The 113,631-nt window shown below is 66.5% G+C and carries 105 protein-coding genes and 5 pseudogenes (2 of these 110 running past the window's edge); 57 read left to right on the top strand and 53 right to left on the bottom strand.

Annotation, left to right across the window (positions count from 1 at the left end; all coding sequences use genetic code 11):
- Positions 1-1,168: pseudogene (locus tag ABD687_RS06490) on the top strand (IS3 family transposase); it begins 217 nt to the left of the window's first position.
- A gap of 631 nt (positions 1,169-1,799) precedes the next feature.
- Here ABD687_RS06490 and ABD687_RS06485 read toward each other — a convergent pair.
- A complete protein-coding gene (locus ABD687_RS06485; protein ID WP_217389489.1) occupies positions 1,800-2,024 on the bottom strand; it encodes a hypothetical protein in 225 nt (74 codons plus the stop codon).
- Between the two features lie 437 nt (positions 2,025-2,461).
- Here ABD687_RS06485 and ABD687_RS06480 point away from each other — a divergent pair, with 437 nt between their 5' ends.
- The 10 genes from ABD687_RS06480 (at position 2,462) to ABD687_RS06435 (ending at position 10,876) form a co-directional block, all read left to right on the top strand.
- On the top strand, positions 2,462-3,376 hold the full coding sequence (locus ABD687_RS06480; RefSeq protein ID WP_310292602.1) for a flagellar motor switch protein FliM: 915 nt from the start codon (positions 2,462-2,464) through the stop codon (positions 3,374-3,376).
- Entirely contained in the window at positions 3,373-4,119 is a 747-nt protein-coding gene (fliN, locus tag ABD687_RS06475) for a flagellar motor switch protein FliN (RefSeq protein WP_310292603.1), read from the top strand. Before ABD687_RS06480 ends, fliN begins: the two co-directional genes overlap by 4 nt.
- A gap of 29 nt (positions 4,120-4,148) precedes the next feature.
- Positions 4,149-4,634: a flagellar biosynthetic protein FliO gene (gene fliO / locus ABD687_RS06470; protein ID WP_310292605.1), complete on the top strand. Its 486-nt coding sequence runs from the start codon at positions 4,149-4,151 to the stop codon at positions 4,632-4,634.
- Positions 4,631-5,452, top strand: coding sequence for a flagellar type III secretion system pore protein FliP (fliP, locus tag ABD687_RS06465; RefSeq protein ID WP_302265344.1), 822 nt, complete (start codon positions 4,631-4,633; stop codon positions 5,450-5,452). The genes fliO and fliP overlap by 4 nt, the downstream gene beginning before the upstream one ends.
- Positions 5,452-5,727, top strand: a complete 276-nt coding sequence (gene fliQ / locus ABD687_RS06460) for a flagellar biosynthesis protein FliQ (RefSeq protein ID WP_264271526.1) — start codon at positions 5,452-5,454, stop codon at positions 5,725-5,727. Before fliP ends, fliQ begins: the two co-directional genes overlap by 1 nt.
- A gap of 2 nt (positions 5,728-5,729) precedes the next feature.
- Complete coding sequence (locus tag ABD687_RS06455; protein ID WP_310292607.1) at positions 5,730-6,494, top strand: flagellar biosynthetic protein FliR; 765 nt, start codon at positions 5,730-5,732, stop codon at positions 6,492-6,494.
- On the top strand, positions 6,491-7,615 hold the full coding sequence (locus ABD687_RS06450; RefSeq protein WP_310292609.1) for an EscU/YscU/HrcU family type III secretion system export apparatus switch protein: 1,125 nt from the start codon (positions 6,491-6,493) through the stop codon (positions 7,613-7,615). Before ABD687_RS06455 ends, ABD687_RS06450 begins: the two co-directional genes overlap by 4 nt.
- A 91-nt stretch (positions 7,616-7,706) precedes the next feature.
- A complete protein-coding gene (locus ABD687_RS06445) occupies positions 7,707-9,761 on the top strand; it encodes a flagellar biosynthesis protein FlhA (RefSeq protein ID WP_310292610.1) in 2,055 nt (684 codons plus the stop codon).
- Positions 9,745-10,563 carry a hypothetical protein gene (locus ABD687_RS06440; protein WP_344760973.1) on the top strand — a complete coding sequence of 273 codons (819 nt, stop codon included), beginning with the start codon at positions 9,745-9,747 and terminating at the stop codon, positions 10,561-10,563. The genes ABD687_RS06445 and ABD687_RS06440 overlap by 17 nt, the downstream gene beginning before the upstream one ends.
- Positions 10,460-10,876: a hypothetical protein gene (locus ABD687_RS06435; RefSeq protein WP_344760972.1), complete on the top strand. Its 417-nt coding sequence runs from the start codon at positions 10,460-10,462 to the stop codon at positions 10,874-10,876. The genes ABD687_RS06440 and ABD687_RS06435 overlap by 104 nt, the downstream gene beginning before the upstream one ends.
- Before the next feature lie 128 nt (positions 10,877-11,004).
- Here the strand turns inward: ABD687_RS06435 and ABD687_RS06430 are convergent, their stop codons facing one another.
- Both ABD687_RS06430 and ABD687_RS06425 read right to left on the bottom strand, forming a co-directional pair.
- Positions 11,005-11,247, bottom strand: a complete 243-nt coding sequence (locus ABD687_RS06430) for a hypothetical protein (protein WP_310292614.1) — start codon at positions 11,245-11,247, stop codon at positions 11,005-11,007.
- The gene (locus ABD687_RS06425; protein WP_310292616.1) at positions 11,240-11,545 is read right to left on the bottom strand and encodes a hypothetical protein; all 306 of its coding nucleotides are present in this window, start codon (positions 11,543-11,545) and stop codon (positions 11,240-11,242) included. The genes ABD687_RS06430 and ABD687_RS06425 overlap by 8 nt, the downstream gene beginning before the upstream one ends.
- Positions 11,546-11,876: 331 nt before the next feature.
- Between ABD687_RS06425 and ABD687_RS06420 the strand changes: the two genes are divergently transcribed.
- Positions 11,877-12,647, top strand: coding sequence for a response regulator transcription factor (locus tag ABD687_RS06420; protein WP_310292618.1), 771 nt, complete (start codon positions 11,877-11,879; stop codon positions 12,645-12,647).
- A gap of 7 nt (positions 12,648-12,654) precedes the next feature.
- Here ABD687_RS06420 and ABD687_RS06415 read toward each other — a convergent pair whose 3' ends face one another.
- The 9 genes from ABD687_RS06415 to ABD687_RS06375 all read right to left on the bottom strand — a co-directional run bounded on the left by ABD687_RS06415 (position 12,655) and on the right by ABD687_RS06375 (position 20,326).
- Positions 12,655-13,041: an Hpt domain-containing protein gene (locus tag ABD687_RS06415; RefSeq protein WP_310292620.1), complete on the bottom strand. Its 387-nt coding sequence runs from the start codon at positions 13,039-13,041 to the stop codon at positions 12,655-12,657.
- A 289-nt stretch (positions 13,042-13,330) separates the two neighbouring features.
- Positions 13,331-14,212 carry a type II secretion system F family protein gene (locus tag ABD687_RS06410; RefSeq protein WP_377700409.1) on the bottom strand — a complete coding sequence of 294 codons (882 nt, stop codon included), beginning with the start codon at positions 14,210-14,212 and terminating at the stop codon, positions 13,331-13,333.
- 10 nt (positions 14,213-14,222) lie between these two features.
- Positions 14,223-15,149, bottom strand: coding sequence for a type II secretion system F family protein (locus ABD687_RS06405; protein WP_310292622.1), 927 nt, complete (start codon positions 15,147-15,149; stop codon positions 14,223-14,225).
- Between the two features lie 9 nt (positions 15,150-15,158).
- On the bottom strand, positions 15,159-16,685 hold the full coding sequence (locus ABD687_RS06400) for a TadA family conjugal transfer-associated ATPase (protein WP_310292624.1): 1,527 nt from the start codon (positions 16,683-16,685) through the stop codon (positions 15,159-15,161).
- On the bottom strand, positions 16,682-17,884 hold the full coding sequence (locus ABD687_RS06395) for a CpaE/TadZ family protein (protein ID WP_310292627.1): 1,203 nt from the start codon (positions 17,882-17,884) through the stop codon (positions 16,682-16,684). The genes ABD687_RS06400 and ABD687_RS06395 overlap by 4 nt, the downstream gene beginning before the upstream one ends.
- Positions 17,881-18,618 (bottom strand): Flp pilus assembly protein CpaB, encoded by a 738-nt coding sequence (gene cpaB, locus ABD687_RS06390; protein WP_310292629.1) that lies wholly within the window; start codon positions 18,616-18,618, stop codon positions 17,881-17,883. The genes ABD687_RS06395 and cpaB (ABD687_RS06390) overlap by 4 nt, the downstream gene beginning before the upstream one ends.
- A 9-nt stretch (positions 18,619-18,627) precedes the next feature.
- Positions 18,628-19,656 carry a TadE/TadG family type IV pilus assembly protein gene (locus ABD687_RS06385; protein ID WP_310292630.1) on the bottom strand — a complete coding sequence of 343 codons (1,029 nt, stop codon included), beginning with the start codon at positions 19,654-19,656 and terminating at the stop codon, positions 18,628-18,630.
- Entirely contained in the window at positions 19,644-20,018 is a 375-nt protein-coding gene (locus tag ABD687_RS06380; RefSeq protein WP_310292632.1) for a TadE/TadG family type IV pilus assembly protein, read from the bottom strand. The genes ABD687_RS06385 and ABD687_RS06380 overlap by 13 nt, the downstream gene beginning before the upstream one ends.
- A 92-nt stretch (positions 20,019-20,110) precedes the next feature.
- Positions 20,111-20,326, bottom strand: a complete 216-nt coding sequence (locus ABD687_RS06375) for a Flp family type IVb pilin (protein ID WP_310292634.1) — start codon at positions 20,324-20,326, stop codon at positions 20,111-20,113.
- 1,016 nt (positions 20,327-21,342) lie between these two features.
- On the opposite strand from ABD687_RS06375, the gene ABD687_RS06370 reads away from it, so the two are divergent.
- Complete coding sequence (locus ABD687_RS06370; RefSeq protein WP_310292636.1) at positions 21,343-21,504, top strand: hypothetical protein; 162 nt, start codon at positions 21,343-21,345, stop codon at positions 21,502-21,504.
- A 121-nt stretch (positions 21,505-21,625) separates the two neighbouring features.
- Here ABD687_RS06370 and ABD687_RS06365 read toward each other — a convergent pair whose 3' ends face one another.
- Together ABD687_RS06365 and ABD687_RS06360 are read right to left on the bottom strand one after the other, a co-directional pair.
- Positions 21,626-23,179, bottom strand: coding sequence for a hypothetical protein (locus ABD687_RS06365; RefSeq protein ID WP_310292638.1), 1,554 nt, complete (start codon positions 23,177-23,179; stop codon positions 21,626-21,628).
- 32 nt (positions 23,180-23,211) lie between these two features.
- Positions 23,212-24,596 (bottom strand): annotated as a pseudogene (locus ABD687_RS06360) (IS3 family transposase).
- Between the two features lie 417 nt (positions 24,597-25,013).
- Here ABD687_RS06360 and ABD687_RS06355 point away from each other — a divergent pair.
- A complete protein-coding gene (locus ABD687_RS06355) occupies positions 25,014-26,102 on the top strand; it encodes a M20/M25/M40 family metallo-hydrolase (protein ID WP_310292641.1) in 1,089 nt (362 codons plus the stop codon).
- Between the two features lie 314 nt (positions 26,103-26,416).
- Here the strand turns inward: ABD687_RS06355 and ABD687_RS06350 are convergent, their stop codons facing one another.
- Both ABD687_RS06350 and ABD687_RS06345 read right to left on the bottom strand, forming a co-directional pair.
- On the bottom strand, positions 26,417-27,988 hold the full coding sequence (locus ABD687_RS06350; RefSeq protein ID WP_344760971.1) for an AbgT family transporter: 1,572 nt from the start codon (positions 27,986-27,988) through the stop codon (positions 26,417-26,419).
- Positions 27,985-29,238: a metal-dependent hydrolase family protein gene (locus tag ABD687_RS06345; RefSeq protein WP_264271699.1), complete on the bottom strand. Its 1,254-nt coding sequence runs from the start codon at positions 29,236-29,238 to the stop codon at positions 27,985-27,987. Before ABD687_RS06345 ends, ABD687_RS06350 begins: the two co-directional genes overlap by 4 nt.
- 105 nt (positions 29,239-29,343) lie before the next feature.
- Here ABD687_RS06345 and ABD687_RS06340 point away from each other — a divergent pair, with 105 nt between their 5' ends.
- Together ABD687_RS06340 and ABD687_RS06335 are read left to right on the top strand one after the other, a co-directional pair.
- Positions 29,344-30,375, top strand: coding sequence for an AsnC family transcriptional regulator (locus tag ABD687_RS06340; protein WP_310292646.1), 1,032 nt, complete (start codon positions 29,344-29,346; stop codon positions 30,373-30,375).
- Between the two features lie 226 nt (positions 30,376-30,601).
- Positions 30,602-30,904 (top strand): annotated as a pseudogene (locus ABD687_RS06335) (IS982 family transposase); the annotation flags it as partial.
- Positions 30,905-30,994: 90 nt separating this feature from the next.
- On the opposite strand, the gene ABD687_RS06330 reads toward ABD687_RS06335, so the two are convergent.
- Positions 30,995-31,999, bottom strand: coding sequence for an Lrp/AsnC family transcriptional regulator (locus tag ABD687_RS06330; RefSeq protein ID WP_264271697.1), 1,005 nt, complete (start codon positions 31,997-31,999; stop codon positions 30,995-30,997).
- A 126-nt stretch (positions 32,000-32,125) separates the two neighbouring features.
- On the opposite strand from ABD687_RS06330, the gene ABD687_RS06325 reads away from it, so the two are divergent.
- Together ABD687_RS06325 and ABD687_RS06320 are read left to right on the top strand one after the other, a co-directional pair.
- Positions 32,126-33,367 carry a M20 metallopeptidase family protein gene (locus ABD687_RS06325; protein WP_264271696.1) on the top strand — a complete coding sequence of 414 codons (1,242 nt, stop codon included), beginning with the start codon at positions 32,126-32,128 and terminating at the stop codon, positions 33,365-33,367.
- A 57-nt stretch (positions 33,368-33,424) separates the two neighbouring features.
- Positions 33,425-34,741, top strand: coding sequence for an MFS transporter (locus ABD687_RS06320; RefSeq protein WP_264271695.1), 1,317 nt, complete (start codon positions 33,425-33,427; stop codon positions 34,739-34,741).
- A 452-nt stretch (positions 34,742-35,193) separates the two neighbouring features.
- Here ABD687_RS06320 and ABD687_RS06315 read toward each other — a convergent pair whose 3' ends face one another.
- The 4 genes from ABD687_RS06315 to ABD687_RS06300 all read right to left on the bottom strand — a co-directional run bounded on the left by ABD687_RS06315 (position 35,194) and on the right by ABD687_RS06300 (position 37,768).
- Positions 35,194-35,496, bottom strand: coding sequence for a DUF4193 domain-containing protein (locus ABD687_RS06315; protein ID WP_264271694.1), 303 nt, complete (start codon positions 35,494-35,496; stop codon positions 35,194-35,196).
- Between the two features lie 195 nt (positions 35,497-35,691).
- Entirely contained in the window at positions 35,692-35,895 is a 204-nt protein-coding gene (locus tag ABD687_RS06310; protein ID WP_310292653.1) for a hypothetical protein, read from the bottom strand.
- A gap of 85 nt (positions 35,896-35,980) precedes the next feature.
- Positions 35,981-37,093 (bottom strand): glycosyltransferase family 2 protein, encoded by a 1,113-nt coding sequence (locus ABD687_RS06305; RefSeq protein WP_310292656.1) that lies wholly within the window; start codon positions 37,091-37,093, stop codon positions 35,981-35,983.
- A gap of 135 nt (positions 37,094-37,228) precedes the next feature.
- Positions 37,229-37,768 carry a hypothetical protein gene (locus ABD687_RS06300; RefSeq protein WP_264271691.1) on the bottom strand — a complete coding sequence of 180 codons (540 nt, stop codon included), beginning with the start codon at positions 37,766-37,768 and terminating at the stop codon, positions 37,229-37,231.
- Positions 37,769-38,023: 255 nt separating this feature from the next.
- Here ABD687_RS06300 and csrA point away from each other — a divergent pair, with 255 nt between their 5' ends.
- The 3 genes from csrA to ABD687_RS06285 all read left to right on the top strand — a co-directional run bounded on the left by csrA (position 38,024) and on the right by ABD687_RS06285 (position 39,409).
- Positions 38,024-38,290, top strand: a complete 267-nt coding sequence (gene csrA / locus ABD687_RS06295; protein ID WP_217391056.1) for a carbon storage regulator CsrA — start codon at positions 38,024-38,026, stop codon at positions 38,288-38,290.
- 131 nt (positions 38,291-38,421) lie between these two features.
- Entirely contained in the window at positions 38,422-38,970 is a 549-nt protein-coding gene (locus ABD687_RS06290; RefSeq protein ID WP_310292661.1) for a hypothetical protein, read from the top strand.
- Positions 38,971-39,145: 175 nt separating this feature from the next.
- On the top strand, positions 39,146-39,409 hold the full coding sequence (locus tag ABD687_RS06285) for a hypothetical protein (RefSeq protein ID WP_310292663.1): 264 nt from the start codon (positions 39,146-39,148) through the stop codon (positions 39,407-39,409).
- Between the two features lie 531 nt (positions 39,410-39,940).
- Here ABD687_RS06285 and ABD687_RS06280 read toward each other — a convergent pair.
- From ABD687_RS06280 to ABD687_RS06270, 3 genes are all read right to left on the bottom strand, one after another.
- Complete coding sequence (locus ABD687_RS06280) at positions 39,941-41,155, bottom strand: IS481 family transposase (protein ID WP_302266470.1); 1,215 nt, start codon at positions 41,153-41,155, stop codon at positions 39,941-39,943.
- A gap of 266 nt (positions 41,156-41,421) precedes the next feature.
- Positions 41,422-41,631, bottom strand: coding sequence for a hypothetical protein (locus ABD687_RS06275; protein ID WP_310292666.1), 210 nt, complete (start codon positions 41,629-41,631; stop codon positions 41,422-41,424).
- A gap of 93 nt (positions 41,632-41,724) precedes the next feature.
- Entirely contained in the window at positions 41,725-42,216 is a 492-nt protein-coding gene (locus ABD687_RS06270; RefSeq protein WP_310292669.1) for an N-acetyltransferase, read from the bottom strand.
- A 258-nt stretch (positions 42,217-42,474) separates the two neighbouring features.
- Here ABD687_RS06270 and ABD687_RS06265 point away from each other — a divergent pair, with 258 nt between their 5' ends.
- From ABD687_RS06265 to ABD687_RS06260, 3 genes and pseudogenes are all read left to right on the top strand, one after another.
- On the top strand, positions 42,475-43,302 hold the full coding sequence (locus tag ABD687_RS06265) for a TetR/AcrR family transcriptional regulator C-terminal domain-containing protein (protein WP_310292672.1): 828 nt from the start codon (positions 42,475-42,477) through the stop codon (positions 43,300-43,302).
- Positions 43,303-43,335: 33 nt separating this feature from the next.
- Positions 43,336-43,506, top strand: a pseudogene (locus ABD687_RS20700) (DNA/RNA non-specific endonuclease); the annotation flags it as partial.
- Between the two features lie 142 nt (positions 43,507-43,648).
- The gene (locus tag ABD687_RS06260) at positions 43,649-43,864 is read left to right on the top strand and encodes a hypothetical protein (protein WP_310292675.1); all 216 of its coding nucleotides are present in this window, start codon (positions 43,649-43,651) and stop codon (positions 43,862-43,864) included.
- Between the two features lie 182 nt (positions 43,865-44,046).
- Here the strand turns inward: ABD687_RS06260 and ABD687_RS06255 are convergent, their stop codons facing one another.
- The 3 genes from ABD687_RS06255 to ABD687_RS06245 all read right to left on the bottom strand — a co-directional run bounded on the left by ABD687_RS06255 (position 44,047) and on the right by ABD687_RS06245 (position 46,594).
- Positions 44,047-44,730: a response regulator gene (locus ABD687_RS06255; RefSeq protein WP_264271683.1), complete on the bottom strand. Its 684-nt coding sequence runs from the start codon at positions 44,728-44,730 to the stop codon at positions 44,047-44,049.
- Positions 44,727-45,785 carry a sensor histidine kinase gene (locus ABD687_RS06250; protein WP_310292679.1) on the bottom strand — a complete coding sequence of 353 codons (1,059 nt, stop codon included), beginning with the start codon at positions 45,783-45,785 and terminating at the stop codon, positions 44,727-44,729. Before ABD687_RS06250 ends, ABD687_RS06255 begins: the two co-directional genes overlap by 4 nt.
- A 116-nt stretch (positions 45,786-45,901) precedes the next feature.
- A complete protein-coding gene (locus ABD687_RS06245) occupies positions 45,902-46,594 on the bottom strand; it encodes a DUF2306 domain-containing protein (RefSeq protein ID WP_310292682.1) in 693 nt (230 codons plus the stop codon).
- Between the two features lie 211 nt (positions 46,595-46,805).
- Between ABD687_RS06245 and ABD687_RS06240 the strand changes: the two genes are divergently transcribed.
- The 3 genes from ABD687_RS06240 (at position 46,806) to groL (ending at position 49,766) form a co-directional block, all read left to right on the top strand.
- Entirely contained in the window at positions 46,806-47,306 is a 501-nt protein-coding gene (locus ABD687_RS06240; RefSeq protein WP_310292684.1) for a hypothetical protein, read from the top strand.
- 488 nt (positions 47,307-47,794) lie between these two features.
- A complete protein-coding gene (groES, locus tag ABD687_RS06235) occupies positions 47,795-48,091 on the top strand; it encodes a co-chaperone GroES (protein ID WP_217391057.1) in 297 nt (98 codons plus the stop codon).
- Positions 48,092-48,152: 61 nt separating this feature from the next.
- On the top strand, positions 48,153-49,766 hold the full coding sequence (groL, locus tag ABD687_RS06230; RefSeq protein WP_310292687.1) for a chaperonin GroEL: 1,614 nt from the start codon (positions 48,153-48,155) through the stop codon (positions 49,764-49,766).
- Positions 49,767-49,900: 134 nt separating this feature from the next.
- Here the strand turns inward: groL and ABD687_RS06225 are convergent, their stop codons facing one another.
- Positions 49,901-50,125, bottom strand: coding sequence for a helix-turn-helix domain-containing protein (locus ABD687_RS06225; RefSeq protein ID WP_264271678.1), 225 nt, complete (start codon positions 50,123-50,125; stop codon positions 49,901-49,903).
- Between the two features lie 383 nt (positions 50,126-50,508).
- Positions 50,509-52,887, bottom strand: a complete 2,379-nt coding sequence (locus ABD687_RS06220) for an Ig-like domain-containing protein (protein ID WP_310292691.1) — start codon at positions 52,885-52,887, stop codon at positions 50,509-50,511.
- A gap of 655 nt (positions 52,888-53,542) precedes the next feature.
- Between ABD687_RS06220 and ABD687_RS06215 the strand changes: the two genes are divergently transcribed.
- The 3 genes and pseudogenes from ABD687_RS06215 to ABD687_RS06205 form a co-directional block, all read left to right on the top strand.
- A complete protein-coding gene (locus tag ABD687_RS06215) occupies positions 53,543-55,642 on the top strand; it encodes an acyltransferase family protein (protein WP_310292696.1) in 2,100 nt (699 codons plus the stop codon).
- Between the two features lie 185 nt (positions 55,643-55,827).
- On the top strand, positions 55,828-57,483 hold the full coding sequence (locus ABD687_RS06210; RefSeq protein WP_310292699.1) for a glycoside hydrolase family 10-like protein: 1,656 nt from the start codon (positions 55,828-55,830) through the stop codon (positions 57,481-57,483).
- 727 nt (positions 57,484-58,210) lie between these two features.
- Positions 58,211-58,375, top strand: a pseudogene (locus ABD687_RS06205) (LysE family translocator); the annotation flags it as partial.
- Between the two features lie 138 nt (positions 58,376-58,513).
- Here the strand turns inward: ABD687_RS06205 and ABD687_RS06200 are convergent.
- The 3 genes from ABD687_RS06200 to ABD687_RS06190 form a co-directional block, all read right to left on the bottom strand.
- Entirely contained in the window at positions 58,514-59,326 is an 813-nt protein-coding gene (locus ABD687_RS06200; RefSeq protein WP_302263215.1) for an ExeA family protein, read from the bottom strand.
- On the bottom strand, positions 59,323-60,840 hold the full coding sequence (locus ABD687_RS06195; RefSeq protein ID WP_310292703.1) for a DDE-type integrase/transposase/recombinase: 1,518 nt from the start codon (positions 60,838-60,840) through the stop codon (positions 59,323-59,325). Before ABD687_RS06195 ends, ABD687_RS06200 begins: the two co-directional genes overlap by 4 nt.
- Before the next feature lie 86 nt (positions 60,841-60,926).
- Entirely contained in the window at positions 60,927-61,571 is a 645-nt protein-coding gene (locus tag ABD687_RS06190; RefSeq protein WP_302263213.1) for a DUF6431 domain-containing protein, read from the bottom strand.
- A gap of 197 nt (positions 61,572-61,768) precedes the next feature.
- On the opposite strand from ABD687_RS06190, the gene ABD687_RS06185 reads away from it, so the two are divergent.
- Positions 61,769-62,236, top strand: a complete 468-nt coding sequence (locus ABD687_RS06185; protein WP_310292706.1) for a LysE family translocator — start codon at positions 61,769-61,771, stop codon at positions 62,234-62,236.
- A gap of 416 nt (positions 62,237-62,652) precedes the next feature.
- Here ABD687_RS06185 and ABD687_RS06180 read toward each other — a convergent pair whose 3' ends face one another.
- The 4 genes from ABD687_RS06180 to ABD687_RS06165 are packed head-to-tail and all read right to left on the bottom strand — an operon-like array spanning position 62,653 to position 68,948.
- Entirely contained in the window at positions 62,653-63,753 is a 1,101-nt protein-coding gene (locus tag ABD687_RS06180; protein WP_310292708.1) for an ABC transporter ATP-binding protein, read from the bottom strand.
- Positions 63,750-65,273 carry an ABC transporter permease gene (locus ABD687_RS06175; protein WP_310292711.1) on the bottom strand — a complete coding sequence of 508 codons (1,524 nt, stop codon included), beginning with the start codon at positions 65,271-65,273 and terminating at the stop codon, positions 63,750-63,752. The genes ABD687_RS06180 and ABD687_RS06175 overlap by 4 nt, the downstream gene beginning before the upstream one ends.
- Positions 65,257-66,291, bottom strand: a complete 1,035-nt coding sequence (locus ABD687_RS06170) for an extracellular solute-binding protein (RefSeq protein ID WP_310292714.1) — start codon at positions 66,289-66,291, stop codon at positions 65,257-65,259. The genes ABD687_RS06175 and ABD687_RS06170 overlap by 17 nt, the downstream gene beginning before the upstream one ends.
- Complete coding sequence (locus ABD687_RS06165; RefSeq protein ID WP_310292717.1) at positions 66,288-68,948, bottom strand: AMP-binding protein; 2,661 nt, start codon at positions 68,946-68,948, stop codon at positions 66,288-66,290. Before ABD687_RS06165 ends, ABD687_RS06170 begins: the two co-directional genes overlap by 4 nt.
- 40 nt (positions 68,949-68,988) lie before the next feature.
- Here ABD687_RS06165 and ABD687_RS06160 point away from each other — a divergent pair, with 40 nt between their 5' ends.
- A complete protein-coding gene (locus ABD687_RS06160) occupies positions 68,989-69,537 on the top strand; it encodes a 4'-phosphopantetheinyl transferase family protein (RefSeq protein WP_310292720.1) in 549 nt (182 codons plus the stop codon).
- A gap of 315 nt (positions 69,538-69,852) precedes the next feature.
- Positions 69,853-71,358, top strand: coding sequence for an IMP dehydrogenase (guaB, locus tag ABD687_RS06155; protein WP_264271669.1), 1,506 nt, complete (start codon positions 69,853-69,855; stop codon positions 71,356-71,358).
- An 80-nt stretch (positions 71,359-71,438) separates the two neighbouring features.
- On the opposite strand, the gene ABD687_RS06150 is transcribed toward guaB, so the two are convergent.
- The 3 genes from ABD687_RS06150 to ABD687_RS06140 form a co-directional block, all read right to left on the bottom strand.
- Positions 71,439-72,278, bottom strand: a complete 840-nt coding sequence (locus ABD687_RS06150) for an IS3 family transposase (RefSeq protein WP_255257244.1) — start codon at positions 72,276-72,278, stop codon at positions 71,439-71,441.
- Between the two features lie 11 nt (positions 72,279-72,289).
- Positions 72,290-72,781, bottom strand: coding sequence for a helix-turn-helix domain-containing protein (locus tag ABD687_RS06145; protein WP_255257245.1), 492 nt, complete (start codon positions 72,779-72,781; stop codon positions 72,290-72,292).
- 411 nt (positions 72,782-73,192) lie between these two features.
- Positions 73,193-73,693 carry a VanZ family protein gene (locus ABD687_RS06140; RefSeq protein ID WP_310292723.1) on the bottom strand — a complete coding sequence of 167 codons (501 nt, stop codon included), beginning with the start codon at positions 73,691-73,693 and terminating at the stop codon, positions 73,193-73,195.
- A gap of 157 nt (positions 73,694-73,850) precedes the next feature.
- On the opposite strand from ABD687_RS06140, the gene ABD687_RS06135 reads away from it, so the two are divergent.
- Positions 73,851-74,390: a GNAT family N-acetyltransferase gene (locus tag ABD687_RS06135; protein WP_310292726.1), complete on the top strand. Its 540-nt coding sequence runs from the start codon at positions 73,851-73,853 to the stop codon at positions 74,388-74,390.
- Positions 74,391-74,423: 33 nt separating this feature from the next.
- Here the strand turns inward: ABD687_RS06135 and ABD687_RS06130 are convergent, their stop codons facing one another.
- From ABD687_RS06130 to ABD687_RS06115, 4 genes are all read right to left on the bottom strand, one after another.
- Complete coding sequence (locus ABD687_RS06130; protein ID WP_310292729.1) at positions 74,424-75,122, bottom strand: DUF427 domain-containing protein; 699 nt, start codon at positions 75,120-75,122, stop codon at positions 74,424-74,426.
- 247 nt (positions 75,123-75,369) lie between these two features.
- Entirely contained in the window at positions 75,370-75,891 is a 522-nt protein-coding gene (gene lepB / locus ABD687_RS06125) for a signal peptidase I (protein ID WP_264270884.1), read from the bottom strand.
- A gap of 2 nt (positions 75,892-75,893) precedes the next feature.
- Entirely contained in the window at positions 75,894-77,525 is a 1,632-nt protein-coding gene (locus tag ABD687_RS06120; protein ID WP_310292731.1) for a multicopper oxidase family protein, read from the bottom strand.
- A 47-nt stretch (positions 77,526-77,572) separates the two neighbouring features.
- A complete protein-coding gene (locus tag ABD687_RS06115) occupies positions 77,573-78,106 on the bottom strand; it encodes a hypothetical protein (protein WP_310292733.1) in 534 nt (177 codons plus the stop codon).
- A gap of 374 nt (positions 78,107-78,480) precedes the next feature.
- On the opposite strand from ABD687_RS06115, the gene ABD687_RS06110 reads away from it, so the two are divergent.
- The 11 genes from ABD687_RS06110 to ABD687_RS06060 all read left to right on the top strand — a co-directional run bounded on the left by ABD687_RS06110 (position 78,481) and on the right by ABD687_RS06060 (position 94,471).
- Positions 78,481-79,935 carry a J domain-containing protein gene (locus tag ABD687_RS06110; RefSeq protein WP_310292736.1) on the top strand — a complete coding sequence of 485 codons (1,455 nt, stop codon included), beginning with the start codon at positions 78,481-78,483 and terminating at the stop codon, positions 79,933-79,935.
- A gap of 162 nt (positions 79,936-80,097) precedes the next feature.
- Positions 80,098-80,916, top strand: coding sequence for a class I SAM-dependent methyltransferase (locus ABD687_RS06105; RefSeq protein WP_310292739.1), 819 nt, complete (start codon positions 80,098-80,100; stop codon positions 80,914-80,916).
- A gap of 153 nt (positions 80,917-81,069) precedes the next feature.
- Entirely contained in the window at positions 81,070-82,314 is a 1,245-nt protein-coding gene (locus ABD687_RS06100; protein ID WP_302265486.1) for a BtrH N-terminal domain-containing protein, read from the top strand.
- Positions 82,315-82,420: 106 nt separating this feature from the next.
- On the top strand, positions 82,421-83,566 hold the full coding sequence (locus tag ABD687_RS06095; RefSeq protein ID WP_264270890.1) for a GuaB3 family IMP dehydrogenase-related protein: 1,146 nt from the start codon (positions 82,421-82,423) through the stop codon (positions 83,564-83,566).
- A gap of 275 nt (positions 83,567-83,841) precedes the next feature.
- Positions 83,842-84,342 (top strand): PTS sugar transporter subunit IIA, encoded by a 501-nt coding sequence (locus ABD687_RS06090; protein WP_264270891.1) that lies wholly within the window; start codon positions 83,842-83,844, stop codon positions 84,340-84,342.
- Between the two features lie 236 nt (positions 84,343-84,578).
- Complete coding sequence (locus tag ABD687_RS06085; protein WP_310292746.1) at positions 84,579-85,523, top strand: SURF1 family protein; 945 nt, start codon at positions 84,579-84,581, stop codon at positions 85,521-85,523.
- The gene (locus ABD687_RS06080; RefSeq protein WP_264270893.1) at positions 85,520-85,984 is read left to right on the top strand and encodes a DUF3817 domain-containing protein; all 465 of its coding nucleotides are present in this window, start codon (positions 85,520-85,522) and stop codon (positions 85,982-85,984) included. Before ABD687_RS06085 ends, ABD687_RS06080 begins: the two co-directional genes overlap by 4 nt.
- Before the next feature lie 271 nt (positions 85,985-86,255).
- Positions 86,256-88,058 carry an HNH endonuclease signature motif containing protein gene (locus ABD687_RS06075; RefSeq protein WP_310292748.1) on the top strand — a complete coding sequence of 601 codons (1,803 nt, stop codon included), beginning with the start codon at positions 86,256-86,258 and terminating at the stop codon, positions 88,056-88,058.
- A 248-nt stretch (positions 88,059-88,306) separates the two neighbouring features.
- The gene (guaA, locus tag ABD687_RS06070) at positions 88,307-89,893 is read left to right on the top strand and encodes a glutamine-hydrolyzing GMP synthase (RefSeq protein ID WP_264270895.1); all 1,587 of its coding nucleotides are present in this window, start codon (positions 88,307-88,309) and stop codon (positions 89,891-89,893) included.
- Between the two features lie 403 nt (positions 89,894-90,296).
- Entirely contained in the window at positions 90,297-94,076 is a 3,780-nt protein-coding gene (locus tag ABD687_RS06065) for a DNA helicase (RefSeq protein ID WP_310292750.1), read from the top strand.
- A 2-nt stretch (positions 94,077-94,078) separates the two neighbouring features.
- On the top strand, positions 94,079-94,471 hold the full coding sequence (locus ABD687_RS06060; RefSeq protein WP_310292753.1) for a hypothetical protein: 393 nt from the start codon (positions 94,079-94,081) through the stop codon (positions 94,469-94,471).
- Between the two features lie 63 nt (positions 94,472-94,534).
- On the opposite strand, the gene cpaB (ABD687_RS06055) is transcribed toward ABD687_RS06060, so the two are convergent.
- The 3 genes from cpaB (ABD687_RS06055) to ABD687_RS06045 form a co-directional block, all read right to left on the bottom strand.
- Positions 94,535-95,239: a Flp pilus assembly protein CpaB gene (gene cpaB / locus ABD687_RS06055; protein WP_264270898.1), complete on the bottom strand. Its 705-nt coding sequence runs from the start codon at positions 95,237-95,239 to the stop codon at positions 94,535-94,537.
- Positions 95,240-95,407: 168 nt separating this feature from the next.
- Positions 95,408-95,671 carry an FmdB family zinc ribbon protein gene (locus ABD687_RS06050; RefSeq protein ID WP_264270899.1) on the bottom strand — a complete coding sequence of 88 codons (264 nt, stop codon included), beginning with the start codon at positions 95,669-95,671 and terminating at the stop codon, positions 95,408-95,410.
- A 150-nt stretch (positions 95,672-95,821) separates the two neighbouring features.
- A complete protein-coding gene (locus ABD687_RS06045; RefSeq protein WP_310293512.1) occupies positions 95,822-96,415 on the bottom strand; it encodes a 5-formyltetrahydrofolate cyclo-ligase in 594 nt (197 codons plus the stop codon).
- Positions 96,416-96,709: 294 nt separating this feature from the next.
- Here ABD687_RS06045 and ABD687_RS06040 point away from each other — a divergent pair, with 294 nt between their 5' ends.
- The 3 genes from ABD687_RS06040 to ABD687_RS06030 all read left to right on the top strand — a co-directional run bounded on the left by ABD687_RS06040 (position 96,710) and on the right by ABD687_RS06030 (position 99,693).
- Positions 96,710-97,330 carry a GNAT family N-acetyltransferase gene (locus tag ABD687_RS06040; RefSeq protein ID WP_310292759.1) on the top strand — a complete coding sequence of 207 codons (621 nt, stop codon included), beginning with the start codon at positions 96,710-96,712 and terminating at the stop codon, positions 97,328-97,330.
- A gap of 286 nt (positions 97,331-97,616) precedes the next feature.
- Positions 97,617-98,432, top strand: a complete 816-nt coding sequence (locus ABD687_RS06035) for a hypothetical protein (protein ID WP_302265504.1) — start codon at positions 97,617-97,619, stop codon at positions 98,430-98,432.
- A 25-nt stretch (positions 98,433-98,457) separates the two neighbouring features.
- Positions 98,458-99,693 (top strand): phosphotransferase, encoded by a 1,236-nt coding sequence (locus ABD687_RS06030; protein ID WP_310292762.1) that lies wholly within the window; start codon positions 98,458-98,460, stop codon positions 99,691-99,693.
- Between the two features lie 138 nt (positions 99,694-99,831).
- On the opposite strand, the gene ABD687_RS06025 is transcribed toward ABD687_RS06030, so the two are convergent.
- A complete protein-coding gene (locus tag ABD687_RS06025; RefSeq protein ID WP_264270903.1) occupies positions 99,832-100,335 on the bottom strand; it encodes an Lrp/AsnC family transcriptional regulator in 504 nt (167 codons plus the stop codon).
- Between the two features lie 79 nt (positions 100,336-100,414).
- On the opposite strand from ABD687_RS06025, the gene ABD687_RS06020 reads away from it, so the two are divergent.
- The 4 genes from ABD687_RS06020 to ABD687_RS06005 all read left to right on the top strand — a co-directional run bounded on the left by ABD687_RS06020 (position 100,415) and on the right by ABD687_RS06005 (position 104,377).
- Positions 100,415-100,903, top strand: a complete 489-nt coding sequence (locus ABD687_RS06020; RefSeq protein ID WP_310292765.1) for an NUDIX hydrolase — start codon at positions 100,415-100,417, stop codon at positions 100,901-100,903.
- Positions 100,900-101,910 carry a glycine betaine ABC transporter substrate-binding protein gene (locus ABD687_RS06015; protein WP_310292769.1) on the top strand — a complete coding sequence of 337 codons (1,011 nt, stop codon included), beginning with the start codon at positions 100,900-100,902 and terminating at the stop codon, positions 101,908-101,910. Before ABD687_RS06020 ends, ABD687_RS06015 begins: the two co-directional genes overlap by 4 nt.
- A 90-nt stretch (positions 101,911-102,000) precedes the next feature.
- Complete coding sequence (locus tag ABD687_RS06010) at positions 102,001-103,230, top strand: pyridoxal phosphate-dependent aminotransferase (RefSeq protein WP_264270906.1); 1,230 nt, start codon at positions 102,001-102,003, stop codon at positions 103,228-103,230.
- A gap of 271 nt (positions 103,231-103,501) precedes the next feature.
- A complete protein-coding gene (locus ABD687_RS06005; RefSeq protein WP_302265512.1) occupies positions 103,502-104,377 on the top strand; it encodes a PPK2 family polyphosphate kinase in 876 nt (291 codons plus the stop codon).
- Between the two features lie 82 nt (positions 104,378-104,459).
- Here the strand turns inward: ABD687_RS06005 and ABD687_RS06000 are convergent, their stop codons facing one another.
- A complete protein-coding gene (locus ABD687_RS06000; RefSeq protein WP_310292772.1) occupies positions 104,460-104,693 on the bottom strand; it encodes an exodeoxyribonuclease VII small subunit in 234 nt (77 codons plus the stop codon).
- The gene (gene xseA, locus ABD687_RS05995; protein WP_310292775.1) at positions 104,690-105,961 is read right to left on the bottom strand and encodes an exodeoxyribonuclease VII large subunit; all 1,272 of its coding nucleotides are present in this window, start codon (positions 105,959-105,961) and stop codon (positions 104,690-104,692) included. Before xseA ends, ABD687_RS06000 begins: the two co-directional genes overlap by 4 nt.
- 130 nt (positions 105,962-106,091) lie before the next feature.
- Between xseA and ABD687_RS05990 the strand changes: the two genes are divergently transcribed.
- Both ABD687_RS05990 and ABD687_RS05985 read left to right on the top strand, forming a co-directional pair.
- Positions 106,092-107,018 (top strand): hypothetical protein, encoded by a 927-nt coding sequence (locus tag ABD687_RS05990; RefSeq protein ID WP_310292778.1) that lies wholly within the window; start codon positions 106,092-106,094, stop codon positions 107,016-107,018.
- Positions 107,019-107,072: 54 nt separating this feature from the next.
- On the top strand, positions 107,073-108,173 hold the full coding sequence (locus ABD687_RS05985) for a 4-hydroxy-3-methylbut-2-enyl diphosphate reductase (RefSeq protein WP_264270911.1): 1,101 nt from the start codon (positions 107,073-107,075) through the stop codon (positions 108,171-108,173).
- A gap of 219 nt (positions 108,174-108,392) precedes the next feature.
- On the opposite strand, the gene ABD687_RS05980 is transcribed toward ABD687_RS05985, so the two are convergent.
- Positions 108,393-109,667: a DNA recombination protein RmuC gene (locus tag ABD687_RS05980; protein WP_310292780.1), complete on the bottom strand. Its 1,275-nt coding sequence runs from the start codon at positions 109,665-109,667 to the stop codon at positions 108,393-108,395.
- A gap of 54 nt (positions 109,668-109,721) precedes the next feature.
- Here ABD687_RS05980 and ychF point away from each other — a divergent pair, with 54 nt between their 5' ends.
- The 3 genes from ychF (at position 109,722) to ABD687_RS05965 (ending at position 111,956) form a co-directional block, all read left to right on the top strand.
- A complete protein-coding gene (ychF, locus tag ABD687_RS05975; protein WP_310292783.1) occupies positions 109,722-110,825 on the top strand; it encodes a redox-regulated ATPase YchF in 1,104 nt (367 codons plus the stop codon).
- A 113-nt stretch (positions 110,826-110,938) separates the two neighbouring features.
- Positions 110,939-111,220: a hypothetical protein gene (locus ABD687_RS05970; protein ID WP_310292786.1), complete on the top strand. Its 282-nt coding sequence runs from the start codon at positions 110,939-110,941 to the stop codon at positions 111,218-111,220.
- A 565-nt stretch (positions 111,221-111,785) separates the two neighbouring features.
- Complete coding sequence (locus ABD687_RS05965; RefSeq protein ID WP_310292788.1) at positions 111,786-111,956, top strand: hypothetical protein; 171 nt, start codon at positions 111,786-111,788, stop codon at positions 111,954-111,956.
- A gap of 79 nt (positions 111,957-112,035) precedes the next feature.
- On the opposite strand, the gene ABD687_RS05960 is transcribed toward ABD687_RS05965, so the two are convergent.
- From ABD687_RS05960 to ABD687_RS05950, 3 genes are all read right to left on the bottom strand, one after another.
- Positions 112,036-112,167, bottom strand: coding sequence for a hypothetical protein (locus ABD687_RS05960; RefSeq protein WP_310292790.1), 132 nt, complete (start codon positions 112,165-112,167; stop codon positions 112,036-112,038).
- On the bottom strand, positions 112,164-112,457 hold the full coding sequence (locus ABD687_RS05955) for a hypothetical protein (protein ID WP_310292792.1): 294 nt from the start codon (positions 112,455-112,457) through the stop codon (positions 112,164-112,166). Before ABD687_RS05955 ends, ABD687_RS05960 begins: the two co-directional genes overlap by 4 nt.
- 220 nt (positions 112,458-112,677) lie before the next feature.
- Positions 112,678-113,631: the 3' portion of a phage major capsid protein gene (locus ABD687_RS05950; protein ID WP_310292794.1), read on the bottom strand. The gene runs 324 nt beyond the window's last position; only the last 954 of its 1,278 coding nucleotides appear in the window; its start codon lies off the right edge, out of view — the gene reads right to left on this strand; the stop codon is at positions 112,678-112,680.

Below are 113,631 nucleotides of genomic sequence, written 5' to 3'. Positions count from 1 at the left end.
TCGGGAAACTGTCCCCCGAGCAGGCCGAGATCGCGCGTTTGCGCCGCCAGCTGGAGGTGAGCGAGAGCCGGTTGAAACGATCGGAGGCAGCCCTTGGTGTGATGGGAAAACTGCACGCGTTCTTGGAGACGATCTCCGAGGACACCAACGACGATCCGAAGTCCAAGAAGCGTTGACGGGCGCCTACGTGCAGCTGGTGGAACTGGCAGTCCCGACGCGGCGGGCCGCTACCTTGCTCGGGCTTTCGCGCACCACGATCTACCGCAAGCCCGCAGCGCCGAGGGACCACGATCCGGTGGTTCCGCCGAACAAGCTCAGCGCCACGGAGCGGGCCGAGATCCTCGCGGCCTTGAACTCGCCTCAGTTCGTGGACCTGGCGCCCCTGCAGGTCTATGCGAAGTTGCTGGACGCCGGGATCTACCTGGGCTCGGTCTCCACGTTCTACCGGGTCCTGGAGGAAAACCGGCAGGTCAAAGAACGCCGGAAACTCGCCAAGCATCCGCCCCGGGCCATCCCGGAGCTGGTGGCCACCGCCCCCGGTCAGGTGTATTCGTGGGACATCACGAAGTTGGCCGGCCCGGTCAAGGGCAAGTACTTCGACTGCTACCTGATGATCGATATCCACTCGCGGTTCATTGTCGGCGCGCACGTGCACGCCACCGAAGCGGCGATCCTGGCGGCGGAAATGATGAAGGAGATCTTCGGCATCCACGGCATCCCGCAGGTGGTCCACGCCGACCGCGGCACCTCGATGACGTCGAAGACCGTCGCCGCGCTGCTCTCGGATCTGGAGGTCACCAGATCGCATTCCCGACCCCGGGTGAGCAACGATAATCCCTACTCAGAGTCAATTTTCAAGACAATGAAGTATGGTCCGACGTTCCCGGAGCGCTTCGCGTCCCTGGGCGATGCGAGGGCCTTCATCAGCGGCTTCGTCGACTGGTACAACCATCACCACCAGCACTCCGGCATCGGGTTCCACACCCCTGCCAACGTGCACTACGGCTTCGCCGCCGGCGTCGCGGAGAAACGCTCGCAGACCCTGGCAGCGGCCCGCGCCGAACATCCCCACCGATTCGCCACGACCACCGACCCCAAGATCCTGGCCCTGCCCGGGCCGGCATGGATCAACCAACCAAAGGAAACCACCGAAAAAACAGCGGCCTAACGGCCGCCTAACTCACCTTGGTACCGCTTGACTTGAAAAATTCCGCGGTCCAGCGGGGTCGCATATCCGCAAGGCCGGCGTCACACTGACTGTAACCGGGGAGGAATTTGGCCTGCCCGATAGAAGGGTTCCATTGCACTATCCGCCGCGATTGTTCAATCCTCGATCCCGGCCCAATTCATGGTGAAAACTCTGTTTGGTCTTGCAGTCACCGAACGATCAGGTAAGCAGCAATCCCAAGAACCGCTAGAACCAAAATCCCCAAACCAATGTTCTGCCACAGCAGCGGAATGCGTGGACCTTGGCTGTAGTAACGACGCTTACTCATGATCAGCCTCCAAGTCTTTGAAATATGACTCCCATACAGGACCCACAGTCCAAGCTATCTGCCGTTCCTGTTAACTCTCTCAGTTCGTCGCGACCCGCGGCGGGCCTTGCCATGTTTGCGAATCCGACTATCCGCCGTTCAGGTGAGGGTGCTGGTTGTTGAGCGGACGAAGTACCGCCAATCGGCGCCCGTCACGATTCTGCGGGCACGCTCACTACTCGTGACATGGGAAGCAGTCTGCACCCGATCTCTCAGCAGTGAGTCATATGGACGGGGCCGATTGGTGCGGCCTTCCGCCCACGGTTAGGCCGTTATGACCTTGCCTGCGTTCGTGTTGACAGCCTGCTCGATACGGCCCAGTGCCCGAATCATCTCGAGGTGGTGATCCTTGAGTTCATTGACGGCCTCCGCCAGATCGACCTCAGGAAGATTCTTGAGATCCGCCACGCGTGAGTTCCAGGACTCCACGAGGGCGAACGCCTGCGGGGTCGTTTCTTGGACGATAAATCCCTCGTAAATGTTGGTCACTTTGGACCTCTCCTCTTCGATGCGCTGGAATCCGCTACGTGAACACTGTCGAGCTTAGACTCTCTGCTCACTACGGCTCCACTTCATCCATGGCAAACAACCCTACTTCGACCGACAGGCAGCCATGCCCGAGTCCAAGGCGGAGACGCGGTGTTCGATGACATCCCCGCGGCCAGAAGGCCGGACACAGCGCAGTCAACAGAGATCCCGGGTCCACTGTTTCGACACCCGACTTCATGGAAATGGTTGGACCGAGGTTCTGCAAACGTGGGCGTGAAAGGGGCGCTGACAACCAGCCTGAGCGGATCAGCGGTCAGTTCACGCAAACTCCCTAGTCAGTCTGCTACTGACTTTTCCATGGAATCTCTGGACGAATATTTGCCCCAAGCGGCTTACCGATCGGCCATCGCCTGCCGATAGTGGTGCCAGTGACGCTCATGCCTGCGGGACGCCCCGATGCGGGTGCGCCCAACCCGACACCCCCCGACCCGGCCGCCGCCGTTGTCTATGACTTCCGCCGGCCCACCACCCTGGCCCGCGAACACGCGCGCGTGCTCGAACTGGCCTTCGAGACCTTTGCCCGCCAATGGGGCACCCAGCTGACGGCCAAGATCCGGGTCATGTCACAAGTGACCCTCGAATCGGTCCAGATGCAGTCCTACGACGACTACGTGGCCGGCCTGCCACCGGCCACCACCATGGTCCTTTGCGAGGCCGAGGGGCACGGCGCGCGCGCCGTCATCCAGTTCCCCGCCGCGGACGCGCTGAACTGGGTCTCGCACATGCTCGGCAGCCCCACCACCACCCATGCGCCCGAACGCAAGTACACGCGCATCGAGCAGACACTAGTGCGCGGGCTGATGGACGAGGCACTCGAGGACCTGCACTATTCGCTCGGCGCCCTGCTGCAGCAACAGCTCGCGGTGGTCGGAATCCACCACAACTCGCAGTTCGCGCAGGCAGCCACCAAGTCGGAGATTGTCATCGCGGCCTGGCTGCGGGTCCGCGTGGGGGAGCGCAGCACCCTGGCCTCGGTCGCGGTGCCCGCGGACATGCTGCTGCCGCAACTGGGCGAGACCAATCCGCGCACGCCGGTGGAGAACGCCGCCGAACTGCTCACCGAGGCCATCGCCGGGGTCCCGGTGGACGTGGCACTGGCACTGGGGCCGAGCTCAGTCACCCCCGGCATGATCCTGAACCTGGCCGTGGGAGATGTGCTGCCGCTGCCGCACCCCGTCCACCGCCCCTTTGAGCTGTCTGTTGACGGGCGCCGCCTGGGCACCGCCGCAGCCGGCACCCGCAGCGGCCGGATTGCCGCCGTCGTCGTTTCTACCGAGGAGAGCCTCTCTTGAGCCCCGAACCAACATCCATCCCGGTCCTGCACTCGACGGCGCTGTATTCGGCTGCCGCGGAAGCACTTGCCGGCATGCTGCCCACCACCTCGCCGGTTACCGCGGTGCTGCACTCCGGCACACGCGACGCCTCCATGCTCCAGGGATCCGGCGAGCTGGTTTCCGCCGGTTTTGTCGGGCAGCACTCCGCCGACGTGCTGCTCTCGGTGGCTGCCCCGATGCTGGGAGGAGCCCCGGGCGGACCCGGCTCGCTGGTGTCCGCAGCCGACATCCTGCGGCCTGCCCTCGAAGCCGCCACCGGCGTGCTGGGAGCCGGCGTGCTCTCCACCGATTCGGCGGTGCACGCCGATGCGATGCTCGGGGACGCGGAGACCGTGTGCTTTGAACTTCACAGCGCCGGAAAGGAAATCGGCTTCTTTGCCATCCGCATCCGCAACAACGAACCCAATCAGCTGCCTGCCGGATCCGCCCTCGAGGGACGCGAAGACGTGGCCAGCCGGCTGGGCCGCATCAACAACGTCGAAATGGCCTTGACCGTGGAAATCGGACGCACCCGCATGTCGGTGCGCGATGTGCTGGGCCTGGAACCCGGCGCCGTGGTGGAGCTCGACCGCTCCGCCGGGGCTCCGGCGGACATCCTGCTCAACGGCAGGCTCATCGCACTGGGCGAGGTCGTGGTCATGGACCAGGACTACGGCGTGCGCATCACCCAGATCCTTGATGTGAACGAGGGCCTGGCGTAGTTTTGGAAAGTTTTTTCTTGGTGTTGCGGGTGATCGTCTCGCTCGCGGCGGTCTTCGGATTGTTGTTTTACCTGCGCAAGCGCGTGCTGACGCGCTTTGGTTCCCCGCGTGCCTCGCAGCTTTCCGTGGTTGAGCGCCAAGGCCTGGGCCCGAAGTCCTCCGTGGTGCTGCTTGACGTCCAGGGACGGCGCTACCTGCTGGGCGTGGCCGAGTCCTCGATCAGCGTGCTGGATTCCTTCGAGGCACCCGAGCCAGTGGAAACAGATGCCCTGGAACAGGTCAACGTTCAGCCCACCATGGCCGAGCGCTCGCGCGCCTTCGCAGCGAGCCTGAGCACCGTGCGGCAGGGCAGCGTGCCCGCCAACGAACCCGGCGCGGACGGGCCGGCTGTGAATGACCAAGGTACGCCGGCGGTGCTTTCATCCACGCCTTCGGGAGCGCTTGCCGGATCGATCCTGTCGCCTGACACCTGGCGCCGGGCCGTGTCCGCCGTCCGGACTGGCCGCGGCGCATGAGAGCGCTTCGCCCTTCCTTGCCCTCCCGCGCCCGGATGGCACTGCTGGCCGGGTTGCTGCTGGCGCTGCTGGTTGCCCTTTCCTGGTTCAATGCCTCCGCCGCCCTTGCCGCGCCCGTTGAGCCTGGTGCCCCGGGGGACAACGGCGGGCTGTCCGTGGAAATCAACGGACCCAACGGCACCCCCAGCTCCGCCATCGTCACCCTCATTGCCATCACCATGCTTTCGGTGGCCCCGGCCCTGCTGCTGATGATGAGCTCGTTCACCAAGATCTTCGTGGTCCTGGCCTTCACCCGCAACGCCCTGGCGCTGCCCACCATCCCGCCCAACCAGGTGCTGGCCGGCCTGGCACTCTTCCTCTCCCTGTTCATCATGGCCCCGGTGCTCACCGCCATGAACGAGACCGGCGTGCAGCCCTACCTGGACGGGTCCATCGACCTCACCCAGGCCCTCGAGGTCGGGGTGGTGCCGCTGCGCGAATTCATGCTCGCCCACACCCGCGAGGCCGACATCGCGTTGATGACCCGCGCCGCGGAAATGCCCAACCCCGCCACCCCCGCCGACGTCCCGCTGACCACGCTGATCCCCGCCTTCATGATCTCCGAGCTGCGCGCGGCCTTCATCATCGGCTTCGTGATCTTCGTGCCCTTCCTGGTCATCGACCTGGTGGTCTCCTCCGCACTGATGTCCATGGGCATGATGATGCTCCCGCCGGTGATGATCTCCCTTCCCTTCAAGATCCTGCTCTTCGTCCTGGTGGACGGCTGGGGCCTGGTCATCACAGCGCTCATCGGTTCCTACCGGATCGGTGGTGGCTAATGGATCCCAACGCCGTCCTGGACATCGGGTTCTCCGGGCTGCTGGTGGCCGCGAAGCTTTCGGCCCCGGTGCTCATCACCTCGCTGGTGGTGGGCTTCGCCATCTCCCTGTTCCAGTCAATGACGCAAATCCAGGAAATCACCCTTTCCTTCGTCCCCAAGGCCGCTGCCGTCGCGATCGCGCTGCTGGTCTGCGGGCACTGGATGATCTCCGAAATGGTGCTCTTCACCCACGAGCTCTTCGAGAAGATCCCGGCCCTGCTGGGAGGCGGCTAGGCATGCTGGCCACCGTGCCGCTGGCCTGGCTGGAGGTCATGATGCTCGCCGCGGTGCGCGTCACCGCGTTCCTGGTCATCGCCCCGCCGTTCTCGCACAACGCCATCCCGCTGCGGATCAAGGGCATGCTCGGCATCGGGCTGGCCCTGGCCGTCACCCCGCGGCTGGGCGCCGGCTACGAATCCCTGGACACCGGCCCGTTCCTGGGTGCCGTCGTCGCCGAACTGGTGGCAGGGGCGGCCATGGGCTTCATGGTCATGCTCGTGTTTTCCGCCATCCAGTCCGCCGGCAGCCTCATCGACCTCTTCGGCGGCTTCGCCATGGCCCAGGGCTTCGACCCCCAGTCCATGATCAACGGCGCCCAATTCACCCGCTTCTTCCACTTCGCTGCCCTGGCCCTGCTGGTGGCCTCCGACGGCTACCAGCTGGTGCTCGCCGGCCTCTTCCGCTCCTTTGCCGTCATCCCGCTGGGCGGAGGCATCGGGCTGCCGTACGTGGCCGAATCCCTGGTCGGCGCGGTGGGGGAGATGTTCGTGGCGGCCGTGCAGATCGCCGGCCCGCTGCTGGTGGTGCTGGTGCTGGCCGACATCGGCCTGGGCCTGCTGACGCGCGCCGCGCCGGCGCTGAACGCCTTCGCCATGGGCTTCCCGTTGAAGATCATGCTGACGCTCGCGCTGGTCGGCACCGTGTTCGTGGTGCTGCCCGCACTGGTCTCCTCGCTGGTGCGCGGCGCCCTGTCCCTGCTTTCGGGGGTGTCGGGCCCATGAGCCAGGATTCGGGGGAGCGCAGCGAGAAGGCCACCGCCCAGCGCATGAAGGAGGTGCGCGAGAAGGGCAAGATGACCCGCTCGCAGGACCTTGCCGCGTGGCTGGGCATCGGGGCGGCCGCCCTGATGCTGCCCGGGGTGCTCGTGGCCGCCGAGACGGCGGGCCGGGCCCAGCTGGAGGCGGTGCGCGGCATCATTGCGGCCCCCGATCCCGAGGCCGCCGTCGACGCGCTGGGCACCGGGCTGGGTTCGCTCTCCGGCACGCTGCTGCCCCTCTTCGTGGTGGTGCTGGTGGTTGTGGTGGTCATCGCCGCGCTGCAGGGCGGGATCAACTTCAAGAAGTTCAAGCTGGATCCGGCCAACCTGAACCTGGTCACCGGCGTCCAGCGGGTCTTCGGGCTCCAGGCGCTCTGGCAGGGGCTCAAGGCCCTGCTGAAGGTCGCCGTCATCGGCCTGGTGCTCTGGTTCGTCGTCGCCTCCCTCATGCCGTTGCTCCTGCAATCGGGCTCCTTGTCGCTGTCCTCGCTGCTGGCCGCCGGATCGGACGGCGCCTCCTCGCTGATCCGCGCCTCGGTCATCGCCGGGCTGGTGCTGGCGGCCATCGACGTGCTGGTGGTCATGCGCCGGAACCGCAAGCACACCCGGATGACGCGCAAGGAAGTCACCGATGAGAACAAACGCACCGACGGGGACCCACTGATCAAGTCCCAGCGAAGATCCCGGCAGATGGCCATGAGCCGCAACCGCATGATCGCGGCCATCGCCGACGCCGACGTGGTGGTCGTGAACCCGACTCACGTGGCAGTTGCGTTGCGCTACGAACCGGGCAAGTCAGCGCCTCGGCTCGTGGCCAAGGGCGCGGGCAACATCGCCACGCGCATCCGCGAGGAGGCCGCCGAGAAGTCAGTGCCCATGGTCCGCGACATTCCGCTGGCGCGTTCCCTGCACGAGGTGTGCGAGATCGGGGACGAGATCCCCGCCGATTCCTACAATGACGTGGCCCGCGTGCTGGCCTTCGTCATGGCGCTCAAGGCCCGCGGCAACGCCGCCGGCGTCCACACCGTGCCGGGGGCGACGACAGCGAGTGCCAACCCCGGTCCCGGGCAAGGGGCAGGCACCTGATGACGCCCGGCCCCTTCCGCCTTTCCAAGAATTTATCCCCGGCCATCACCAACCGCAGGCCAACCGCCCAGTCCCAAGGAGCAAGACCTCAATGAAATTTGCTTCCCTCGCCAAGATCGCCGTGCCGTTGGGCGTGGTGGGCATCATCATGCTGCTGGTGGTCCCGGTTCCCGCCGCCTTGCTGGACGTGCTGATCGCCGTGTCCATCCTGCTGGCTCTGGTGATCCTGCTGACCACCATGTTCGTCAAGCGGCCGCTGGACTTCTCGGTCTTCCCCTCGTTGCTGCTGGTCGCCACGCTGCTGCGCCTGGGCCTGAACGTCGCCTCCACCCGGCTGGTGCTGGGCAACGGGTACGCCGGTGAGGTCATTGCGGCCTTCGGCTCCATCGCGGTGGGCGGCTCGCTGATCATCGGCTGCGTGATCTTCCTGATCCTTGTCGTCATCCAGTTCGTCGTGGTCACCAAGGGCGCCGAGCGTGTTGCCGAGGTCGGGGCGCGCTTCACCCTTGACGCCATGCCCGGCAAGCAAATGGCCATTGACGCGGATTTGAATGCCGGGCTGATCACCGACTCCCAGGCGCGCGAGCGCCGCGCCGAGGTGGCCGCGGAAGCCGACTTCTACGGGGCCATGGACGGTGCCTCCAAGTTCGTCAAGGGCGATGCCATCGCCGGGCTGATCATCATCATCATCAACCTCGTCGGCGGCATCGCCATCGGCATGCTGCAGCGCGGCATGGGCATCTCCGAGGCACTGAACACCTACGCGCTGCTGACCATCGGCGACGGCCTGGCCACGCAGATCCCCGCCCTGCTCATGGCCGTGTCCACCGGCATGATCGTCACCCGCTCCAACGCCTCCGCGGACATGGGATCCACCGCCTCCAAGCAGCTGGCCCAGTCGCGCACCGCGCTGTTGATTTCCGGCTCCGCGGCCATTGCCCTGGCCCTGGTGCCGGGGATGCCGAAGCTTCCCTTCATTCTCATCGGCGCCCTGCTGATCCTCACCGCCCAGCGCATCAAGTCCAACCTGGCCAAGTCCGAATCCCTGGCGGAGGTGGCGCGACAAAACGAGGCCGCCGTGGTGCCCACCGAGACCACCGAGGACCTCATCGAGAAGATGCGGGTCCATGCGCTGGAGATCCAGCTGGCCCCCGACCTGGTGGACGTCGTCAACGGGGGAGGGGACGACCTGCTGGCCCGCGTGCGCGCGCTGCGCCGCCGCGTGGCCATGGAGATGGGCATTGTGCTGCCGCCGGTGCGCACCCGCGACTCGGTGGACCTGCCCCCGGCCACCTACACCATCAGGATCGCCGGGGTGGAGGCCGGGCGCGGCACCGCCCCGCGCGGGAAGGTGCTGGCCCTGGGCGAGCACCTGGATTCGCTGCCCGGTGCCTCGGTGGTGGAGCCGGTCTTCGGGCTGGCCGGCAAGTGGGTGCCCGCCGAGCTGCGGCACAATGCCGAGATGGCCGGGGCCACCACCATCGATCGGGTCTCGGTGATCGTCACCCACCTCTCATCGATCGTCCAGGCGCAGGCAGCACGGCTGCTGACCCGCGAGGACGTGCGGGTGCTCACCGACGCGGTGCGCGAAACCAACCCCTCGGCCGTGGAGGAACTGGTGCCTTCCCCGCTGTCCCTGGCCGAGGTCCAGCGCGTGCTGCAGGGCCTGCTCATCGAGGCGGTGCCCATCAATGACCTGGGACGCATCTACGAGGCCCTGGCCCTGCGCGCCAAGGCCAGCACCGACCCCGAGGGCCTTATCGAGGCGGCCCGCACGGCACTGGGCCCGGCCATCGCCGCCGGCTACCTGGATAGCAACACGTTGCGTGTGGTCATGATCGATCCCGTCCTGGAACAGGGCATGCTCGAGGGGTTGCGCCCCTCGGAGGCAGGAAGCCAGATCATGCTGGATGCGGCCCGGTTGGAGGCGGTGCTGGCCTCGGTCAAGCAGATCGCCGGCGAGCTGGAAACCCGCGGCCTCTCCGCGGTGCTGGTCTGCGCCCCGGCGCTGCGCCCGGCGGTGCGCCGCCTGCTGGGCGCAGCCCCCGGTTCCATTCCGGTGCTCTCCTACCAGGAGGCCACCGCCGGCGGGGCAGAGATCGAGACCGTGGGGGTGGTGCGCGGTGCCGATGCGATTTCGGCTTGAGGGTGCCAGCCTGCCCGACATCCACGAGCAGGCCATGGCCGAATACGGGCCCCATGCCCGCATAGTCTCCGCCGAGCGCGTCACCATCGGCGGCATCGGCGGATTCCTGGCCAAGTCGCACCTCGAGGCCATCATCGAGGTGCCTGACGAACACGCACCCGAAGGGCACGTGCTGGAGCCCGGGGACGAACCGCAGCCACAGCGCGCCCTGGAGCCCGCTCCCAAACTCCGGTCCCCGAAGCCCGGGTTGTCGATTCCAAGGTCATCGAAAGCAGCTATTTCCTCTCCGCCTATTGCGGAACAGGTAGCCGGAAATCCCACGTCCCCGGCACCACGTTCTCTCACTGCCCCCGCCTTGACGCCCGATTCCCCGGCCGTGGCCGGCGGCATCGACGGGTTGCTGGCGCGGGCGGACGAGGCCGAGCTGCGCCTGGCGCCGCAGGTGCCCGTGTTCGCCGACCAAGGCAGACTGACGCCGCTGCCTGGCCGCCCCGACTTCGACCGCCTGCTGGACAGCCAGGCCTTCGCCCTGGAACCGGCCACCGGCACCCGCGCTGCAGGCGGACCAACGCATCCGTCCGGTGCGCCGGGGAATCCGGCCGGGCAGGCTGCGGGGCCGGGGCCTGACATCGTTCCCTCGCCGCTGGCCGGCCCCGGGGACCTGGTCGTGGTCATCGGACTCTGGGGGGGACGCCGGGATGGCAGCCGGGGAACTCGACGAGGGCACTGCGCTGCGGCGCAACGCGGGGGAGCTGGCCCAGAAGTTCGACACGCAGGCATTGGCCCGCAGGCCGATCCTTGACCGGCGCGGCATCCTGCGGGCGCGCGCCAACGCCGTGGCCGACGGCGTGCCCCTGCTGGTTTCCGTTGCCATCAATCCGCTGCTGGCCTTGCCAAAGCAATTGCAGCTACTGGAGGTGCTGGCCCCCGACCAGCTCTGGGTGGCGGTGGATGCCGGGCGCAAGGCCGAGGACAGCGCCGCCTGGGTCAAGGCCGTCGCCAAGGCCTGCGGGATCTACGCGGTGGTCTCCCTTCACGCCGAGGAGACCCTGTCCCCGGAATCCGTCTGGGAACTGGGGTTCCCGGTGCTTGAGGCCAGGGGCGCCGGCACGTAGGCACTGTCTGCGCTCCCGGTCCGCCGATCGAATCCTCCAGGATCCCTGGCCTTGGACGTGGCGGGTCCCCGGGAAACAAGAATCCGGGGACCCGCCATGTCCATACTTGATTTTATTGGCCTGTCATTTTATTGACCTGCCGTCTTAGTCATCCCCGGATTCGGTGTTGTGCGAGTTGGGGAGTCCGAGGCGAGGTCGTCGCGCTCCGTGGCCTCCTGTACTTGAGCCGGATCGGTCTCGTCGGTGAAGGGTTCGCTCTGGCGGAACTCTTCCCGGTGGCTGGGCTTGACGCCCTTGAGGCCGCCCTCGGCTTCCTGTTTCATCTGCTCGTCAAGCTCCGCACTGTGCTTATCGCTTCCACGTTCAGCCATGTGGATTCTCCTTTTCACTCGTGTCGTTCAGTCCGCGTTGGGCGTATTCGGCTTCCTCCGAGGAACCGGCCGGGACCGGGTCGGCCGCCGGGGGCACATCTGCCGGGTTGTAGTCCTCCAGTCCGGCTGCCACCCGCTCTTGCTGCTCGGCTGCCGCGAAGTCATCGTCGTCCAGGCCCTCCGGGACCTTGGCATGGCCGCGTCGGGACGATGGCGGCAAGGCAGAGCCTTCCGGATCAATGACGTCATCAAGGCCGGAAGTTCCGTCCTCGGCGTTTTCGGGGTTCACGTTTGTCATGCGTTCTCCTCCAGTTGGAGGCGTCGGGCCGGACATCACACGCCCCGGCCCACCGCCTTCGTCCGGCCAGTCTAGGACCGCGGCCCCAGGGGTGCCTAGGCTTTTGCCGGTCGGCGGGCCATCGGTGCCCCATGCCCGTCGGCACGGTCGATCAACCGTGCCGGCGGGAACGCGGGATTCGGCACGAATCCCTATTGCCCGGGGATCGCCGTGACCGCCAACCACGTATTTCACTTGTAGTTTCACAGAACGGCTGGTAATTATTTAGGGGGTAGCCCGTGGGGAGGTGTCATTCGTATTCAGCATTCACCAAGGGCGGAGGAAGCGGACCATGAATCAAGGGACCGTCGTGGTCATTGAGGATGATGCCGACTTACGCAACCTCGTGGTGGCGGTGCTGCAACAAGCCGGGTTCGAGGTGAGGGCGGCGACGACGGGGCTCGAAGGCGTTGCACTGGTCCGGGAACAAAACCCCGTCGTCGTGACCGTGGATATTGGCCTGCCGGACATCGACGGCCATGAAGTGCTCCGCCGCATCCGCCAGGCCAGCGACTGCTATGTCATCATGTTGACGGGCAGGGACGATGAGGCGGACACACTGACCGCCTTGCAGGCCGGCGCCGATGATTACATGACGAAGCCGTTTCGTCCCCGGGAATTACGTGCCCGCGTGGCGGCGATGCTGCGACGTCCGCGTGCCGGCACCCAGGAGCCCGAGACACAAAGCCCGGCGGCGCCTACCCCGGTGAGGAAGCGTTCAACACTTCACCACGGTGCGCTGGTCCTGGACAGCGAAGCGCGGACGGCACGCCTGTCCGACGCAGAGCTGTCACTGACCAGAAGCGAGTTCGACCTGCTGCAGGACCTCATGAGAAACATCGGCACGGTTCGGACGAAATCCGATTTGGTCCAGGTCGTTCGCGGTGAGACGCCACGCGGCGGCGGACGCGGATACGTCAGCGATGTCGATGAACGCGCCATCGAGGTGCATATCGGGAACCTGCGCCGAAAACTCGGCGGGAACGCCCGCCACCAGCAGTGGCTCTTGACGGTGCGCGGAGTGGGATACCGCCTGGCGGCACCCCATCCGGACGAGGAATGATTCGCCCCTAGCCCTGTTCCTTCGGCTTGGGGTAATGCTCCTGCAACTGAAGCAAGGTCTGCTGGCCGCAAACCTCGAGGCCAGGCAACAGGTCGACGGCCGCCGCTTCATCGCCGCGTTTGACCGCTTCCCCCATTTCCCGCGCGACCCCTGCGAGGCGCACGGCTCCCGCCATGGCAGCGGCAGTCCTGATGCTGATCAAAGCGTCCAGCGCAGTATCCGGGTCCAGGAGCTCCAGTGCCTGGGCCAACCGTTCATAACGCGATTTCCACAGATCCACGAAGTCGTGGACGAAGTCCACGACGATCGACGGGTCGTCGACTTGCTGCTCGAGCTCCCGGAGCACCGCAAAATCCACCAGGGGCTGGCCGTTGGGTGATGGCAAGGTGGACATTGGCGAGTCTTCTCTGGCGACCCCTGCCATGGTGTCGGTTAGGCCCATGAGCGGGGCGGTGGACGGAGTGTGCATTGCCTTAGGATATCCGCTGGGACTGGGCAAGATAAGGGCAAATCCGGAGAACCGGGACAATCTGCGTGAATCCTGCGTTTGGCAATGGGACAAGACGTCGTAAACGCCGTTAAAGACCACCTGATCAGTGGTTGGAGCCAATGGCAGTTGGCCCGCGGGAGCGTTAGCGCGGCCCACTCGGGGTGAAGATGTCATGAGGTTCCTTCCGTGGGGGTCATTGACCGCTGAACGTTGCGATGGCATTGATCACCGCCGGTCCAAGGATGGCGATGAAGAGAACGGGAAAGATGAAAAACAGGAGCGGGAACAGGATCTTGACCGGCAACTTCATGGCCTTCTCCTCGGCACGTTGCCTCCGCTTGACGCGCATGACCTTGGCTTGCACCCGCAGGACCTGGCTGATGGCGATGCCGTAGGCATCCGCCTGGACGACGGCCTGGACAAAACTGCGCAATTCGGGGACGTTGGTTCGCTGGGCGAGAGCGGTGTACGCATCCCGGCGGGAACGGCCGACCTGCATGTCCTGTAGGGTGCGGATCAATTCCTGTGCCAAGGGTCCCCGGCCGTTTTCACCGGCCCGAGACACGGCACCCTCGAATCCGAGGCCGGCCTCAACACTGATCAGCATCTGGTCGAGCGTATTGGGCAGTTCAAGCTGCAGTTCCTGTTGCCGTTTCTGCCCGTTGCTGATCAACAGCAGGTCGGGGATGAAGTATGCAGCGACGAACACCGCGAGGCCCATGATCTTCATGACCGGGTGCGGATCCAGGCCGAAAAGGAACCCCAGGACCGCGCCGGCCAACCCGAGTGCGGGTTTCACCGCCAGGAGGCCGTCCAGTGGCATGGAGGTCGGGCGCCCGGCCAGGGAAATCAGCTTGTCGAGTCGGCGGACATACGCCTCGGGGGTCAGGCGTCTGCCGATCCGCACCAGCAGGCCGGTCTCCGGCCGGGCAGCGGTTTCCTCCGGGTCGTGGCCGCGGCGCAGGTTTTGCCTGCTGGCGGCCTGGCCCTTGCGGTCGACCGAGAAGAACGCGAGACCGAGGTAGAGCATGGCGAAGCCGACCAGCAACGCGCCGGCGGTGACGATGAGTGGCATTTTCCGGTCCTCAGAACTTCAAGTCGATGATCTTGCGCATCCACAGCCCGCCGACGGTCATGAGGACGACGGAGGCGCCCATCATCACCCAGCCCAGGGGCTGGGTGAACAGCGGGGTCATGTAGCCGGGGCTGATGACCATGAGCATGGCAATGATGCCCACGGGCATGGCCATGAGGATGTAGGCCGAGAACTTGCCCTCGGCGGCAAGGGACGCGATCTGTCCCTTGATCTCACTGCGTTCGCGGATGGTTTCATTGACCTGGTCCAGCACCTCGGCCAGGTTTCCGCCGACCTCGCGGTTGATTTGCACGGCCTGGGCGATCCACCGGAAGTCCTCGCTCTGCATCCGGGTGGCGGTGTCGTTCAGCGAGGCCAGCAGGTCCCTGCCCAGGCTGGTTTCCGAGACGATGCGCCGCATCTCCTCGGACGTCGGGGCCGGGGACTCCAGGGCTGCAGCATCCATGGCGCGCAGGATGCTGTGCCCCGCACGCAGGCTGCCGGAGAGCAGTTGCAGGGTGTCCACCAATTGTTCGCCGAATCCGTGGCGGCGCTTGGCGGTGCGACGCTGCAGGTGCAGGTGCCCTAGCGCCGGGACCAGCAGGAAAAAGAGCACGCCCAGGGAAGGCCCGGCCAGCAGCATGCCCAGCACCATGGCGACGAGCGCGGCGGAGGCCATGAGCACCAGGAACTCGCTCTGGCGCAGGCGCAGTCCGGCGCTTTCCAGCGCCTCGCTGCTGAAGATCCGCAGCTTGCGCCGGGCGAGCAGGTTTTCGAGGAATCCGGTGGTTCCGCCGGCAAGCCGGGAAAGCCCGGTGGTGGGTGGGACGTCCACGGGGGCACGGCGGTCCACGGCAACCCGTGCCGGCCGAAACACGATACCCAGTGCCAGGCCCAGGGCCAGCAGCACGAAGGCCAATCCGATCATGAGTTCCATCTCGCCCTCCTAGGCGTTGGCGACGGCGTGTTGCCGGCCGGCAAAGACGGCGGGCGAAACCTGGATGCCCATGTCCTGGAACCTGTCCATGAACGTGGGCCGGATGCCGGTGGGGACCGGCGTGCCGCGGAAGCGCCCGTCATCGTCAATGCCGGCGGCGAAGTCGAAGACGAAGGCATCCTGCAGGGTGACGATATCTCCCTCCATGCCCTGGACCTCGGTCACGTGCGTGATGCGCCGCGTGCCGTCGCGCAGCCGGGAGATCTGGATGATCAGGTGCACGGCGGAGGCGATCTGTTCGCGGATGGCGCGCAACGGAAGGTCCATGCCTGCCATCAGGACCAGGGTCTCCAGGCGGGCGATGGCGTCGCGGGGCGAGTTCGAGTGCACCGTGGAGAGCGAGCCGTCGTGGCCGGTGTTCATGGCCTGGAGCATGTCCAGGGATTCGCCGCCGCGGACCTCGCCCACCACGATCCGGTCCGGGCGCATGCGCAGGGAATTGCGCAACAGTTCGCGGATGGTCACTTCGCCTTTACCTTCCGTGTTGGGCGGGCGGCTTTCCAGGCGCACGACGTGGTCCTGCTGGATCTGGAGTTCGACGGCATCCTCGATGGTGACGATGCGATCGGTGTCGGGCAGGAAGGAGGACAGCACGTTGAGCAAGGTGGTCTTGCCCGTGCCGGTGCCCCCGGAGACGATGATGTTCAGTTTCGCCTTGACACAGGCATTGAGCAGTTCCGCCATCGCCGGGGTCAGCGTCCCGAAGCGGATCAGGTCCTGCACCGTCAGCGGGATCTTGCTGAACTTTCGGATGGTCAGGGAGGAACCGCCCACCGCCAGCGGCGGAATGATCGCGTTGACACGCGACCCGTCCTCCAGGCGGGCATCGACCAGCGGGGAGGACTCGTCGATGCGGCGGCCCACCTTGGCCACGATGCGCTCGATCACCTTGCGCAGGTGCTCCTCGGAGCTGAAGCGCGAGTCGCTCAGGACCAGCTTGCCCTTGCGCTCCACGTAGATCCTGTCCATGCGGTTGACCATGATCTCGGTGACGTCCTCGTCCTCCAGGTACTGCTGCAGCGGACCGTAGCCCAGCACGTCGTTGGCCACGTCGTTGATCAGGCGCGAGCGTTCGGCGGGGGAGAGCGGGACCTTTTCGGCGTCGATGACCTGGACCAGTTCCTCGCGGGCGCTGGCGCGCAGGTCCTCCTCGGTCAGGGTGGAATCGTTGAAGCGGCTTCCCATGCGTTCGAACAGTGCCTTGGCGGCACGCTGCTTCAGCCCGGCATAGGCATCCACCGGGTGGGAGATCGCGGACTTCACGCTCGCCGAACCGACGGCCGGTGCCTGCACGGCCGGCTTGTAGATGTCAGCGGGCGCGGCCGAGTGCAGGACCGTCTTGGCTGCGGGCATGGGGACGGAAGCCGCCTGGGGCACGGCGGAGTCCAGGCGTTGGGTTGCCGGCTGGCGGGCGCCAACGGCACGGTTCAAGGGAGCAACGTTTTCCGCGGCGCTGAGTCGCTCGGAGAGTTTCATCGGACAACCACCCGTCGGTGGAGCTTGCGGGCGGGTTGGGCCCGCCATTGCGGATCGAAGCGCCGGGTCAGGTGGGCGAAGCCCTTGACCGCGCGGTCGGACTTGGATTCCTGGAGCACCGGGATGCCGCGGTTCGTGGAGAATGCCACGGTCCGCGAGCGGGGGATGCTCACGTCAACCGGGGCGCCGATCCAGGTCTCGATGTCGCCGATGGTCAGCCCCGTCTTGGGGTCGGCCATGTTCAGCACCACGTGGCGGGTTTCGGGGAGGATCTCCAGCTGCTTGAGCACATCGAGCCCGGTGCGCAGGCCGCGCACGCTGGGCACGTCCATGCCGCTGACCCACACGGCGTCGGTGCAGCGTTCCATGGCGGTGAGGGCGAGCTCGGTGAGACCGGGGGCGCTGTCCACGATGACGTACTGGAATTCCCCGGCCAGCTGGTCGAGCAGGCGCTCGATGTGCCCACTGGTGACGTGGTCGGCGTCGGCGGGGTTCTTCGATGCGCACAGCGCGTAGAGCCCGGCGGGGTGGACGGTCAAGAAGGCCTTGAGGACCAAGGTGTCCTGGCTGGCTGAGACGGACACGGCGTCCATCACGGTGTGCTCGGGATCCAGTGACAACGCGGAGGCGACGTCGCCGAATTGCAGGTCAAGGTCGACGATGACGACGCCCATGGGCGCGATCTTTCCCAGGCCCACGGCAAGGTTGGTGGCCACGGTGGTCTTGCCCACGCCTCCCTTGGGGGAGAACACGCCAATCACCTGCCCCTTTTTCTCCTGCGGCTCGGCGCTCGCCGGCTGGTGGTGGTGGCGGCTGCGTGCCGAGTGCGCCTGGCAGGCGCGGTCCAGCACGGATGCGACCTGGGCGATGTCGGCCGAGGGTGCCAGGACGTCGCGGATGCCGGCGCGCATGGCCAGGACCACGAGTTCGGGGTCGTAGTCGGCGACGAGGACGACGCTGATTTCCGGGCACTGGACATCGAAGACGGTGGCCAGGCGGAGGGCCTCCTCGACGGGGATGCCAGGACCCAGGACCAGGACCTCGGGGGCCTGTTCCAGGGATTCCAACAATTGCCGGGGGTCGGTGGGCACGCTGGTGGTCAGGAAGGAGCGCACTCCACCGTGCAGGCCGCCTTCGACGGCGGCGCGGACGAGCTGGTCAAACTGGGCATCCGGGGAGATCAGGACGAAACGGCTCACGGGTACACCTCCGATAGGCGAACTGGCTGGGGACGGGATTCCTGTTGGGCATCCTTGGGTTCGTTGGTCAGCCAGATCCGGCCGAATTCGGCGGAGTGGATGAGCTTCGAGGCATCGCGGTCGGTCACCGCGACGGTGACGAGCATGGTGCCGGCGGGCATGGCCTGGGCACCTTCGGCCGGTTCCACTGCGGCGTCTGCCCGTTGGAGCCGGGTGACGAGCATCTTGTGGAAGACCCGGCCCGTGGCCGGGGAACCTGCGTCGTCCTTCATCGCCCCCTTGTCGAAGGAAACGAAGACCCCGACGGTGCTTCCGGCGGTGACGTTGCCGCCGACCATCCGCTGCGGCTCCAGGGCGAAGGTGACTTCCTGCAGGCCCTGGGGCACCGCGACGGTGCCGGGTGTTTGCAGGGAGGCAGGATCGACGAGCCGGCTGGAGAGCAACACCTCGCCGGGTGCCAGATCCGCGGCCGTCACCTGGCCGGCGACATTGTCCAAGGCGGCTAGCGCCCCGGCGGGCACTGTGCCCGCGGGCCTGGCTTCGAGGGCCAGGGATTCGCCGAGGTCGGCGACGGACGTTCCCTCGGGAACGGCCTGGCGAACGACCAAGACGTTGGTGGGCGTCAGTTCCGCCATGGCGCGCGCGTCGGCGTTGGCGGCATAGGAGTAGACAAGGACGGCGCCGAGCAGCGCGAGGACGGCGGCGGCAACACCGCCCAAAAGTCGGGATTTCAAGAAAAGCTCCTAGTGGGTCATTCGGACGACGGTGGCACCATAGCGGTTCACCGGTCCCAGGATGTGTCCCTCGTCGAGGGACACGTAGCGGACGAACTTGCCGATGATGCCGCGGCAGTCCCCTGTACAGGCCTGGGAACCGGCGTAGGCGGTGGTGTTGCGGAATACGGAGGGCAGCGAGGACCCACCGGTGAACTTCCAGCCGGCGACCTCGAAGGCAGCGAAGGAGGAAATCTTGTAGACGGCCCCGGAGCCGGTTCCGACGGCGAGGTTGAAGACCGGAAGCAGAACCGTGGGACGGCCGCCGGCAGTGATCTCGGCGGCCCAGCGGTTCAGGACCGAGGTGCAGTTGGGCGGCTCGCTGTTGCCAGGGGCGCTGCCGCCTTCCTGGATCAGCAGGTCGATGTAGCCGCCGCACTGCCCGGGGATCTGGGCCAGCCAGCCAAAGCCGCCGGGGACAGGTGCCCCCGCGGGTCCGTAGTTGCAGCCCGGGTTGGCGTAGGACCCGCCGTGCAACCCCAGGCGTTGGAGTCCGCCGTCGACGTGGCCTTCGACCTGGCAGACGGAGAATGCCGCGGGGAAAACGGTGGGACCTGCCACCGGGCTGCCCCATTGGGCTCCGGCGGTGGCGCCGACTTCGGCCGAGTCAAAGCCCAGGATGCGGGCGAAGGACAGCGAGACATTGTTGGCCTCGCCGCCTGCCTGCTGGGCTCCTGTGGTCACGGTGACAGTGCCCGCGCTCTTGTTCAGCTGGACGGACTGGATGTTGCTGAGCCCGTCGTTGGCGTTGGATTTCGCGTAGCCTGCGGCCAGCGGAGAGGCGGTGGCGCAGTTGGTGCTGGCCAGGCTGAGCGCGCATTCCTGTGCAACGGCCAGCGCCGCGGCGTCCGCGCCGTTTTGCAGCTGGGCCTTTTCGGCATAGAGCATTCCGACATCCACCACGAGGGCGGTGAAGCCGAGCAGGGCGACCAGCAGCAGGGCGGTCATGACGCTAACGGTTCCCCGTTCGGAATCCGGGGATTTCCTTAGCCTCCGCACCGCATGACCCCCTTGCCGGTGAGCGTGATGGGGGAGACGATGCCGGTGATGGTTGACAGCGGGTAGGTGATGGTGACGCTGGCCTGGGTGCCGGGCGTGCAGGCTGCGGGGGAGATGGCCACGTTTCCATCCGTGATCGAGGAGAACAGGGAGGTGGCGGCCATCTTGGTGGCCGAGCGCGCCTTGACCGGATCATTGGAGATGGCCATGACCCGGACGCCCTCGCGGGCGGCCTGGGTCAGAGTGAGTTGGGCGTTGTAGGCATGCCCGAACTCGATGATGCCCATGACCAGCATGAGAAGGACGGGAAGGACAATGGCGAATTCAACGGCAGCGGAACCGCGTTCGTTCTGCTGTGTCATGGCCTGGGCCTTCCGGGTTTGGGTGGATGAAACATGCTGTGGTGGCGGGGCGAGAACGCCCCGCCACCACGGAGCTTTTGTTTGGGAAAGGACTACACGGTGGGGGTGCCGCCGGCGAGTCCGGTCCTGACGTCCTCGAACAGGCCCAGCAAGTCGTCACCGAGGAATCCAACGACCCCGACGATGACGACTGCGATGAGGCCGACCATGATGCCGTACTCAACGGCGGTGGCGCCGGTTTCGTCGCGCTGGAGGCGGTTCTTGATGCGGAAGCCGAGGGTCTGGAGGGTTGCGTAAACGTGCAGCATGGGGGAGCTCCTGAAATGAAGTGGTGTGTTGTTTGTGCGGGGTGTTTGGACTTGCTTCGTGCACCGCGCTGAAAAAAACATAGCAAGGCATTTCGGGGTTAAGACGGGACCTGTGGCTTTCCTCGGGGAAGCCTGTACCAACCCTTGGGAAGCTGCGTTTTTCCTGCGCTTAACCTGAACCAAACCGGCATTTGGGCCGATTCTCGTGGTTGACCGGCGGCCGGGTTTACGACTCTTCTGAAACTGCGTCGAAACCCCATGGTCCTTGGCGTTCAACCGCAGAAAATATCGGCGGCATGGGATAGATTTCGCGTATGCATACTTGGCCACGGGACGATCCGACACCCACGGGTGGTGGCGCATCCACCAGCGCCGGCGGAGGATTCCCAACGTGCCTTGGCGGCAGGCTCCACGTCGGCAACCGTGCCCGTCGTTGCCGAACCAAGTGGCTGCCGGCAGAGCGTTCCGGCGCGTACCTGCGGAGACCGGCAGGTGCCACCTGGCTGGTTGGTTTCAGAGGGCAGGATTGAAATGACACTGGGCCGCAGATGGAAACTAGTTTGCTATCTTCTTGGCGCTGCCGTCGCAGGGGGAATCATCGGTCGGCTGTTTCCGCCATTTGTCCTGGACGATCCCTTCTGGAGAGATTTTTGGTCCGGACCTCCTGTGGCCGGGATATTCGCGCTAGGGGGAGCAGGGATCGCCTATGGGGCCGCCTTGCTCGGGGCCAGAACATCGCGCACGGCAGCGAAACGGCAGGAGTGGTGGGACCGGGCCGAATGGGCCCTCACGCTCGCCAGGTCCGACAAGTATGTTGACCGCATCATCGGTTTGGAAGCCCTGACTGCGCTATCGTCCGAAGCCACCAGGACTGAATACCGACTCATTCTCGCCGTGACCGAAGCTGTTTCCGGAGAAGGTGTGGAGAGCAGGGACCCAGTTGGCGACGTGGACACTCCACCCCGCGTGCGGGACAATTGAGCAAACGGAGGTGCATCACGATGGCTAGAGAGCCCATGCAGGTCAGCGCGCTAGAGGACCGGATAAAACAAGGCAAGGCCGACCCCATCACCACAGCGGAAAAGATTCTCGTTGCCCAACTTCGTGAGGGCTACGAGAAGAAGTACGGTGCTTCCAAGCCAGCCAAGAATGGCCGTAAAGCATCTTCTCCCTCCTGAGGAAGACCTTCCTATATTCCTACGCAAGTGACTGCACGCCGTCGTCCTGGCGGCGGCGTTTCACTTCTCAATAGCTGGAGCAATCGGCATGTTTTTGGGGAGCGAAATGAGGGCGGTTCGGCTACTTCTTCGCGATCTTCACGGTGTAGCTGGTCTTTGAGATCGTCGTGTAGGCGTGGCGTTTTGCGGTGACCTTCACGGACACGTTTTTAGACGCGTCGGCCTTGGCGAGCTTGTAGCTGCTCTTGGTGGCGGCCTTGATCGCCTTGCCGTTGCGCAGCCATTGATAGTTGAGCTTTGATCCCGGAGCCCAGGAGGAGACCACGGCCTTCACCGTTTTGCCTGGACGCCGGGTGCCGGCGACAGTCACCTTCCCGGGCTTTGACGGGGCCACGGTGACCTTGGTGCCGATCTTCAGGGTCGCGGTTTTGGTGATGTACGCGGGAGCCGTGATCGTCGTCTTGAAGGAGACGGTCTTCCCGTAATCGGCCGCGGCCAACACGTAGACACGTCTGGTTGCCCCGGCGATGGGCTTTCCATCGCGCAACCACTGGTAAGTGACCTTCTGTCCGGGGAGCAGTTTTCCGCCGTGCAGGTTCGCGTAGATCCGTGTGCCAACTTTCGCCGTACGTGTGTCGAGCTTCCCAGTCGAGCCGATCTTCAGGTTGGGAGCGGGCATGATGCCGTGGCCAACCTTGTAAGACTTTTTCAGGATGGACACCCAGTGGTTTGCTGGCTCGTTGAATTGGAGGATTTCGTAGGTGACGGTCTTGCCGAGGTCTTTCGCCTCATAGTCCCACTCGATCGAATCGTTTTGGTAGGTCTCTCCATCGATGGTCAGCGCCACTGCGCCAGCGACGAAGATGGGCGCCCATCCGGGGCCGGTGGAAGCTAGGACGCGGTCGCCGACACGGATGGTGGCCGGCAGGTTCACTTTGCCTTGGCGTGGTTTGCCATGGGGGACAACTAGGCCTGGCCCGGTGGCCGCGCCGTTGTAACCGAAGTATGGGTTGGCGGGATCGCTAACGCCGTAGACCCATGCCTTGATCTCCTTGCCTCCCAGGTCCAAACCGACCAGTGCTGAGAAGCGGCCGTTGCCTTCGTAGCGGGGGTGCCCGACGTTTTGGAACAGGTCCCTGAAAAGCTCCGACTGATAAGAGGTCGGTGCTGCCCATTCGGGTGTGCCTGGGACCGGGGTGACCTTCCAATAGAGGCGTTCACCGATCACCGGCTTGTTCTCGAACTCGTAGGTGCCGGTACTCACCGACGCGCGGTGAACCCAAGACACGCCAAGCTGCTCGGCGACGGTTCCGTCAGCTGCCGTGATCTGGATGCGGACCATGATGTGACGGGAAATCAGCGGGGTCGTGTAGGTCTGCGTTGTCACCCCGGTGGCCACCGCGATGCCGTCCTTGCCCTCGAACCATTCATAGGTGGCTGTCGCACCCTCGGGGATGTTCGCGACGGCGGTGACGGTATCCCCGGCGAAGACCCACCCGTCGAGGTCTGGGTTCGACGTCCACGCCGGAGACGCAATGCTTTCGATCTTGCCTTCCACGTCGTACTCACTGGGAATGGCAAACGCGGTTTCCGTGGCCACACGGGCCGCTGGAGCTGCCGTGACTGCAGGGGTGCCTGCCAAGAGCAGGGACGCCGCGGTGACGGAATTTTTCAAGTCAAGCGGTACCAAGGTGAGTTAGGCGGCCGTTAGGCCGCTGTTTTTTCGGTGGTTTCCTTTGGTTGGTTGATCCATGCCGGCCCGGGCAGGGCCAGGATCTTGGGGTCGGTGGTCGTGGCGAATCGGTGGGGATGTTCGGCGCGGGCCGCTGCCAGGGTCTGCGAGCGTTTCTCCGCGACGCCGGCGGCGAAGCCGTAGTGCACGTTGGCAGGGGTGTGGAACCCGATGCCGGAGTGCTGGTGGTGATGGTTGTACCAGTCGACGAAGCCGCTGATGAAGGCCCTCGCATCGCCCAGGGACGCGAAGCGCTCCGGGAACGTCGGACCATACTTCATTGTCTTGAAAATTGACTCTGAGTAGGGATTATCGTTGCTCACCCGGGGTCGGGAATGCGATCTGGTGACCTCCAGATCCGAGAGCAGCGCGGCGACGGTCTTCGACGTCATCGAGGTGCCGCGGTCGGCGTGGACCACCTGCGGGATGCCGTGGATGCCGAAGATCTCCTTCATCATTTCCGCCGCCAGGATAGCCGCTTCGGTGGCGTGCACGTGCGCGCCGACAATGAACCGCGAGTGGATATCGATCATCAGGTAGCAGTCGAAGTACTTGCCCTTGACCGGGCCGGCCAACTTCGTGATGTCCCACGAATACACCTGACCGGGGGCGGTGGCCACCAGCTCCGGGATGGCCCGGGGCGGATGCTTGGCGAGTTTCCGGCGTTCTTTGACCTGCCGGTTTTCCTCCAGGACCCGGTAGAACGTGGAGACCGAGCCCAGGTAGATCCCGGCGTCCAGCAACTTCGCATAGACCTGCAGGGGCGCCAGGTCCACGAACTGAGGCGAGTTCAAGGCCGCGAGGATCTCGGCCCGCTCCGTGGCGCTGAGCTTGTTCGGCGGAACCACCGGATCGTGGTCCCTCGGCGCTGCGGGCTTGCGGTAGATCGTGGTGCGCGAAAGCCCGAGCAAGGTAGCGGCCCGCCGCGTCGGGACTGCCAGTTCCACCAGCTGCACGTAGGCGCCCGTCAACGCTTCTTGGACTTCGGATCGTCGTTGGTGTCCTCGGAGATCGTCTCCAAGAACGCGTGCAGTTTTCCCATCACACCAAGGGCTGCCTCCGATCGTTTCAACCGGCTCTCGCTCACCTCCAGCTGGCGGCGCAAACGCGCGATCTCGGCCTGCTCGGGGGACAGTTTCCCGATTTTCTCCCCGGCCGTCTTGCCCTGCAGCACGCCGGCGTCGCGCAGCTTGCGCCACTCGGTGATCTGCGAGGAATACACCCCCTGCTCCCGCAGGAACGCACCGCCTTCCTGCCGGGTGCAGGCGTCCTCGTACTGGGCCAACAACTCAAGCTTCTGCGCGGGGGTATACGACCTGCGAGGGGTCGGTCCACCGGCACGCGGTCCGGAACTACTCATGGATCCATCTTGGCGCACTTCGGCCAAAACTAGATTAGACATACAGATTGGTTTCCTGGTTCTCGCCCTACGCGATCGAGCCGACTTGCTCTGTCACCCTGGTACCGCTCCAGCCTGACACGTAGGGTGATGCCGACCGTGAGGTAGCGCAGGGCAGCTCGCATGGGAACACTCCGGATCTGTGGTGGGATCAATGTTCCCGGTCGTCAGGTATTACGTGATCCTACAGATGAAGACGCAAAATGGGTATGCTCTGGCCCGGGAATACAATCGTCCACGTGGGCACACCTCGCCCAAGGGTCAGCCTCTGGCCAGCCGCTCACAGCAAAGGCACAGGCAGGTGCTATGTGGGTGGTTAGTCCTCCCGCCCTAGAATGTGCCCATGAGCGTCGAAGACGCAGACTTGGGGTAGATCACATGCGACGTTCAGAATCCGTTCCGCAGCGTTTCCACAACCATCCTCATCACCGCACCCGGCTGTGGACCGTTGCGCTGTGCGCGGCACTGGCCGGCGGCCTTGCCGCATGTTCGGGCGAGTCACGGCCGCCGGTGACGGTGGAGGCCCCGCCAGACCCTTCTTTCGTGCAGGAAGTGGTGGAACCAAGTGCGCTGACCCGGCACCTGGAGGCGTTCCAGGATGCGGCGGACGCGAATGGGGGGAACCGGGCAGACGCCACCGGAGGTTACGAGGCCTCGGCGGCGTACGTCGAGGAGCAGTTGCGTGCGGCGGGGTACGAGCCGCGGCGTCAGGAGTTCAGCTACGGCCGGCGCAACCCCGTGGAGGCGTTCAGCATCCTGGCCGACACCGGCAGCAGCTCCGACGGCGTGCTGGTACTCGGCGCGCACCTGGACTCGGTCGAGGAAGGACCCGGGATCAACGACAACGGCAGCGGGGTCGCCGCGGTGCTCGAGGTCGCGCTGCGGCTCGCGGAGGAGGGCTCCGTGCCGCGGGAGCGGATCCGGTTCGCGTTCTGGGGCGGCGAGGAGGGCGGAATGCACGGCTCGGACTACTACGTCGAGCAACTCTCCCGCAAGGAAACCGCCGCGCACGTTGCCTACTTGAACGTCGACATGGTGGGCTCGCCGAATGCGGCGTTCTTCGTGTTCGACGGCGACGGCTCGGACGGCATGGAGGCCGGGCCGGAGGGGTCTGGCGCCATCGAACGGGTGTTCCGGGACATCCTTCAGGCCGAGGGGGTCCAGGCGCTACCGGTCGGGTTCATCGAGGATTCGGACTACGACGCGTTCGTGAAGGCCGGCATCCCGTCCGGGGGCCTGTTTACCGGCGACGCGGGGACCAAGAGCGAGGCCGAGGCACGCACCTTCGGCGGGCAGGCCGGGGAGCAGTACGACGAGTGCTACCACCAGGCCTGCGACACCATCGACAACGTCGACATGGCCGTGCTGGAGCAAATGACCGAAACGCTCATGGGCGCGACGGTTTCGCTCGGCGGCACCGAGAACGACCTGGCCAAGGGCGCGGCAACGGAGGAGGGCGCCGGCTGAGCCGCCGCGAAGCCTCATCCGAGGGAAGGTGTTCCACTTCCAAGGTAATGAGACATCGCAGAGTTAGGCGGCTGCTTCTTCGCCCTGCGAAAAAGTAGTCGACATGCTGACTCCCTCTATGGAGCGGATGATGAGTGCCACGCCCCTTCACCGTCGCGCCCTCGCTTGGTTCTGTCTGTCATACCGATACCGGACATGCCGATGGCCGGGAACGAATGGGCACCGCGCACCGGCCGTAAACGCAAGGTAGGGCAGGTTGCCAATCATCCCTGGCAACCTGCCCTACCTTGCGTTTACGGTGAAAACAAGGAACGTCAGTCGACCATGATGTCCATGCCCGGTCCGGTGCCAGTGCCGGTGACGAAGAATAGTGTTAATACCAATACCCACAGGACCCAGAAGACCGCGGTGAACGGCAGCATGCGGGCAATGATGGAACCGATGCCGGCCTCTGGTTCGTACTTGCGCAGGAAACCGAGGATGACAACCAAGTACGGGTTCAACGGGGTCAGTGCCTGTGTGGCCGAATCCCCCACGCGGAAGGCCGCTTGGACAAACCCGGCCTCGTAGCCAATGAGGGCAAACATCGGGATGAACACCGCGGCAATCAGCGTCCACAGGGACGACCCCGAGGAAATCAAGAGATTGAGGATCGAGACGGCCGCAATGAACGCAATGATCGCCCCGTAGCTGGTGAAGTTCACGTCCTTGAGCGTTTGTGCGCCGTTGACAGCCACCCAGGACGCCAGGCCGGACCAGGTGAACAGGGCCAGGAATTGGGCCAGGATAAAGGCGACCACAATGAAAGACACCGCGTCTTTTACTGCCTGTCCCATCATCTCCACGACCGACTGGATATTGGTTACCAGACGCAGGCGGGCGCCATAGACAATGGCCGGAGCCAGCAAGACGCAAAAAACGATGAAGATGACTGAGCTCAGCAACGGGGACTTGGGCAGGAACCCGCCGGCTTCATTGCGCAACGGGGCGCCGGCCGGAAGTGCCAGCGCCAGGAACAGGCCGACAACCACCAGCAGGGCAAGCCCTGCCCAGCGCAGGGCTGACTTTTCCGCGGCGGTGACATCCGGGCTGGCTTCGTCCGCAGCCGCGGCATTGACACCGACACCGGTACGGTTCAGTCGCGGCTCAAGCACCTTGTCGATGACCAGGCCGCCGGCCACCGTGAGCACGCCAGCCAACACGATGTTCAGGAACAAGTTTGAAACGGCCGTCACGGGCAGCACCAGGCCGGACACCGGGGCGGCAGCGGCATTGGAAATGCCGGCCAGCAAGGCATCGGTGGAAGTGATGAACGGGGTGCAGCTAAATGCGGCAATGCCAACTGCGTAGGAGCCGAGCAGGCCCGCAACCGGGTTGCGGCCCGCGGCACGGAACACCAGCGCGGCGATCGGCGGGATCACCAGGATCGAGGCGTCGGACATGATGTGCGCGCACAACGCCACCAAAGCTATGACGTAGGGCAGCGCCCACCCCGGGGCGCGGCCCAGGGTTGACTTCACCAACACCAGCAGCAGGCCAGTGCGTTCGGCAACGCCAACTGCCAGTAACAGGGTGACCACCACGCCAAGGGGCGGGAACCCGATGAAGTTCTCAACCGCGGTGGTCATCAGCCAGGTGATGCCTTCGCCGGTGAACAGCCCCTTGATGAGCGTCGGTGCCTCGGCGCCGGGCAGCGTGGTGCTCACGTTGAACCAGGACACCACCGTGGAAATGAGTCCGACGGCCAGGAAGAGGTACAGGAAGAGCGCGAAAGGCTCTGGCAGCTTGTTGCCTGCCCGCTCTATGCGGTCCAGGGTGGCGGCACCGAACTTCTTTTTCTCCGTGACGGGCGCGGGTGCCTGTTTCTTGCGCATCAATGTGCTCATGCGCCTACTCCTGCGGGGACTGAGGCCCGGATGTCCTTGACCATCCGTCCTTTGGCAAAGACGATATCAATATTTTTGGGGTCGGCCAGCGCATGGATGGAATTCAACGGATCGACGTTTGTCAGCACCAAGTCGGCGTCCTTGCCCAGCTCGATGGAGCCGACTCGGTCCTCCAGCTGCAGCAGCTTTGCCGCATTCAGGGTTCCGGCCACGAGTGCATCCATCGGGGACATTCCGAAGTCGACTAGGTGTCCGAGCTCGGCGAGGTTGGTGCCGTGTTCGCAGACCCCGGCGTCGGTCCCCAATGCGACCTTGACACCGGCCGAGATGGCCTTCGAAACGCAGCCGTGGAGTTTTTCCTGCAGGCGAAGCTTCTTCTCCACCGCGTAGGAAGCGGCCCTGGCCGGATCCGGGGGGATGGTTCCGGTGCTCAGTGTGGGAACCAGGAAGCTGTCCTTTGCAAGCATCAGCTCGATGGCCTGGTCGTCGATTTCGTAGCCGTGCTCGATGCTCCGGACCCCCGCAACGAGTGCGTTGGAGATGGAGCGCGCCGACTGGGCGTGGGCTGCCACGGGCACGCCATGGCTCCCTGCTTCCTCGACGATGGCGCGCATCTCGGCAATGTTGAGGCCGTCGTGCCAAGGGGTGTCACGCGGGGACCACACGCCGCCGCTGGCCATGACCTTGATGACCTTGCCGCCCAGACGCATGACCTCACGCGTGTTGCGCAGGGCCTCGTCGACCCCGTCGGTCAGGAAACCGATGTCGCCGTTGGGGGAGATTGCCTCGCCCTGGTTGAAGCCGCAGCAGGTGCGGAAGTCACCGTGGCCGCCGGTGGGTCCCAGCGCGCGGTAGGCAAAGATGATTTCGGGGCCTTCAATGAGCCCGCGTTCAATGGCAACTTCGGTTGCCATGTCAATGCCGCCCAGGTCGCGCACGGTGGTGACACCGGCATCGAGGGTGGCGCGCAGCAACGGGATGGCGGCATAGTAGCCATATCGCGGGGGCAGGTGCAACATGGCGGTTCCGCTGAGCTGGCCGGCAGGCATTGCCAGGTGGACGTGCGAGTCGATGAACCCAGGGAGCAGGAACTGACCGCGCCCGTCAATACGGCCCGCCTCGGTGTCCGTGAGCGGCGCCTCGGCGTCCGGTCCAACCCACTGGATCTTGCGCCCACGCAAGATGACGGTGTGCATCTGTGCCGGAGCGGCGCCCGTGCCATCAATCAGGGTGACGTGTTCAATCACCATTTGTCGCTGCTGCGGCAAGTTTCCTCCATGTGTGCTGTGTCATAAGTCGAACTAAACGCTAAGAGAAAGACCTGACTTTCTTCGAAGATGCAGGAAAATAGTTCAGTGACCAAGAATTTGCAGGAAATCGACGGCCTGACCGAAAATGACCTTGAGCTCGTCAATGCGCTCCAGCTGGCGCCGCGCGCCAGCTGGAGCGATCTTTCTGTAATCCTCGGCGTGCATGCCACTACGTTGGCGAGGCGCTGGGAACACATCACCAATGCGGGCCTGGCGCGCATCTCGATAGCGCCTGGACCGGGCATGGCGGCACAGATGGAAATGGCTTTTATCGAGCTGACGTGCCGCAACAGCCAAGTCATCCAAGTGGCCGATGAATTGTTCAAGGATCACCGGACCATGACGATCCAGTTTATTGCCGGATCCGCGCATCTTTTGGTGACGGTGGCTGCCCCCGGGCAGTCCCTGGCCGATTTCCTGCTCACCACCATTGGCTCCCTGGACGGGGTATTGCACTATTCGGTGCGAACCGTGACAGACCAGCTAATGGATGCCAGCAATTGGCATTTTCGTGCGTTGCCGCCGGCCGCGATGCGCAAGCTGTACCTGCTTGCGAGCAAACCGGAATCCCGCGAGGGTGGAGTTCGGGTCGCCATGGATGAGATCGACCAGGAAATCCTGCGTTCGCTGAGCATCAGCGGGCGCATGGGTTTCAAGGAAATCGCCCACCGTGCCGGGATCACCCCGCCCGCGGCGGCGCGTCGGGTCAACCGGCTCATCGGGGGAAACTACATCAACGTGCGCTGTGACATTGTGCGCCACTCACTTGGCCGCAATGTCAGCGCCGTGTTCTGGGGCTCGATGTCCCCCGACGACATCTTGCTCATCGATCGCAACATCGCGGCCGAGCTACCGGAAATCCGCATCATGGTGGCGGTGACCGGCGCCAACAACATCCACATGGTGGTGTGGCTGAACAACCCCTCGGAATCACTCGCCGTCGAACGCAAGATCCTGCGCGCGATTCCCGGGCTGACGATCGATGACCGGCGCATCGTCTTGCGGACCTTTAAATATAATGGTGCGCGCATCACCGAATCCGGACTTTTTGGCGAGGTGCTTCCCGTGGGGTTCTGAGGAACTTGCCCTGCCACGGCACACCGCGGGCCAAGAATAATCCGCAACCATCAGGTCGCACAAGAACCGAACGACGACCCCGCAAACGACTAGATGGATAGGTCCTGGTCGGTGCCGAGGACAGGACAGACCCCAGCCCATGTTTTGGGCTGGGGTCTGTTAATTGGTACGCCCAGCATGGGCATTTGCTTGGAAGCGTTTTCATGAAGTACGGACTTCGCTGGCAGAGTTCGAGCGCTTCGTCACCGAGGACCTCGGAGCGCACCTGATCCGACCGGACCGCAAGGACGAAAGACCCAGCCTCGGACGATTCGGTGGCATCCGCCAATGGATCGAGTCGGTCTTCGACACCCTCAAGGGACAACTCGGCCTCGAACACCACGGAGCGCGAACCCTCGAGGGGCTCTACGCCCGCGTGGCCTCAAAGCTCCTGGCCCTCTCGGCGGGCATCTGGCACAACTGGAAAACCGGCGACCCCTTAGGACGAGCATCTGGAAAGCGTCCCTGGTTGCAGCACTGTCATGACTGAGCTTGCTTCGGGCCGAAGTGGGCGGGACGAAGGGGATCGCTACGTGAACCGGTGAGTGGGAGGGCCGGTGACGGGCATGGTGCGGCCGAGTCAACGGGGCAGTGCCGGCACTACTACCTCGCCGGTCGCCGTCGTATCGGGATTCAGCATTACGCCGACGCGCTTGGGGAACTTCACCGTGAGCGAGCTTTCGATGATCCGTGCGCGAGGGACGGCGGCGAGGAATTGGTCCTCGATGCCCAGGACCTCCGCCGCCGAGCGCATCCACATGACGAAGGTGAAATTGCTGGTGCCGGTGGTCGAGGCGCAGAGCCGCAGGCTGCGGAAGCCGCGCAGGACCGCGACGGCGCTGTCCCGCTCCTCCGGCGGGAGGCTGGCGAACCACTGGCAGCTGACCGGGTAGCCGGAGTAGTTCTGGGCGACGTCGCAGCGGAACAGGAGCGTGCCGCCGCCCAGCACGCGGTTCAGTTGCCGGCGGGCGGTGACCGGGTGCAGCCCGGTGGCCTCCGCAATTTCCATCGCCGTCGCCCTTCCGTTGCGGCTGAGGACCTGGACGATCGGCCAGTACGAAGACGGCGGGGGCCCGGCGTAGCTGCTAGCGCTGGGAGAGACGAGGGTGCGCAGACGGGCGCGCTGCGGCGCACTGAGCGCCTCCAGGTTCCAGCGGTCCGCGGTGGCGTGCATGGCCGTGCACATGGCGCTCCGGTACTTGACGATGCCGGGGATACGGGCGATCTGGGGGAGGACACGGCCGGTCAGGTCCGCCCAGCTGGGCGTGGTGACGGTGAGGACGAGATCACGGTTGCTCGCCGATTCCTCCACGGAGAGCACCTCCGGAATGGCGCACAGGGCCGCCTCCACTTCGTCCCGGCGGCGCAGCTCGCAGTCGATCTCGACGAAGCTCAGGGTCATGTGGGCAGGATCGCCGAGCAGATGCGCGGTCACCCACGCCAAGCCCGCGGTCCGGAGCCGTTCCCAATGCGCCGCCAGCGTGGTTGGGTGCCTGCCCAGGACGTAGCCGGCATCCTGCCAGCTGATCCGCGGGGCCAACTGCAACACATTGATCAGGGCGCGGTCGTCTTCAGATAGGTCCATTAGCGTCTTTTCTGATCGATTTTTCGCCCTACTGGCGGAAAAGAGATTTATTTCTGCATTCTAGTCGATTATGAGTCACCTCACGCGACAATTATCAGAGCCGCTAAACACGAGGAGTTACCACCCATGTCAGTTATTGCCGACGCCCACGAGCTCAAGGACGACATCGTCCGTTTGCGCCACCGGCTGCACCAGGAACCTGAGATCGGGCTGGAGCTGCCCCGCACGCAGGAAAAGGTCCTCGAGGCGCTGGAGGGGCTGCCGTACGAGATCACACTTGGTCGTGAGACCACTTCGATCACCGCCGTGCTCCGCGGCACCGCCCCGGATTCCGGAGACCGCCCCGAAGCGGGCGGCGCGGGACGGCCGGTGGTGCTGCTGCGCGGCGACATGGACGGGCTACCGGTTCAGGAAGCCACCGGTGTGGACTACACCTCCCGCATCGAGGGCGCGATGCACGCCTGCGGCCACGACCTCCACACCGCGATGCTTGCCGGAGCCGCCACGCTTCTGGCCGAGCGCCGGCACCAACTCGCCGGCGACGTTGTCCTGATGTTTCAGCCGGGCGAGGAGGGGTTCGACGGTGCCGGAGTGATGCTGCGCGAGGGCGTGTTGGATGCCGCCGGACGCCGCCCGGACGCCGCTTACGGGCTGCATGTGATGTCCGCGATGGAACCGAACGGAATGCTCTTCACCAAGCCGGGCATCCTGATGTCGGCTTCGGATGGGCTCGTAGTCACGGTGCATGGGGCCGGCGGGCACGGCTCCGCGCCGCAAGCAGCCAAGGATCCGGTGACGGCCGTCTCCGAGATGGTCACCGCGTTGCAGGTGATGATCACCCGCCAGTTCAACATGTTCGATCCGGTGGTGCTCAGCGTGGGCCTGCTGCAGGCAGGGACCAAACGCAATGTGATCCCGGATTCGGCCCGTTTCGAGGCCACCATACGAACCTTCTCCGATTCGAGCCGCGAGAAGATGATGACGGCGGCGCCCCGGCTGCTCGAAGGCATCGCCGCCGCCCACGGGTTGGAAGTCGTGGTGGACTACCGGCCCGAATATCCAATGACCGTCACCGACGGCGCGGAGACGGAGATCACCGAACGGGTCATCAGCGAACTCTTCGACGGGTCGCGCTACGCCCGGCTCGCCCAGCCGATGAGTGGATCCGAGGACTTCTCACGGATCCTCGCTGAGGTGCCCGGCAGCTTCGTCTGCCTCTCCGCCGCGGACCCGGAGACCGATCACCGGACCGCCGCGTTCAACCACTCGCCGTTGGCCACCTTCGACGACAACGTACTCGCAGACGGAACCGCCCTCTATACCGAACTGGCGCTGAACCGTATCGCCCAACTTGCCGGCGCCCGCTGACCCAAGCGTCTTCTTCCTTCCCTCTTTCTTCAGTTCTTTCATCTCAGGAGCCCTTCCATGGACATACCCACGCAGACCGCCTTCGACGGCGGCACCCCGGCCCAGCCCTCGCCACCGGCTCGCCCGGTCAGCAGGCGCCGGACCGTCATCGGCACCGGCATCGGCAATGCCGTCGAATGGTACGACTGGATGATCTACGCGACCTTCGCCCCGTTCTTCGCCAGCCAACTCTTCAACAACCAAGACCCCGCTTCCGCCGTATTGTCCACGTTGGCGATCTTCGCCGTCGGCTTCCTCGCCCGGCCGCTAGGCGGCTTCGTCTTCGGCTGGCTGGGCGACCGGGTGGGACGGAAGTACTCCATGACGCTTGCGGTCGGCATGTCCTCACTGGGCTCCCTGCTGGTCGGCATTACCCCGACCTACGCCGCAGTCGGCGCATTCGCCTCGGTGATGCTGCTGGTCGCCCGGCTGATCCAGGGCCTGGCCCACGGCGGCGAGCTGCCCTCGTCCCAGACGTACCTCTCGGAAATGGCGCCACGCGAGCACCGCGGTTTCTGGTCCACCCTGATCTACGTCTCGGGAACCCTGGGCAACCTGGTCGGAACGATGTTGGGTGTGGTCCTGGTCATGGTGCTCAGCAAAGAGGACATGCTCGCCTGGGGCTGGCGCGTCCCCTTCCTGATCGGCGCGGCGCTGGGGCTGTACGCCCTGGTCATGCGGTCGCGAATGAAGGAGACGGACGTCTTTGAGCACGAGTCGGCGGCCGAAAAGCGCGAGCCGATGTGGCCGCAGATTGTCCGCCACCGCAAGCAGGCGATGCAGGTAATCGGCATGACCATCGGCGGAACCGTTGTCTATTACACCTGGGGTGTGCTGGCTCCCACCTACGCCTCGACCAGCCTGGGCATGGACCGCGGGGCAGCCCTGTGGGCCGGAGCCGCGGCCAACATCGTCTTCCTAGCAGCGCTCCTGCTGTGGGGGAAGGTCTCGGACAAGATCGGGCGCAAACCCGTGCTGTGGATCAGCATGGGCGGAGCGGCCCTGATGCACTTCCCCATGACCTGGCTGCTGCGGGATTCCCCGTGGCAACTGTTCGTGTCCATGTCCGTGATGCTGGTGTTTATCGCAGCCTCAGCGGCGATCCTTCCCGCGGTCTACTCCGAGATGTTCCCCACCAACATCCGCACCGTCGGCGTAGGCGTGCCGTACTCCATCGCCGTGGCGATCTTCGGCGGCACCGCCCCGTACCTGAACTCATGGCTCACCGGCAGCTTCGGTCCCATCGCCTTCGGCCTCTACGCCTTGGTGCTGCTGCTGATCAGTATCGCCGTGATCTTCACCATTCCCGAGACCAAGGGCAAAGACCTGCGCTGACCGATCTCCAACCCGACTGAAGAACTTGCCTCCCCTTGACCGCTCAAGGGGACGCCGGGGAACCGTGAATTTCATGTCCCCTGATTCGTCAGGTCAGTCGGTAGCACCTCATCCTTGAGCGGTCTCACTTACTTGATCAGGTGGCTTTATCACCTGTCGCGATTCTCGCAAGAAGACGATGCTGTGCGTTATGTAACTGCTGCTGGTCGTTGTAGGCAGCATGTGCCTGCTGGCTGACCGTGTAGTTTTAGGCATGAGAGCAGCCCTCCTGCCAGGTAGGACGTGGAAGACCCTGACCCTGATTTGGATTCCGGGTCAGGGTGTTCCACTTCCAAGGAACCGGGACTGCTACTTTGATGGCTTTAAGCACGGAAACCCGGATGTCCGTCTGCAATACAGACGGCCATCCGGGTTTTCAGGCAAATGTTTCCGAGGAGTGACGCTCGGGACTTTTAGAGTTCCGCGCAGTCGCGGCAGATCTTGACGCCATCGACTTCCTTGGCGGCCTGGCTGCGGTGCCTGACAACGAAGCATTCTCCGCAGACGAACTCATCCGCAGCCTGGGGGACAACTTCCACCACGAGCTCATCGAGCACGATCGCGCCCGGAAGCTCGGTTCCGTCGGAAAGGTCCGTTTCCTCCAATTCGGAATGGACACTTTTCGCCGTGGGCGCATCCATTTCCTGAACGGCCTTCAGGGTGCGCTCGGAAGCTTCGGCTACATCCGGGCGTGCTTCGTCGTAATCCTGTGCCATGGTTATTCCTCCCGATTGTTCAACACGTTTCCGAAATTGTAGATGCCGTGGGTAGCAGGGGCAAACCGAATTCCGTGCGAGGTGAATACTGACGCTTTTGTGAAGCAAAAGCATTCAACAATCCATGGTGTTGGCCGCGTGCTCGAAGGATGAAACCGGGATCCTTCCAGGAGAATTTTCCCGAACGGGTCCTGGTTAGTCTGTCGGTTCGCCGGCTTGCGCCTGGTCCAGATCGGCCTGGGCTTCCTCCGGGTCCGGTTCCTCGGGGAAGGTCTCCGAGTGCTCCTTGTCCTTCGCCGGCTCCGCTTGGTCTTCCCGACCTGTTTCGGGAATTTCAGGCTGCGTCACATCGTCCGGGTTTGAGTTCGAGTCGGGGTTGGTGTTCTCTGTTTCAGCCATCAGGGGTTCTCCTTCGTGTGAAGCCTGCAATGTTCGGCGCGTGCGGGGCCTTCCCTCGATTCGGCAAGTCCCTTGTTGCCGGCGTTCATGCTGCCGGATCGCCTACGCCGTAGGTCGACTCTAACGATGCGGATCGAGGGGCGGAAGGATTTTGGTCGTTGCCGCGAACGTTCGGAAGCATGTCCGGTTCCAGGGTGAAGGATCTGTTGCGGAGCCTCCGGCGCAACGTGGAGGGCGAATGCGCCGACACCTTGAGCTTCGTGCCTGCGTAGGGCATGCCTCCGGCAACCCTGTGTCCCATGGCGACCCAGATGCTCAATGCCCGTTCAAGAACCCAGACCGGAGCCCATAAGGCGGCACCGCCTCCAAACACCTGGGCCCCGCCGTCACGTCGCCGTCCGATCTCGGCGATCGCCCAGACCGCGAACGGCCAGGCGAAAGCCAGGCCGGGTCGGCCCCGCAGGGCACGGTAGATGCCGGCCAGTATGAGCGGGGCATAGCAAAGCTCCACGGCTAGGCGCAGGGGCTGGGCAAAGTCGTCATAGGCCTGGCGAACACGCTGTCCCGAAAAATGTTTGAAGGTGGGCGGCAGGCGGCGGACAAAGACATCGTTGGCACGGATTTCCCGGCCCCCGGCGGCATCGATGGTGCGCAGCAGTTCAAGGTTCTCGAAGAGGACGTGGGCGTCATATCCCCCTGCTGCCATCAGTACCGAACGGCGCAAGGCAAAGGTTCCCGGATAGTCGGCTCCAAAGGCCCGGTTGACCAGCGAACGGGCGGTGTCCAGCCGTGCGTGCCACGGCAGTGGCGCCAGGTAGTTCTGCGGTCGCACGATGTCCGCGCGCTCGAGCAGGTCCAAGACCTGCTCCAGCTGGATCCGTTCGTAGCGCACGTCGTCGTCGGCAATGACCAGGAGTTCGTCGCGCGCGGCATGCACTCCCGTGAGCACACCGGCGACCTTGCCGTTGGCCCCCGGCATGGGAACCGGTCGCAGGTGCACCACTGCCGAAGGAAAGCGTGCTGCGTGGTTTTCAAAAAGGTCGGGTTCGGATCCGTCCACCACAATCACCCGGACCCACTTGACGACGTGGCCAAGGTATTCGGCAAGGTCATCCAGGCCGGAGTCGGAGTGCCATTTCAGCGGCAGGATGTACGTTGCCTCGGGAAATGTCCCAGATGCACTTTCGGTTCCCATCATTCTGTTGTCACCTATGTGGTTGCTCGGGATGCGACGTGAACGTCCTTGGGGTGCCACACCCCAAGGACGTTCACGGTCACGCATTTTGTCTGGAGTTGATACTTTGGATCACCGTGCCGGAGCACGGAATCCCGCTCAGTCCTTCAGAAGTCCGAGCTTGACGTTTTTCGGCCGCTGCATCTCGCCGTGCTTGGCGCCCAGCACGATCACCGCGGCGGCGAAGCCGGGAATTGCCCACTGCAGCTGGCGAAGCTGCTTTTGTGCCTTTGCCAATTCGGGAGATGTTTCGGGACCGGGCTCGGTTGCACCGCGGGCCCCTTCATCCGACAACTCATCGACCTTCTTGCCCAGGACGGCAGCATAGAACGTGACGGCTGCGCCGGCCACCGTCACACCGGTCTTGATCCATGTTGCCGACATGACGCCGTCCTGGGCTGCATACCGACCCTTGTTCTCCCAGAGGATCGGGCCCAGCGAGGCCAGGTGGGCTGCAAATGCCGCGGTTTGGACCGGGGCCCATTTCTTCCAGCCCAAGCTGGAGAGCCGGGTCCTTTCCGTGGAGTCCTTCGCTTGGGAAGTGGCACCGTTCAGACCCACAGCACCCATGAGGGAACCGCCGAACCAAGCGGCTGCGGACAGGTCATGGATTGAGCGGGCAAGCAGGTTTCCGGACATGGGGCATTCTGCCTTTCGTAGTAGCGGTTTGGATGCATTCCACGTTGCTTCACCCACACCGGCATGTAAAGGGATTTGCAAGGCGTCGACCGGTCTGGGTTCGGAACGATGGCAGCGCCTCCCCATTTGGTCGATTCCTGACGGGGACCAAGCGCGTTGGGGTGCGGCTCAAAAGCGAGGACCCGCGGCAAGGACTGGCCCGCAGGGTGGCACGACAGTCAAAACCGGTGATGGGCACCGGGTTATGATGGCAAGGTGCTGGTACTTACGCGGAAGGTCGGAGAACAGGTCCTGATTGGCGAGGACATCGTGGTGACTGTCCTGGATGTCAAAGGCGATTCGATCAAGATCGGCTTCGACGCGCCCCGCGGCATCAAGATCCAGCGGGCCGAGATGATCGCCGCCGTGACCGAGGCCAACCAGCAGGCCGCCGCAGCCGCCACCGAGGACGCCGAGGCCCGGCTGAAAGCCCTTTTCCCCGCTTCGCCCAAGCCCGCCGCACCGGATGCGCCGAGGGCGTAGGCATCGGCACGGATCCTGTGCCCGGGCAATCGGCGCTTGCCCGTGCTTGATTCTGCGGCACCTGCATTTCAGATGGGGTCACCGATGAGGTGCAAATGCCACGGTTCCAACCGAGGTAGGTACTAGGAGAGATGAAAGAACCAACCGAAGCCGCCGTGCAGAGCGAAGCGTTCATACTGCTTCCGCACACCGTGACCGATTTGGATGACTTCGTTGAGAATCCCGACAGGTATCTGGTCAGCATGTTCAACGAGCCAGAGCGAGCGGCCGATTTATGGCGGGAGCGTCTCAAGAAGAACCCGTACGGCAGTGACGGCTTTCTCTCACTGACCTATTACGGGCACGACCTGATCTCCGCGGATCTTTGGGACGAGGTCTCCGGCATTTGGCATGCCCTGCTTGAATTGGTCGAAGAATTCATTCAGAAGGGATCAGCCGAAAGGCTTTTTCCGGACCAGCCTGTTCCTCTCCGATTGCAGGCGAAGGGGCGGACGGCGCTCTTCAGCGTCAACAGCCAAACTGCCATGGTTGATCCGAAGGACTTTATTCCTGGTCTCCTGCATGAAGCCGTTCGGTATTATTCGTGGATCGAACAACATCTGGGAACGGACGAGAACGAATCCATCCGGTACATCCATTCAATCCGCAGCGCGTTCCAAGCGGAATTCTACTCGGATTAAAAGGGACTGCTCCGTAGGGGCGTTTTGGGTCTCAACCGGTGCTGCCGCCACGCACACCAGCTACGTCCCCGTTGCGGCCGATCGCGGCCAGCAGATTCGCCTGCGCGCCACCGGCACCAGGGCCGGGTACACCCCGGCCGTACGGTACTCGGCGGCCAAGCGGCCCGGCTAAGGGGTGCTGGCCAACACCCCGCCCCGCATCACCGGCACGGCACTGGTGGGCCGCAAAATGACCGCCGACCCCGGCAACTGGACCCCGGGCACCACGGTGCGCTACCAGTGGCTGCGCGAGGACAGCATCCGGATTACCGGCGCCACCTCCCGGACATACGTGCTGCGTCCGGCCGACCGGCGCAAGATCGTATCCGTCCGCGTCACCGGCTCCAAACCCGGCTACCGCAGCGTGGTCAATTATTCCAACGTGCGCCCGGTCAAGTAGACGGCCGCCCCGGACAGGGCACGCGCAACGCAAAGGCCCGGCCACCAAGATGGTGGCCGGGCCTTGCAGTCGTCGGGCCCGGGCGGCCGTAGACACCGAGTTGCGCGTCTTGGAGTGCCGCCCATGGAGCGACTGCCGGGGTATTCTTCATCGGCAGCAACCGATGGTGCTGCACTCGAGACCGCACTACCGCACCCACAATTCGGGACGAGAAATCATGAGGGGACCACACAAGCCGACCATTCACTCCAGTGGATTGACTTCCGCGGCCCAGTTGTTGCGGTGGCGTCTCGGCTTATGGGCGCCCGATGGTGCATGTCGTTGCTTCACATTGAGGTTGGATGCATGCCAGGGCTCAGGCTCTAAGCGCCGCGGCATCCTGGTGGGATGGGTTCGAACGGTACAAGGGCCCACTTGTGATGTCGCGGGACATGGTTCATATATGTCCCGCGACATCGTTCGTTAAGATGGGTCTCCGGTTTTTGCCGGGGACTTTTTCTTTTTCCCTTGGATGTCCCGCGACATCGTTCCTTAGGTTTGGTCTTCGGTTTCTTCCGGGGGCTTTTTCTTTTTGCCTTGGTAGTCCTTGGTGGCGTCCAGGGCATACTCGCCGAGAATTATTCCGCTGCCGGTTTCGAACACGGTGGCGTCGTTGTCGGCCACGAGAATCGTGACGCTCTTCCCGATGCCTTCCCGGCCCAGGCCCAGGTGCAGCAGCCTGCCGTGGTGGCGCAGGGAGACCTTGCCGGTGGCATCGATCCTGTCGGTTCGCACGCGGTAGTGCTGCCCCGCGTGGTGGCCCTGCGGGATGGCCTTTGGCCTGGCCGTGTAGGCCTGGTCCGGGGTTCGCCTCTCCAGCGCTCGGTGGGGCCGCTCGGTGTTGTAGATCCGGGCGAAGAGCTCCAGGTCCGTGTTGAGCTGCTCCAGCGTCCCCGCGGGGTCCCGGGTGGCCAGCCAGCGCTTGAGCGTCTGGTGGAACCGCTCGATCTTCCCCTGGGTTTGCGGGTGGTTGGGCATGCCGTTCTTCTGCACGATCCCCAGGTCCCGCAGCGTCCGCTCAAAGCCGTTTAGCCCGCCCCGGCCCCCGGCGAACCGGGCGGTGTAGACCAGGCCGTTGTCGGTCAGCGTGGAACCCGGGAATCCATGGGTGTCGGCGGTCTGCAGGAACGCTTCGAGCACCACGGGCCCGGTCACCGGCCGGTGGGCCGTGCAATAGAGCAGGAAGCGGGAGTGGTCGTCCAGGAAGTTCAGGATCTCCACGTCGCTGCCGTCGGCCAGCGTCCAGTGGGTGAAGTCGGATTGCCAGGTCTCGTTGGGTTGCTCGGCCTCGAAGCGGTGCCAAGAAGCGCGCGGGCGCTTGCGTGGCTGGTCCGCCACCAGGGACTCGGCGCGCAGGATGCGGTGGATGGTGGAGGCCGCCGGCACCGCGAGGCCTTCCCGGCGCAGGTGCCAGGCGATGGTCTGGGCCCCGGAGTCAAGACCCCTGGCCGTCAGCTCGCGGCGCAGGGCCAGGATGCGTTCCTGCACGGCGCCAGTGGTGGTTTGGGGGCTGGAGAGCGGGCGCCTGGATCGTGGTTCCAGCCCCTCGTCCCCCTGAGCGCGGTGCCGGCGCATCAATTCGTAGACCCAGCGCCGGCTGACCCCGAAGTGCTCGGCTGCCTGCGCGGGGGTGAGGCGACCCTGGACGATGGACTGGATGATGAGGTTGTTTTTTCCCATGGTCCATCGTCTCCGCGTATGAACGATGTCGCGAGAGATGGGCGGGGATTATTGGTAGACCCATGTCGCGCCACAGCGGCCCACCACCAGAATGGGCTTCATGTCCCGCGACACCGCTGCACTGTCACTGTGCACGATGTCCCGCGACATGTGGGAACGATGTCCTCGCTTCAGACAGTACAAGGGCCCACTCGTGAACGAGCGGGCCCTTGTCTTCGGTGTGCGGATGGAGCAGGTCGACCCCTACAGGAGAACCCAGGAGGTCTCCTGCAGGGGCCTTTTCTTCTTACGGCTCAGGCCGTCAGCACGGGCGGGCTGGTATTGGCGGGCATTGCGGGCATCGGGAGTGCGGCTTCGCTGGCCCGGGCCACGTCGGCCGGGACAGCTCCGTGATCCAGGGCGGTGCGGACGATGGCTTTCAGGGCTTGGCTGCGTTCGCTCAGCACCACTCGGGCGGCGGCCACGTCTTCGGCCGCAGCCCGGATCAGATTCAGTTCGTGCACGTATTTTCCTGTCGTTGGTTGGACGGTTTGCCTTCTGGGGGTGGCGGGGCGGCAGGTTTGCTCCGGGAGGCATGCTGGCCTGTCTGCCCCCGCTCAGGTGGCTGGAATATTGGCCGGTGCCCCATTGACCCGAGGGTCGGAGGGCGATGGAGGTGTCCAGGAAGAATGGCCTCGTGAGATGGACTGCGGCACCGGCAGCGTGTCGCATTCCTTGGCGGTGCTGCGGCGCTTGGGGGATCCAGTGAAGCGCACGTAGCCCATGGGCCGCCGTTGCGGATCACTTCGACCCAGGAAGCGCTGCCTCCACAGCTCGGGGACCAGCGGGGCGTATTCGGTTTTCTCGTCCATCAGGGTTCGCAGGGCGAGGCAGAACGGCATGATGGCCAGGCGGCTGCGCCGTACGTCGTTAAGGACATGCAAGAGGAGTTCCTCGATGAGTTCTTCGGACCGGTAACGGCGCTTGAGCTGGGTGTAGTGCACCCACATTTCGTTCTCACGCATGCCGTATTGCACGAATCCCGCCAAGTCGCCGGACTCGTAGAGTTCGTAGCGGCATTGTTCCCGGTTGTTCTCGATCACGCGCATGGTGTGGGCCTCCCGTGGGGGGCCGAGGGTGCATGGGCCGGGAGGCATGGAGGTTCGAGCGCAGTGGCTCGTCGTCGGGACAGTTGCGTGGAAGGTGGTTTCCGGTATGGGCGATTCATGGCGTGCTCCTCAATGGGAAATACCCTGGCTCGCTGCTGAACCGTTGTATCTGGTGAAAAATCTGTGTTGCCTGCAATCTCTACGCTGTAGATATCTACTGTAGACCTTTGTTGTAGACGCTACATGTAGACTGTTGGTATGGCAACCCTGCAGAACCCCTGGCAGGGCCGCACACTACCCATGGAGTCCGATCACCGCATGCCCGAGAATCCGACCCGAGACGACGCAGTCCCGGAGCAAGAGCAGGGTCCGAACCAGGTGCCTTCCGGGGCGCCGGCCCCCAAGCGGCGAGAGCGGCTGACGCGTGAGATAGTGCTGGCTGCGGCCCTGCGCCTGGTGGACGACGAGGGCCTGGAAGCCCTGACCATGCGCCGGCTGGGAAAGATCCTTGATCGCGATGCGATGGCCCTCTACCGGTACGCACCCAACCGCGCCGCGTTGCTGGACGGCATCTCGGAAATGGTGCTCCAGGAACTGGTTATCGAACCCGTCGACGCCGACTGGCAGTCCCAGTTGCGCAAGGTCGCCCACGGGTTCCGGCACTTGGCCCTGGCCCACCCCCATGTGGTCCCGCTGTTGGTCACCCGGCCCCTGTCCACCCCGCTGGGCCTGCGCCCACTGGGAACGCTGCGCCCGCTGGAGCAGATCCTGGCGCTGCTCATCCATGCCGGGTTCACGCCTGAAAGTGCCCTGCACATCTACCGGGCCTATTACGGATATATCTACGGCCACATCCTGAACGAACTCCAGGAACACATCGTCGACCCAGAGGAAAATGAGGCCATCCTGCGGCTGGGCCTGCACCGGCTTCCGCCCAAGGAGTTTCCCCAGCTGCGCAACCTTGCCTCCGTCCTGGCCGACTACGACGGCGCCGAGGAACTTGATCAAGGCATCACCATCCTCTTAGCCGGACTCGAGGAGCGACTCCGCCCCGTCACCGCTCCCGAACCAGGACGGCCCGCCTAGGGGCCTTCCGCCACTGGGGGAGCTCCGAAGCCCCTGGCGGTTCCCCACGCGCGGGACCGCAGGTGTTCGCCTTGGCAACCTGCCCTAGCATCGGCGAATCGGCGCAGGGCCAACCGTGACTCCTTTTACTACGGCAACATCGCCCCGCACACGGATGACTTCAACCAGAGCAGGCAGGAAGGGATCTGGAGTCGGCTGGAAAACGCGCTCTACGAGGACGTCAATGTCCAGGACCTGCGGCCAGCGTCTTTGCCGGCCCCGTCTTACGTCGCGATGACCGTGTGGACCGGGGCGTGGCCCTGCCTCGGAATACTGGAAGCTGCTGGCGTTCCGGGAACAAGGAGGAGTGAAGGCCCGGGACTTCCTACTGACCCAGGACCTCGACCCTCTGCGGGCCGTGCCGGCCCTGGACGAGTTCCGGATCTACCAGGTATCCGTGGGCGAACTTCAAGCGCGGACGCTGCTTCAATTCCCCGAGGTGGGGCAAGAGTCCGGAATATTTCCGGTTGATCGGGCGGCCGGCCGGAAGCCGATTGCGACCGCAGGGGACATCACCTGGTAGCCCGTGCGCAAGGTATCAAACTGCGCCCGCCCAATATCCCCGTGCTCCATTCGCGACACCCTGTTCTGGATGACTCGGGTTCGGCCGGCCTGCCAGCTGTACCCGAGTCACGTCGGAAGCTTCACGCAATTCGCGTAGTCGGAAGACAAAGACTTCCTCGAGGATGCGTTTCCCATGGACCGCTAACGCCCTGTCGGCGTGGCTCCTGGCCGACGCGGGCTCCGCTTGGTCTGGTACGCCCAAATCGCGATCTCGACTCGGTTTCGGGCACCGAGCTTCGCCATCAGGCTGGCGACGTGGGTTTTCACGGTGCTCAGGGTGATGTACAGCTCGCTCGCGATCTCGTTGTTGCCCAGCCCGCGGGCAACGGCCGCCAGCACCTGCTCCTCCCGTTCGGTGAGCGGCTCGACCGGTTGGGCGGGGGCAGCCGCCGGCGCCGCATCCGCGAACGCCTCGAGCAATCGCACCGTCACATTGGGGGCGATCAGCGCATCGCCGCTGGCGGCGGCACGCACCGCCTGCCCAAGCAAATCCGCACCGGCATCCTTCAGCAGGAAGCCCTTGGCCCCGGCCCGCAGGGCCGCATAGACGTACTCGTCGAGGTCGAACGTCGTGATGATGACAACCGCCAGGGGATTCTCCACGCCCGGTCCGGCGATGGCACGGGTGGCCTCGATGCCGTCCTGACGGGGCATCCGAATGTCGAACAGGCAGACATCCGGTTGAAGACGGCGAGCGAGCGCCACCGCCTCGATGCCATCGGATGCCTGCCCCACGACGTCAATGTCGGGCTGCGCATCGAGGATCATGCCAAGGCCGGTGCGCACCAACTCCTGGTCGTCGGCGATGAGCACGCGAATCGTCATGTGGTCCATCCAACACGAGGGAGCACTGCGGTCACAACCCAACCGCCGCCGGGCGCTCGGCCGGAGTGGCAGGTGCCGCCGAGCAGTGAGGTGCGTTCCATCATTCCGGTGATGCCGTAGCCCGGCGTCGCGGCCGGCGCCGCTTCACCGTCGTTGGTCACCGTCAGTCGCACTCCACCCTCATCCACCTCGAGGGCCACGTCGATGATGGAGACGCCCCGGGCATGGCGGCGCGCGTTCGTCACCGACTCCTGCGCCAGCCGGAAGATGGCGCCGGCCACGGTCGGCGGGATGCTCTGGGTATCACCGGTTATGCGAACATCGACGCGCGGACCGGCCGCCCCGGGGCCAGCCACTTGCGCAGTGTTGGCGAGCTGCCCAACGTCGGCGATGGTCCGGCCGGGAGCCAGTTCAGGCTCCAGTTCAGGCGCGTCGCCCTGACGCAGCACGCGCACCATCGAGCGCATCTCGGCAAGGGTCTTGGACGCTTCCGCCTCGATCACGCGGAGCGCATCCGTTGCCGCTTCCGGCTTCAGGGAGGCAGTCGCCAGCCCGGCCTGGGCGCGGATGGCGATCGCGGAGACGTGGTGGGCGACCGTGTCGTGCAAATCCCGGGCGAGCATTTCCCGTTCCAGCAACTTGGCGCGGTCGATCTCCCGCATCCTTGCCCGTGCCCGGTAGCGGAAGGCAACTCCGAGGGTGACCACGATGACGGTCAACCCGACCTCTCCGACGATGTCGGCGAAAGGCGCACCGCCCAGGCCGGAAACCACGAGGTTGGCGAGAAGGATGCCGGACCCGAGCATGAGGTCTCGGCCTTTGCCCCATCGGAACAGTGCGTACGCCGGCACGATGACGTACACGCTCGTGTAGAGGATCGAGTTGCCCATCAGCAGGGTCGCTACTGCCACGGCGCCGTGCGCGATCGCGAGCATGGGCAGTGGCAGGGTCCGCCGCCACAACAGCGTGGGGGCCGAGCCGATCACGATGATCGCCGCTAGCAGGGGTTGGGAGAGGTCGGTGCGGAGAGTAGCCTCCAGCAGTGCGACAAGCACGACCACCGATACCAGCGCCCAGTCCCGCCATACCCGGCGTGGGGGAGGGGGAACTGCGCCTGGCGCATTCCACGCGGAGCGCAAGAGACCGGTCACTCCTTCATGATACTGGCGCATCAGCGGGGGCCTGGGAATGCGCGGGCCATCTGGGCGCGCCGGCGAATCACGAACTCGGCGACTGCGGCGTTGAGAACCCACGCTGCGCCCATGAGTAGCGCATCGGTCAGGCTGTTGACCGGCCCAACGCCGAGGATCCAGAACGCGAACACGACGGCCTGGGTTCCCGCCGCAATGCCAAGCGCATAGGCGCGGGTCATCCAGGCGCCGTGAGCGCTGAAGTCCCGGCGCTTGAGCGCGATGATTCCAAGGAATATGCAAGCCGCCATGGCCGCGCCAAAGGACAACCGGAAGACCATAAGCAGCGCGCTGCCGCCATCCGGCGATGCGTAGAAAGCTGTCATCCACAAACCGGACAGGGCAGCGAGCAGGCCGGCGGGAATTAGGATGCCGCCGGCGATGCGATGCCAGCCGCGCCGGCGGCGAAGCGACGGCACGAACTGGAACGCACCGAGCAGACAATATACCGTGGCGCTGGCGATGTGGGTGATCACCGGAATCGGCGAGGCGAAGAATCGGGCGTTGTCTGGGGTGATGACGCCGCCGCTGGTCAGCTCGGTGACCCGGAACATGCCGGCGATCACCGGTATGAGGCTGAGGAGAATCAGCCCGGCGGGTGCCAGCCACGGGGCTCTGCGGCGTTTGGGCGGCCAACCGTTTTGAGCGCGGCTGTTGGTGGTTTCAGTTGTCATGACTCGATCCTCGCCCGTAAATCGGGGGAAGACATCGGCAGGTTGGCCGAGGACCAAGCCGTACTTTCGGTCGGTGCGATTCGGGCCATTCCGACGATGCGCGCTCTCACGGCGGCAGGGAAAGTTGAGTCAAGACAGCAACAACATCACCCCAGGGTTTTGCCACCGCACCCGCACCGTCGAAACCGCAGCATTCGAAAGGTACAAGACAATGCCATCCTCCGCCTCGTCAACGCTTCCGGTTTCCCAGCCCCAAGTTTTGCAGCCCCAAGCGGCAGCACCGCTCCCGGATCTGACCACCGGGCCCGGGCAACTGCCCACCTTCCGCCTGAACATGATGCGCGGCGGCTATCTCTTCATGGCAGTGGGTCTGATGATCGTTAAGTGGCCGCTGCTGCTCCAGGCATCGTCGATGCCCGTGTTCGAAGGGGTGGTTCTCTGCATTCTGACTGCCATGTCCCTGCTGGCGTTCCTTGGTCTCCGCTATCCCCTCGGGATGCTGCCGATTCTGCTGTTCGAAACGATGTGGAAGGTTCTGTGGCTCGCAATCGTGGCGCTGCCCCACCTGATCGCCAACGACATGGATGCGGCAACGGCGACGATGCTCTTCAACGTTCTCTTCGTTGTGCCGATCCTTGCCGTGACCCCCTGGGGCTACGTCTGGAAGCGCTACGTAATGACACGCGGCGAACGATGGGTTCGAGGGGCGTAGGAAATGGAACAGCGGTGGGAAGTGAACGGCACTTTCCGACAATGAGGCAGGGGTATTCCAGGATGAAGGCGTCCTGCTCGTGGGGATGGCGCCGTTGTTCATGTTGGGGAGGCCAGAGTGAATTCCCCTCGACGGTGCCGGTTCCTTGGGAAAACCGGCGGGAGGTCCGAGGGGAGCCCCGCTCTTCTCCGACTACCCAGTACTTACCCACGATTCCGATGTCCCGATCAAGGTTCGGCAAAGTGCCGACTCCCAGCGCCACTTCGGAGACATCGGCGCAACTCGTTAGATGCGCCGAGGGCGTAAATGACCCCGTAATTAGCACTCGCCTTGACCGAGTGCTAATGGTTGCCTAGAGTCATTGGTGGCGCCTGTCGATCCCGGCAAGTGCTGAAAGCCTGAGGTAATTCACCAGCTGGCACCGCGACGACGGTTGGTACCACCCGAACGGCCCGTAAACCATTGGTAACTCACGCAAAGGAGAGACGATGTCCGTCTCCATTAAGCCTCTCGAGGACCGCATTGTCGTCCAGCCGCTCGAAGCAGAAACCACCACTGCTTCCGGTCTGGTCATCCCTGATTCCGCCAAGGAAAAGCCGCAGGAAGGCAAAGTCGTGGCAATCGGCCCCGGCCGCGTCGATGACAACGGCAACCGCGTCCCCGTTGACGTAGCCGAAGGCGACGTCGTGATCTACTCCAAGTACGGCGGAACCGAAGTCAAGGTCGGCGGCGACGAGTACTTGGTGCTCTCGGCCCGCGACGTCCTGGCCATCGTCGTAAAGTAGTTTTTCCTCGTAAAGCCCCGGCCCCTGGCCGGGGCTTTACGTAGCTTATAAGGAGCAAGACATGGCAAAGCAGCTAGCTTTTAACGAAGAGGCGCGACGCGCCCTCGAAGCGGGCATTGATAAGCTCGCAAACACCGTCAAGGTGACCCTCGGCCCGCGCGGCCGCAACGTGGTGCTGGCAAAGGCCTGGGGCGCACCGACCATCACCAACGATGGCGTGACCATCGCCCGTGAGGTCGAGCTGGAAGACGCCTACGAGAACCTTGGCGCGCAGCTGGCCAAGGAAGTAGCCACCAAGACCAACGACGTTGCAGGCGACGGCACCACCACCGCCACCGTGCTCGCACAGGCTTTCGTCAAGGAGGGCCTGCGCAACGTTGCCGCGGGCGCCGCCCCGGGCGAAATCAAGCGCGGCATCGAAGTTGCCGTTGAGGCAGTTGCGCAGCGCCTGAAGGACAACGCCGTTCCGGTCGAGGGCAAGCAGGTCGCCAACGTCGCGGCCATCTCCGCACAGAACGAGGAAATCGGCGAGCTCTTGGCCAAGGCCTTCGAGACCGTTGGCACCGATGGCGTCATCACCATCGAGGAATCCTCCACGACCGCCACCGAGCTGGTTGTCACCGAGGGCATGCAGTTCGACAAGGGCTACCTGTCCCCGCAGTTCGTCACCGACCCGGAGCGCCAGGAGGCCGTCCTGGAGGACGCGCTGATCCTGGTCAACTCCGGCAAGATCTCCACGGTTGCAGAGTTCCTGCCGCTGCTGGAAAAGGTGCTGGCCGCCGGCAAGCCGCTGTTCATCATCGCCGAGGACATCGAGGGCGAAGCCCTCTCCACCCTCGTCGTGAACAAGATCCGCGGCACCCTGAACGCCGTGGCCGTCAAGGCCCCCGGCTTCGGCGACCGCCGCAAGGCCATGCTGCAGGACATTGCCATCCTCACCGGCGCACAGGTTGTCTCCCCGGACCTGGGGCTGCAGCTGGACCAGGTCGGCCTCGAGGTGCTGGGTACGGCTCGCCGCATCACCATCACCAAGGACTCGACCACCATCGTTGACGGTGCAGGCACGGTCGAGGACGTCAATGACCGTGTCTCGCAGCTGAAGGCCGAACTGACCCGCACCGATTCCGAGTGGGACCGCGAGAAGCTCAACGAGCGCCTCGCCAAGCTCTCGGGCGGCATCGGCGTGATCAAGGTCGGCGCAGCCACCGAGGTCGAGCTGAAGGAACGCAAGGCACGCATCGAAGATGCCGTCTCCTCCACCCGCGCCGCCCTCGAAGAGGGAATCGTTGCCGGCGGCGGCACCGCATTGGTTGACGCCCTTGCCGTGCTGGACACCGACCCCGCCGTGCTCGCCCTCACCGGCGACGCCGTTGCAGGTGTCGGCATTGCCCGCCGCGCCCTGGTCCAGCCGCTGCGCTGGATTGCCCAGAACGCCGGCTTCGACGGCTACGTCGTCACCGCCAAGGTTTCCGAATCACCGGCCAACGAGGGCTTCAACGCCCTGACCGGCGTGTACGAGAACCTGATCAACGCCGGCGTCATCGACCCGGTCAAGGTCACTCGTTCGGCGCTGCGCAACGCTGCATCGATCGCCGCCCTGGTGCTCACCACCGAAACCCTGGTCGCCGAAAAGCCGGCCGCGGATCCGGACTCGCACGCAGGACACAACCACTAACACGCAGCAAGCGTGGCAGTGCACTAGGCGCCGCCGGCAGCCAGGTTCCCGTTTCCCCTTTGGGGGGCACGGAAGCCCGGAGGCCGGCGGCGTCTGGCGTTGTGCGCTGGACCGGTCGACACCGACGGGCCCGGCTAGTTCGAGGCGGAAAGGCGCACCGGTGCCGCCGCGTGCGGCTCGGCGATGAGGTAGTCCTTCACGGCCTGGGCGGGAACCCGGTAGGACCGGCCGAAACGCACCGCCGGCAGTTCCCCTCCGTGCACCAGACGGTACACAGTCATTTTTGAGACGCGCATGGCCAAAGCGACCTCGGCGACAGTCAGGTAGTGGGCTTCCTCGAAACTTTCTAAGTCAACCATGTCATCCCCCATCAAAGTGTTGCTCATCCCCGGACGAAACTGCTGATACGTCGCATACCTTCAACCAATGGTGCAACGTTGACCTCATCGTAGACTCAAGTTCCCTGGGGCACCAGAGAGACGGAAGGTCCGGAGGTTGCCATTCGGCAACGTTTTGGTCTTCCCGGAGGTATCGACGTGGCAACAGGGCGGGACCTCGATCCAGAAGGGCGGGCGGATACTGGGCCTGTCACGGTGTTTCCAATCCCAAGCCCCTCGCGGCTCCCGGGCAAGGCCTTCCGTGCCGGCACCGCCGGGACGCGTATGGCCGCACCGGTCCTTGCCCGGGCCCATGAAATGGCCGCCTGCCCACCAACTGTCGGTGGGCAGGCGGCCATTTTGGGTCAGGACGCGCCGGTCGTGAATGACCAGTTAGTCGAGACCAGCGGATTGGTGGCCGCGTCGCGTATCAATGTCGCTCCGCCGAACGCCCGGACGGTGTAGCGGGTGTTGGCCGCCAAGCTGGCAGCAGGGTTCAGGATCCACTGGTTGGTGGTTCCGTTGCGCGTCACCGTTGCCGACACCACCGCACCGGTGGTGGCGTTGCGAAGGTTCAGCGTTGTGGTTCCGACTCCCAACACCGCTTCACTGAAGGTGACGGTGATGTTGTTCGCCCTGCGGATGGCAGTGGCGTTGACTGCCGGGACCCTGGCAGACACCACGGGTGCGGGGCCGGTGGTGAAGGTCCAGCTGTGGGTGGCCAGCGGGGCGCCCTGCGCGTCGCGGATCGCTGTGGTGCCGCCGGTGAGGACCGCGGTGTATCTGGTGTCGGCGGCCAAGTTCGCGGTCGGGTTCAACGTGGCTACCCGCGTGGTCGCGTTGTAGGAGACTGCGGATGGGATGGCTGCCCCGGTCGCCGCGTTTTTGAGGGTGAAGGTTGTCGCTCCCACCCCGGTTACGGGTTCGCTGAACGTTGTGGAGACGTTGCCGGCGACGGCGACGGACTTTGCCCCCGAGGCCGGTGTGCGGACGGTGACCGTCGGGGCCGCGTTCGTGGTGAAGGTCCACGTGGTGGTGGGTAGTGCGATGCCCGCCAAGTCGCGGACTGCGCTCGCGCCCCCGGTGATCCGAGCGGTGTAGACGGTGTTGAGGGCGAGGTTCGCCGTCGGATTCAGCGTGGCCCTGCGCGTCGCCTGGTCGTAGGTGACGGCCGCAGGGATGGTGGTCCCGGCGGGGTTCTTCAGGGTGAACGTTGTGGCGGAAACTCCCTGGACGAACTCGCTGAAGACCGCGGAAACGTTAGAGGCCGTGTTGACGTTCGTAGCGTTGGTTCCCGGACCGCGGCTGGAAATGGCGGGAGCGACGGTGTCCGCAGGGCCGATCCGCACCGTGCGGGTGGCGGCAATACCGGTGTTGCCTGCGGCATCGCTGGCTCGCACCTCAAACACGTAGGTTCCGTTGACCTGTGCGTCGTAGGTCTTCGCCGCCGGGCAACCTGCTTCCCAGTCGGGATTGCTCGGGAGCAACCGGCATTCGAGGGTCGACCGTGCCTCATTGACCGCCGTGTTCAGGGTCGGAGTGTTATCCAGTGTGGGGGTCGAGGGGAATGGTGCGACCACGGAGGAGACCGGTGCCACGGTGTCCACCGTCGCGGTGAGTGTAGGCGAGGTCAGGTATGGCGGCGCTGCGGGGTCGGTGGCAACCAGAGGGTTGGCGATCCGGGCCTGGAATTTATGCACGCCGTTGGCCAACGCCGTAGGCACGCGCAAGGAGTAGTTGCCGCCGGTGGCGACACCGCTCACGGCCGGGACGGTGGCACCGTCAACGAGGAGTTCCACGGTGGATCCGGCGGTGGCGGTTCCCGTGAGGGTGGGAAGGTTGGTGCGGGTGATGTTGTCAGTGGTTGATCTGCCCGTGTCGCTGGCCGCTGCCAGGTCGGGGGTGCTCGGCGCCCCGTCGTCTCCCTGGTAGAGCAGGCCCTGGACGGTAAAGGTGCTCACCGTCAACGTGTCGATGCCAGGCCCGCCGGCGTTGGGGCCGGTGACGGTCACGAAGTTATTGCCCGAGGGTGCCCCGGTTACCGCGCGGGCGGTGTTGATGTCGCCCAGGGTTCCGGGTGCCGCACCGACCTGGCGCAGGAAGGTCGCGGTGCTGCCCGTGGTGTAGTCGCCCAGGAATGCAGCGCCCACCTGGCCCCAGTTGCACGGGGAGGCAAGGGACGGGGCGCAGGCGCCCGAATCCAGGGTGACCTTGATGCGCCCGCCGACCTTGGGGTCGGCTTCGGCGGTGAAGGTGTTCACCCCGTAGGGGTGCGTCACGGTGTATTGTTGGCCCGCGACGATGTTCTCGATGATGAAGCGTAGCCGGCCAAAGCCCATCTGGTCCCCGTCCTGGACGATCTCGTTGGCATGCGCTGCCTCCAGGGCTGCCTCGTAGAGGCGCAGGTTCCCGCCGCTGGCTTCCGCGGCGAACCAGAATGCCTCATCGGGGAAGTTGTCCGGGTAGGACGCCGGAAGATCGGGATTCGGTGGTTCCATCAGGCAGCCGGTGCCGGCCGTGTAGCACAGCTGCAGTTTCGCGGTGCCGTCGGAGAACCAGGTCGGGAAGCCATTTTGTGGATCGACCGGTCCGTTGCCTGCGGTGTTGGCGGATGCTGCGGTTCCTGCCAACGGAACCAGTGCCGCTGCGAGCAGTGCCGCGGACGCCGCACCTGCCAACACCGAGGACCGGGTTCTTTTGAGGTCGCGCTTTCCCGTCCTTATGGTGCGGGTCTTCTGAAACATGATGACTCCTACTGCAGGGTGTGCCCCCCACTGGGCCGGAGCGACACCCCCGCCGCCCCATGAGCCCCATTTGTAGTCGCTCCAGGTTGTAAAAAACCTAGGGCACGGATTCGTGCGCGCTCGGGCTGCGGCGAACGGCGTAGGGCCCGGAGGTTGCCACAGGGCGCAAGCTTTTCGCAGGGTATGTCAGCGAACGTTGTTCCACGGTTGACCTTTGGTTCGAAGCCAACGCAGGATCTGAGACGGCGCTGATCGGAGCCAGCATGGAAGGCCGCCCGAGACGGATTTCGGGGTGCAGCCGCGCCCTTACAATCCGGAACGGAACTCGCTATGGAGCGGGGCACGCGGGGATGTTGTTTCCCCAGATAATTCCTCGCGTGTGCTCCCCGAAGAATGCCATCGGGTTTCCTCGTCGGCGACTTCGTCTGCGGTCGGCAACCCTGGGCCGGACTGGGCCGCAGGCGCGCGAAAAGCGCCCGTTCGGCCAAAAGCACCAGAATGACTTTGATGCTTGCATACCGGTTGATGCAGCTAGTCACACATGCGGCCAGTCAGGGAACCTCGCGTAACGAATCGATAACGAGGTTTGGTAACGTTGGATGCCCATGCCCAACGTTCCGGGCATGGGACGCTGTCGATTTTCCAGGATGTATTGATGTCGCTTTCCTTACCTGCGCAACGCGTGGCAGGGCGGAGTCCACGTGCGGCGAACACCGCATCCATTTTCAGGCCCGAGCTCCAGGGCCTGCGGGCGCTGGCCGTGCTGCTGGTTATGGTCTACCACGTGTGGTTTGGCCGGGTGTCCGGCGGTGTGGATGTGTTCCTGCTGCTCTCCGCGTTCTTCCTCACCGGTGCCTTCATCCGCAAGGTCGAGGGCGGGCGTCCGCTGGCCCTGCTGGGGTATTGGCTCAATGTCTTCCGCCGGCTGTTGCCGGCAGCGGTCCTGGTCCTGCTGGCGACCATCGCGGCCAGCGTCGCCTTGCTGCCCAAGGCGCGCTGGAACTCCATCATGGAGCAGATCACCGCCAGCCTCTTCTACGCCCAAAACTGGCAGCTGGCCCGCGACTCGGTTGACTACTACGCTGCCGAACATGCCACCGCCAGCCCGCTGCAGCACTTCTGGTCGCTGTCCATCCAAGGGCAGATCTTCATCCTCTGGCCGCTGTTGCTGGCCGCGGGCCTGATCCTGTGGAAGTGGCTCGTCACCAGGATTCCCTCGTTGAGCTACCGGATGACCATGGGCGCGCTCTTTGGCACCGTCTTCCTGCTTTCCCTGGCCTACTCGGTGCACACCACTTCCACGGCGCAATCGTGGGCCTACTTCGACACGGGTGCACGGCTCTGGGAATTCGCGCTGGGTTCGCTGGTGGCCATCTTCCTGCCGATGCTCCAAAGGCTCCCCGCCGCCCTGACCGTGCCCCTTGGCTGGCTGGGCCTGGCGGCAATCCTCAGCTGCGGCATGCTGCTGCAGGTCCAGCAACAGTTCCCCGGTTACCTGGCGCTGTGGCCCACGCTCGCCGCCGCGCTGGTCATCATGTCCCCGAACCACCGCTTGGGCGTGCAGCGGGTGCTCGCGGCGCCGGTCCTCGGCTGGCTCGGGAACGTCTCCTATGCGCTCTACCTATGGCACTGGCCGGTCATGGTCTTCTTCCTGGTCGAATCCGGAAGTGCGGAGATCTCCCTCGGTGCCGGGCTGGGCATTATGCTGGTTTCCCTGTTGCTGGCCTGGGCCACCACGCGCATCGTCGAGTCGCCCCTGCGCTCCTGGCAGTGGCTCTCGGCCAAGCGCCGGCGCGTGGGGCTGGGCATCGCGGTGCTGCTCTCGCTGGTGCTCGCCCCGCTGGGCGGCTGGGAACACCGCGTCTCCGCCGAGGAGCTGAGGGCGGCCTCCCAGGCACCGGTCGAGAATCCCGGCGCGGCCATCCTGGACCCCGGCTTCGGGCACGAACCCAGTTCGGAGGCCGTCATGGTCCCGTTGACCACCAAGCTGGATGAGGAATGGTCGAACTTCGGTGCCGAGTGCACCGGAGCGTGGGCACCCGAATCGCCGGCCATCGAGTACTGCCAGCAGGGCGGAAACCCGAAGGCGGAAAAGACCATCGTGTTGCTGGGGGATTCGCACGCGCAGCACTGGAGCGGCGCGGTGGATGCGATGGCGCAGAAGCTGGGGTGGCGCTGGGTCCTGCTGACCAAGCCGTCGTGCCGCTTCGGCGGGCCCTCGGAAACCCGCGGAGAGGAATGCGGGGAGTTCAACGCGGCAGCCGGTGACTACGCACTGGAGCACGACCCCGACGCCGTGATCACCCTCGGCTCCTTTACCGCGCTGGGCCCCGACCGGCACGGCCACAGCGCCGGGGAGCTGGAACGGGTGGTGCCGGACTACGAGGCCGGCATCCGACCGCTGCTCGAGGCCGGCATCCCGGTCGTGGCGCTGCGCGACACCCCGCGCTTCACCACTCCCGTGCCCGATTGCGTGGACCGGTTCGGGGCACAGGCGCAGCAGTGCAGCGCACCGGTTTCCGAACTCATGGCCGAGACCTCCCCGCTGGAGGAGCTGTCGGCCACGGGCAGCCTGGGGGAGGGGTTCTCCACCATGGACATGACCGACCAGCTGTGCCCCGACGGGATCTGCCGCCCGGTCATCGGCAACGTGCTGGTCTACATGGACCAGTCGCACCTGACCAGCACCTTTGCCAGGACCACCGCCGTGGAATTCGAGAAGCGCTTCCTCGCTGCGCTGACCGATTCGCCCTGACGCGGCGGTTCCCGTGCACCGGCCGGAGGGTGTCGCCGGGGCCCCCTCCAAGGCGTAACCAAAGTGCCGCGCAAGCGTGATATTTCGGCGCTTTCCGGGCGTGCCGGCGCGGCGTAGCGTTGCCTCCAAGCGGCCCCGCGATCCAGCCCGGCCGTGACCGCTCGCGCACCATCGGAGTCACCGCCATGAAAACGGAAATGGCACCCCTGTCCCTGTCATTGGCCAATCCCGTGAGCCGCAGGGCGGTGCTTTCGGCGGCCGTGGCGGGCCTGGCCGGCGCCGCGCTTGGCCCCGGGCTGCTTGCCGCCCCCGCCGCCGCGGCGGTCATCCGCAACCACGTCTACACCGTCTCCTCCCGCAATACCGCCACCTCCGCGACCTACCCGCGCACCGAGTTCCGTGCCCTGTGGACCGCGAGCGTGGTGAACATCGACTGGCCCTCAAAATCCGGGCTGACCGTGGCCGCCCAGCAATCGGAATTGCGCTCGATCCTGAACCTGGCCGTGTCGCGGAACCTCAACGCGGTGTTCCTGCAGGTCCGCCCTGCCGCCGACCGGATGTGGAAGTCCACGCTGGGGGAGCCGTGGTCCAGGTACCTCACCGGCACCCAGGGCAAGGACCCGGGCTACGACCCGCTGGGCTACGCGATCTCGGAGGCGCACAAACGCGGGATTGCCCTGCACGCCTGGATTAACCCCTTCCGCGTGGGGATGGACACCTCGCTGAACTCCCTGGTGGCCAGCCACCCGGCGCGGCTGAACCCTTCCTGGTCCTTCGCCTACGGGCCCCGGCGCTACTACAACCCCGGCATCCCGGCGGTGCGCAACTACATCCGCAGCGTGGTCATCGACCTGGTCAAGCGCTACGACGTGGACGGGGTGCACTTCGACGACTACTTCTACCCGTACCCGGTCTCGGGCCAATCGATTCCCGACTCCTCGACCTACGCCACCTACAAGGGCTCGTTCACCTCGATTTCCTCCTGGCGGCGCAACAACATCAACGTGTTCGTCCGCGACACCCACAACGCCATCCGGGCAGCCAAGCCCCGGGTCGTGTTCGGCATCAGCCCCTTTGGCATCTGGGCCAACAGGACCTCCAGCACCCTGGGCTCGGCCACCAGCGGGCTGGAAAGCTTCTATGCCCTCTACGCCGACACCCGGCGTTGGGTCAAGGACGGCTGGGTCGACTACATCGCCCCGCAGCTCTACTGGTACCAGGGCTACACCGTGGCCAACTACAACGTGCTGGTCGACTGGTGGGCCAAGCAGGTCGCCGGGACCAACGTCAAGCTGTACACCGGGGAAGCCGCGTACAAGGTCGGCGACCCGGCGACGGCCGCCTGGCGGGATCCCAACGAGCTGCGCGACCACCTCACCAAGTGCCGCCAGGTGCCTGCGGTGCGCGGACACGCCTACTACAACACCACCGCCTTCAGGGCTAACAAGCTCAACGCCATCGGGATCCTCAAGGCCCGCCACTACGCGCGGCCCTCACTGCCGGTCCCGTACCCGCAGCTGAACGCCATCCGCCCCTACACCCCGACCATTTCCAAGGCCGTGCGCGAGGGCACCGGTGTGCGGTTGAGCTGGACCTCCAGTTCCAGCGGCGAGCCCATCAAGCTCATCGCCATCTGGCGCTGGGAATCCACCGGCACCGTCGTTCCCTACATCCAGTCCACCGGCACCTACCTGCGCGCGGTGCGCCGCCGCACCGCCGCCGCCCAGTCCTGGCTGGACACCGGCGTGGTGCTCGGACACAGCTACTGGTACATGATCCAGTCGATCAGCCAGACCGGGATCGATTCCTCGCGCGCCACCGCGATTTTTGTCAGGGCGTGATGGATCGCCTTCCTGCCGCCCGGCGATGCCGGCAACCTGCCCGCACGGGGCCGGGGTCACTGGACGCCGGACAGGGATCGAGCCGAACCTAGCGGCACATAGTTAACGGGCGGTCTCCGGGATCGCCCTTCCCAGTGCCCAACCCGCGGCTATTTGCAATTTGCCCGCTCGCGCGTCAAGAACCTGTCGGCTCGCTTCAAGGCGAGCGCCCTGACAGGGTCGGCGACGTAGATGACGCGGCCCCCCGGATTCGAGCGTCACCTTGATGTTGCGTCACTGCTGGGAGTCTCCAGGAGCTTGTAGCGATCGGATTCAACTTGCCGGGCCGTTCAGATCTTGCTCATCGTCACCTCCTCCCTCTACCTGAATTATTCCTCCGGTATTGTTTGGGTAGACAGATCTCACTCCCCACCGAGGTACCCATCCATCATGGAAAGCTCCACAGAACTCGACTGTTGGCATTGGTGGACATGGGATGGCGAAACGAAAACTTTCGGTCCACGCAGAAACCCCCTTTGACCCAGGTCAGTCCTCGGCACGGTACGACTTCGATCTGCTTTCCAAATAGCTGGTCGCTGATCCAAATATGCCCCTTGCGGGACGATGCGACTGTTCCAGCGGCGAAGAAGAACGATTGCGGGTTCCCTGCGGACGAGCGAGCGTGGCCCTATATCGATTGGGTTTCCGATATATTCGACGCATCAACGCACCATGAATTGGAGTCGACATGCTACCTGCGGCCAATGCCTGGGCTTTTGCCCTCGCCGCATTTGCCCTTATCCTCATTCCCGGCCCGAGCGTGCTTTTTGTCATCGGTCGCTCGCTCTCCCTGGGTCGCAAGGGCGGCTTTCTCAGCGTGCTCGGGAACGCACTCGGGGCGCTTCCGGCCGTATGTTGACCGTCGCGTTGTTTGACGATCTTCGCGTCACCGGGTTTGACGACGAGCCGCCCATGGAAATGCCCTGCCGAGGGGTTTCGGCAGGGCATTCGTTGTCTTGCTGACGGCGTGGTCGTCGTCGGTGCCGGGCTCCTATTCGCTGTTTTCGGTGATCGCGGATTGCGCCGCGGCCTGGTCGACGATGGTCTTGTTGCCGGCGTAGGTGGCGATCAACGCGGAGACGGCGAGGTTGTTCACCGCCCGCGGGTAACCCCGGGAGGCCTGGTGGATGGCGGTAACGGCATCCTCGGAGAACAGCGTGTCCGATCTGCCCGCAAAACCGAGATGCGCTTTGATATAGCTGGCTGTGTCGGCCAGGTTCATGCCGGTGAGGGTGAAACGGGTGCCGATGCGCTGGTCCAGCGCGGCCAGGACGGCCATCTTCAGGCGCCTGCGCAGCGTGGGTTGCCCAATGAGCAGCAATGCGAAGTGGGACCCGGTATCAAGGGCCGTGTTGGTGAGCATGCGCAGGGATTCCAGCTCGGTGTTGCTCAAAAGGTGCGCCTCGTCGATGACCACGACCGGCAGGCGGGAACGCTCGTCCAGCTCCCCGGCCAGCAGTGCCGCGGTTTGGGTGGCCAATACCCCGGAATAGAAGGAAGGCTGGCCGCCCAGGGCCGAAACGATGGTGGCATGGATGCCGCGCATGGTGATGGTCGGGTCCGGAAGATAGATGACCTGGTGGCGGGAGGCCTCGAGCCCGGCCAGTGCCGCGCGCACCGCGACGGTTTTCCCGGCACCGACCTCCCCGGTGATCACACCCATTTGGCGTTGGCCGATGCACCAGTGGATCCGGGCGATCGCCTCGCGGTGCCCGGGGTGCGGATGCAGCGCCTGGGGCGGGATGTCCGCGCTGAAGGGCATGCGGGAAAAACCGTAATGGCTTTGCAGAGACGTGATGCTCACAGCGTGTTCTCCTGGCGGTGGTGCGCTTTGGCGGTGTCGGTGTTTCTGGACGGGGTGGCGAGTTTCTCGAAGCTGATCGGAGCCCCGCTCATGGTGTGTTTGTGTTGGTCCTCGAGCAGGCGCAGGTAATCGATGCCGGTGGAAACGTTTTGGGCCCCGGCGTCCCGGTCGGCGGCCGCATTCTTGGCCTTCGGGTGCACGTGCCGACGAATCTGAAGCAGGGTCGCGGTTCCGGCCGGGACTCCCAGGTGGGAGTGCACGGCGATGGGGGCGGCCAGGTCGAAGGGATCATAGATGAGTTCGACCCGGGTTCCTGCCAGCACCGGGTCCACCTGGTAGGTGTTGCCCAGCAGGGAGATCGTGGCAGTCTTGGTGACCTTACGTTTCTCGGACCAGAGGAATGCCTCACTGACCTGGTCCGGGGATTTGCGTACCGGGGTGCGTTTGACCCAGCTGGCATCCCAGCGCTCAAGCGGTGTTTGCCCGGTGGTGGAGTGGATGGTGCGGTGATAGAGAACCTGCACCCAGGAGGTGAAGAGCGCGTTCAGTTCTTGCAGGGTGGAGATCTCCGATCCCTGCCCGGTGCCCGGAAGCGAGGGCTGGTTGGTGACGGTGATTTCACCCAGGAATTGCTGGGTCACGGTATTGAAGAACCGCTCAATTTTGCCCCTTCCCTGCGGGCGGTAGGGGGCCGAATGAACCAACCTGATCCCCAGCTTCGCCGTGACCCGCTGAAGTGCCTTGTCAGCAAAGGCACTGCCGTTGTCGACATAGACCTGACGTGGTATTCCGTGGGTTTGCAGGGCCGGACGCAGCACCGCGGCCAGGCGGACGGTGTCCTCGGCGAAGGCCCACCGGGAGGCGACCACCATCCGGGAATGGTCATCGAGGAACGCGAACAAATAGGTTTTGCGTCCCTCGATCCGCGGCCCATGCAGGGCATCTCCCACCCAGATTTCGTTGGATTCCTCGGTTTCGAAGCGGCCGGTGGCGGCCCCGGGAACGCCGGTGGAAATGTCCAGGGACCGGAAGTGGCGCAGCAGCGTCGTTTCCGAGGGTGCATCGCCCAGCGTGGTGGCGATGATCCTTTTGATTTGGGCGGCAGTGCGGTGAGGCTTCTCCCGCTTCAAGGTCTCGGCCAGCAGCAGCACCCGGGGCTCGGTGATCGGGCCTTGGGCGCGTTGGGTTGGCTTCAACCCGTCAAAGCCGTCCTTCTTCCAGGCCTTGATCCAGCGATCGATACTTTCCCGGGAGAACCGCTTGGTGCCCCCGAAAGGCCAGGGATGGTATTGGGTGGCCAGTGCGCGCACCATGACACCTCGGGCCTTGGCACCGAGCTGGTCATCGGCTGCTTCCCGGATGAGCTGGTAGCGGAACAGGGCGATCTGCTCGGCGCGTTCGCTGCGTTTCACCGGTCCTTTCACCGGAGCCGAGGACGGTGCCGGTGTTGCCGGTGGAGGGTCGGCTGCAACAAAGGTTTCCGGACGCTGTTCCGGGATCAGGGCAAGTGGCATCAAGGCGGTGTCCTTTCAGGGAAACGGTATTTATCGGCACCACCTGCACCGGGGCGCAGGTCATGCTTGTTGCCCACTTTCGCCCATCAACACCCCGCCCTATCAGGGCCAATTGGTGTTGCAAGCCTTTTCACCCACCAGGTGCCGCTGAACACCCACGGCCCGGCGCTGGCCAACGCGGCAGCATGCCAAGGAACCGCACTGGCTTCCGGGACCGCAAAACGCTCGCCCACCACCCGGGCATAGGCCAACAGAACCCCCAAGGCCTGGGCAAGAATTCCACGGGCGGACTGCGGCCAGAGCGACGCGGCATCCGACGCGTCCCGGAGCAGCAGAGACCGAAACCAAGAACACAGGGACGCGGCGGAAGAGCCGAAAGACCGCAGCCAACCACGCACCGTGCTCACCGGCCGGCCCACCCGATCCGCGATGGAGCGGTGGCCGAGCCCCTCGAGGGCCTTGGCTTCGATGGCTGCGGCGATCACCAAAGCCTCATCAGCCTTCCGTGCCGCCAGAACAACCGGCAACAGCACATGAGTCATCCGGCATCCGGTGCACCGGGCCCGCAACGGGCAAAACACCGACACGGACGGCCCCGCGGTTCCCATGCGGATCCGTCGTTCCCGTGCATGGCCCCACGGACGCAATGCCCCGGCGCATTCGGGGCATGAAAGGAGCCCGCCACGCAGATCAGATTCGACAGCGGCGGGCGCATAACTTACCGTGATCATTAGCGCGACTCTTTCGCGTTAGAACGACCCGGCGCAGCCTTCGAAATCTGGCGCTGGGTCGTTTGCCTTAAGTTTGGTTATCGTCAGCTTGCCGCCGCCAATAACCGAAGATCAAGACCTACAAGTCGAAACCTTGCATCGGCACCGAACTCGACGGCTCATCCCCAAACAACGCGACGCTCAACACCGTAGCACTGGTGTCACTCGGCGTCGGTGCCCTCGTCGCCGAATCCGTAGTCGTCTTCATCATCATCAAGTTCCTCGGAGCCGGCTACTTGATCTACCTGGGAGTGCAGGCGATCCGCCACCGCAATGAACACACCGATACCGACACCTCACCACGGGCGCGACCGTCATCCTTCCGCCTCATCCGTGAGGGATTCTTTGTTGGAGTAACCAACCCCAAGACCATCGTGTTCTTCGTCGCTGTGCTCCCGCAGTTCGTCAGCTACGAAAACGGGGCCATCCCGCTGCAAATGGCGACCCTCGGGATGATCTTTTTTGCCATTGGCGTGGCCAGTGACAGCGTGTGGGCGCTTACGGCCGGCACGGCACGGGCGTGGTTCGCCCGTAGCCCGAAACGCCTCTCACACATGGGTGCCGGTGGCGGCGTGGTGATGATCGGCCTTGGCGGTGCGATGGCGCTCACCGGCAGTAAGACCTAGTCACGCATCGAAGCAAACGGCCAAATCCGTGCACAATCCACCTCGGGCCCATTCACTCCACTCCAGCCGACACTTCGCTTCAACAACCTTCTGATGCGGAAGACGGCACCGTGACCCATTTCGAATGGGAAGACCTCAAGATCGAGAATCCCGTTTAGCGTCCCCAATCGGGATGGCCACTGCCAAGCAGGCGATCAAGGGAAAAGACATCAACAGCCCAGACATCTGGGCGTCATCTCCAGTTCAGCACTGATTGGAGACCATCGTGGCACGGGCCGGCCTATGCCCCTGGCTCGCGCCAGTATCGGCGGGAGCCGCAGCACGCCTATAGATTGCGCCAGACGCTCCGGCAGTGGCCGATCGGCTACCGTTCCGGGGCGCAAACGTTGGCGGCGGCCGGGTCGTTCGTTTCCTGGCTACGGAGCATGGACCTCGGACTCTGCGGCGCGCCGCAGCAGGGACAGGTCGCGGAGGCGGGCGCGAGGAAATGCCCGGACGGGGCCGATGACTCTGAGGCCTACGCGCTGGTTGACGGGGGGCGCGTTTTGGCCAAGCACCCGTGCGATCACCGCTTGGGACGATGCGCCGCCGATGTCGTGCAGTTCCACGACGGCGTCGTGTCCGAAGTATGAAACGGCGCGGACCGTGGCCTCCACGTGGCCGCTCCCGACGGGGGTGAGGGTGATTTGCTCGGGTCGGACCATCACCTGGACCTTTCCGTCCGGGGTCCCCTCCTGGACGGGCAGGGTGCCGAGCAGGCAGGAGACAGCCCCGGCGAAGGCCGTGCCGTCGAGCAGGACGGCCTCGCCCAGGAAGCGGGCCACCTCCGCGTCGACGGGCTGCCGGTATACCTCCGCCGGCGGGCCGACCTGCCGGAAGCGGCCGCTGTCAAGGATCGCGATCTCGTCAGCGAAGGAGAGAGCCTCGCCTTGGTCGTGGGTCACCAGGACCGCGGTCGCGCCCGCCGCCCGCAGGGCCCGGGCGGTGGCCTCGCGGGTGGCTGCGCGAAGCCCGCTGTCCAAGGCGGAGAACGGCTCGTCGAGCAGGATCAGTCCCGGGCGCGGAGCCAGCGCGCGTGCCAGGGCCACGCGCTGCTGCTGGCCTCCGGAGAGCCGGTCCGGCTGGCGGTCCGCCATCGCGGAGGGCAGGCCGACAAGATCAAGCAACTCGAGCACGCGGTCCCGATGGCGACGACGCGGCCACGGCAAGCCGAAGGCGATGTTGCCGGCCACCGACAGGTGCGGAAACAGCCCGCCTTCCTGGCGCACATAGCCGATCCCGCGTTGTTCGGGCGGCACCCACACCCCGGGCCCGGCAACCACCCGGCCCCCGACCGACACCTCGCCACCGCTGGATGGAAGGAAGCCGGCGATGATGCGCAGCAGCGTTGTCTTGCCGCTGCCGGACCCACCCAGCACGGCCATCGTCGTGCCCTCCGCCACGGTGAGGTCGACGGACTTGAGCACCGCGTCGAGGCCGTAGTCGGCCGAGACGGCACGGACCTTGAGTTCGGTCATTTCTCCTCCAGGATCTGCCGCCGCAGCAGCAGGGTCAGGGGCACGGACAGGGCAATCATCACGGCGGCATACGGGGCCGCGGCGGCGTAGTCGAGTTGGCTGGCCTCGCGCCAGAAGGCCAGGGCCAAGGTCTCGGTCCCGGTGGGGGCGAGCAGCAGCGTGGCCGTCAGTTCGGTGCTGACGGCCAGCGCCACCAGGACAAGGCCCGTCATCACGGAGGGCGCCATCAACGGCAGGACGACCCGGACCAGGGTGCCCGTGCCGCCCGTTCCAAGGGAGCGCGCGGCCTCGGAGAGCTCGGGCGGAGCCGCAGCCAGCCCGGAGCGCAGTGAGACCATGGCCCGGGGGACGAAGAGGATGGCGTACGCCAGAACCGTCAGGGTGACGGTCTGGTACAGCGGGCCCGCCCATGTCACGGCCAAGGTCACCAGCCCCAGTCCGACGACGATGCCGGGCAGCGAGCTGGCGACGAAGGTGACGCGCTCCAGGGCCACGGTCAGGCCGGAGTGGTGCCGGTTCAGCAGCCAGGCACCCGGCAGCGCGGCAGCGGTCGCTGCCACGGCGCCCAGGGTTGCCAGGCCCACCGTGCCAAGGGTGGCGCCCAGCAGGCCTGTATCGAGCAGGCCGGCCCATCCCTCGGAGGCGGCGAGCCATCGACCCACGCTGGCGACCGGGACCACCAAGGCCCCGGCGACGAGCGCCGCGAGCAACACCATGGCCGGTGCGGTCCAGGCACCCAGGGCGTGGGGCACGGGACGACTCTGTGTCCCCGATCCCAGGCGCGCAACGCGGCGCCTGCCCCGGGCGAGAAGCTCCAGCAACAGCGCCAGCAGGCACAGCCCGACCAGCACGGAGGCCAGCAGGCTCCCGGAGGTATCGCTGAAGCCCACCGCGTATTGCTGCATGATCGCCGTGGTGAATGTCGGGAACCTCATCATCTCCAGGACGCCATACTCCGCCAGCAGGTGCAGCGCCACCAGCAGGGCGCCGCCGCTGAGCGAGGGACGCAGCCGGGGCAGCACGGTGCGCATGACGGCGGCGGCCGGGGAGAGCCCGAGCGAGCGGGCGGCATCCTCGTCGGCCGGATCCAGGGCGCGCAACTGCGCCGCGACGGGCAGGAAGACGAATGGATAGTAGGCCAGGGTGGTCACCAGGGCCGACCCGGCGAAACCGGTCAGGCCCGGCGCGACGGTCACCCAGGCGTAGGCACTGACGAACGAGGGGACGGCCAACGGCGCCAGCAGCAGGGTCCGCCACCAGGCGGCGCCGGGCAGGGCCGTGCGCTCCACGAGCCAGGCCGCGGCTGCCCCGAGCACGACGGCTGCCGGCACCGTGACGGCCACCAGCAATCCGGTGTTTGCCAGCAGGTTCCCGATGCGGGGCCGGAACAGGTATTCCGCCGCGCGGGCCGGTCCCTCCGCGAGTGCGGCGGGAAGGGCGATGAGCACCGGCAGCAGGGTGAGGGCCGCGACGAGGGTCGCGGCGGCCACCACGCCGCGCGTGCTAGAGGATCCCGACATCCGTCATCAAGGCGATCACTTGGTCGGAATTGAGGGAGGAGACCTCAACGGCTGGGGCTTCCAATTCCTCCAGCGACGGGAGGGCCGGGTCCGAATTCGTCCCGGTGCCCACCGCGTACTCCATGGACCCGCTGTCGACGAGGGCCCGCTGTCCCTTGGGGCCGGTGGCGTACTCGAGGAACCTCTGGGCCTCCTCGGGCATGTCGCTTGAGGCAAGTACCCCGCCGGCCGACAAGCTGACGAACGCGCCCGGGTCCTCTCCGCCGAAGTAGTGCAACGCCGTGTTCGCGCTGCCCTGCCGGTCCCCGGCCTGGTCGCGGTACCAGTAGTAGTGGTACATGATCCCGACCGGGACCTCCCCGGCATTGACCGCCTTCATCGTGGCGATGTTGTTCTGGTACACCTCGGCGTTATCCGCCAGTGCCTGAAGCCAGGCGCGGGTCTCGGACTCGCCGCGTTCGGCGAGCATGCCCGCGGCGATGGCCTGGAAGTCGGCGCCGCCGGGGGCGGCGCCCCACTTGCCCGACCACTTCGGGTCGGCGAGCTCCATCATCGAGGACGGCAGGTCCTGTTCGCTGATGAGGTCCTTGTTGTAGACCAGCACGGTGGACCGGGCAGCGATCGGCGCCCAGAGCCGGGAGGACGGAGCGAGGCCGTCGCGGACCTGGTCCAGGGCGGTTGCGTCAACCGGCGCGAGAAGCCCCTCGCGTTCGACGAGGGTCATGGCCGGGGAATTCTCGGTGAGGAACACGTCAGCCGGAGAGGAGCTGCCCTCTTTCACGATCATGTGGCCCATGGAGGAGTCCTGGCCGTCGCGGACCTGGGTCGGGATGCCGGTCTCCTCGGTGAACTCCGCGGCAACGGCCTTGGTGACCTCGATGTGCTGGGCGGAGTAGATCTGCAGCGTGTCGGGCTGCGGGGCGTAGGCCTCCTCGCCGGCCTGGCCGCCGGAGCAGGCGGCCAGGGCCAGCGGCAGTGCGAGTGCAATGGCGAGCAAGGGACGGCGTGTGTGGGTCATGGCGTTCTTTCATTCCATCGGTTGGGTGCGGGGACCAGGTCCTGCAGGCGCCGCATGGGGCGGTCGGCCAGGCGCCAGAGCAGGCATCCGACCCCCAGTGCGGCCACCGTCTCGACAACGTCGTTCTCGAAGGCGGAGAGCACCAGGAACTGGACCAGGTAAATGTACAGGGAGGCGGCGGCCAGCAGGCCGAGCAGGGGCAGCAGGAACGCGGGTACCCGCATCCGTGGTACCAGGATCAGGGCGGCGAGGCCGGCGACGACGACGGCATTGCGCAGGGGCTGGTCGGCGAAAAACGTTGCGCCGCCGATTACGCCCAGGGCCAGGGTCAGCCAGCGGCGCCGGCGGGTGTCGGCATGGGCCGCGGCCGCGCCCACGCCCACCAGCCACAGGGTCGTGGGCATGATCGATTGCGCCATCGAGTCCTCCGTCAGCGCCAGGACAACGAACCGGGGCACCAGGGCCGCGGCGGTGAACCAGGCGGCCACGCGCCAGGGGTCGGCCTTCCACGCACGGGCAAGGGCCGGAACGGAGATCACCGCGGTGAGCACCAGGAGGCTGGCGACGAGGGCGTCGATGAACCAGTACTCGTTGCGCGTGGATCCTTCGGTGGTGTCGCCGAGAAGCCAGTGACTGAGCAGGATGTTGGACCATCCGTAGCGTCCGGTGGTGAGCATGGCGAACAGCGCGATGAGCATCGTCGGGACGGCCACGCCGATCAGGATCCGTGCGGTGGCCCGCCACCTGTCGGCCACCCCGGGCGCGGAGAGTCCGAAGCGGACGGTGTTGTAGCCGGCAATGGCCAGCAGCAGGTGTGCCCCGCCCATGACGTCGAACAGGTCCGCGTGGGAGCCGCAGATGGCCACGACGGCCAGCGCGCGCATCACGACGGAGGTCTCCACGGTGCGCCAGATCCGGGGCGGGCGGGCGCGCGTTCCGGCAAGGCCGGCGGCTCCCGGATCGGCGGGCGCGTTGCGCCGGTGGGCGGCCAGGTCCGCCAACTCGGACAGGGTTCGATGGTGCCAGCCGCGGGGCAGCGGCCCGACGATGCCCTCGAGACGGAGGGAGGCTTGGACGTGACTGAGCGAATCCCCGCCGTGCTGGACGAAGCTGCGGCCAAGGTCGACGGAGTCGGTGCCCAACACCTCCGAGACAACCTTCGCGACCTCGGCGGCCGCGCTCTTGGCCCCGGCAGGGGCCGTTGTCTCGGTGGCATGGCCGGCGGCGCCGGCGAGCACCAGTGCCGCGCAGCCGGGCCGGTCCAGCTTCCCGTTGGCCAGGCGCTGCAGCTCGGTGACCGCGACGGCGACTGCTGCGGCGCCCAGGCCCGAGGCCTGCCCGGCGATCCGTCGGGCTTCGGCCGCGGTGGCATCGGGGGCTCCTGAGGTCCTGGGCTCGACGGCGACCAGCAGCCGGGTTCCGTCCCCGCCCACGCACGCCGTGTGACCTGCCGCATCCAGGGCATGCTCGACGGCGCCCACGTCAATGCGCACGCCCATGACCTTGACGAATCCGGAGCGCCGCCCGACTATCCTCAGCAGCCCGTCGGGCCCGACGCGCCCGAGGTCCCCGGTGCGCAGCTCGGTCAGCATCGGGCCAAGCGCCAGGTCGTCGGGGTGTTCGGCGTATCCCATCATGACGCCGGGGCCGCGCACGACGACTTCGCCGGCTCCGTCGACGGCCTCGGGCACGGTCGTGTCCAAATGCAGGGAGGTTCCGGAGACGGGCTTGCCCACGGCGTCGGGGTTCACTGCGGCCAGGGCCGGATCCAGGACGCAGATGCGGGCGGTGGCTTCCGTCTGCCCGTACATCACCGACAGTCCCCACCCTTGCGCGCGGCCGAGGTCGGCGGTGCGCCGGACACGGTCAGGGTGCATGCGGCCACCGGCCTGGGCTATCAGTCGCAGCGAAGGGTGGCTCGCTTCGAGTACGCCGGTGGATTCCATGAGCTCGACCATGTGGGGGACCGCGGCCAGGTTGGTGACGCCGAGGCCGTCGATGGCGTCCCAGAGGGAGCCGTCGAGGACCGAACCCTCGTGCAGGACGACGGATGCTCCGGCGACCAGGTGCGAGTGGAGGACCGAGAGCCCAAAGCAGTAGTGCAGGGGGAGACTGGTGATGGCCCGGTCGGTCTCGGTGAGGCGCAGTGCCTTGGCGATGGCGGAGGCATTGGCGGCCAGGTTTCGATGGGAGAGCCTGACGAGCTTGGGGGATCCGGTGCTGCCGGAGGTGCTCAGCAGCAGCGCCAGATCGGGGTGCAGCACATGCAGCGGGGCGCCCGAGGCGAACTCGAACGGGTGCTCCGGGTCGCCGGTGGCGGTCACATCCGGCCGGTAACGCTCGAGCATGGCAGCGGTCCGGGGCTCGTCCGAGGTCACGAGCGCGACGTGGCCGGCCTCAAGCGTCGCGAGATAGGCGGCGACACTGTGCACCTCGGCGCGCAACGGCAGGTGCACCAGGCGCTTCCCGGTCGCGGCGTCCGGGAGATGGAGGACGAGCCGGTCCACGGCGGCGCGCAGCTCACCGTACGATATGGCTTTTCCGGCAGCGGTCAGCAGCGCGGTCCGTGCCGCCCGGGGGGAGCCGAAGGCGCGGTCCAGCAGTGAATCCTGGCCGGGGGTCGGGGCCGTGAGGTCTTGCACGGGAGTTTGCGTCACGAAAGCTAAGGTTAGCCTAAGGCAAGTAGACAAGAGAAGCATGAGGCAATTTATGGCGGAGGTATGGTGGTCCTCGCTCACTGCGGCCGGGCACGGGGGATTGGACATGCTCGACCCCACCGAACGCGCCCGGCTGGAGTCGTTGGAAAGGCCTGCTGACCGCGGCCGATTTCTGGTGGGGGCAGTGCTGCTCCGCGTAGCCGTCGCCTCCCATGCCGGCATTGCCCCGACCGACGTCTCCATCGACCGAACCTGCAATGAATGTGGCGCACCTCACGGCGCGCCCCGCGTCATGAACCCGGGGATGGCCGCGCCGTGGGTGTCCGTGTCGCATTCCGGGGTGCTCGTCGTCGTGGCGCTCAGCACCATGGGACCGGTCGGAGTGGACGTGCAGCGGATCGCAGATCTGAAGGACCCGGCAGCCGCGGCAGGGTGGGTTCGGCGGGAGGCGCTGTTCAAGGCGCGTTCCGGTGGGCCCGCCGCCGGCGGTTCGGTGTGCGAGTTGCAGGCCCCGTTGGCGGGATACGCCGCCGCAGCGGCGCTTCCCGCCAACGACGAGCGTGACGTCGTCGTCCTGAACTGGCCTTGACGGCATCGAAACCCCCAGGCGGTGGAGGACTTTCGGCACCGTCGCTGGCCCCAACGCATCAGAAGGAGCGGCACGACCATGCAGATGTGGATGGTCGCAAGCCTGGCCTTCCCGGGGGCGGCGCTCGGCGCTCTTTTCATGAAGGGAATGGACGAGGGACAGGCGTCGCACCAAGCGTCAGTGGTTAGGGGGCAGGGTGTCGCGCGCAGCGGCCCGGGGGAGTTGCGTTCACCACACCTACCATGGGGGAATGTCGCTTGGGAGTGAAGCGTTCTAGGATGTAATCAATCCCCGCACCGGCGTGAAAGGTCCCCCGTGACTGAGTTCAATCCATTTGCCTTTGAAGGCCTCACCTACGATGACGTCTTGCTGCTTCCCGGCCCGACGGATGTGATCCCCTCGGAGGCTGACACCACCACGCGCCTGACCAAGCGGATCAACATCAACATCCCGCTGCTTTCCGCTGCCATGGACACCGTGACCGAGGCACCGATGGCCATCGCACTGGCCCGCCAGGGCGGCATCGGCATCATCCACCGCAACCTGTCGATCGATGACCAGGCCAACCAGGTGGACCAGGTCAAGCGCAGCGAATCGGGCATGATCACCAACCCCGTGACGGTGAACCCGGGCGCGACGCTGGCCGAATGGGACGACCTGTGCGCGCACTACCGCGTCTCGGGCCTGCCCGTGGTGGACGAGAACCGCAAGCTGCTGGGCATCATCACCAACCGCGACACCCGCTTTGTGCCGCGCGAAAACTACATGACCACCAAGGTCTATGAGGCCATGACGGCCATGCCGCTGATCACCGCCCGGGTCGGGGTGTCCCGCGAAGAGGTCATCGCGCTGCTGGGCAAGCACCGCATCGAGAAGCTTCCGCTGGTCGACAACGACGGCGTGCTGCAGGGATTGATCACCGTCAAGGACTTCGACAAGGCCGAGCAGTACCCGCTGGCCACCAAGGACGACGAGGGCCGCCTGCGCGTCGGCGCCGCCGTCGGCTTCTTCGGCGAGGGCTACGACCGTGCCATGAAGCTGGTTGAGGCCGGCGTCGACGTGCTGGTCGTGGACACCGCCAACGGACACACCCAGGGTGTGCTGGACATGATCGCCCGCCTGAAGAAGGACCCGGCGGCTGCACACGTGGACGTCATCGGCGGCCAGGCCGCTACCCGCGAGGGCGCCCAGGCACTGATCGACGCCGGCGCCGACGCCATCAAGGTCGGCGTTGGCCCAGGGTCCATCTGCACCACCCGCATCGTTGCAGGTGTCGGCGTCCCGCAGGTCACCGCCATCTACGAGGCCGCCAAGGCCGCCATCCCGGCCGGCGTCCCGGTCATCGCCGACGGCGGCCTGCAGCACTCCGGCGACATCGGCAAGGCACTGGTTGCCGGCGCCGACTCGGTGATGCTCGGATCCCTGCTGGCCGGCACCGCCGAGTCCCCGGGCGACCTGGTGTTCATGAACGGCAAGCAGTTCAAGGCCTACCGCGGCATGGGCTCACTCGGTGCCATGGAGACCCGCGGCAAGAACACCTCCTACTCCAAGGACCGCTACTTCCAGTCGGACGCGCCCTCCAACGAGAAGCTGATCCCCGAAGGCATCGAGGGACAGGTCCCGTACCGCGGCCCGCTCTCGGCCGTGGCCCACCAGCTTGTCGGCGGCCTGCGCCAGACCATGTTCTACGTCGGCGGACGCACCATCCCGGACCTGAAGGAACGCGGCAAGTTCGTGCGCATCACCGCTGCCGGACTGAAGGAATCGCACCCGCACGACATCATGATGACCGTCGAGGCCCCGAACTACCGTTCGCGCTAAGGCACACTCTGATTTGAAGGCCCCGGCCGCTGTCTCGCTCATGAACTGGTCCCCGAAAGTTGGACTCGGTAAGTAAAAGTCTACGCAGCCAGTGCCTGGGCCCGGTATTTCATCGGGCTCAGGCACTCGAGCGTTAACGAGATGCGGTCATAGTTGTACCAGTGGATGTAGTCGTCGAGCTCGGCGGTGAACGCCTCGACGCTGGTGTGTTCGTGGTGGTGGAACATCTCTTCCTTCAGGTGCCCGAAGAAGTTTTCCATCACGGCGTTGTCCAGGCAGTTGCCCTTGCGCGACATGGATTGGGTCATGCCGGCGTCGGCCAGCAGCCTCTGCCAGCTGGCGTGCTGGTACTGGAATCCCTGGTCCGAGTGCACCATCGGCGCCTCGCCCGCGGCCAGGGTCCCGATGGCCTCGCTAAGCGATTGGTTGGCGAAGGCCACGGTCGGGGACTGCGACACCGAGTAGGAAACGATCGAGCGGTCGAACAGGTCCAGCACCGGCGAAAGATAGACCTTCCTGTCGGCAATCTTGAATTCGGTCACGTCGGTCACCCACTTCAGGTTCGGTGCCTCGGTGTCGAACTGGCGCTTCAGCAGGTTTTCGGCGACCTTGCCGACAGTGCCCTTGTAGGAGGCATACCTTCGCTTGCTGCGGACCTTGCAGACCAGGCCCTCGGCGCGCATCAGCTTCAGCACGGTCTTCTTCGCCACCTGCCACCCGCCGCCGAGCAATTCGGCGTGGATGCGGCGGTGCCCGTACCGGCCCATGGCCTTGGTGAAGATCTCGTGGATCCGTGCGCGGAGCTCCGCGTGCCGGTCCGGTGCCTTGAGCGCGGCCTGGCGGTGGAAGAACGTGGAGCGGGGAAGCCCGGCAGCGGCCAGGAGCAGGGGCAAGGGGTGGGAGGCCTTGAGGGCGATCACCGCGCTGATTTTCAGCGCGGTGGTTGGTTCCTCAAGGCCCGAACTTTTTTTAGGTATGCATTCTCCGCCTGCAGCCGCTGGTTCTCGCGGCGCAGCTTCTCGAGTTCGGTGGGTCCACCCGCTTCGGCGCCGGAAGCGGTCTTGGGACGGCCCTTGGCCTTGGGACGCAGCCCGTCCTCGCCCTGTTCCCGGTAGGTCCTGACCCAGGTCCTGAGAAGGTTCGGGGAGCTGAGCCGGTGTCGTTGGGCAAGCTCCATCAGCGTCGCCTCGCCGTCGAGGAACTGGCGGACGACCGCGAGCTTGAACTCGAAGGAATACACCTGATTGGTCGGTTTGCTTTCCAACGCTGCCCTACCCCAAATCCTGAACCGTTTCTCGAGCCCACGAACGGCGTGTTCACCGGCGTTCAGTCTTGAGGATACCGCCTTATGCCCGATTCCCTGCTCGAAAAGATCGACGGCAGCCAGCCGCTGCTCGGCGGTCAATGAACTATTTTGACGCATGAAAAACTCCCCGAAAGTAAGGATCTGAATTATTCAGTCCAACTTTCGGGGAGCAGTTCACTCATCGCAAGACAGTGCCGGGGCCTTCTTCGTGCTCGCGCACGGTTGCGCCAACGGCGGGGGGAAAACCCCCATCCCGCGTTTCGCGCAGGCGTTCCCAAACAGTGGGCTACGTGACACTGCAAAGCATTGGCGCATCGCTATATGGCATGGGTACACTTGACTACCGGTCCTGCCTCCCCCAAGTGCGGGACCGTTTCGGAAGGATCTGGTTACCCCCAAGTTCCAGTTCCTTCCAAGGGAGATACGCCGCAGACCCCAAGCTGCAGGCACTCCGGGCAGGGTTTCGCTGACAAGTCGGTGAAACCCTGCCCTTCCTTTTTGGGCCAGGGCCTTGGTGTGCGGCCGGAATCACCGGCCGACCGGCGGGTTCCCGGCCATCTCGTCATCGGGATGGGTGCCCAGTCCATGCTCGGTGGCCGGCGGGGAATCGCGTCGCGGTTCCGCATGCCGTGCGTGCAGGAAGACAAGGATGAAGGTGCCCACTGCGGCACCCACGGTGTTGGCCACAATGTCCAGGAGCGAGGCGAAGCGGTTGGGCAGCAGCAGTGCCTGGCCGAGCTCGATGAGGCAGGACGCGGCGAAGCCCGCGGCCACCGGGTGCCACCATTTCCTGGTCCATGCCGCAGCGATATAACCGAATGGAATGAAAAGCAGGATGTTCGCGCCGAATTCGAACTTGTTGTATCCGAAGAACGAGGGCATACCATGGGCGTGCAGCCACCCGATGATACTGCTCAGGCTTCCGCTGACAGGACGATCCACCGGCGTCGGCCAAAAGGCGATCATTGCCAAAGCCAGCAGATATGCGGCGGCGAGGAACACAGTGAAATGGAAATGTGGCTTGGTCATGTGGCTCAGTCGGATGGGGTGGTTGCGGGCGTGAGGACGTCCGTACGGATTGCGGGAAGGCATCCCGGCAATTCTACGGCAGGGCCGTGCGCCGGGGATTTTGCGGGGGATTGGCCGGACGCATGGACCGGGAAAGTCACCCACTAAGATGACGGGCATGGAATCAGTCGCGAAACCGAATACGCCTCTCGTCGAGGTGCGCGATGCGGTCCAGGACGACGCCCCGGCCATCGCCCGGGCCCTGGTTGCGGCCTGGCGCGCAGCCTACGCAGGCATCATCGATGCCGCATTCCTGGAGAGCATGGACGTGGACCTCATCGCCCGGAGCTGGGGGCGGACCCTGGCCCGGGGAACGGTTTCCCGCCCGATCGTCGCTGTGGTTGGCGGGGACGTGGTGGGGTTTTGCCAGTTCGGGGAGCCGCGGGACGAAGCTGCAGCGAACGCCGCAGAACTCTACGCGCTGAACCTGCTTCCGGAGTGCTGGGGCCGGGGTTTGGGAACCGTGCTCCTGCGTGAGGCGGCCGGCCGGCTGCGGGAGCGGGGATACTCCGAGGCCTATCTGTGGGTCGCCGAGGGAAACCAGCGGGCCATGGACCTGTACCTGCGCCACGGGTGGCGGGAGACGGGGATCACCAAGGAAGACCCGCGCTTCACCCCGCCCCTGATCGAGCGCCGCTTCCGCATCGGCTTCGATTGAGTCCTTCTCCGTCACGGATTCCGGGGGACGAGCCTAGTCGAAGAGTGTCTTTGGTCGTCCGAGGCGTTTTCCGTCGACCAGGAAATCGGTGCGCTCGTTGTAGAAACAGACCAGCCCGGCCAGTGCGGCGGACTCGGGCAACGGCTTAGCGTAGCTCCATGCCACGTTCTTTCCCCCGCTTGCAGGTGCCCAGTAGTTGGCGGTTCCCTTGTACGGGCACATGCTCATGGTCTTGGTGGCCACCAGCGCGTCCCACCTCACCTCCTCGGGCTTCACGTAGTAGCGAGGCGGAAGGGATCCCTCAAAGAGCATGACCGGGTGGGCGGATTCGGCCAGCACCATGCCATCGAGTTCCACCCGCACATGCCTGCTGGAGGGAACGATGTCGACCCGGTGGAACGGGTCGCGCGGATGGGCATGGATCTCCTGGTCTTCCTCGCGCCAGTCGAAGGCCCAAAAGTCCAGGAGCACGGCGCCGTCCAAGTCGGGATCCGCAAGGCGAAAGGCTGCGGCATCCGCTGCATGCCCGGACACCCGGACATCCAGTGCGGTGCCCTCCGCGGTGTGCAGGGCAAAGGCGTCATCGGGGGTTAGTACCTTCGCATCCTCCGGAACGCGGGAGACCTCGGCAGCGGATTCGGTGAGCTCGGCCAGGACGTCGGATTCGGGTACGGCGTAGATCGGCACAATGCGCCGGGGTTCCCAGACGAGCAGTGCGTGCGTGGTGTCCACGACGGGTTGGCCACCGAGCGTCGCACGGACCCTCTTGGCTGACGGTTCGTACCGCAAGGCGGAGAACGACTGTTTGAACAGGTGTGAAATTCGAGTGGCCACGGCGCCAGTATGCGCCCGGTCCGGGGCGCGGTCAATGAACGGATGCGTTGGCAGGCCAAGGCCATGGCAGAGGGATGTTCGGGTGACATCGCCTCCGCCAGGTCCGCCACGGACAGGGAACAGGCGGACCTGGGGGAATTGCGGCTCAGTGCCTGGCTCCGAGGACCAGCCCGTCGATGTCCTCGAGCGAAACGGGTCCATAGTCCCGTGAGTCGATCGATCGCTCCCGGTTGTCGCCCATGACGAAAACGGTCCCGTCGGGAACGTCGGTGCGTGGGTAGTAGGTCCCGTCGATGGTGGCCAGGTCCACGAACGGCTCGTCCACCGGGGACGAATCGACATACAGCACCGCGTCCTGGACCTCGATCTGTTGCCCCCCGACGGCAACGACCCGCTTGATCAGGGGAGTTCCGTCCACCGGGGAGGCGAAGACCACCAGATCACCCGGATGCACGCCCGAGAGCTCCGGCCCCGGCTTGAAGACAAACACCAGGCTGCCGGCCTTCACCGTGGGTTCCATGCTGTCCGACCGGACCGCCACCGGCTCCAGGATCCAGAGCCGGCAGGCCAGGGCCACCAACACAAACACTGCGGCGGCGATGGCGGTGAACCTGACCCGGCGGCGCCGGCGGGCGGCGGGCGCGCCGGGGCGGTCCGTGATGGCCACGCTCAGTCATCTCCGGTTTCGGTGTCGAACTGGCACGGTGCGGCAAGGATCGGGTCATTGACATCCTCATCCATTTCGCCCAGGCCCACCCGGAATTGGAACATCATGGAATGGTCCTCGTGCGGGAGGTTGTGGCAATGCACCATGTATCGGCCCATGTGCGGTCCGAATTTCATGATGACCTTGACCTTCTCGTTTTCTCCGATGTACACCACGTCCTTCGGGCCCCGTTCCCAGGCCGCGGGCGGCTTGCCGTTGCGGCTAAGGATCTGGAAATCGATGAGGTGGATGTGGACCGGATGGAACCAGCCGCCGGACTTGTTCTCGATTTCCCAGATCTCCACGGAGCCCAGTTTGGGATCCGCGCTGGCAAGCTTGAAGTTGCTGGCGATGACGTCCTCCCAGGTCACTCCGTTGATGGTCCAGGGTTCGACCCCGTCGTCGCGCTGCACCCGGAAGTAGCGCTTTTCCTCCGCATCATCCTTGGTCAGTCCCATCACGTGGCTGTCCGCCAGGGTGGTGGGAATGAAGTTCCACTTCGGGTCGAGCTTCATCTCCGATTCGCTCGGGGGTGCGACGACATCAAAGGCCATGATCTTGTTCGTGTTGTCATAGTCCCGGTTGTTCGCATTGGACAGGTTCCGCAATTGAATGCGCTGCCCCGGCTTGTACTTGCTGAAGTCGATCAGCACCTCGTACCGTTCGGCCATCCCGTGGCGCCAGTACTTGACTGCCTGGCTGCGCGGCATCAACCCGCCGTCGGTGGCCACCACGTACATGGGGTCCCCGGTGCTCAGCGTCGGCCGATAGGAGCGTGAGATGGATGCGTTGAGCACGCGGAAGCGATACACCCGCGGCTGGACCTTCATCACCGGCCAGGGCCTGCCGTTGACCAGGATCACGTCGCCCCACAGACCGGAATGGTCCCGGTCGTCGTAGGCCAGGGCGCCGTTGGCGGCGAACATGGCGTCGCTGATGATCAACGGCACGTCGAAGGCGCCTTGCGGCAACAGCTCCCGCTCCGTCGCGTCGTGCATGATGTACAGCGCGGCGAGGCCCGAATAGACGTTCTGCGCCGTGAAGTGGACACCGTGGTCGTGGTACCAGAGCGAGCGCGCGGCCTGGGTATTGGGATAGTAGTAATCCTTGTAGAACCCCGGCAGCGTCACGTCGCTGGCGTAGCCGTCAAATTGTGGCAATGACGCCGAACCGTGCAGGTGCGTGGAGGTCGCCAGCAGGTGGCCGAACGTCGGGTGGTTCTTCGGCATGTGGTTGCGCATATGCACCACCGCACGGGTGCCCTGGTCCAGCTCGATGGTGGGGCCGGGAAAGATGCCGTTGTAGCCGAGGATATTGGTGGTCTGGCGCGGGAGGATCTGCGCGACAGCCTGGCGCATGCTGATCCGGTAATGGTTCACCTTGGCGCCGTCGACTCCGGTGGAGACGGATGATGGATGCAGGACCGGAGGCCTGGCGAACGCGGCCGCGTACGGTTTGGGCATGTCACCGGCGCGCAGCTGGCTCGCGGACTTGGCGGAGACGGTGGAAATCGGCACCGTCACCAGACCCGCACCGATGATCCCCAGGCCCCCAAGGCCGCCTAGTTGGATCAATTCCCTTCTGGAAATGGACATTGAAATTACCCCAAGTTTCTTACTGGTGTTTCGTGAAAGTCAGGCGGTCAACCGCCTGAATGGTGTTCCTTCCCCAGTGAAAGGCGGCCACCGTCAGGGCCTTCGAGCACCAAGGCAACCGCCTTGTCCGGCAGTTCGAAGACCATGGTGGCCCGCACGGATTCACCTTCTTGGACAAAGGCTGCATCCGGAGAGGACCACAGCGGGACCGGTTGGCCCGATCCGAGTCCGTCGACGATGAATCTTGCCGGATCCAGCCGGGTACCGGCAGGGTCCAGGGCCGTGAACTGCATTTCGATGCGCACCCGGTGGGAGCCGTCCTGTGCATCGTGCTGCAGGGCCGTCACGGGGGAGGGCGGTTGCCATCCGTCCACCTCCAACGGGACAATGCCCGTGATCATGGCGATGCCACCTGGAATCTCCGCCGGTGCACCCAATTGCACACTGGGAGCGGTCTTGGCCGTGCTGAGCGAGTAGCCAAGTCCGATGGCGAGCAAGCACAACAACCCGAGGGGGAGGACCATGAGGTAGCGACGTGTGGCCGTTGCCGGCCTCAGCGTTCGAACCGCAACAGTACCCATGTCCACACATTTTCCAAAGTAACCTTGGGAAAACCTTGAGCACCTAGTCAAAAGCTGGATCGGTGGCCACGCCGCACCATTCCCGCGACATGGCCTTGCGCGTCCGGCGGCCAATGGTGCAGTAATCCACCCGGTCTCCGGCATCCACTCGGGCAGGCGCTCCGGCGGCCTGTTCTGCCGGTGCCTGCACGGCGCAGTCGGGCCGGATCGCCCGCCGAAAATGACAATGGCCGGCAACCCTAAACAAACGCGCCGCATGTTGGTAGGTTCAGGTGAACATCACGGATGCAACACTCCGGTCTTGGGGACCGCGAACGGAGGGCTTGGGGCAGCATGGTCTGTTGGGGATGCAGTGGCCAATGGGGTGCGGGAACATGAACGGGGCCAGCCACTATGCGCTTCTGGGGGTTCTCTCCTCGGCACCGCTTGCGGTGATCAAGGCAGCCCACCGCGCCCAAATGCGCGAACACCATCCCGACGCTTCCACCGGCAACGAGGAACTGGCCAAGGCCCTGAACGAGGCGCTGCGGGTCTTGCAGGACGAGAAGCTGCGTGCCGCCTACGACGCGACCCTCGGCCTGGGCGTGGGAACCGCCGGCGGGATCCGCGGGGACCGGGCGGAAGCCGAGCCCGGGCAGGACGGGCAGCGAGTCCGGGATGCCGGGGCGCAGAACGGGGCGCGTTCCGCCGCGGCCGAGGCGATCCGGCGGGAGCGCGAACGCGACAAGGCCAGGGCCCGCCGCGAAGCCTGCGCCCGGGCCAACGCCCGCTGGTTTGCCCACCAGGATCCCGCGCACCTGGCGGGCCTGGATGTCTTCGCGCGCAGCGAGATCAGGCTCTCCTCCATGCGCTGGCACCAGCGGGACTACCCGCCACTGCGGATCCGCGAGCCCGGGCGGCGGGGGCCGGGATGGGGGCGGATCGGTGCGTGGCTGCTGCTGGCCATCGTGATGCTGCTGGCCTGCGTGCCGGCGGCGATCGTCGCGCGGGGGAACCGGGCACCGGCGGCAACCGTCCTGCTGCTGGTGCTCCTGGTTCCGGTGCCGGCGCTGCTGGGTGCCTGGGCACGGGCCGGCGGCCGCGCAGGACCCTGGTCGAGCGTTCCCTACGTCCTGTTCCTCGCCTACGCCGGCGGACTGCTGGTTCCCGCGCTCGCCGGAGGACCCAATGTCAACCCCGTTCCGCTGGGCTGGTTGTGCGCCTACCTGGTGGGCGTCGAAACCTTCCGGTCGACGACCGCCCCGCCACGGCGCCCCCGGGCCAAGAGGCTGTTGGATCCGGAACAGGTGCGCCAGCGCACGGGCTGGGAGTTCGGCCCGTCCCCGGACACCGCGGAACTTCTCACCGGCCAGTTGCTGGCGCACCTGGACCGGCTGCCCGGGAGCCGCACGATCCACCCGCTGGCATTCCCCGGGGACCCGAACCGGCAGGTGGGCCACGGCGTGCTCTGTGGCAACCGCCTGGCCCTTCTCGAATCCATCCACTGCCCCGGAGGCCAGTACTTTTGGTGGCAGGGCAGGCTGCTGGCACAACGCCCTGGCCGAGACCCGGCGGACATCGGGAACCGGTTCCCGCTGGCCGTGGCGGGATACCGCAGGCTGTTTCCCGAACTCCAAGTGCGCGGCTGGACGGTGTTCCACGCCAGCGACGGGGCGGCCATGCTCACCAACAACCAGGCCGCCGGCCAGCTCCCGCGGCTGGCCACCGCCCAGATGGCCCTGCGGGAAGTGGGGGACTGGCTGGCCGCCGGGGAGCCGAACGTCGTTGACCGGCAGGCCCTCTCGGCCCTGGTGCTTGGCATCGGCAGGGGCGAACGCCTGCTCCCGTAGCCGCGCCGGCTCCCGGCCCGCCGGGCACAGCGCCAATTGGGGTAGAGCCCACCGGTGACGCGGCGGTGCCCCGGGCCTATCATGGGAAAGACCCCCCCATGGGTACGCCAGGCCGCGAAGAAGCGGGCGGTGTGCGCCCCCATACGTCGCAAGGAGTCAGCGATGAGCGACACCGAGCAGTCCATCAGCCGCTACACCACGGGGAACCTGCGCGAGCGGCTGCATGCCGCACTGCGGGACTCGGGGCTGGAACCGGAGGTCCTGCAACCGGAGGAGCTCGGCGAAGCCGACCACCTGCACACCGGCGGCAGGGCCGCCACCGCGGCGGTGGCACAGGCGGCGGGCATCGGGCTGGGAACCCGGGTGCTGGATGTGGGCAGCGGCATCGGCGGCCCCGCGCGCTACTTTGCGCACCTGGGTGCAGTGGTCACCGGCGTGGACGTCACCGAGGAGTTCGTCGTCCTGGCCAGGGAGCTTGACGCCGCCTGCGCCATGGCCGGCTCCATCACCATGCTGGTTGCCCCGGGACACAAGACGGGCCTGCCCGCCGGCTCCTTCGACGCGGCAACCATACTGCACGTGGGCATGAACGTGGCCGACAAGCCGGCGGTGTTCGCCGAGGTGCACCGCTTGCTGCGTCCCGGGGGAGTGTTCGCGGTCTACGACCTGATGGGCACCAACACCGTTGGCTACCCCATGCCGTGGGCCGACGCCGCATCGGCGTCCTATGTTGAAACCGAGGAGGGCTACCTCGACCAGCTGCGCGCGGCCGGGTTCATCATCACCGAAAACACCGACCGCGGCGCCGCGGTGCTCAAGCACATGGCCGATGCCGACGCAGCCTCCCGGCGCTCCCCCTCGCCCCTGGCCGCCCCCATCCTGCTGGGCGCGGACCCGGCGGACAGGATGGGAAACCTGGTGGCGGCAGTAAAGTCCGGCGCCCTGGTGCCCCGGTTGATGGTTGCCGTGCGCCACGTCTAGGTGCCGAATCCGCAGCGGAGGTGCTGCTTTCCGCGCGGGCCGCGGTGCCGGGGTCCTGTCCACCCCACGTAGAATGTTTCACTGGCGCTGCCCACTGCGGCGTGCGGGAGAAACCCGCGCCTGCACGCACACGCAACACATAAGGAGCACACCGTGGCCCAACCGAAGAACCTGAAGAAGCTTGTCCGCACCCGCATGGACCGCACCGGTGAAAGCTACACCACCGCCCGCAAGGCGATCCTCGCCGCCAAGCCCACCCGCCCGGCCAGCGCCCAGGACGCCGCCGCCGCGGCCGCTGCAGCCGAGGAAGCGGAGCTGCCCGAGTACCCTGCCCCGGAAAACGTCGTCCAGTACGATGCGGGGCTCTGGCACCGCGTGCTCACCCAGGCCGGGGTCACCCACCCGCTCACCGGCGAGCCGATGAGCGAGGCGCTGCTGGCCGGACTTGCCGGCGGCATCGGCTTCATGGCCTTCACCTTCGTCTACGAGGAAGTCACCACGGCCACCGTGGTCACCCGCGCGCATCCGGAGCCGTACACCGCCAATCTGCTGGCCCGCTGCGGGGCCGTGCTCAGCGAGCGAACCACCGGCAGCGCGCGCCTGGCCGCCGACTACCTGGACGCCGGGCTGGATGCCGGGCGCGCCGTGGTGGTGCGCGCCTCCGTTGCCGCCCTGCCGTGGATCGACGCCGACGTGGTGGAGGACTCCGACTCCATCGACCTGGTGGTCGTCGGCGAACACGGCGATGACCTGCTCATCGACGACGGCTCCGGCTCGCTGACCCCCATCAGCCCCGAAGACCTGGCCGTGGCCCGCTCCCGTCGCAAGAAGGACAAGCACTGGCAGGCCTGGGTGCCAGAGAGCACCGGCCCGGATGCCGCCACCCTGGCCGCCAATGTGCGCGAGGCCATCGCCCAAACCACCGGGCGTCTGCTGGGCACCAGCGAGCTGGAGGGAATCCCCGCGCACTTCGCCAAGAACTTCGGCGTGGCCGGGATGAACAACTGGGCGCAGAAGCTGCGCGACACCACCACCGCCAAGGGCTGGACGCGGATCTTCGAGGAGCCCGTCCGCCTGGAATCCGGGCTGTCCCAGGTCCTGGGCTTCCTCACCGACACCCGCTTTGGCGGACTCGGCGCGCTGCGCGGCCAGTACGCGGACTTCCTCACCGAGGCCGCCACGCTGCCCGGGCTCGCGCCGCTGGCCGCCCACGCCGCCGACTACGCGCACCTGGCCCAGGACTGGATCGTGTTCACCGACCTCATCGACCCGTCCATCGATCCCGCGGAGCGCTCGGGGCACTTCGCGACCCTGGCCGACCAGCTCGAGGTCATTGCCGCGGCAGAGGAACGCGCGGCCACCGCGCTGGCCACCACGCTGGGCACCCTGGGCCACTGAGGCGCACTCCCAGGGCGGCGTCGCCCCCCCATCGGGGCACGTCACGCGGGCGGGGTCCGGGTGAGGCGGGAGCCGGCCCCCGCCGGCGGGCTGATAGGGTGGTGCGGTGACTTACGAGATTGAAATCGGGCGCTCCAAGCGCGCAGCCCAGGCGTACTCCCTTGACGATGTGGCGATTGTTCCCAACCGCCGCACCCGCGACCCGCAGGATGTCTCGGTGACCTGGCAGATCGACGCCTACAAATTCGAGACCCCGATCCTGGGTGCGCCCATGGACTCGGTGATGAGCCCCGCCACCGCCATCGCGCTGGGCAAGCTCGGCGGCCTGGGCGTGCTGAACCTCGAGGGGCTGTGGACCCGCTACGAGGATCCGGCCAAGGTGCTCGAGGAGATCGCCGCCCTTCAGTCCGCCAACGGCGGGCACTTCGACCCGGCCATCACCGCACGCCTGCAGGAGCTGTACGCAGCCCCCATCCAGCCCGAGCTGATCACCGCGCGCCTGGCGGAAATCCGCGACGCCGGGGTGACGGTGGCCGGTTCGCTGACCCCGCAGCGCACCCAGGAACACTACAAGACCGTCGTGGCCGCCGGCGTTGACGTGTTCGTCATCCGCGGCACCACCGTCTCGGCCGAGCACGTGTCCAAGAACCAGGAACCGCTGAACCTCAAGCAGTTCATCTACGAGCTCGACGTCCCGGTCATCGTGGGCGGAGCCGCCGGCTACACCCCGGCACTGCACCTGATGCGCACCGGCGCCGCCGGCGTGCTGGTGGGCTTTGGCGGAGGCGCCTCGGGCACCACCCGCCGCGCACTGGGCATCCACGCGCCGATGGCCACCGCCATCTCCGACGTCGCCGAGGCCCGCCGCGACTACCTGGACGAGTCCGGCGGACGCTACGTGCACGTGATCGCCGACGGCGGCCTGGGCACCAGCGGCGACATCGTCAAGGCCATCGCCATGGGCGCCGACGCCGTGATGCTCGGCACCGCCCTGGCCCGCGCGCAGGAAGCCCCGGGAGCCGGCTGGCACTGGGGAATGGAGGCCGCGCACGAGGACAGCCCGCGCGGGGACCGGGTCAAGGTCGGCACCGTTGGACCCATGGAGACGGTGCTCTTCGGCCCCTCCAGCCACACCAACGGCACCTCGAACATCGTCGGAGCGCTGCGCCGCTCGATGGCCACCACCGGGTATTCGGACCTCAAGGAATTCCAGCGCGTCGACATGGTGGTTTCCCCCTACGAGGCCGACTAGCGACACCGGCGAGCCGCCACAGGCGCCAACCGCGCCAACGACGGCCGGGCACGATCCGCCGCTTCCACCAGGAAAGCGGGCGATCCGCGCCCGGCCGTTTCGCATCTGCCGCAATCCCTGCCGCAACCCCTGCCCGCGTCCTGCCGCAACCCCTGCCGCAATCCCCGCCGGGCATGCCTGACGGCTGCCCCCGTGTACGCTACAAGGCCAGGGCACAGCGCCGGTTGCGCAGCCCCCCTTCCCGCCCGTTGACCGCCACCTTCGAATCGATCCCCATGACTTCAATCCAGCCGACGCCGGAAGACGAGACAACCCCCGAGCTGACCACCGGCGCCATGGTGGTCCTTGAACTGGCCACCCCCACCCGCGACGAGGCGGTTGCGGTCCTGGCCGAGCGGCTCCTTGCGGCCCGCCGGATCGCGGACCTGCCCGGCTTCCTCTCCGATGTCCACCGCCACGAGCACCAGCTGGCCACCGGCCTTCCCGGCGGCATCGGCCTGGCCCACGCCCGCAGTTCCTTCGTGGCGGCGCCCAGCATCTGCGTGGGCGTCATGGCCTACGGCCACGGCCTGGACTTCGGTGCCAAGGACGGAGCAGCGCACGTGGTGCTGCTGCTGGCCACCCCCGCGTCCAGCTATTCCGGGCACCTGTCGATGCTCGCCGCGCTGGCCCGCTCGCTGGCCAAGGAGTCGTTCCGCGAATCCCTGCGCCGCGCCAACGACCCCGGGGTCATCGCCGAGCTGATCAACTCCACCGTCGACTTCTCCACCGTCTGATATGTCACCCGCGATGTAATCCGCGCCACGTCGGCATCCCGCGATCCCTCCTTGGCCGGGCACCACCGAACCCCCGGTCGCCAGCGGAAACGCGCCGCCGGGCACATCCCGCGGGCCGGTCGGCGCGGCCGGGAACGACCGGTGCGCGCCAAGGGTTCCATTGGCTCTTCCGCGTCGAATCGAAGTACGGTTGTACTGTGCTGAAAACTGCCCTTAAACCCCGTTGGATCCTGGCCTTGGTTGGCGCCCTCGTTGTTGCCACCGGCTTTGTCCTGCTGAGTCAGTGGCAGTTCAACCGCTCGCAGACCGAAGCCCCGCCCCCGGTGACCACCACCGAACGCGTCGTTCCGCTCACCGGCCACCTGAAGCCCGCCACCGACCTGATGGCCCGCGAGGCAGACCAGATGGTCTCCGCCTCCGGCAGCTTCCTGCCCGGCACGCAGGTCCTGGTGAAGAACCGCATCGAGGATTCGCGCACCGGTTACTGGGTCGTCGCGGCCTTCAAGGTCGACGGTGCGCCGGCGGGCAACACCATCCCGGTGGTGCGCGGTTGGCAGCCCGACGACGCAACCCCCGCCGCCGCCCCGACAGGGACGCTGGAGATCACCGGCCGGCTGCTGCCCACCGAGGCGCCCATCGCCGAGGACGCGCGCGGCGGCATCTTCCCCTCGCTGTCGGTGGCCCAGCTGATCAACGTCTGGGACGTGCCCTCCTACAGCGGCTTCGTCGTCGCCTCGACGGTGGCCGGGCCCGACGGCACCGACCTCTCCGCCGCCGCGACCGGCTTGGTCCAGGTCGACGTGGGCCCGCAGCCCCAGGAGCGTCAGATCAACTGGCTGAACATCTTCTACGGCATCGAGTGGGTGGTCTTCGCCGGCTTCGCGGTGTTCCTCTGGTACCGGCTGGTGGCCGACGACTACCGCCGCCAGCGCGAGGACATCGCCGATGCCGCCGCGCTTGCCGCGGGCCTGGACCCGGCGATCGTCTACCAGCGCCAGCTCGACCACGAGAACCCGGCGGTCTCCCCGGACCACGTCTCCCCGGAACATGTCGCCCCGGACTCTGACTTACCGGCACACGTCTCCCCGGGCTCCACGTCCGAGAACCCCGCGTCATCAAACCCCGCCCCCCAGAACCGCGAATCCCCAACCAGCGCTTCCCAACACAAGGACCAGTCGTGACCGAAGAAAACTCCGCCCCCAAGGTGCGCCGCTTTGCCGGCACCCCCTCCCAGATCCGCGGCGCCGCCACCTTCTACAAGGTGCTGGCCTACGCCACCGGCGTGATGCTGCTGCTGCTCTGCGCCGAAATGATCGTGAAGTACTTCTGGCACCTGGAGCTGTTCATCGGCGGCACCCTGCTCGACGGCGGCTCCAACGCCGTGGGCCTGGTCAACCGGGCCGACATCGCCGGCGGCGTCAATGTCTCGCTGGCCATCCTCATCATCCACGGCTGGATGTACGTCGTCTACCTGCTGGCCGACTTCCGCCTGTGGTCGCTGATGCGCTGGCCCTTCAGCCGCTTCATCACCATCGCCCTGGGCGGCGTCGTGCCGTTGCTCTCCTTCTTCATGGAGAAGAAGGTCCACGGCGAGGTGGAGACCGAGCTGGCCTCCCACCCGCAGGCCGCCAAGCGCTACTAAACCACGCGGCGCTGCGCCCAGCAGCACCCCCGCCGGCGCCAACCCGCCGCCACGCCACCGCCAGGGGCGGTCTTCGCATGCGCAGCAGCGCGTCCGCAAGGCCGCCCCTCGCGCATTCCCCGCCGATCCCACGCATTCCCCGCCCGTCCTCGTCGCCGACATCCATCAACCTCGGCGCCAGCAGGCCCGCCCACGTCGCCGTGATCCACTTCCCCGCACATTTGTCGGTGCCGGCAGCGGTCCGGGTCGTGGGTGGCGCACACTCTAGGGCATGAGGACTTCCGCCGCACCGATCCCCCCGAGAGGGCACGAGGGCACCAACATCGCGGTCAGCGACCTGGCCACCGCGGTGCTGGCGCTTCGGGCCGCCGCGCAAAGGGCCGGCGGGATGGGGCTCGACGCGGCCTCCAGCGCCATGGTGCTGGGCCTTCTCGAGCACGGCCGGCGCACCATCGGCTACGCCCAGCTTCAGGCGACGTTCCAGGCCGACGCGACCGGCATCCACCGGCTGGACCCGGAAACCGCCACGGCCATCGACGACCTGGCCGCCGATCCCCGGACCCTGGCCGACGGCAGCGCAGCGGCCCCGCCGGAGCGCTTCGTCCCCGGCATGGCCGTGCACCGCAACACCGCCGAGTACCTGCAGGCGCACCTGCACATCTCCGCGACCGAGGCCCGCAGTCGGCTGACCGGCGCCCGGCTGCTCATCGCCCCTGCCCCGGCATCGCCGATTCCCGCCGACGGGGACGAAGCCGCGCAACCCGGGCAGTCCGGCACCGGCACCGCGGGCGCGGCACCGAGCTTCCCGTTGCTGGCCGGCACCGCGGCCGACGGCAGCGCGGACGTGGGGACCATAGCCCAGCTGGCCGGCCGCCTCGAGTCACTGCGGCCGCGCATTGCCGCCCGACCCGACGCGGCGAACCTGAGCACCGCCATCGAGGAATCCCTGGCCCACGAGGCACGCACCGCACCGCCGCGCAGCTGCCACAAGGCGCTGTCGGACTGGACGGCCTACCTCCAGGAGAACGGCGCGCCGATCACCGACGAGGAGATCCGCGCCAAGCGCGGCATGGTCTATCGCGGTTTTCGCGAGGGCTGCGACGAGTACCTGTTGCGCTGCGACCCCATCGACTCCGAAACCCTCCTCGCCTTCGCCGAGGCCTGGAGCAACCCGCGCTCCGACAGGGTCCCGCCCGCCTCAGCTTCCACGGCCGGGCCCCCTTCGGGTCCGGGCACAGCGTCCTTGGCCCCTTCGGTCCCCGCTCCGGCCCCGGAAAACGGACTGGGCTCACCGGCCTCCGGCAACAGCAAGGCCACCTCGGTCACCGGAGCCGCCGGAACCGCGGGCCTCCCGGCCCCGGAATGGGCCCTGGCCCCGGGCATCGACCCGGCCCTGGCACCCCTGAGCGAACTGGCCTGCGGCGCGCCTGCTTCAATCACCCCCGGGGCCCCGTCTTCGGAGGCGGCACGCCGCACCTCCCCGCAGCTGCTGCTCGACGCCGTCCTCGCCGCGGTCTCCGGTGCCCTCTCAGGCTCCGCGCCCCTGCAAAGCGGCGGGATGCCGGTGAAGATCGGCGTGCTGATCGGCTACCGCGCCTTGCTGGGCCAGTGCGAGGACGCAGGGATCACCGCCCACGGCCGCCCGATTTCCGCCGCCAACATCCGCCGCCTCGCCTGCAACGGCGACATTCTCCCCGCAGTGCTCGGCACCGACGGGGAGATCCTGGACCTGGGACGGGAGGCGCGCAGCTTCTCCCCGGCGCAGCGCAAGGCCATCGCCCTCCGCGACCGCGGCTGCGTCATCCCCGGCTGCCACCGCCCGGCCTCCACCTCCGAGGTCCACCACGTGGTGCCCTGGATGGAAGGCGGCCCGACCAGCGTCGACAACGGCGCAAGCCTGTGCCAACACCACCACCTCATGGTGCATGCCGGACTCATCACCCTGAAGATGATCAACGGGATTCCCTACGTCATCGCCCACGCCGGCCAACCCCGCGGCGACCCGGAACGAAACCTCTTCTGGCACCCGGAATTGCGCACCGCCGGCTACACCCCGCCGCTGTTCTCCGACTGAGTTCTTCCCGACGGATCCACCCGCGGCAAATCCCCGCGGCAACGCCTGCCGCAAATCCCTGTCGCAAATCCGCGTCGCAACCTCCGTCGCAACCTCCGCGGCAAGCCCATCGGCCCACGGGCCGATGGGCCGCGGGAAGGCTCCAAAGTGCCAACATGACGCGGCCGGGGCCACGCCCAAAGTAGTTTGCGTCACCCTCGGCCACTTCAAGATGCAAGCGGGCTCCCCGGGCGGCTAAGCTTAGGCGCGTGACCAACACACCCAGCACCCCAGAGCACCAGCCGGTTCTGGTCGTCGATTACGGGGCCCAGTACGCACAGCTGATTGCTCGGCGTGTACGCGAAGCCAACGTGTATTCGGAGATCGTCCCGCATACCTTCACCACCGAACAGATTCTCGCCAAGAACCCGGCGGCAATCATCCTCTCCGGAGGCCCCTCGAGCGTATACGCCGACGGTGCCCCGAGTGTCGGTGCCGACCTTTTTGAGGCAGGTGTGCCGGTCCTGGGCATCTGCTACGGCTTCCAGGCCATGGCCAACGCCCTCGGCGGCGTTGTCGCCGAGACCGGCTTGCGCGAATACGGTGCAACCGACGCCAGCTCCAGCGGAGCCGCACGCTCCATCCTGGCCGGCATCCCGGAAAACCAGAACGTCTGGATGAGCCACGGCGACTCTGTCTCCAAGGCCCCCGAGGGCTTCGAGGTCCTGGCCACCACGGCCGGCGCCCCCGTTGCCGCCTTCGCCAACGAGGCCAAGCGCCTCTACGGCGTGCAGTGGCACCCGGAGGTCAAGCACTCGGCCCACGGCCAGCAGGTGCTGGAGAACTTCCTGTACCACGGTGCCGGCCTTGACGGCTCGTGGACCGCTGCCAACATCCTGGACGAGCAGGTCGAAAAGATCCGCGCCCAGGTCGGCGACGGCCGGGCCATCTGCGGCCTGTCCGGCGGCGTTGACTCCGCCGTGGCGGCCGCACTGGTGCAGCGCGCCATCGGCGACCAGCTCACCTGCGTGTTCGTGAACCACGGACTGCTGCGCGAAGGCGAAGCCGAACAGGTCGAAATGGACTTCGTCGCCGCCACCGGCGCGAAGCTCTACATCGCCGACGAGCGCGAACGCTTCCTGACCGCCCTGGACGGCGTGACGGATCCGGAAACCAAGCGCAAGATCATCGGCCGCGAATTCATCCGCGCGTTCGAGGCAGCGGAAACCGCGATCCTCGCCGAGGCTGCCGACTCCGGCCAGCCGGTGAAGTTCCTGGTGCAGGGAACCCTGTACCCGGACGTCGTGGAATCAGGCGGCGGCGAAGGTGCCTCCAACATCAAGAGCCACCACAACGTGGGCGGGCTTCCCGAGGACCTGGACTTCGAGCTGGTCGAGCCGCTGCGCGCGCTCTTCAAGGACGAGGTCCGTGCCGTGGGCAAGCAGCTTGGCCTGCCGGCCGAGATCGTCATGCGCCAGCCGTTCCCCGGCCCGGGCCTGGGCATCCGCATCATCGGTGCGGTCAACGAGGAGCGCCTGGAACTGCTGCGCAAGGCCGACGCGATTGCCCGCGCGGAGCTCACCGCCGCCGGCCTGGACGAGGAAGTCTGGCAGATGCCCGTCGTCCTGCTGGCCGACGTGCGCTCCGTGGGCGTGCAGGGCGACGGCCGCACCTACGGCCACCCGATCGTGCTGCGCCCGGTGTCCTCCGAGGACGCCATGACCGCAGACTGGTCGCGCTTGCCCTACGACCTGCTGGCCCGGATCTCCAACCGGATCACCAACGAGGTCGACGGGGTCAACCGCGTGGTGCTGGACGTGACGTCCAAGCCGCCGGGAACCATCGAATGGGAGTAAGCCCGACGGCGTAGACGCGCCGGCGGCAAAGTTCAGGGGGGAGCCTACGCGGGCTTCCCCCTGAACTGTTTACACGCGGAACTGTTTTCACGCGGAACTGTTCACGCGGAACTGTTTTCCAAGGGGGGTATGCCGTCCGCGGCCCCCGGGATTCCGTCGGCGCAGGGCGCTGCCGCCGCGGGCGCCGCGCACCGGCTGTTCAACCTTCGGACGCGCGGGGTTAACCCAGCCGGTGGCCCGGCGCGGCGCAATGTGGCCCCGCGGCCGAATAGACCGGCGCCGAACGTGTTTTGGTTCGTCATCGCGCGCCCGTTTTGGACTAGGTTGGTAAGGGCTGAATGTATCCACGTGGCAACTCGCCGCGCGGGTGCGGCAGCATTCAGGCAAGAGGTGAAGGGACGGAATGGTGGCAGAGCACCAGCAGCACACAGATGAATTGGTCTCCACGTGGGTTGACTCCCTGGGCCCAGGGGTGGGAACCGACACGTTGCTGCGGTTTGCCCCCTCGGTGTCCAACAGCATCGACATCACCCACGCGCATCCTTCGGGGCTTGCCCAGTTCCTGGCAGGACGACGCACCCGGCTCTCCACGCTGCTGCGCGACTCGGACCAATACGATTCCGCCCGACGCACCGCCGACGCACTGCGCGGCAAGATCCGCGAGCTCTGGGACGAGCGCGGCATCGACGTCGGCTATCTCTCCGCCGGCCAGGCCAACTGGCGCGCCGTGCACGAGGGCCGCAGCGAGCAGTTCAACGCCCCCATCATGCTCGGGCGCATCGTGCTCTCGGTGCGCGATGACCAGGACGACTTCGAGATCCAGCTCATGGGCCGGGCCGAGTTCTCACCCGCGCTGCTGCGCTACCTGCGACGCCAGCACCGCCTGGACATCGACGTCGAGGCGATCAACGCCGCCGCCTACTCCATCGCCCGCTTCGACCCGACCCGCGCGATGGACGCGCTGCGCACCCAGGTCGCCGACGTCTCCGGCATGGTCATCGCCCACCGCTTGTTGATCTCCACCTTCGCCGACCTCGCGGACCCGGCGGACCCGGGCAGCATCGACATGCGGCACCCCGTGCTGGAAAAGCTTTTCGAGGCGGAGCTGAGCCGCGGCGAACGCGCCCCCGGCACCTCCTCCAGCTCCACGGCCAAGACGGGCCACACCCGCCCCGCCCGCAGCAGCGACGAGCGCAACCCCGCCGACGAGCTGCTGTTGCTGGATGCCGACGAGTCCCAGCAGGCGGTGCTGGACCTCGTCGAGGCGGGGGAGTCGGTGGCCGTCAGCGCCCCGGCCGGCAGCGGACAGACCCAGACGGCCCTGAACGCCGCCGGCGTGCTGGCTTCCGCGGGCAAGCGCGTGCTGGTGGTGGCCGAAAGGCGCTCCAGCGCCGAGGAATTCGTGGCCCGCTTCGCCGGGCTGGACCTGGCCGGAACCGCGCTGCTGCTGAGCCCCGAGGAGGACCCCGACGCGCTGCGCGACCTGCTGACCCGGGCGATCCTGCGCAACGAGCGCGCCATCGAACCACAGCTGGGCAAGCTGCACGCCTCGCTGCGCGAACACCGCCACGCCCTGCTTGACCACGTGCGTTCGCTGCATTCCACCCGCGCCCGCTGGGGCTGCTCGCCCTACCGGGCCATGCAGGAACTGGCCCGGCTCACGTCGCTGGACCCCGCGCCCGCCACCATGGTGCGGCTGAAGCGCTCGGTGCTCGACTCGATCACCAGCCGCACCGCCACCGCCGAGCAGCTCAAGCGCGCCGCGGAGCTCGGTGCCTTCGTCCGGGCCTCGGCCTCCAGCCCCTGGTACGGGGCGCGGCTGCGCAACAAGCGCGACACCGACACCGCCCTTGACCTGGTCACCGGGCTGCAGCGGGACCTGCCGATCCTGCGCGAGCACATGCTCAAGGTCGCCGCGCACTCCGAGATCCGCCTGGCCGACTCCTACAACAAGTGGGGCGAGCAACTGGACCTGCTGGTTGCCGTGCGCTCGTCGCTGGACAAGTTCGAGTCCGACATCTTCGACAAGTCGGTGGAGGACCTGATCTCCGCCACCGCCTCCTCCTCCTGGCGCCGGGAGCGCGGCATCGAGATGAGCTCGATGACCCGCTCGCGGCTGCGCAAGGTCGCCAAGGACTACGTGCGCCCCGGCGTGCACGTCTCGGACCTGCAGTCCGCGCTCGAGGCCGTCCAGGAACAGCACTTGGCCTGGCGCCACCACGCCACCTCCCAGCGCCACCCGATGGTTCCCGCCGGGCTGCTGGACGTCAACGCCGGCTACCAGGACGCCGGTTCGCGCCTCGACAAGTTGGCGACGCTGCTGCCCGAGCCCGTCGGCCGCTCCCTGCGCGACGAGCCAGTCACCACCTTGCAGGAACGCATGGACGAGCTGCTGGAGCACAAGGGCGAACTGGACCAGCTGCCCGAACGCACGCTCATCACCGAGCAGCTGGCCGAACACGGCCTGGGTGAGCTGATGGACGACTTCCGGTCGCGCAACGTCGCCCCCGATGCCGTCGCCGCGGAGCTGGACCTGGCCTGGTGGCAGTCGGCGCTGGAGGCCATGATCTCCGGCGACGACTTCCTGGCGATGAACGACGGGGACAAGCTGCGCCGCCTGGAGGCCGACTACCGGCTGGCCGACTCCGCGCACGTTTCCTCCGGCTCCTCGCGCCTGCGCTGGGCCCTGGCCAAGGCGTGGAAGGCCGCACTGGCCGACCACCGGGCGGCATCGCGCGAGCTGCGGGCCATGCTCAAGGACGGCGAGCCCTCCGTCGCCGACCTCGCCGCACTCGGGGACTCCCTGCTGAACTCGCTGTGCCCGGTCTGGGTTGGTTCCCCGCTGCTGATCCCCGCCACCGTGCCTGCAGGAATGGAATTCGACGCGGTCATCCTGCTGGATGCCGATTCGCTCTCGCTGCGCTCGGTGCTGGGCTCCATTTCGCGCTCCGGGCAGGTCATCGCGTTCGGCGACACCATGATGGGCGCCCCGAACCCGTTCGAGGTCTCGGTGGACCCCACGGCGCACACCCGCGTCGAGTCGGCCCCGATTTCCGCGATGGAATCCCTCCAGGAGGTGCTGCCGCTCATCCGGCTCTCCACCGCCTACCGCGGCATCGACGAAGGGCTCACCGAGTCCCTCTCGCACGACTTCTACGCCGGTTCGCTCTCCCGACTGCCCGCCGCCCGCTCGCTGGGGGCCGGCACCCCGGCGCTGAAGGCCGAGTACGTGCCGGACGGCACCGGGTCCCTGGGTGCCGACGGCGAATCCGTCGAGACCACCGTGGCGGAGGTGCAACGCGTCGTCGACCTGGTCTTCACGCACCTGGCCCGCCGCGGCGACACCACCCTGGCCGTCATCGCCGGCAACCGGCGGCACGCCGCAGCCATCGCCGAGGGCATCCGCGTGCAGCTGCCCAACCACCCCTGGGCGACGAAGTACTTCCGCGCCGCCAAGGAACGCTTCCTGGTCACCAGCGTCGACCGCCTGGCCGGGCTGCAGCGCGACGCCATCATCCTCTCGGCCGGCTACGGCCGCACCACCCACGGCAAGACGGTGCACGACTTCGGCGCCCTGTCGCAGCCCGGCGGCGACGAGCTGTTCGTCAACGCCGTTACCCGCGCCCGCGAGTCGATGGTGCTGGTCTCGGCGCTGCGTCCGCAGGACATGGACCTGGCGCGCATGCGCTTCGGCGCCTACCGCTTCCTGGAGCTCTTCGGCCGGGTGCTTGGCGGGGATTCGGGCATGTCCTCGACCGCCACGCCGCTGCAGGACCCGCTGGTCACCGACCTGATGTCCCGGCTGGCCGAGCGCGGGGCCATCGTCACCCAGCACTACCGCGGCGTGCTGGACATCGCCGCACACGCGCTGGATGTCACCGGCAACGGCGCGGCCGTGCCGCTGGCCGTGGTGTACGACGGCACCCAGGGCTACCGGGAACTCTCGGTGCGCGAGCGCAGCCGCCTGCGCCCGCAGCTTTTCGAGGCCCTGGGCTGGCGCTATGTGCCGCTGTGGACCATCGACGTGTTCTCCGACCCCGACAAGGTCGCCAACGAGCTCGCCGGGTTCCTGGCGCTTGACGCAGCCACGGGCGACGACGCAGCCCCCGGGGGCTCCACCGGCCCATCGACCGCAGGTTCGCGTAATGCCGGACGCCGGGAGTCCGACCTGGCCGATGCGTAGCCATGTCCGATGAGCCCGAAGCGCCGCGGCGAAAGAAACCGCGGCGCTTCACCGCACCCCCGCAACAGGTCAGCGAGTCGGCACTGGTCGGCGTCTTTCAGCTGCCGCACGGAGCCGGACGCCCGGCGACGCTCCCGTCCACGGATGCCGGCACAGGGGTGGAAGCAGGGACAGAAGCTGGGACGGAAGCAGCGGCAGATGCAGGGGGCACCGCCGATGCAGCGCCTGCCACCGCCGATGCAGCGCCTGCCACCGCCCCGACACCGGCGAAACCCGGCGACAAGCGGCCGGTCCTTGACCAACAGGCTGCGGAGGACGATCCGCGGCGCTGGGGAGATGGGGACGACGATCTCGGCGACTGGCTAAAGTCCCAGCGTCCGCCACACTGGGACTGATCACCCGCACGTCCCGCCGGCCTCACGACCTTCCCGCCGACGGCCGCCCGCCATCCAAGCGGCCTACGGGTTGACCAGCACCACCGACACCTTGCCCCGTTGCGCCGCCGTGGAGAGCTGCTCGGCACTGCCGGCCCCGGCTCCCACCACGATCAAGCCGCCCTGCCCGGACGCGGTGGAAACGCTCCACGGTTCCTGGCCGTCGGGCTGGACCTGCGCCTCGGTCCACAGGATCGGCACGGCCCGCGCCAGCACCCGCGACTCCAGCTTCGTCTCAAATCCATTGCCCTCGGTCAGCACCACGTCGACGCGCTGCCCCGCGCGCACCAGGGACGCTGTTTGCTCGTCATCCAGGCGCAGCGGCACCGCGACGGATCCGGGTGCGAGTCCGGCCAGGAGCCCGGGCCCGATGACCATCGTGGGAATCACCGGCGTGCCGGCCAACAGCGGAATCGCCAGCCGGGAGCCGGCGGCCGGTGGCTGGTTTCCGTAGGTGCCCTCGGGAACCAACGAGCGCGGAACCGATTCGCGGCTCAGGTCCTCTGGCCGCAACAGGGAGCCGACGGGCAGGTCCCGGCCCGCCACCAGCACATCGATGCGTTCCTCCGTTGCGGGGGCGAGTACCGCCAAGGACACCGCCAGCGAGAGCATGGCGAGCGCCGCGGCAAGGTGCCTGCGGTACTTGGCGAACAATTCCCTGCCCGAGCGGCGGGGAGCCCGGGCAGACGGAAACCGGCGCGGTACTTCGGTACGGCGAAAAAGTGACATGCATTAAGCAACGCATGGGCCCCATCCAAACGGATGAGGCCCATGACGAGGTTGTTATGCCGCCGGGTCGCGACAATCCTGTGCGAGGAAGTGCATCACGGTTCCACGGTTCCCCGGGACCCGGGAAAATACGGCTCGGGCGGCATTCGGCACCCAGAAGGGCGGCGCCTAAGCGGAAGTCGACGCCGAGGCGGAAACCTTGCTCGGGCTGCTGCTGGCTGCCGGGCTGGCGGCCGGGGTGCTGGAGCTCGTCGTCGAGCGCGAGTCGTTTCGGTAGAACCCGGAACCCTTGAACACCACGCCGACGCTGTTGAACTTCTTGCGCAACGCGCCCTGGCATTCGGGGCAGATGGTCAGTGCCTCGTCGCTGAAGGACTGGACAACCTCCATGGCATGGCCACAGTCCTTGCAGGCATAAACATAGGTAGGCATATTGATCCTTTCGCACGGGCGATGCGTGCCTGGCCGCGGGGCCGAAGCACCTGGCGGCGCGGCCGGTCACCCGGACAAGCGACTGTTGAAGAGGGAAATGCGGGCACCGGGGGCGCCCGCCTACACCAATTCTATCGCACGTCCCGGCGGCTACTTGGTGAGATTACGCACTCCGGAGGGCAGCGCGACGGCATCGACGCGCTGGTCGAAGGGTTCGACGGGGAAATGGCCGGCCGGTACGAACTCGTGCTCGAAGGCGATGCTCAACAGCTTCGGGCGGCGCGCGGTGTCCGGCAGGGACTGGATGAACCGGTCGTAGTAGCCGCCACCCTGCCCCAGCCGGTCTCCGTTTTCATCCACTGCCTGCGCCGGGACCAGGATGACGTCGACCTCCGCCATCAGCTCGGGGCCGTGGCGTTCGCCCACCGGTTCATCGATGGGCCCGACGGCACTGCGGGCCATCGGGACCCCGGGGTACCAGCGGGACCACGACAGGCGCCGCATAGGCTCGCAGATCGGGACGTAGATGGTGTAGCCGGCGGCGTGCAGTTCCACCAACAGGGAGGCGGTGGGCGGTTCGGAGCCGTAGGACAGGAAGAAGGTCAGCGTCCGCCGCGGCGCGTTGTGCACCAGCCACGGGATCAGGTGGCCGGCCAGCGACGCCATCTCCGATTCGCGCAGGGCAGGTCCCATGGCACGGCGGCGGGCGCGCAACAGGTTTCGGACTTCGTCCTTGGGGTTCATCTCGCTCACATTCCACAGTCTAGCGAGCCGTGCGATACGCGAGGCTGAAACCGCACGGCGGGGAAACCGCTTGATCCGGAAACCCGGCGACGCAGAAACCGGGCGACGCGGAAACTGGGGGGGGAGTGCGGGAGCACCCGGGGCAGCACCCGGCGAGGCCGGAACAACCCGAGCCACACCCCCCAGGCAACCCGCGGCGGCCCCGGCGGGTCGCCAAGGGCAAGATCCCGGCAGCACGCCGTCGATCGGCACGGTCGGCACGATCGGCACGGGTGGAATAGCTAAGATTGGTGCATGTCCGAATTTGATCGCCACTGGCCCGTCACCGTTCAGGGGCCGCGATTGCTGCTGCGCCCGCTGCGCCGCCGTGACAAGGCCGAATGGATGCATTTGCGCCGCAGCAACGACCGCTGGCTTGCCCCCTGGGATGCGACCCTGCCCGAGGGCACCGGGTACCCGGCGGACTTCGGACAGATGGTCGCCACGCAGAACCGCTCGGCGCGCCAAGGCCAGTGCCTGCCCTGGGTCATCGCCCTGCCCTCCATCCACACCAGGCGCGCCCCGATCGTCGGGCAACTGTCGGTCTCCTCGATCGTGTGGGGCGCGGCGCGCAGCGGTTCGATCGGATACTGGGTCGACGCGCAGCACGCCGGGGCCGGGATTGCGCCCGAAGCCGTCGCCATGGCGGTGGACCATTGCTTCACGGCCATGGGGCTGCACCGCATCGAAATCAACATCCGCCCGGAAAACGGCGCCAGCCTGCGCGTGGTCGAGAAGCTGGGCTTCCGCGACGAGGGCGTGCGCAAGGACTACCTGCACATCAACGGGCATTGGGCCGACCACCGCAGCTTCGCGTTGACCGCAGCGGAAGTGCCGGAGGGCATGCTCAACCAATGGCTGGCCAGGACGCCGTAGCGAGGGCGCCCTAGCGACGACGCCGGCAATGTCAAAATGTGGAGAAATCACAAATTAGTCCAGAGTATTGCCGGACACACCGGGTTGAATGCGGCACCATCCGCCGAAGCATGCTTAATGTGGTTGACGTGGACGTTTCACATTGACAACATTTTTGGGCGACGAAGCAGGACGCCGGGGGCAGTTGCAGTGAATGGAAGCACCACAATGGAGTAAATCGGCGGCTGTAAAGCGACGCCGTGGCAATCCGCAGGAGAAATCAGTCGCCAGCCGACGGAGGAGCAACATGGCACCGGTAGCATCCAACGCTTCAGTCGCGTCACCATCGACTGGGCAGCGACCCCTGCGGATTTTTTACGACCGGGTGGCCATCGCCCTGCTCGGCTGCCTCTCCGTGCTGGCCCTGCCCATCGGCGGCGTGCTGGCCCTGGCGGGCGTGTTCTCCGGATGGGTGCCGTTGGTTGCCCTGCTCCTGGCCTTTGCAAGCTTCTCAGCGCTGCGCGGCCTGGCCGTGCGGGACAGGCGCGCCAAGCTGCTCGCCCGGATGGAAACCACGCGGACCCGCGCCATGGAAACCGGCCGCGCCCCGAGCCCCGAACCGGCCCGCAAGACCGCCGTCGTCTTCGACGCCCAGCCGAACTCCAACAAGCGTGCCCCGCGCCTGACAGTTGAGGAATTGCGTGCCGAGGCACTGCGCATCGCCCACAAGGGTGCTGCGCTCCAGCGCCCCGAGGGCTGGGAGCCCACCGAGGTCCCGTTGCCGCAATACGTCGTGGCCAAAACCGTCCAGCGTCCTGCCCCTGCCCCGCTGCAGGCAGCTGCCGAGCTGAAGGCCTCCAGCACCGCGACGCTGCGTGCCCAGGAGGCCGCCGCCCGCCTGGCCGAAGCCGCCGGGACCGAAGGCGACGGCGCCGAAGACGTGCAGAAGATTCCCGCCATCCCGGCTGCCCCGCTGACCGAGCCGGTCCAGCCTGCCCGGCCCACCGGCACCTCCGATCCCGTCGGGAAGCCGGCTGCGGAAACCACTGCCGTCCGCGCACCGCGCGCCGAGGCCACCGACCGCATCAACCTCGACGACGTCATGCAGCGTCGCCGGGCCTGAGCCGCCACACACCCCCTTTGCACCGATGAGCGCCAGCGCACCGGGCCCGGCCGACGCGGCGCAACTTGCCGCGTTGGCCGCGGCCGTCCCCGAGCTGGTCCGCCAACTCGGCGGCAGCGTACCCATCGGCACCTGGGACCTTGAGGCCAACCGGTTGCGCATCCAGCATCGGCCCGGCGCCGGGATCAGCGCGATGTACCGCATGCCCGCGGGCACCGGATTCAACGAGCTGGGCGCCACCACCGAGAAGATCGCCGTCCCCGGCGTCGCAGCCACCACCATCGGCGCGGGCCCGCACACCCCCGGGATCACGGTCAGCGGTTGGATCCACCCCCGCGACCCCATGCTGCCCGACCTGGCCTGCGCCGCCGACCGCGCGCACGTGCAGCGGACCTGGGGCGAGGGAGAACGGCTCACGGGGCTGAAGACCGTCGCCTACCGGCCGCTGCGTCGCGCGGTGCTGCGCGCGACGTTCACCACGCTGGGACCGCTGCGCATTCCACGCACCGTCTTCCTGAAGGTGGGACGCGCCCGCGCAATCACCGGGCTGCGCCTGCGCCACGAACTGCTCGCAGGCACCGGCATCCCGGTCCCTGCCATGCTGGGCCCGCGCACCTCCGGGATCCTGGCACTGGAGGCCGGCCGCGGCGAATCGCTCGGGGCCGCCATCCGCCGGCACTCGGGAGCGGACCTTGACCCCAACGACTTCATCGGCCTGCTCGATGCGCTGCCGGCCGGCTTGATGCAGCTGGAGGCCAGGTCTGCCTGGAGCGATTCGATCCAGCGCTACCGCCAGGCGGCCACGCTGGCCCTCCCGCACCGGGCCGCGGAGCTGGAGACGCTCGCGGCGCGGATCGCTGCGCACCTTGCCGCCTCGGATCGCGGCGAATTGGTGCCGGCGCACGGGGACTACTACGACGCGAACATCCTGCTGGAAGCCGGATCGATCAGTGCGCTGCTTGACCTCGACTCGCTGGGGCCCGGGTACCGGGTCGATGACCTAGCCTGCCTGCTGGGGCACTTGGCGATCCTGCCGTCGCTGGGGGAGAAGAACCGGGAGGCCGGCCCGGCGCTGGAGCGCTTCGGCGCAGTCTTTGAACGCCACGTCGATCCCCGCGCGCTGTGGGCGAGGTCGGCCGGGGTGGCGCTGACGCTGATTGCCGGATCCCGTGGGCTCGGTGCCGACACGTGGGAGCAGGTGGCCGAGGCCCGGCTGGGGACGGTGGAGGAGCTGGTGCGACGCGCCGACGCGTTCGCCTGAGAGGATCCGCACCATCTGGGTCCACGTTTGGGTCTACGTCTGGGTCCAAATCCAGGTCCACAAGCGCCCGGGACCCGCACTCCGCAACCCGCGCGCCGGAACCGCCGGCAGGGCACCGCCCTAGTTCGGAAGGTCCTCCTAGTTCGGAAGGTCCTCGGGGATCGGCCCGCCCAGTCCCTTGTGGTGGCCGAAGACCAGCGTCGTTTCGGTGTGACCCACGGACTCGTCGGTGGCCAGGTTGTCCAGCACCCAGTCGCGCAGCGCCTCGGTGGAACTCACGGCGATGTGCAGCAGGTAGTCGGTGGCCCCGGAGACATGGAACATGGAAAGGACCTCGGGCAGCCGCGGCATCTTGTCGGTGAACCTGTCGATCTGCACGCGGTCGTGCACGCGCAGCTTCACCGAGATCAGCGCCTGCACGCTGCGCCCCACCGCCGGCAGGCTGACCTCCGCGTGGTAGCCGGTGAGCACCCCGCGCTCCACTAGGGCGCGGGTCCGCAACAGCGCCGTGGACGGCGCGATGCCCGTGCGCTGCGCCAGCAACGCGTTGCTGATGCGTGCGTCATTGACCAGTTCCTGAATAATCCGACGGTCAACGGCGTCAAGTTCAACCGGTTGTTGCGGAAAAGTTGAAGGTGCCATGCTGATATTCCATCACAGTTGTGGTCGATCGGGAGATTTGGACCCCGGGGAAAACCCCTGCACACCCTAAAATGGACTCATGACTACCCCCGAACCCCAGGTCCACCGCGGCTTTGACACCCGGCTTGCCGCCTACTGCGTGGTGATCCGCGAGGGAGAGATCCTGCTGGCGCTGTGGGACATGCGCGAGCGCGATGCCGGATTCGTGCCGCGCTGGACCCTGCCCGGCGGCGGCGTGGAACTCGGCGAGGACATCGATGCCGGGGCCGTGCGCGAGGTCGAGGAAGAGACCGGCTACACGGTGCGCATCGATGCGCTGCTCTCCGTGGACTCGGGCCTGATCCCGGCGCACCGGCGCTACAGCGGCACCGAGTACCCCATGCAGACGGTCGCGGTCATCTATGCGGCCACGGTGATCGGCGGGGAGCTACGGCACGAGGCCAACGGCACCACCAGCCAGGCGGCCTGGTTCCGGCTCGAAGACGTCCCCGGGCTGAACCGCGTGGACCGCGTGGACGCCGCCATCGAGCTATACAGCGAACACCTGCGCAAGGAAAGCACCAGATGAGCGAAACGAACCACCCGCACCGCCTCCGCCGCGCCCGGGGGTTTGAAGCCCCGGGGCTTCGCGCACTCGGGCTCGGCGCCGCGCTGCTGGCCCTGGCCGGGTGCACCCCGAACGCCCAGGTACCCATCGCGCAGGAGCAGACGGAGCGTGAACTGGTGCTCGTGCAGCGGCCCGATGCCACTTCACAGGCCCTGGGCCACGCCTACAAGGACATGTTGGTCGACGCCGGGGTGTCGGCGCGCCTGGCGGAACCCGCTGAGGATCCGGTCGCGGAGGTCCTGGCCGGCCGTGCCGACGTCGCCGTGGCCGGATCCAGCGAGCTGCTCGCGGCCCTGGGCGAGGTCCCGGGTGCCAAGGACGATGGCGACGCATCCGGGGCCCCGGAGTCCCCGGAGTCCCCGGCTGCACCCGGCGACCTGGACGCGGCTGCCGTCAACACCCGATTGCACGCGCTGACTCCCGAGGGCTTCGCCGTGCTGGACACCGCCGAGGCCGAGCGCACAGGGACCCTGGTCGTCACCGCCGCCACCGGCGCGGGCGAAAAGCTGGCGACCGTCGACCAGCTCGGCCCGCTCTGCCCCGAGCTGGACTTCGGCATGACCCGCACGGTGCGGGCCACACTCCTGCCGGCGCTTGGCCTGAAGGCATCGTGCACCCCCCGGGCGATCGTCGAGCTCACCGATGACCAGGCGCGCGGCGTCCTGCCGGTGATCAGCGATGCGGTCCAGGTGCAGGCGACGACGCTCGCGAATTCCGGGATCCAGGACAACGCTCTGGTGGTGCTGCAGGGTTCCGCCTCGCTCTTCGCCCCGGAAGCCCTGACCCCGGTGATCACCACCGACGGGGTGGGCCAGGATGCGATCAAGGCCATCAACAAGCTCTCCGCCGCGCTGAAGCAGGAGGACCTGCAGGACATCAACCGCATGGTCTCCGGCCGCGACGCGCTGCACCCCAAGAAGGCCGCCGCCGACTGGCTGGCCGACGAATCGCTGGTCAGCGCCCCATGATGACGCGCGGGCTTCACACTCGGCCGCCCCGCGAGGTTGCCTTGCTCACAGTCCACGCCCGCTCCCGGCCCACAATGAGAAAGTAAGAGCATGCCAGAATTCAAGCAGTCCACGAAACTCCACAACGTCCTGTACGACATTCGCGGGCCGCTGCTGGAACACGCCCAGCGGATGGAGGCCGAGGGCCAGCGCATCCTCAAGCTGAACATCGGCAACCCGGCGCCCTTCGGCTTCGAGGCCCCGGACGCGATCCTGGTGGACATGATGCGCAACCTGCCCAACGCGCAGGGCTACTCGGACTCCCGCGGCATCTTCTCGGCCCGCACCGCCGTCTCGCAGTACTACCAGACCCGCGGCATCCAGACCATCGGCGTGGACGACATCTACCTGGGCAACGGCGTCTCCGAGCTGATCACGCTGAGCCTGAACGCGCTGCTGAACAACGGCGACGAGGTGCTGATCCCCGCCCCCGACTACCCGCTGTGGACCGCTTCGGTCTCGCTCGCCGGCGGCACCCCGGTGCACTACCTCAACGTCGAGGAGGAGGGCTGGCTGCCGGACCTGGAGGACATGGCCGCGAAGATCACCCCGCGCACCAAGGGCATCGTGCTGATCAACCCCAACAACCCCACCGGGGCGGTGTACCCGAAGGAAACCCTCGAGGGGGTCCTGGAGCTGGCGCGACGGCACGGGCTCATCGTGTTCTCCGACGAGATCTACGAGAAGATCCTGTACGACGACGCGGTGCACATCAATACCGCCGCGTTGGCCGACGACGTGCTCATCCTGACCTTCTCCGGGCTGTCCAAGGCCTACCGGGTCTGCGGCTTCCGCGCCGGCTGGATGGCCATCTCCGGCCCCAAGCACCTGGCCAGCGACTACATCGAGGGCATCAACCTGCTCACCAACATGCGCCTGTGCGCCAACGTCCCGGCGCAGCACGCGATCCAGACGGCGCTGGGCGGGTACCAGTCCATCAACGACCTGATCCTGCCCGGCGGGCGGCTGAAGGAACAGCGCGACGTCGCATTCGACATGCTCAACGCGCTGCCCGGAGTCAGCTGCCAGCAGGCCAAGGGCGCGCTGTACCTCTTCCCGAAGCTGGACCGGGAAATGTACCCCATCCACAACGACGAGGCCTTTGCGCTGGAACTGCTCAAGCAGCAGAAGCTGCTGGTCTCCCACGGCACCGCGTTCAACTGGGTGGCCCCGGACCACTTCCGGCTGGTCACCCTGCCCTCGGTGCGCGACCTGCAGGACGCCATCGGCCGCATCGGCGAGTTCCTCGAGGACCTGCGCGAGGGCAAGGTCGGCGTCTAGGGAGGCACCGACCCCCGCCTGCGCTGGCCCCCTGCCTGCGCCGTCCCCCCGGCCTGCGCCGTCCCCCCGGCCGGTGCCGTCCCCCCGGCCGGTGCTGGCCCCCCTTGCCGCGCCGGTGACCGGGCCAGGACCCCGGCACCGGCCGGTTCCCGGCACGGCACCTGCTGCCGCGCGGGTGGCGAAGCAGGTCATTGGCGCAGGTCATTGACGGGATGGCGCCACCCGGTGTCGTACGCTGAAAGCCCGGCCCCCCATCCCGAAAGCGGCACGCATGAGCAAGAAGACCAAGATCGCGGTTCCCTCCGTTCCCTTCGACGAACCCGCGCACCGGTTGTTCGCGGCCGGTGCGGATTTCCGGCTGGCCGATGTCGACCCGACCGCGAAGCCGGGCTACCTCGGCGACAAGAAGACCGGCGCCGTCGACCTGGCGGGCGTCGGCGCGGCGCTGGGCGACTTGCAGGAGCGGTTCTTCGCCGCCTCGCGGGCAGGTGCCCCGCACAAGATCCTGCTGGTGCTCCAGGGGATGGACACCTCGGGCAAGGGCGGGATCGTGCGCCACGTCGTGGGGACCGTCGATCCGCAGGGCGTCAGCCACCACGCCTTCAAGGCACCCACCGCCGCCGAGGCCAAGCGCGATTTCCTCTGGCGCATCGCGCGCCAGCTGCCCAAGAGTGGGTATATCGGGGTCTTTGACCGCTCGCACTACGAGGACGTGCTGATCCACAAGGTCAGGGAGCTTTCGCCGGCGGAGGAGATCGAGCGCCGCTACGGCGCCATCAACGATTTCGAGCAGAACCTGGCGGACAAGAACACCACGATCATCAAGGTCATGCTGCACATCTCCAAGGACGAGCAGCGCGCGCGCCTGTCCGAACGCCTGGAGCGCGAAGACAAGCACTGGAAGTTCAACCCCGGGGACATCGACGAGCGCGCGTACTGGGATGACTACATGGGCGCCTACGAGGCCGCCATCCAGCGCACCGACACCGCCGCGGCGCCGTGGTTCGTCGTCCCGGCGGACAGGAAATGGTACGCCCGGCTGGCGGTGGCCACGCTGTTGCGCGAGGCACTGGAGGCCATCGACCCGCAGTGGCCGGCAGCAGACTTCGACGTCGACGAGCAGCGCCGCCGGCTGGCCGCTTCCTAGGCTGCCGCGTCGGGACCCTGCCGCGTCGGGACCTGCCGACCGGGGAAGTGCAGCAAAACCTACTGGGCGCACCCCGGCGACCTCATTCGGGGGAGGACGCCCCGTTGTCCTTGCGCGCGGCGTCCAGGCGCGCGGTGGCACCCTGCAGCCAGGCTTCGCACCGGGCGGCCAGCGCCTCGCCGCGTTCCCACAGGGCCAGGGACTGCTCCAGTGTGGCGGCACCGGCCTCGAGCTGCGCGACGACGGCCACGAGTTCCTCGCGCGCCTGCTCGTAGCTCAGCGCGGCGATGTCGTTGGTTGCTGCTTCGGGGTTCATGGGGTGTTTCCTTCTTCCGGGGTGTGGCTGTGGGTGACGGTGGCGGCGAGCCGCCCGCGGGCCAGGCGCACCTGGACCTCGCTGCCGGTCGGGGCCTGCTCGGCGGAGCGGACAATGTCCCCGGATTCCAGCTGGATGACCGCATAGCCGCGGTCAAGGGTCTGCTGCGGGGACAGGGCGCGGACCTGGGCGCGCAGGTGCGCAATGGAATCGTGGCCGCGGGCCAGCGAGGCGCGCATGGCCAGGGTGCTGCGTTGGCCCAGCCGCACGAGGTCCTCGCGCCGTCCCTGCACCATGGATTCCGGGTTGGACAGCACCGGGCGTGCCCGCAGCGAGGCGATGCGCTGGGTCTCGCGCTCCACGTTGGCGCGCACCGCGCGGTCCAGCCGGTTCCGGGCCTGGGCCAGGTTGGCCAGCTCCTCGGCGAGGTCGGGCACCACGCGCTTGGCGGCGTCGGTGGGGGTGGAGGCGCGCACGTCGGCCACGTCGTCAAGGATCGGACGGTCGGCCTCGTGCCCGATGGCGGAGATCACGGGGGTCGTGCAGGCGGCGACCGCGCGCACCAGGTCCTCGGAGCTGAAGGGCAGCAGGTCCTCCAACGCGCCGCCGCCGCGGGCGATGATGATCACCTCGACGTCGGGGTTGGCGTCCAGCTCGCGCAGCGCGGCGGTGACCTCCGCGACAGCGTTGACACCCTGGACAGCGGTGTTGCGGATGTCGAATTGGACGGCGGGCCAGCGCAGCGTGGCATTGCGCACCACGTCCTTCTCCGCGTCCGAGTCGCGCCCGGTGACCAGCCCGATGCGGCCGGGCAGCAGCGGCAATGGCCGCTTGCGGGCGGGGTCGAAGAGGCCCTCGTCGAAGAGCGCGCGGCGCAGGCGCTCCAGGCGGGCCAGCAGGTCGCCGAGCCCCACGGGGCGCAGATCCGAGGCGTTGAGCGAGAGCCGGCCGGTCTTGGCGTAGAAGCTGGGCTTCACCCGCGCCACCACGCGGGAGCCGACCTCCGGGGGCGTGTCCAGCGAGCGCATCACCGAGGCCCACACGGTCACCGAGAACGAGTAGTCGACATCCACGTCGCGCAGCGTCAGGTAGGCGTGGCCGTTGCGGACATTCGCCTCCAGCAGCTGGCCCTCCACCCAGGACTCGGGGGAGTTCTCGATGTGCTGCTTGAGCTTTTCGCTCAGCACCCGCAGCGGCCAGGGGTTCTGCGGGGTGGTCGCCGCGGCGGTGCGCGGCAGCGAACCTTGTGCTTCTTGTGCTTGCTCCACGTGGGTGCGCGCCTTCCTTGGTGCTGGATTTCGAAACTACACCAACTCCCATTGATACCAGTAACGTGGGACAAAACGCTGCCGCCGGGCACACGCGCCCCCGCCCCGGCGCCGAACCAGCAGGAGCAACGTGAGAATCGCAACAGCCGCCCGCAACATCCTCGCCATCGTCCTGCTGATGCTCGCCGTGCTGCTGGGCGCCGGGTCGCTGCTCGGGTCCGCGGCCACCACCGTGGTTCACACCCCGGAACCGCTCCAGCGCATCCTGAGCCCGCTGGCCACCGACCCCCAGCTGCGCCAGGTGCTGCCCGATGAACTCGGCGCCGCGTTGGAAGAGCGGATCACCGGGGGCGCCGCGGTGCCCCCGCAGCTGGCCGGCGCGCTGCAAAACGCCATCGCCGCCGCCGGTGCAGCGATGCTCGACGACCCTGGATTCCCCGGCGCGTGGGAACAGACCATCGAAGAGGCCAGGGCCGACTTCACCGCCCGCATGGCCGAAGCGAAGGGCGCCGAGCAGGTCACGCTGCGCCTTGACCTGGCCCCGCTGCTGGGCAGCGGATGGGACACGCTGCAAACATCCCTCGAGGGCTCGGTGCTCGGCGCCCTGCTGCCCACCGAGGTCTCGATGCCGCCGGCGGTCCTGGAGACCGGCTGGCCCGACGCCCAACAGCTGCCAACCCCAACCCTGAACACCTGGCTGGCCGTGGCGCGCGGCTGGCCCTGGCTGTTGGCCGGGGCAGTGGTTGCGGCGGCGGCCGGGTTGCTGCTGGCCACCCGGGGCGGGCGGCCATGGGCGGTGTTCGCCGCCGGGTGCACGGCCCTGGCACTGGGCGGCGCGGCGCGCCTGTGGTTCGCCGTCCTCGGACCGGTCATCGCCCCGGCACAGGGAGCCGGCGTGGAGAGCTTGGTCACCGGCAGGCTGCTGGGCGCACTGGAGGAAGAGGTCGGGAGATTCGCCGCGATCCTTGGCGGCGGCGGCATCGTGCTGGTGATCGCGGGAATCGGGTGGGCCACCGTGGCCGGCCTGGCCGCGCATCGGGCCCCGCGCCGCGGCTAGGCCGGTGGCTGAATCCACACCCCCGAATTTGCCCGCCCCAGTAGACTTGGACCCATGGCTACCAGTTCCACCGTTCAGGTCTCCCTTCCGATGCCCAAGATCCCGCGAACCCGTCGCACACCGGCCGACATCGCCGCCGCAGCACCGGTGGCGGGACAGCGCAATGTGCTCCTGGCTGCCCCGCGCGGCTACTGCGCCGGCGTCGACCGAGCCGTCATCGCGGTGGAAAAGGCGTTGGAGCACTACGGCGCGCCGGTCTACGTGCGCAAGCAGATCGTGCACAACCTGCACGTGGTCTCCACCCTTGAGGCGCGCGGCGCCATCTTCGTGGAGGAAAACGAGGAGGTGCCCGAGGGCGCACTGGTCGTCTTCTCCGCCCACGGCGTTTCCCCGGCAGTGGTGCAGTCCGCCGCGGACCGCAACCTGCGCACCATCGACGCCACCTGCCCGCTGGTCACCAAGGTGCACAAGGAGGCCGTCCGCTTCGCCAAGGACGACTACGAGATCCTGCTGATCGGGCACGAAGGCCACGAAGAGGTCGAGGGCACCTACGGCGAGGCGCCGGAGCACACGCAGATCGTGAACAACCCCGACGAGGCCGACACCATCGAGGTCAAGAACCCCGACAAGCTCATCTGGCTCTCGCAGACCACCCTGAGCGTGGACGAAACCATGGAGACTGTGCGACGCCTGCGCGCCCGCTTCCCCAACCTGCAGGATCCGCCCAGCGACGACATCTGCTACGCGACGACCAACCGCCAGGCAGCGATCAAGGCAGTGGCCCCGCAGAGCGAACTGGTCATCGTCGTAGGTTCCTCGAACTCGTCGAACTCGGTGCGCCTGGTCGAGGTGGCCCTGGAATACGGGGCGAAGGCCGCCTACCGCGTGGACTATGCCTCGGAGGTCGACGAGACCTGGTTCGAGGGCGTGGCGACCGTCGGGGTGACCTCCGGCGCCTCGGTGCCCGAGGTCCTGGTGCGCGATGTGCTGGCCCTGTTGGCCGAGTACGGCTATGGCACCGTCGAGGAAGTCACCACGGCGCAGGAAGACATCCTCTTCTCGCTGCCCAAGGAGATCCGCGCCAAGCTCAAGGAGGCCGGCGACGACTCCCGCGGCCCGGGCGGCCGCATCACCAAGTCGGACATCAGCAGCTAGCTTCCCGCACGGCTCCCGCAAGAGGGCCGTACCCGGACTCGTGGCGCGGAACCCCCACCTCCAGTGGCGGGGGTTCCGCGCCACGGCTTTAACCATCACAGCTGCCTCACCAGCACGGCCGTCAACCAGCACGGTCGTCAACCAGCACGGTCGCCTCCGCGCCTTCCGACGTGTCCCCACGCGCGCAGGCAGTTGCGGATCCCCGCCGGCCCGGCGCGCTCAGTCCCGCGCGTCTCGCCGGGTCAACGGCAGCACACCGGATGCAGCAGTCCCGAGCGCATCGGCGTCGGCCGCATCGAGCAGCTCACCGGCTCCGAGCGCCCGCGGTGTCGCCTCGATGACCGGGAGGCCGTGCAGCGCCGCGGCCGGATCGTGTTCGGAACCGAGCCCCGGATCCAGGTCCCTGATGCGCCGGGCGCTGGGCAAGACCCGGGATTCCAGGGCGCCGACGAACGCGTTGTACTTCTCCACGCTGCCGCGCAGCGAAGCACCCAGCTTCGACACGTGCCCGCCCATGGTCCCGAGCCGTTCGTACAGCTCACGGGACTGCACAAACAGTTCGCGCGCGTTCTGGGTCAATAGCTCCTGCCGCCACGCGAACGCCAGCCCCTTGAGCATGGCCAGCAACGTCGCGGGGGACGCCAAGGCGACGTTCTTGCCGAAGGCATGGTCCAGCAGCGCCGGATCCGCGTCCAGCGCGTCGGCAAGGAAGGATTCGGCCGGCAGGAAACACACCACCAGCTCGGGGCTGCCGTCCACGGCATTCCAGTAGGACTTGGCGGCCAGGGCGTCGACGTGCCGGCGCAGCGCCTTGGAATGCTCCTGCATCTGCTCCCTGGCCCTGGCGCGCGAGGCGGCATCCGAGGCCGCCGAGAGCTCCTGGGCCTTCAGGTAGGCAGCCAGCGGGACCTTGGAGTCCAGCACGATCATCTCGTTTCCCGGCAGCCGAACCACCATGTCGGGACGCAGTCCCTCGGAAGTGCGCAGTTGTTCGCTGAAGTCGACGTGGGCCAACATGCCGGCGGCTTCGACGACGCGGCGCAATTGCAGCTCGCCCCAGGTGCCGCGTGCGGCATTGTTGCCCAGCGCGGCGGCCAGCGAACCGGTGGTGCGCAAGAGCTCGGAGTCGTTGTGGGCGGCCTGCACCAGCTGCTCGCTGAGCTGGCCGAATTGCTCCACCCGGTCCCGCTCCAGCGTCGAGACCTGCGCGCCTACCCGGCGCAGTTGTTCGGCGACCGGCGCCAGGGCCTGGAGCACCGCCTGGTCCTGGCTACCGCGCACACGGTCCTCGGTGACCCGCTCGCGCAATTCCGCCACCTGGGCCTGGGCCCCTGCCAACAGTTGCGCGGTCTGTGCCAGCTCATCGCGCTCAACCACGGCCTGCGCACGTGCGGCAGCGAGCGGTGCGCGGTTCACGAACCACCACGCGCCGACACCCAAAATGAATCCCACGACCAGCGAGCAAAGGGCCGCAACCCACACCAAAGCATCCATGACACAAACCATGCCAGCACCCACCCACGATTTTGGACGGTAGACTCTATTCCCGTGGCTCTTACAATCGGAATCGTCGGACTGCCCAATGTCGGCAAGTCAACAATGTTCAATGCTCTTACCCGCGCGCAGGTCCTCGCGGCCAACTACCCGTTCGCGACCATCGAACCCAATGTGGGTGTCGTGCCGTTGCCCGATGCGCGCCTGAAGGTGCTCGCCGGGATCTTTGGCTCCGAGCGCATCCTTCCGGCAACCGTGTCCTTCGTGGACATCGCCGGCATCGTCAAGGGTGCCTCCGAGGGTGAAGGCCTGGGCAACAAGTTCCTGGCCAACATCCGCGAAGCCGAGGCCATCTGCCAGGTGACGCGCGCGTTCTCGGACCCCGACGTGATCCACGTCGACGGCAAGGTCGATCCGGCCTCGGACATCGAGACGATCGCCACCGAGCTGATCCTCGCCGACATGCAGACCATCGAGAACCAAATGCCGCGCCTCGAGAAGGAACTGCGCGCCAAGAAGATCGAGGCCTCCTTCATCGAGACGGTCAAGGCCGCGCAGAAGGTCCTTGAAGAGGGCAAGACGCTTTACTCCGCCGGCAAGGCCGCCGGAATCGACATCGACGAGCTGGCCCCGCTGCAGCTGATGACCACCAAGCCGTTCATCTACGTGTTCAACACCGACGAAGAGGGCCTGGCCAACACCGAAATGCAGGCCGAGCTGTCCGCCCTGGTCGCCCCGGCCGAGGCCATCTTCCTTGATGCGCAGTTTGAGTCCGAACTGGCCGAGCTGACCGAGGAAGAGGCCGAGGAAATGCTGGAGGACGCCGGCTACACCGAGTCCGGCCTGGACAAACTCGCCCGGGTGGGCTTCGACACCCTGGGACTGCAGACCTACCTGACCGCAGGTCCGAAGGAAACCCGTGCCTGGACCATCGCCAAGGGTGCCACCGCACCGGAGGCAGCCGGCGTGATCCACACCGACTTCCAGCGCGGCTTCATCAAGGCCGAGGTCTTCGGTTTCGAGGAATTGGTCGAGGCCGGATCCGTCGCTGCGGCCAAGTCCGCCGGCAAGGCACGCATCGAAGGCAAGGAATACATCATGAAGGACGGCGACGTCGTGGAGTTCCGATTCAATGCAACAGGATCAGGCAACAAGTAAGAAAGATCCACCGGCCCAAACAAGGGGCCGAACACTTTAGAAAAGGCCCCGGCCGACGTTAGCGCGTCGCCGGGGCTTTGGCGTATCGGCCCACGACTAAGAAGAGGCCACGCATGTCTAACCTTAACAGCTGCACCGACTCAATGGAAAGCAGCAACGCCCGGTACGCGCTCACAGCGCTCCGCGCCACCTTCCAGCCCATCGAGGGCATTGCCACAAATTCTAAGCCGGCCAGCCTTCCGCAGCATACGCGGGTACTTGTCGCCAGCATCCCCGGGGCACAAGCCGTCAACCTATACGCATGGGTCGACGCGGATCCAAACGGCCCCGCAGACTACGTCCGCGAATACGCGCCGGCGTTCGAGTACATTCTCGGGGGCGGATCCAATGTATAACCGCGCTTACTACGTCACCCGCGCAGCCGTCCGCCTCATCCTAGGCACCACGGCCACCGGCCTTGCCCTCGTCCTGCTGCACCTGCCAGCCGCTCTACTAGTCCCGGCCATGACTTAGCCGGCCCGGCACTTCACCCATAGGTGAAGCTGCCGAATAGTGGTCACGGCGGCGGGGCAATTCTCAGCCCTCCTAGGCAGTCCTGCCACCGTGGCCCGCTATTGGGTATCTTCCCAGCGCGTTCCTGCTGATCTAGCGCATAACCAGAGTCGGCGCGGTAAATATATCAACGTTAAGCCTCGAACCGCCGGGGCACCGATGCCAATGGCCAATGGCACCGGTTCCACCTTCGCTCGCTCTCATTTGGAGGGCGGGCCATCGGTGCTACTCCAAATGACGGTTGACGGGGTTTGGGGCGAACGTGGAGCTATGGGGAGAGGGACAGCAACTAACCCTGCGCCCTTCAGGGCTCCGCTAGGCCCGCAGGGCCCCACTACTAGACACCACACACCCGGGGGCACTCGGGGCACCGGCCACCAAATGAAACACCAACGAGAGGATCCAACAATGAACACCACCACCACGACCACGGCGAGCGCCGAATCTTTCACCGTGGGACTATCGACCACCGAAGATGAAACGATCATCACCGTTTCAGCGGACATGCTCACACCGGACGAAGCAGACGAACTCATCGAAGCACTACAGGCGGCCGTGGCTAAGGCCCGCAGCAACTAGGCAGCGGCCCCGGGATGGACTCGGGGCACTCATGACGAAGGCCCCGGCGGGATATTTTTCGCCGGGGCTTTCAGTCTGTCTAATTGTCCATCATGTTCAGCAGGGCCACCACACCGCCGAGGGTGAGGGCCAGCTCGTCAATTTTTCTTTCAAGCCGGGCCAGCGTCTGCGCGGTGGACTCGGGGCCGGCCTCGTTTTCGTTCTCGTTCATCCTGCATCCTTTACGCTATGCACGGCCCGCAGGTGTGCGAGCTTGCTGCCCTTCTGGCTTTTCTCTTTCTCCCGGCCCAGCGCCCGTTGTAGGTCCTTCAGCGCGGACAGGTACGCCGCAGATAGCCGAGTACTTGGGCCCTCGTCGTTGTCGGCGGCCTCGTTGTCCATTTGGTCCGCAAGCATCCGGCAGAGCGCCAGCAGGGCCGCGTCTTCCTCCAGCTTCAGCACGCCACGACGAACGCCGGCCAAGATTGTCCGCTCGAGCGCGTCTCGCTGCAATTCGTCCATCGTGAAACCGTCCTTGTCTATGAGTGTTTGACAGCATCAGCCCTCCCGCGCACGCGCGCGAGGTGGGCAAAAAGTCGCGGAGGGGGAGAATCTCTTGCCGGAACCTAACTCGGGCTGGGGCCGGTGGTAGAGATTTCGACCCCCATACCCCCGGGGGGAGAAAGCAACGGCCGGCAACCCGTGGAAGGGCGGCCGGCCGTGGTGTCAGATGCCCGAAGCGCTACGGAACGACAGGCTCCGCAATATCGATCTCCACGAACGCGCCCGGCTGCTTGATAGCTAGGCCGGCGCGAGTCTCAACGCGCAGCTTAACTTGGTTCTTATCGAACAGTGCGCCGCCGGTGTCTACGTTCAGCACGGCCTCCTGACGAGTGACTACCTGCGCAGCTGCCCAGTCACCGAGTACCGCAGTACCAGCGGCCACGGCCACCGAGGTCACGCGCGGGATAGTCCACAGCGTGCGCACGGCCTCCGCTGCCGGATCCCCCAGTAGGTACTTACCGGTGGCCACACCTTCACGCAGCAAGTCCAGACGCTCAGCGTCCGTAGGATGCAGTACCAGCGCGGTAGGATCCACACCGGTAACCTGCAAGGCGGTCATAGCCTTACGCAGCGTGGTCAGCAGGTCAGAGGTCCACGCCTGCGACAGGTGCCCCGAAGTGGACAGAATACCGGTCATGTTTTCCCCGGTACCGTCACCGCTCAGCGCCTGCAATTCCACGGCCCGCTGCAAACCGTAGCCCATTTCATTGGCTAGGAAGTCGCCTAGGTTCTTGTCATCGTGGAAGTAGCGCTGCGGGATAGGCTCCGACAGGTGAGCGATAACGCGGTAACGGTCCTCGATTTCCTCAATGGTGTAAACCGAGGTCGGCTTCAGCACACCGTCAGCAACCGGGGCCGCCTTGGAATCACGAACAGTCTGGCGCAGGTAGGTGTACGCGTTACCGCTGCCACCGTCGCCGTTCATGATTCCGTTTTCGGCCTGCTCCGTAGATTCCTGCCGTGGCTTGTAGCCTGACAGTTCGCGGCCGTAGTCCTCATCAGACAGACCCCCGGCCGGCTCACCGCGCAGCAGGTCCAGCACCGAGGTTGGCACGGCACCCAGCGGGGCCACACCATCAGAGACAGGGTTAGACATTGTCACGGATCCAGACACAAGGGCCTTGGAGCCGTC

This window comes from Paeniglutamicibacter sulfureus, from assembly GCF_039535115.1.
GTDB lineage: Bacteria > Actinomycetota > Actinomycetes > Actinomycetales > Micrococcaceae > Paeniglutamicibacter > Paeniglutamicibacter sulfureus.
The sequence above is the reverse complement of the archived record's forward strand: the minus strand, read 5'-3'. Positions and strand labels throughout refer to the sequence as shown.

Excerpts from the sequence above, each read along its gene's own strand:
- ABD687_RS06290 (WP_310292661.1), top strand. The coding sequence starts at position 38,422 with ATGAAAGAACCAACCGAAGCCGCCGTGCAGAGCGAAGCGTTCATACTG.
- ABD687_RS06170 (WP_310292714.1), bottom strand. The coding sequence starts at position 66,291 with ATGACCCACACACGCCGTCCCTTGCTCGCCATTGCACTCGCACTGCCG.
- ABD687_RS06450 (WP_310292609.1), top strand. The coding sequence starts at position 6,491 with ATGAGCCAGGATTCGGGGGAGCGCAGCGAGAAGGCCACCGCCCAGCGC.
- ABD687_RS06175 (WP_310292711.1), bottom strand. The coding sequence starts at position 65,273 with ATGTCGGGATCCTCTAGCACGCGCGGCGTGGTGGCCGCCGCGACCCTC.
- ABD687_RS06240 (WP_310292684.1), top strand. The coding sequence starts at position 46,806 with ATGCCATCCTCCGCCTCGTCAACGCTTCCGGTTTCCCAGCCCCAAGTT.
- ABD687_RS06030 (WP_310292762.1), top strand. The coding sequence starts at position 98,458 with ATGAGCGCCAGCGCACCGGGCCCGGCCGACGCGGCGCAACTTGCCGCG.
- ABD687_RS06400 (WP_310292624.1), bottom strand. The coding sequence starts at position 16,685 with ATGAAACTCTCCGAGCGACTCAGCGCCGCGGAAAACGTTGCTCCCTTG.
- ABD687_RS06415 (WP_310292620.1), bottom strand. The coding sequence starts at position 13,041 with ATGTCCACCTTGCCATCACCCAACGGCCAGCCCCTGGTGGATTTTGCG.
- ABD687_RS05980 (WP_310292780.1), bottom strand. The coding sequence starts at position 109,667 with ATGGATGCTTTGGTGTGGGTTGCGGCCCTTTGCTCGCTGGTCGTGGGA.
- ABD687_RS06220 (WP_310292691.1), bottom strand. The coding sequence starts at position 52,887 with ATGTTTCAGAAGACCCGCACCATAAGGACGGGAAAGCGCGACCTCAAA.
- ABD687_RS06215 (WP_310292696.1), top strand. The coding sequence starts at position 53,543 with ATGTCGCTTTCCTTACCTGCGCAACGCGTGGCAGGGCGGAGTCCACGT.
- ABD687_RS06315 (WP_264271694.1), bottom strand. The coding sequence starts at position 35,496 with ATGGCACAGGATTACGACGAAGCACGCCCGGATGTAGCCGAAGCTTCC.
- ABD687_RS06090 (WP_264270891.1), top strand. The coding sequence starts at position 83,842 with ATGACTTCAATCCAGCCGACGCCGGAAGACGAGACAACCCCCGAGCTG.
- ABD687_RS06115 (WP_310292733.1), bottom strand. The coding sequence starts at position 78,106 with ATGGGTACTGTTGCGGTTCGAACGCTGAGGCCGGCAACGGCCACACGT.
- ABD687_RS06065 (WP_310292750.1), top strand. The coding sequence starts at position 90,297 with ATGGTGGCAGAGCACCAGCAGCACACAGATGAATTGGTCTCCACGTGG.
- ABD687_RS06455 (WP_310292607.1), top strand. The coding sequence starts at position 5,730 with ATGCTGGCCACCGTGCCGCTGGCCTGGCTGGAGGTCATGATGCTCGCC.
- ABD687_RS06050 (WP_264270899.1), bottom strand. The coding sequence starts at position 95,671 with ATGCCTACCTATGTTTATGCCTGCAAGGACTGTGGCCATGCCATGGAG.
- groES (WP_217391057.1), top strand. The coding sequence starts at position 47,795 with ATGTCCGTCTCCATTAAGCCTCTCGAGGACCGCATTGTCGTCCAGCCG.
- ABD687_RS06190 (WP_302263213.1), bottom strand. The coding sequence starts at position 61,571 with ATGATCACGGTAAGTTATGCGCCCGCCGCTGTCGAATCTGATCTGCGT.
- ABD687_RS06300 (WP_264271691.1), bottom strand. The coding sequence starts at position 37,768 with ATGTCCGGAAACCTGCTTGCCCGCTCAATCCATGACCTGTCCGCAGCC.
- ABD687_RS06005 (WP_302265512.1), top strand. The coding sequence starts at position 103,502 with ATGAGCAAGAAGACCAAGATCGCGGTTCCCTCCGTTCCCTTCGACGAA.
- ABD687_RS06435 (WP_344760972.1), top strand. The coding sequence starts at position 10,460 with ATGGCAGCCGGGGAACTCGACGAGGGCACTGCGCTGCGGCGCAACGCG.
- ABD687_RS06405 (WP_310292622.1), bottom strand. The coding sequence starts at position 15,149 with ATGGAACTCATGATCGGATTGGCCTTCGTGCTGCTGGCCCTGGGCCTG.
- ABD687_RS06255 (WP_264271683.1), bottom strand. The coding sequence starts at position 44,730 with ATGACGATTCGCGTGCTCATCGCCGACGACCAGGAGTTGGTGCGCACC.
- ABD687_RS06015 (WP_310292769.1), top strand. The coding sequence starts at position 100,900 with ATGAGCGAAACGAACCACCCGCACCGCCTCCGCCGCGCCCGGGGGTTT.
- ABD687_RS06330 (WP_264271697.1), bottom strand. The coding sequence starts at position 31,999 with ATGGACCTATCTGAAGACGACCGCGCCCTGATCAATGTGTTGCAGTTG.
- ABD687_RS06320 (WP_264271695.1), top strand. The coding sequence starts at position 33,425 with ATGGACATACCCACGCAGACCGCCTTCGACGGCGGCACCCCGGCCCAG.
- ABD687_RS06410 (WP_377700409.1), bottom strand. The coding sequence starts at position 14,212 with ATGCCACTCATCGTCACCGCCGGCGCGTTGCTGGTCGGCTTCGCCATG.
- ABD687_RS06120 (WP_310292731.1), bottom strand. The coding sequence starts at position 77,525 with ATGTCCATTTCCAGAAGGGAATTGATCCAACTAGGCGGCCTTGGGGGC.
- ABD687_RS06210 (WP_310292699.1), top strand. The coding sequence starts at position 55,828 with ATGAAAACGGAAATGGCACCCCTGTCCCTGTCATTGGCCAATCCCGTG.
- ABD687_RS06345 (WP_264271699.1), bottom strand. The coding sequence starts at position 29,238 with ATGGTGATTGAACACGTCACCCTGATTGATGGCACGGGCGCCGCTCCG.
- ABD687_RS06325 (WP_264271696.1), top strand. The coding sequence starts at position 32,126 with ATGTCAGTTATTGCCGACGCCCACGAGCTCAAGGACGACATCGTCCGT.
- ABD687_RS06135 (WP_310292726.1), top strand. The coding sequence starts at position 73,851 with ATGGAATCAGTCGCGAAACCGAATACGCCTCTCGTCGAGGTGCGCGAT.
- ABD687_RS06430 (WP_310292614.1), bottom strand. The coding sequence starts at position 11,247 with ATGGCTGAACGTGGAAGCGATAAGCACAGTGCGGAGCTTGACGAGCAG.
- ABD687_RS06040 (WP_310292759.1), top strand. The coding sequence starts at position 96,710 with ATGTCCGAATTTGATCGCCACTGGCCCGTCACCGTTCAGGGGCCGCGA.
- ABD687_RS06480 (WP_310292602.1), top strand. The coding sequence starts at position 2,462 with ATGCCTGCGGGACGCCCCGATGCGGGTGCGCCCAACCCGACACCCCCC.
- ABD687_RS06370 (WP_310292636.1), top strand. The coding sequence starts at position 21,343 with ATGCAGGTCAGCGCGCTAGAGGACCGGATAAAACAAGGCAAGGCCGAC.
- ABD687_RS06440 (WP_344760973.1), top strand. The coding sequence starts at position 9,745 with ATGCGATTTCGGCTTGAGGGTGCCAGCCTGCCCGACATCCACGAGCAG.
- ABD687_RS06020 (WP_310292765.1), top strand. The coding sequence starts at position 100,415 with ATGACTACCCCCGAACCCCAGGTCCACCGCGGCTTTGACACCCGGCTT.
- ABD687_RS06160 (WP_310292720.1), top strand. The coding sequence starts at position 68,989 with ATGAGGCAATTTATGGCGGAGGTATGGTGGTCCTCGCTCACTGCGGCC.
- ABD687_RS06110 (WP_310292736.1), top strand. The coding sequence starts at position 78,481 with ATGAACGGGGCCAGCCACTATGCGCTTCTGGGGGTTCTCTCCTCGGCA.
- fliQ (WP_264271526.1), top strand. The coding sequence starts at position 5,452 with ATGGATCCCAACGCCGTCCTGGACATCGGGTTCTCCGGGCTGCTGGTG.
- ABD687_RS06310 (WP_310292653.1), bottom strand. The coding sequence starts at position 35,895 with ATGGCTGAAACAGAGAACACCAACCCCGACTCGAACTCAAACCCGGAC.
- ABD687_RS06195 (WP_310292703.1), bottom strand. The coding sequence starts at position 60,840 with ATGCCACTTGCCCTGATCCCGGAACAGCGTCCGGAAACCTTTGTTGCA.
- cpaB (WP_264270898.1), bottom strand. The coding sequence starts at position 95,239 with ATGTCACTTTTTCGCCGTACCGAAGTACCGCGCCGGTTTCCGTCTGCC.
- ABD687_RS06225 (WP_264271678.1), bottom strand. The coding sequence starts at position 50,125 with ATGGTTGACTTAGAAAGTTTCGAGGAAGCCCACTACCTGACTGTCGCC.
- ABD687_RS05970 (WP_310292786.1), top strand. The coding sequence starts at position 110,939 with ATGTCTAACCTTAACAGCTGCACCGACTCAATGGAAAGCAGCAACGCC.
- ABD687_RS05965 (WP_310292788.1), top strand. The coding sequence starts at position 111,786 with ATGAACACCACCACCACGACCACGGCGAGCGCCGAATCTTTCACCGTG.
- ABD687_RS06445 (WP_310292610.1), top strand. The coding sequence starts at position 7,707 with ATGAAATTTGCTTCCCTCGCCAAGATCGCCGTGCCGTTGGGCGTGGTG.
- ABD687_RS06305 (WP_310292656.1), bottom strand. The coding sequence starts at position 37,093 with ATGATGGGAACCGAAAGTGCATCTGGGACATTTCCCGAGGCAACGTAC.
- ABD687_RS06425 (WP_310292616.1), bottom strand. The coding sequence starts at position 11,545 with ATGACAAACGTGAACCCCGAAAACGCCGAGGACGGAACTTCCGGCCTT.
- fliP (WP_302265344.1), top strand. The coding sequence starts at position 4,631 with ATGAGAGCGCTTCGCCCTTCCTTGCCCTCCCGCGCCCGGATGGCACTG.
- ABD687_RS06140 (WP_310292723.1), bottom strand. The coding sequence starts at position 73,693 with ATGACCAAGCCACATTTCCATTTCACTGTGTTCCTCGCCGCCGCATAT.
- ABD687_RS06075 (WP_310292748.1), top strand. The coding sequence starts at position 86,256 with ATGAGGACTTCCGCCGCACCGATCCCCCCGAGAGGGCACGAGGGCACC.
- ABD687_RS06045 (WP_310293512.1), bottom strand. The coding sequence starts at position 96,415 with ATGAACCCCAAGGACGAAGTCCGAAACCTGTTGCGCGCCCGCCGCCGT.
- ABD687_RS06420 (WP_310292618.1), top strand. The coding sequence starts at position 11,877 with ATGAATCAAGGGACCGTCGTGGTCATTGAGGATGATGCCGACTTACGC.
- ABD687_RS05985 (WP_264270911.1), top strand. The coding sequence starts at position 107,073 with ATGGCTACCAGTTCCACCGTTCAGGTCTCCCTTCCGATGCCCAAGATC.
- ABD687_RS06035 (WP_302265504.1), top strand. The coding sequence starts at position 97,617 with ATGGCACCGGTAGCATCCAACGCTTCAGTCGCGTCACCATCGACTGGG.
- ABD687_RS05960 (WP_310292790.1), bottom strand. The coding sequence starts at position 112,167 with ATGAACGAGAACGAAAACGAGGCCGGCCCCGAGTCCACCGCGCAGACG.
- ABD687_RS06350 (WP_344760971.1), bottom strand. The coding sequence starts at position 27,988 with ATGAGCACATTGATGCGCAAGAAACAGGCACCCGCGCCCGTCACGGAG.
- ABD687_RS06010 (WP_264270906.1), top strand. The coding sequence starts at position 102,001 with ATGCCAGAATTCAAGCAGTCCACGAAACTCCACAACGTCCTGTACGAC.
- ABD687_RS06180 (WP_310292708.1), bottom strand. The coding sequence starts at position 63,753 with ATGACCGAACTCAAGGTCCGTGCCGTCTCGGCCGACTACGGCCTCGAC.
- ABD687_RS06105 (WP_310292739.1), top strand. The coding sequence starts at position 80,098 with ATGAGCGACACCGAGCAGTCCATCAGCCGCTACACCACGGGGAACCTG.
- ABD687_RS05955 (WP_310292792.1), bottom strand. The coding sequence starts at position 112,457 with ATGGACGAATTGCAGCGAGACGCGCTCGAGCGGACAATCTTGGCCGGC.
- ABD687_RS06145 (WP_255257245.1), bottom strand. The coding sequence starts at position 72,781 with ATGCGTCAAAATAGTTCATTGACCGCCGAGCAGCGGCTGGCTGCCGTC.
- ABD687_RS06355 (WP_310292641.1), top strand. The coding sequence starts at position 25,014 with ATGCGACGTTCAGAATCCGTTCCGCAGCGTTTCCACAACCATCCTCAT.
- ABD687_RS06375 (WP_310292634.1), bottom strand. The coding sequence starts at position 20,326 with ATGCTGCACGTTTACGCAACCCTCCAGACCCTCGGCTTCCGCATCAAG.
- ABD687_RS06245 (WP_310292682.1), bottom strand. The coding sequence starts at position 46,594 with ATGACAACTGAAACCACCAACAGCCGCGCTCAAAACGGTTGGCCGCCC.
- ABD687_RS06270 (WP_310292669.1), bottom strand. The coding sequence starts at position 42,216 with ATGCGCGTGATCGAGAACAACCGGGAACAATGCCGCTACGAACTCTAC.
- ABD687_RS06000 (WP_310292772.1), bottom strand. The coding sequence starts at position 104,693 with ATGAACCCCGAAGCAGCAACCAACGACATCGCCGCGCTGAGCTACGAG.
- ABD687_RS06060 (WP_310292753.1), top strand. The coding sequence starts at position 94,079 with ATGTCCGATGAGCCCGAAGCGCCGCGGCGAAAGAAACCGCGGCGCTTC.
- ABD687_RS06025 (WP_264270903.1), bottom strand. The coding sequence starts at position 100,335 with ATGGCACCTTCAACTTTTCCGCAACAACCGGTTGAACTTGACGCCGTT.
- groL (WP_310292687.1), top strand. The coding sequence starts at position 48,153 with ATGGCAAAGCAGCTAGCTTTTAACGAAGAGGCGCGACGCGCCCTCGAA.
- ABD687_RS06265 (WP_310292672.1), top strand. The coding sequence starts at position 42,475 with ATGGCAACCCTGCAGAACCCCTGGCAGGGCCGCACACTACCCATGGAG.
- ABD687_RS06380 (WP_310292632.1), bottom strand. The coding sequence starts at position 20,018 with ATGACACAGCAGAACGAACGCGGTTCCGCTGCCGTTGAATTCGCCATT.